The sequence below is a fragment of the Dechloromonas agitata is5 genome (assembly GCF_000519045.1).
Classification (GTDB): domain Bacteria; phylum Pseudomonadota; class Gammaproteobacteria; order Burkholderiales; family Rhodocyclaceae; genus Azonexus; species Azonexus agitatus.
This window is the reverse complement of record NZ_KI912532.1, coordinates 3047537-3159871: the sequence shown is the minus strand read 5'-3', so window position 1 is coordinate 3159871 and position 112335 is coordinate 3047537. Positions and strand designations below refer to the sequence as shown.

The 112335-nt window shown below is 60.8% G+C and carries 114 protein-coding genes and 1 pseudogene (2 of these 115 only partly in view); 54 read left to right on the top strand and 61 right to left on the bottom strand.

Annotation, left to right across the window (positions count from 1 at the left end):
* The 13 genes from K420_RS0115470 to lysS all read right to left on the bottom strand — a co-directional run.
* On the bottom strand, positions 1–22 hold the beginning of the coding sequence (locus tag K420_RS0115470) for an acetate kinase (RefSeq protein WP_232422799.1). It extends 1280 nt beyond the left edge of the window; the window shows 22 of its 1302 coding nt (coding positions 1–22); it begins with the start codon at positions 20–22; its stop codon lies off the left edge, out of view.
* Between the two features lie 129 nt (positions 23–151).
* Complete coding sequence (locus K420_RS0115465; RefSeq protein ID WP_035854899.1) at positions 152–1498, bottom strand: sigma-54 dependent transcriptional regulator; 1347 nt, start codon at positions 1496–1498, stop codon at positions 152–154.
* A 166-nt stretch (positions 1499–1664) separates the two neighbouring features.
* Positions 1665–3149, bottom strand: coding sequence for a protein adenylyltransferase SelO (locus tag K420_RS0115460; RefSeq protein ID WP_027458854.1), 1485 nt, complete (start codon positions 3147–3149; stop codon positions 1665–1667).
* Between the two features lie 208 nt (positions 3150–3357).
* On the bottom strand, positions 3358–4104 hold the full coding sequence (locus tag K420_RS0115455; protein WP_027458853.1) for an SAM-dependent methyltransferase: 747 nt from the start codon (positions 4102–4104) through the stop codon (positions 3358–3360).
* Positions 4105–4275: 171 nt separating this feature from the next.
* Positions 4276–4977, bottom strand: a complete 702-nt coding sequence (locus tag K420_RS0115450) for a DUF2894 domain-containing protein (protein ID WP_027458852.1) — start codon at positions 4975–4977, stop codon at positions 4276–4278.
* Complete coding sequence (locus K420_RS0115445; protein WP_027458851.1) at positions 4970–5623, bottom strand: OmpA family protein; 654 nt, start codon at positions 5621–5623, stop codon at positions 4970–4972. The genes K420_RS0115450 and K420_RS0115445 overlap by 8 nt, the downstream gene beginning before the upstream one ends.
* Positions 5624–5625: 2 nt before the next feature.
* Positions 5626–8109 (bottom strand): DUF802 domain-containing protein, encoded by a 2484-nt coding sequence (locus K420_RS0115440; protein ID WP_027458850.1) that lies wholly within the window; start codon positions 8107–8109, stop codon positions 5626–5628.
* Positions 8106–8879 carry a DUF3348 domain-containing protein gene (locus tag K420_RS0115435; RefSeq protein WP_027458849.1) on the bottom strand — a complete coding sequence of 258 codons (774 nt, stop codon included), beginning with the start codon at positions 8877–8879 and terminating at the stop codon, positions 8106–8108. Before K420_RS0115435 ends, K420_RS0115440 begins: the two co-directional genes overlap by 4 nt.
* Positions 8880–9017: 138 nt before the next feature.
* Positions 9018–9950, bottom strand: coding sequence for a chitosanase (locus K420_RS0115430; RefSeq protein WP_027458848.1), 933 nt, complete (start codon positions 9948–9950; stop codon positions 9018–9020).
* Between the two features lie 126 nt (positions 9951–10076).
* A complete protein-coding gene (locus K420_RS0115425) occupies positions 10077–11348 on the bottom strand; it encodes an O-acetylhomoserine aminocarboxypropyltransferase/cysteine synthase family protein (protein ID WP_027458847.1) in 1272 nt (423 codons plus the stop codon).
* A gap of 63 nt (positions 11349–11411) precedes the next feature.
* Entirely contained in the window at positions 11412–13325 is a 1914-nt protein-coding gene (gene mnmC / locus K420_RS0115420) for a bifunctional tRNA (5-methylaminomethyl-2-thiouridine)(34)-methyltransferase MnmD/FAD-dependent 5-carboxymethylaminomethyl-2-thiouridine(34) oxidoreductase MnmC (RefSeq protein WP_027458846.1), read from the bottom strand.
* Entirely contained in the window at positions 13325–13822 is a 498-nt protein-coding gene (locus K420_RS0115415; RefSeq protein WP_198293865.1) for a hypothetical protein, read from the bottom strand. Before K420_RS0115415 ends, mnmC begins: the two co-directional genes overlap by 1 nt.
* 44 nt (positions 13823–13866) lie before the next feature.
* Positions 13867–15375, bottom strand: a complete 1509-nt coding sequence (lysS, locus tag K420_RS0115410) for a lysine--tRNA ligase (RefSeq protein ID WP_027458844.1) — start codon at positions 15373–15375, stop codon at positions 13867–13869.
* A gap of 248 nt (positions 15376–15623) precedes the next feature.
* Here lysS and K420_RS19860 point away from each other — a divergent pair, with 248 nt between their 5' ends.
* Positions 15624–17930: a response regulator gene (locus K420_RS19860; protein ID WP_051453180.1), complete on the top strand. Its 2307-nt coding sequence runs from the start codon at positions 15624–15626 to the stop codon at positions 17928–17930.
* 22 nt (positions 17931–17952) lie between these two features.
* Here the strand turns inward: K420_RS19860 and K420_RS0115400 are convergent, their stop codons facing one another.
* The 3 genes from K420_RS0115400 to prfB form a co-directional block, all read right to left on the bottom strand.
* Complete coding sequence (locus K420_RS0115400; RefSeq protein ID WP_027458843.1) at positions 17953–18285, bottom strand: cupin domain-containing protein; 333 nt, start codon at positions 18283–18285, stop codon at positions 17953–17955.
* Positions 18286–18293: 8 nt separating this feature from the next.
* Positions 18294–19523: a hypothetical protein gene (locus K420_RS0115395; RefSeq protein ID WP_035854896.1), complete on the bottom strand. Its 1230-nt coding sequence runs from the start codon at positions 19521–19523 to the stop codon at positions 18294–18296.
* Positions 19524–19540: 17 nt separating this feature from the next.
* A protein-coding gene (gene prfB / locus K420_RS0115390) for a peptide chain release factor 2 (protein ID WP_157275121.1) occupies positions 19541–20645 on the bottom strand; the annotation gives its coding sequence in 2 pieces (ribosomal slippage) (positions 19541–20563 and positions 20565–20645; 1104 coding nt in all).
* 100 nt (positions 20646–20745) lie between these two features.
* Between prfB and K420_RS0115385 the strand changes: the two genes are divergently transcribed.
* Positions 20746–21777 (top strand): hypothetical protein, encoded by a 1032-nt coding sequence (locus K420_RS0115385; RefSeq protein WP_157275120.1) that lies wholly within the window; start codon positions 20746–20748, stop codon positions 21775–21777.
* 80 nt (positions 21778–21857) lie between these two features.
* On the opposite strand, the gene recJ is transcribed toward K420_RS0115385, so the two are convergent.
* Together recJ and K420_RS19225 are read right to left on the bottom strand one after the other, a co-directional pair.
* Positions 21858–23546 carry a single-stranded-DNA-specific exonuclease RecJ gene (gene recJ, locus K420_RS0115380; protein ID WP_027458839.1) on the bottom strand — a complete coding sequence of 563 codons (1689 nt, stop codon included), beginning with the start codon at positions 23544–23546 and terminating at the stop codon, positions 21858–21860.
* Complete coding sequence (locus tag K420_RS19225) at positions 23543–24577, bottom strand: hypothetical protein (protein WP_051453179.1); 1035 nt, start codon at positions 24575–24577, stop codon at positions 23543–23545. Before K420_RS19225 ends, recJ begins: the two co-directional genes overlap by 4 nt.
* 70 nt (positions 24578–24647) lie before the next feature.
* Here K420_RS19225 and K420_RS0115370 point away from each other — a divergent pair, with 70 nt between their 5' ends.
* The 3 genes from K420_RS0115370 (at position 24648) to K420_RS0115360 (ending at position 28657) form a co-directional block, all read left to right on the top strand.
* On the top strand, positions 24648–25895 hold the full coding sequence (locus K420_RS0115370) for a lipoprotein-releasing ABC transporter permease subunit (protein ID WP_027458838.1): 1248 nt from the start codon (positions 24648–24650) through the stop codon (positions 25893–25895).
* Entirely contained in the window at positions 25888–26565 is a 678-nt protein-coding gene (gene lolD / locus K420_RS0115365) for a lipoprotein-releasing ABC transporter ATP-binding protein LolD (RefSeq protein WP_027458837.1), read from the top strand. Before K420_RS0115370 ends, lolD begins: the two co-directional genes overlap by 8 nt.
* Positions 26566–26641: 76 nt before the next feature.
* On the top strand, positions 26642–28657 hold the full coding sequence (locus K420_RS0115360) for a methyl-accepting chemotaxis protein (RefSeq protein ID WP_027458836.1): 2016 nt from the start codon (positions 26642–26644) through the stop codon (positions 28655–28657).
* Here K420_RS0115360 and K420_RS0115355 read toward each other — a convergent pair.
* Entirely contained in the window at positions 28647–29183 is a 537-nt protein-coding gene (locus K420_RS0115355) for a DUF2062 domain-containing protein (protein WP_027458835.1), read from the bottom strand. The genes K420_RS0115360 and K420_RS0115355 overlap by 11 nt on opposite strands.
* A gap of 17 nt (positions 29184–29200) precedes the next feature.
* On the opposite strand from K420_RS0115355, the gene K420_RS19220 reads away from it, so the two are divergent.
* Positions 29201–31321, top strand: coding sequence for a DNA internalization-related competence protein ComEC/Rec2 (locus K420_RS19220; RefSeq protein ID WP_084019686.1), 2121 nt, complete (start codon positions 29201–29203; stop codon positions 31319–31321).
* Positions 31322–31575: 254 nt separating this feature from the next.
* Here the strand turns inward: K420_RS19220 and K420_RS0115345 are convergent, their stop codons facing one another.
* Complete coding sequence (locus K420_RS0115345; protein WP_027458834.1) at positions 31576–32976, bottom strand: heavy metal sensor histidine kinase; 1401 nt, start codon at positions 32974–32976, stop codon at positions 31576–31578.
* A complete protein-coding gene (locus K420_RS0115340) occupies positions 32973–33650 on the bottom strand; it encodes a heavy metal response regulator transcription factor (RefSeq protein ID WP_027458833.1) in 678 nt (225 codons plus the stop codon). The genes K420_RS0115345 and K420_RS0115340 overlap by 4 nt, the downstream gene beginning before the upstream one ends.
* A gap of 178 nt (positions 33651–33828) precedes the next feature.
* Here K420_RS0115340 and K420_RS0115335 point away from each other — a divergent pair, with 178 nt between their 5' ends.
* The 15 genes from K420_RS0115335 (at position 33829) to K420_RS0115265 (ending at position 46078) form a co-directional block, all read left to right on the top strand.
* Positions 33829–34491 (top strand): c-type cytochrome, encoded by a 663-nt coding sequence (locus K420_RS0115335; protein WP_027458832.1) that lies wholly within the window; start codon positions 33829–33831, stop codon positions 34489–34491.
* Positions 34492–34587: 96 nt separating this feature from the next.
* Complete coding sequence (locus K420_RS0115330; RefSeq protein WP_014237670.1) at positions 34588–35028, top strand: DUF411 domain-containing protein; 441 nt, start codon at positions 34588–34590, stop codon at positions 35026–35028.
* A gap of 21 nt (positions 35029–35049) precedes the next feature.
* On the top strand, positions 35050–35394 hold the full coding sequence (locus K420_RS0115325; RefSeq protein ID WP_027458831.1) for a copper-binding protein: 345 nt from the start codon (positions 35050–35052) through the stop codon (positions 35392–35394).
* Positions 35395–35537: 143 nt separating this feature from the next.
* Positions 35538–36746: a TolC family protein gene (locus K420_RS0115320; RefSeq protein WP_232422798.1), complete on the top strand. Its 1209-nt coding sequence runs from the start codon at positions 35538–35540 to the stop codon at positions 36744–36746.
* A complete protein-coding gene (locus K420_RS0115315) occupies positions 36743–38332 on the top strand; it encodes an efflux RND transporter periplasmic adaptor subunit (protein ID WP_027458829.1) in 1590 nt (529 codons plus the stop codon). Before K420_RS0115320 ends, K420_RS0115315 begins: the two co-directional genes overlap by 4 nt.
* Positions 38333–38343: 11 nt before the next feature.
* A complete protein-coding gene (locus K420_RS0115310) occupies positions 38344–41478 on the top strand; it encodes an efflux RND transporter permease subunit (protein WP_027458828.1) in 3135 nt (1044 codons plus the stop codon).
* Positions 41475–41864, top strand: coding sequence for a c-type cytochrome (locus K420_RS0115305; protein WP_027458827.1), 390 nt, complete (start codon positions 41475–41477; stop codon positions 41862–41864). The genes K420_RS0115310 and K420_RS0115305 overlap by 4 nt, the downstream gene beginning before the upstream one ends.
* A 56-nt stretch (positions 41865–41920) precedes the next feature.
* Positions 41921–42181 carry a hypothetical protein gene (locus K420_RS0115300; protein ID WP_027458826.1) on the top strand — a complete coding sequence of 87 codons (261 nt, stop codon included), beginning with the start codon at positions 41921–41923 and terminating at the stop codon, positions 42179–42181.
* A gap of 145 nt (positions 42182–42326) precedes the next feature.
* Positions 42327–42623 carry a hypothetical protein gene (locus tag K420_RS0115295; RefSeq protein ID WP_027458825.1) on the top strand — a complete coding sequence of 99 codons (297 nt, stop codon included), beginning with the start codon at positions 42327–42329 and terminating at the stop codon, positions 42621–42623.
* Positions 42624–42628: 5 nt separating this feature from the next.
* A complete protein-coding gene (locus tag K420_RS19215) occupies positions 42629–42886 on the top strand; it encodes a hypothetical protein (RefSeq protein WP_088177850.1) in 258 nt (85 codons plus the stop codon).
* A gap of 76 nt (positions 42887–42962) precedes the next feature.
* Positions 42963–43211, top strand: coding sequence for a hypothetical protein (locus tag K420_RS0115285; RefSeq protein ID WP_027458824.1), 249 nt, complete (start codon positions 42963–42965; stop codon positions 43209–43211).
* Positions 43212–43255: 44 nt separating this feature from the next.
* Positions 43256–43498 (top strand): hypothetical protein, encoded by a 243-nt coding sequence (locus K420_RS0115280; RefSeq protein WP_027458823.1) that lies wholly within the window; start codon positions 43256–43258, stop codon positions 43496–43498.
* A gap of 125 nt (positions 43499–43623) precedes the next feature.
* Positions 43624–44094 carry a flagellar basal body rod protein FlgB gene (gene flgB / locus K420_RS20250; RefSeq protein WP_232422797.1) on the top strand — a complete coding sequence of 157 codons (471 nt, stop codon included), beginning with the start codon at positions 43624–43626 and terminating at the stop codon, positions 44092–44094.
* 201 nt (positions 44095–44295) lie between these two features.
* A complete protein-coding gene (locus K420_RS0115270) occupies positions 44296–44883 on the top strand; it encodes a glutathione peroxidase (RefSeq protein ID WP_027458821.1) in 588 nt (195 codons plus the stop codon).
* Between the two features lie 88 nt (positions 44884–44971).
* Complete coding sequence (locus K420_RS0115265) at positions 44972–46078, top strand: NADH:flavin oxidoreductase/NADH oxidase (RefSeq protein WP_027458820.1); 1107 nt, start codon at positions 44972–44974, stop codon at positions 46076–46078.
* Here the strand turns inward: K420_RS0115265 and K420_RS0115260 are convergent.
* The 5 genes from K420_RS0115260 to phnC are packed head-to-tail and all read right to left on the bottom strand — an operon-like array spanning position 46075 to position 50480.
* Entirely contained in the window at positions 46075–46962 is an 888-nt protein-coding gene (locus tag K420_RS0115260; RefSeq protein WP_027458819.1) for a LysR family transcriptional regulator, read from the bottom strand. The genes K420_RS0115265 and K420_RS0115260 overlap by 4 nt on opposite strands.
* Complete coding sequence (locus K420_RS0115255) at positions 46959–47966, bottom strand: phosphonate dehydrogenase (RefSeq protein ID WP_027458818.1); 1008 nt, start codon at positions 47964–47966, stop codon at positions 46959–46961. The genes K420_RS0115260 and K420_RS0115255 overlap by 4 nt, the downstream gene beginning before the upstream one ends.
* 21 nt (positions 47967–47987) lie before the next feature.
* On the bottom strand, positions 47988–48785 hold the full coding sequence (gene phnE, locus K420_RS0115250) for a phosphonate ABC transporter, permease protein PhnE (protein ID WP_027458817.1): 798 nt from the start codon (positions 48783–48785) through the stop codon (positions 47988–47990).
* Positions 48786–48816: 31 nt separating this feature from the next.
* A complete protein-coding gene (phnD, locus tag K420_RS0115245; protein ID WP_027458816.1) occupies positions 48817–49677 on the bottom strand; it encodes a phosphate/phosphite/phosphonate ABC transporter substrate-binding protein in 861 nt (286 codons plus the stop codon).
* The gene (gene phnC, locus K420_RS0115240; protein WP_027458815.1) at positions 49674–50480 is read right to left on the bottom strand and encodes a phosphonate ABC transporter ATP-binding protein; all 807 of its coding nucleotides are present in this window, start codon (positions 50478–50480) and stop codon (positions 49674–49676) included. The genes phnD and phnC overlap by 4 nt, the downstream gene beginning before the upstream one ends.
* Positions 50481–50704: 224 nt before the next feature.
* Here phnC and K420_RS0115235 point away from each other — a divergent pair, with 224 nt between their 5' ends.
* Positions 50705–52012 carry an HD-GYP domain-containing protein gene (locus K420_RS0115235; protein ID WP_027458814.1) on the top strand — a complete coding sequence of 436 codons (1308 nt, stop codon included), beginning with the start codon at positions 50705–50707 and terminating at the stop codon, positions 52010–52012.
* 9 nt (positions 52013–52021) lie between these two features.
* Here the strand turns inward: K420_RS0115235 and copK are convergent, their stop codons facing one another.
* The 9 genes from copK to K420_RS19210 all read right to left on the bottom strand — a co-directional run bounded on the left by copK (position 52022) and on the right by K420_RS19210 (position 57745).
* Positions 52022–52300 carry a periplasmic Cu(I)/Cu(II)-binding protein CopK gene (gene copK, locus K420_RS0115230; protein WP_027458813.1) on the bottom strand — a complete coding sequence of 93 codons (279 nt, stop codon included), beginning with the start codon at positions 52298–52300 and terminating at the stop codon, positions 52022–52024.
* Between the two features lie 113 nt (positions 52301–52413).
* Complete coding sequence (locus K420_RS0115225) at positions 52414–52806, bottom strand: CzcE family metal-binding protein (protein ID WP_027458812.1); 393 nt, start codon at positions 52804–52806, stop codon at positions 52414–52416.
* 432 nt (positions 52807–53238) lie between these two features.
* Complete coding sequence (locus K420_RS0115220) at positions 53239–53727, bottom strand: hypothetical protein (RefSeq protein ID WP_027458811.1); 489 nt, start codon at positions 53725–53727, stop codon at positions 53239–53241.
* Positions 53728–53820: 93 nt separating this feature from the next.
* Entirely contained in the window at positions 53821–54264 is a 444-nt protein-coding gene (locus K420_RS0115215; RefSeq protein WP_027458810.1) for a periplasmic heavy metal sensor, read from the bottom strand.
* Positions 54261–54719, bottom strand: a complete 459-nt coding sequence (locus K420_RS20610; protein ID WP_027458809.1) for an anti-sigma factor family protein — start codon at positions 54717–54719, stop codon at positions 54261–54263. Before K420_RS20610 ends, K420_RS0115215 begins: the two co-directional genes overlap by 4 nt.
* A complete protein-coding gene (locus tag K420_RS0115205; protein WP_269746437.1) occupies positions 54712–55248 on the bottom strand; it encodes an RNA polymerase sigma factor in 537 nt (178 codons plus the stop codon). The genes K420_RS20610 and K420_RS0115205 overlap by 8 nt, the downstream gene beginning before the upstream one ends.
* 132 nt (positions 55249–55380) lie before the next feature.
* Positions 55381–56760, bottom strand: coding sequence for a sensor histidine kinase (locus K420_RS0115200; RefSeq protein WP_027458807.1), 1380 nt, complete (start codon positions 56758–56760; stop codon positions 55381–55383).
* The gene (locus K420_RS0115195; protein ID WP_027458806.1) at positions 56757–57419 is read right to left on the bottom strand and encodes a response regulator transcription factor; all 663 of its coding nucleotides are present in this window, start codon (positions 57417–57419) and stop codon (positions 56757–56759) included. Before K420_RS0115195 ends, K420_RS0115200 begins: the two co-directional genes overlap by 4 nt.
* Positions 57419–57745, bottom strand: a complete 327-nt coding sequence (locus K420_RS19210; protein WP_051453177.1) for a PepSY domain-containing protein — start codon at positions 57743–57745, stop codon at positions 57419–57421. Before K420_RS19210 ends, K420_RS0115195 begins: the two co-directional genes overlap by 1 nt.
* Before the next feature lie 187 nt (positions 57746–57932).
* Here K420_RS19210 and K420_RS0115185 point away from each other — a divergent pair, with 187 nt between their 5' ends.
* The 11 genes from K420_RS0115185 to K420_RS0115135 all read left to right on the top strand — a co-directional run bounded on the left by K420_RS0115185 (position 57933) and on the right by K420_RS0115135 (position 66289).
* Positions 57933–58334: a DUF1924 domain-containing protein gene (locus K420_RS0115185; RefSeq protein ID WP_051453176.1), complete on the top strand. Its 402-nt coding sequence runs from the start codon at positions 57933–57935 to the stop codon at positions 58332–58334.
* Positions 58335–58355: 21 nt separating this feature from the next.
* Positions 58356–58847, top strand: a complete 492-nt coding sequence (locus tag K420_RS0115180; RefSeq protein WP_027458804.1) for a diheme cytochrome c — start codon at positions 58356–58358, stop codon at positions 58845–58847.
* Between the two features lie 37 nt (positions 58848–58884).
* Positions 58885–59220 (top strand): PepSY domain-containing protein, encoded by a 336-nt coding sequence (locus K420_RS19205; protein WP_084019683.1) that lies wholly within the window; start codon positions 58885–58887, stop codon positions 59218–59220.
* 88 nt (positions 59221–59308) lie between these two features.
* Positions 59309–60631 (top strand): ferredoxin reductase family protein, encoded by a 1323-nt coding sequence (locus tag K420_RS0115170; RefSeq protein WP_027458803.1) that lies wholly within the window; start codon positions 59309–59311, stop codon positions 60629–60631.
* 34 nt (positions 60632–60665) lie between these two features.
* Positions 60666–60950 carry a hypothetical protein gene (locus K420_RS0115165; RefSeq protein ID WP_027458802.1) on the top strand — a complete coding sequence of 95 codons (285 nt, stop codon included), beginning with the start codon at positions 60666–60668 and terminating at the stop codon, positions 60948–60950.
* A gap of 194 nt (positions 60951–61144) precedes the next feature.
* The gene (locus K420_RS20245; RefSeq protein ID WP_084019682.1) at positions 61145–61714 is read left to right on the top strand and encodes an Lcl C-terminal domain-containing protein; all 570 of its coding nucleotides are present in this window, start codon (positions 61145–61147) and stop codon (positions 61712–61714) included.
* A gap of 79 nt (positions 61715–61793) precedes the next feature.
* Complete coding sequence (locus K420_RS0115155; protein WP_027458801.1) at positions 61794–63071, top strand: 2Fe-2S iron-sulfur cluster-binding protein; 1278 nt, start codon at positions 61794–61796, stop codon at positions 63069–63071.
* On the top strand, positions 63072–63650 hold the full coding sequence (locus K420_RS0115150; RefSeq protein ID WP_027458800.1) for a hypothetical protein: 579 nt from the start codon (positions 63072–63074) through the stop codon (positions 63648–63650).
* The gene (locus tag K420_RS0115145; protein WP_027458799.1) at positions 63647–64396 is read left to right on the top strand and encodes a cytochrome c3 family protein; all 750 of its coding nucleotides are present in this window, start codon (positions 63647–63649) and stop codon (positions 64394–64396) included. Before K420_RS0115150 ends, K420_RS0115145 begins: the two co-directional genes overlap by 4 nt.
* Entirely contained in the window at positions 64383–65303 is a 921-nt protein-coding gene (locus K420_RS0115140; RefSeq protein ID WP_332308173.1) for a cation diffusion facilitator family transporter, read from the top strand. Before K420_RS0115145 ends, K420_RS0115140 begins: the two co-directional genes overlap by 14 nt.
* A 53-nt stretch (positions 65304–65356) precedes the next feature.
* Complete coding sequence (locus K420_RS0115135; protein WP_027458797.1) at positions 65357–66289, top strand: YcjF family protein; 933 nt, start codon at positions 65357–65359, stop codon at positions 66287–66289.
* 369 nt (positions 66290–66658) lie between these two features.
* Here K420_RS0115135 and K420_RS0115130 read toward each other — a convergent pair whose 3' ends face one another.
* From K420_RS0115130 to K420_RS19855, 9 genes are all read right to left on the bottom strand, one after another.
* Positions 66659–67867 carry an ABC transporter permease gene (locus tag K420_RS0115130; protein ID WP_027458796.1) on the bottom strand — a complete coding sequence of 403 codons (1209 nt, stop codon included), beginning with the start codon at positions 67865–67867 and terminating at the stop codon, positions 66659–66661.
* Positions 67858–68583 (bottom strand): ABC transporter ATP-binding protein, encoded by a 726-nt coding sequence (locus K420_RS0115125; protein ID WP_027458795.1) that lies wholly within the window; start codon positions 68581–68583, stop codon positions 67858–67860. Before K420_RS0115125 ends, K420_RS0115130 begins: the two co-directional genes overlap by 10 nt.
* A gap of 39 nt (positions 68584–68622) precedes the next feature.
* Complete coding sequence (locus K420_RS0115120) at positions 68623–69909, bottom strand: efflux RND transporter periplasmic adaptor subunit (RefSeq protein WP_027458794.1); 1287 nt, start codon at positions 69907–69909, stop codon at positions 68623–68625.
* Positions 69906–71360 carry an efflux transporter outer membrane subunit gene (locus K420_RS0115115; protein ID WP_027458793.1) on the bottom strand — a complete coding sequence of 485 codons (1455 nt, stop codon included), beginning with the start codon at positions 71358–71360 and terminating at the stop codon, positions 69906–69908. The genes K420_RS0115120 and K420_RS0115115 overlap by 4 nt, the downstream gene beginning before the upstream one ends.
* 68 nt (positions 71361–71428) lie before the next feature.
* Entirely contained in the window at positions 71429–72499 is a 1071-nt protein-coding gene (locus tag K420_RS0115110) for an ATP-binding protein (protein ID WP_027458792.1), read from the bottom strand.
* 1 nt (position 72500) lies between these two features.
* Complete coding sequence (locus K420_RS0115105) at positions 72501–73202, bottom strand: response regulator transcription factor (RefSeq protein WP_035856062.1); 702 nt, start codon at positions 73200–73202, stop codon at positions 72501–72503.
* Positions 73203–73316: 114 nt separating this feature from the next.
* Positions 73317–73856, bottom strand: a complete 540-nt coding sequence (locus tag K420_RS19200) for a Spy/CpxP family protein refolding chaperone (RefSeq protein WP_084019681.1) — start codon at positions 73854–73856, stop codon at positions 73317–73319.
* Between the two features lie 314 nt (positions 73857–74170).
* Positions 74171–74353, bottom strand: a complete 183-nt coding sequence (locus tag K420_RS0115095) for a hypothetical protein (RefSeq protein WP_027458790.1) — start codon at positions 74351–74353, stop codon at positions 74171–74173.
* 210 nt (positions 74354–74563) lie between these two features.
* Positions 74564–75439, bottom strand: a complete 876-nt coding sequence (locus K420_RS19855) for a type II secretion system protein (protein ID WP_051453171.1) — start codon at positions 75437–75439, stop codon at positions 74564–74566.
* A 131-nt stretch (positions 75440–75570) separates the two neighbouring features.
* Between K420_RS19855 and K420_RS21210 the strand changes: the two genes are divergently transcribed.
* Positions 75571–75723: a relaxase domain-containing protein gene (locus K420_RS21210; RefSeq protein ID WP_408605888.1), complete on the top strand. Its 153-nt coding sequence runs from the start codon at positions 75571–75573 to the stop codon at positions 75721–75723.
* Here the strand turns inward: K420_RS21210 and K420_RS21205 are convergent.
* From K420_RS21205 to K420_RS0115050, 6 genes and pseudogenes are all read right to left on the bottom strand, one after another.
* Positions 75720–75935: pseudogene (locus K420_RS21205) on the bottom strand (thermonuclease family protein); the annotation flags it as partial. The gene K420_RS21210 and the pseudogene K420_RS21205 overlap by 4 nt on opposite strands.
* 140 nt (positions 75936–76075) lie before the next feature.
* Positions 76076–77020: a restriction endonuclease gene (locus tag K420_RS19850; RefSeq protein WP_232422795.1), complete on the bottom strand. Its 945-nt coding sequence runs from the start codon at positions 77018–77020 to the stop codon at positions 76076–76078.
* A 447-nt stretch (positions 77021–77467) separates the two neighbouring features.
* Positions 77468–78273 (bottom strand): IS5 family transposase gene (locus K420_RS20240; protein ID WP_088177849.1). Its coding sequence is split into 2 segments (ribosomal slippage): positions 77468–77925 and positions 77925–78273, totalling 807 coding nucleotides; the frame shifts between segments, so codons are not numbered across the junction.
* Positions 78274–78487: 214 nt separating this feature from the next.
* Positions 78488–79876, bottom strand: coding sequence for a TniQ family protein (locus tag K420_RS0115060; RefSeq protein ID WP_084019678.1), 1389 nt, complete (start codon positions 79874–79876; stop codon positions 78488–78490).
* Entirely contained in the window at positions 79863–81026 is a 1164-nt protein-coding gene (locus tag K420_RS0115055; protein ID WP_157275118.1) for an AAA family ATPase, read from the bottom strand. Before K420_RS0115055 ends, K420_RS0115060 begins: the two co-directional genes overlap by 14 nt.
* Positions 81016–83667, bottom strand: coding sequence for a DDE-type integrase/transposase/recombinase (locus tag K420_RS0115050; protein ID WP_027458783.1), 2652 nt, complete (start codon positions 83665–83667; stop codon positions 81016–81018). The genes K420_RS0115055 and K420_RS0115050 overlap by 11 nt, the downstream gene beginning before the upstream one ends.
* A 482-nt stretch (positions 83668–84149) precedes the next feature.
* Here K420_RS0115050 and K420_RS0115045 point away from each other — a divergent pair, with 482 nt between their 5' ends.
* The 3 genes from K420_RS0115045 (at position 84150) to K420_RS19185 (ending at position 87244) form a co-directional block, all read left to right on the top strand.
* On the top strand, positions 84150–84779 hold the full coding sequence (locus K420_RS0115045; protein ID WP_027458782.1) for a hypothetical protein: 630 nt from the start codon (positions 84150–84152) through the stop codon (positions 84777–84779).
* A gap of 942 nt (positions 84780–85721) precedes the next feature.
* A protein-coding gene (locus tag K420_RS0115030; RefSeq protein ID WP_198293780.1) for an IS3 family transposase occupies positions 85722–86809 on the top strand; the annotation gives its coding sequence in 2 pieces (ribosomal slippage) (positions 85722–85974 and positions 85974–86809; 1089 coding nt in all).
* Positions 86810–86848: 39 nt separating this feature from the next.
* A complete protein-coding gene (locus tag K420_RS19185) occupies positions 86849–87244 on the top strand; it encodes a hypothetical protein (RefSeq protein WP_051453168.1) in 396 nt (131 codons plus the stop codon).
* Between the two features lie 144 nt (positions 87245–87388).
* On the opposite strand, the gene K420_RS0115020 is transcribed toward K420_RS19185, so the two are convergent.
* Both K420_RS0115020 and K420_RS0115015 read right to left on the bottom strand, forming a co-directional pair.
* Entirely contained in the window at positions 87389–88270 is an 882-nt protein-coding gene (locus K420_RS0115020; RefSeq protein ID WP_027458780.1) for an ImmA/IrrE family metallo-endopeptidase, read from the bottom strand.
* On the bottom strand, positions 88267–88590 hold the full coding sequence (locus tag K420_RS0115015; protein WP_027458779.1) for a helix-turn-helix domain-containing protein: 324 nt from the start codon (positions 88588–88590) through the stop codon (positions 88267–88269). The genes K420_RS0115020 and K420_RS0115015 overlap by 4 nt, the downstream gene beginning before the upstream one ends.
* Positions 88591–88761: 171 nt before the next feature.
* On the opposite strand from K420_RS0115015, the gene K420_RS0115010 reads away from it, so the two are divergent.
* The 6 genes from K420_RS0115010 to K420_RS20600 all read left to right on the top strand — a co-directional run bounded on the left by K420_RS0115010 (position 88762) and on the right by K420_RS20600 (position 94632).
* On the top strand, positions 88762–89769 hold the full coding sequence (locus K420_RS0115010; RefSeq protein WP_027458778.1) for a CBASS cGAMP-activated phospholipase: 1008 nt from the start codon (positions 88762–88764) through the stop codon (positions 89767–89769).
* A gap of 11 nt (positions 89770–89780) precedes the next feature.
* Positions 89781–90959, top strand: coding sequence for a CBASS cGAMP synthase (locus tag K420_RS0115005; RefSeq protein WP_027458777.1), 1179 nt, complete (start codon positions 89781–89783; stop codon positions 90957–90959).
* A gap of 9 nt (positions 90960–90968) precedes the next feature.
* On the top strand, positions 90969–92645 hold the full coding sequence (locus K420_RS20230) for a ThiF family adenylyltransferase (protein ID WP_084019675.1): 1677 nt from the start codon (positions 90969–90971) through the stop codon (positions 92643–92645).
* On the top strand, positions 92630–93091 hold the full coding sequence (locus K420_RS20225; protein ID WP_157275116.1) for a Mov34/MPN/PAD-1 family protein: 462 nt from the start codon (positions 92630–92632) through the stop codon (positions 93089–93091). Before K420_RS20230 ends, K420_RS20225 begins: the two co-directional genes overlap by 16 nt.
* 345 nt (positions 93092–93436) lie before the next feature.
* Complete coding sequence (locus tag K420_RS0114995; RefSeq protein WP_027458775.1) at positions 93437–94264, top strand: hypothetical protein; 828 nt, start codon at positions 93437–93439, stop codon at positions 94262–94264.
* A 170-nt stretch (positions 94265–94434) separates the two neighbouring features.
* A complete protein-coding gene (locus K420_RS20600; RefSeq protein ID WP_157275114.1) occupies positions 94435–94632 on the top strand; it encodes a hypothetical protein in 198 nt (65 codons plus the stop codon).
* Here the strand turns inward: K420_RS20600 and K420_RS20595 are convergent.
* Positions 94629–95339, bottom strand: a complete 711-nt coding sequence (locus K420_RS20595; RefSeq protein WP_157275113.1) for a hypothetical protein — start codon at positions 95337–95339, stop codon at positions 94629–94631. The two genes, K420_RS20600 and K420_RS20595, sit on opposite strands and share 4 nt — an antisense overlap.
* A 69-nt stretch (positions 95340–95408) precedes the next feature.
* Between K420_RS20595 and K420_RS0114990 the strand changes: the two genes are divergently transcribed.
* From K420_RS0114990 to K420_RS0114980, 3 genes are read left to right on the top strand one after another with little or no spacing between them, the layout of a single operon-like run.
* On the top strand, positions 95409–95708 hold the full coding sequence (locus K420_RS0114990) for a ComEC/Rec2 family competence protein (protein ID WP_027458774.1): 300 nt from the start codon (positions 95409–95411) through the stop codon (positions 95706–95708).
* Positions 95709–95732: 24 nt separating this feature from the next.
* Positions 95733–96587 carry an alpha/beta fold hydrolase gene (locus tag K420_RS0114985; RefSeq protein ID WP_051453167.1) on the top strand — a complete coding sequence of 285 codons (855 nt, stop codon included), beginning with the start codon at positions 95733–95735 and terminating at the stop codon, positions 96585–96587.
* Positions 96584–97357 (top strand): alpha/beta fold hydrolase, encoded by a 774-nt coding sequence (locus tag K420_RS0114980; RefSeq protein WP_027458772.1) that lies wholly within the window; start codon positions 96584–96586, stop codon positions 97355–97357. Before K420_RS0114985 ends, K420_RS0114980 begins: the two co-directional genes overlap by 4 nt.
* Here the strand turns inward: K420_RS0114980 and K420_RS0114975 are convergent.
* Entirely contained in the window at positions 97291–98076 is a 786-nt protein-coding gene (locus K420_RS0114975) for a M90 family metallopeptidase (RefSeq protein ID WP_027458771.1), read from the bottom strand. The genes K420_RS0114980 and K420_RS0114975 overlap by 67 nt on opposite strands.
* Positions 98073–98969, bottom strand: a complete 897-nt coding sequence (locus tag K420_RS0114970) for a DMT family transporter (RefSeq protein ID WP_027458770.1) — start codon at positions 98967–98969, stop codon at positions 98073–98075. The genes K420_RS0114975 and K420_RS0114970 overlap by 4 nt, the downstream gene beginning before the upstream one ends.
* A gap of 127 nt (positions 98970–99096) precedes the next feature.
* Between K420_RS0114970 and K420_RS0114965 the strand changes: the two genes are divergently transcribed.
* Both K420_RS0114965 and K420_RS20745 read left to right on the top strand, forming a co-directional pair.
* Complete coding sequence (locus K420_RS0114965) at positions 99097–101322, top strand: RelA/SpoT family protein (RefSeq protein ID WP_027458769.1); 2226 nt, start codon at positions 99097–99099, stop codon at positions 101320–101322.
* A gap of 16 nt (positions 101323–101338) precedes the next feature.
* Positions 101339–101515 (top strand): LiaI-LiaF-like domain-containing protein, encoded by a 177-nt coding sequence (locus K420_RS20745; protein ID WP_198293863.1) that lies wholly within the window; start codon positions 101339–101341, stop codon positions 101513–101515.
* On the opposite strand, the gene K420_RS0114955 is transcribed toward K420_RS20745, so the two are convergent.
* Both K420_RS0114955 and K420_RS0114950 read right to left on the bottom strand, forming a co-directional pair.
* The gene (locus K420_RS0114955; protein ID WP_027458768.1) at positions 101487–103133 is read right to left on the bottom strand and encodes a GGDEF domain-containing response regulator; all 1647 of its coding nucleotides are present in this window, start codon (positions 103131–103133) and stop codon (positions 101487–101489) included. The two genes, K420_RS20745 and K420_RS0114955, sit on opposite strands and share 29 nt — an antisense overlap.
* 86 nt (positions 103134–103219) lie before the next feature.
* Entirely contained in the window at positions 103220–103735 is a 516-nt protein-coding gene (locus K420_RS0114950; protein ID WP_035854877.1) for a DUF2242 domain-containing protein, read from the bottom strand.
* A gap of 210 nt (positions 103736–103945) precedes the next feature.
* On the opposite strand from K420_RS0114950, the gene K420_RS0114945 reads away from it, so the two are divergent.
* Genes K420_RS0114945 through K420_RS0114935 form a run of 3 tightly spaced genes read left to right on the top strand, consistent with a single transcriptional unit; the run spans position 103946 to position 106108 of the window.
* Positions 103946–104413 carry a DUF3429 domain-containing protein gene (locus K420_RS0114945; RefSeq protein ID WP_027458766.1) on the top strand — a complete coding sequence of 156 codons (468 nt, stop codon included), beginning with the start codon at positions 103946–103948 and terminating at the stop codon, positions 104411–104413.
* 4 nt (positions 104414–104417) lie between these two features.
* The gene (locus tag K420_RS0114940) at positions 104418–104768 is read left to right on the top strand and encodes a hypothetical protein (RefSeq protein ID WP_027458765.1); all 351 of its coding nucleotides are present in this window, start codon (positions 104418–104420) and stop codon (positions 104766–104768) included.
* Positions 104765–106108 carry an ABC1 kinase family protein gene (locus K420_RS0114935; RefSeq protein WP_027458764.1) on the top strand — a complete coding sequence of 448 codons (1344 nt, stop codon included), beginning with the start codon at positions 104765–104767 and terminating at the stop codon, positions 106106–106108. The genes K420_RS0114940 and K420_RS0114935 overlap by 4 nt, the downstream gene beginning before the upstream one ends.
* Here K420_RS0114935 and K420_RS0114930 read toward each other — a convergent pair whose 3' ends face one another.
* The 4 genes from K420_RS0114930 to ppk1 form a co-directional block, all read right to left on the bottom strand.
* Entirely contained in the window at positions 106109–106294 is a 186-nt protein-coding gene (locus K420_RS0114930; protein ID WP_027458763.1) for a hypothetical protein, read from the bottom strand.
* Positions 106295–106319: 25 nt separating this feature from the next.
* On the bottom strand, positions 106320–106574 hold the full coding sequence (gene infA, locus K420_RS0114925) for a translation initiation factor IF-1 (RefSeq protein WP_027458762.1): 255 nt from the start codon (positions 106572–106574) through the stop codon (positions 106320–106322).
* A 79-nt stretch (positions 106575–106653) separates the two neighbouring features.
* Positions 106654–106857 carry a cold-shock protein gene (locus tag K420_RS0114920; RefSeq protein WP_027458761.1) on the bottom strand — a complete coding sequence of 68 codons (204 nt, stop codon included), beginning with the start codon at positions 106855–106857 and terminating at the stop codon, positions 106654–106656.
* 259 nt (positions 106858–107116) lie between these two features.
* Entirely contained in the window at positions 107117–109201 is a 2085-nt protein-coding gene (ppk1, locus tag K420_RS0114915; RefSeq protein ID WP_027458760.1) for a polyphosphate kinase 1, read from the bottom strand.
* Positions 109202–109366: 165 nt separating this feature from the next.
* On the opposite strand from ppk1, the gene K420_RS0114910 reads away from it, so the two are divergent.
* The 3 genes in view from K420_RS0114910 to K420_RS0114900 are tightly spaced (at most 24 nt apart) and all read left to right on the top strand, a layout consistent with a single transcriptional unit that may run on beyond the window.
* The gene (locus K420_RS0114910; RefSeq protein WP_232422794.1) at positions 109367–110281 is read left to right on the top strand and encodes a TRAP transporter TatT component family protein; all 915 of its coding nucleotides are present in this window, start codon (positions 109367–109369) and stop codon (positions 110279–110281) included.
* Between the two features lie 24 nt (positions 110282–110305).
* Entirely contained in the window at positions 110306–111313 is a 1008-nt protein-coding gene (locus tag K420_RS0114905; RefSeq protein ID WP_027458758.1) for a TRAP transporter substrate-binding protein, read from the top strand.
* Positions 111313–112335: the 5' portion of a TRAP transporter large permease subunit gene (locus K420_RS0114900; RefSeq protein WP_035854873.1), read on the top strand. The gene runs 819 nt beyond the window's last position; 1023 of the gene's 1842 nt are visible here — the first part of the coding sequence; its start codon is at positions 111313–111315; its stop codon lies beyond the right edge, outside the window. Before K420_RS0114905 ends, K420_RS0114900 begins: the two co-directional genes overlap by 1 nt.

Here is a 112335-nt window from a genome sequence, read left to right as displayed (position 1 = left end):
GCAGCTTTCCTCTTTTTTTCACAAAATCCCCCACTATCCAATTGGTATTTTCATCTTGCGATCATAGGAGGGCGGAGAGGGGCGCGGAATACCGGTTTGTCCCTAATTCGCTACCGGGAAACCGGTAGTGATCCAGCCCCGGGCAGGCCGGTCAATGGGGGGCTGCGATATTGTGTTTGTTCATCATCCGGTAAAACGTAACGCGCGATACCCCAAGCTGGCGAGCGGCCCGCGACACGTTGTTGCCGTTGTTGCGCAAACTGATTTCCAGGATGTTCCGATCGAACGATGCCCGCGCTTCCTCCAGGGTCCTGGCCGCCTGGGCGTTGCCTTCGGCGTTCAAACCCAGATCCGCCGGCCCGATCAGCTTGCCGTCGCAGAGGATGACTGCCCGCGTAATCCGGTTGATCAGTTCCCGGACATTGCCTGGCCAGTCGTAATGGTTCATGACGCGCAAGGCCTGGGTGGTGAAACCATTGGCCCGGCATTGCGGGTGGCTGGCCGACAGCCGGTTGAAAATGGCATTCGCCAGCAAGGGAATGTCGTCATGCCGGGCACGCAGCGGCGGCAGATTGAGATGAACGACCCCCAGGCGGTAATAGAGGTCTTCCCGGAAAGTGCCGTTGTCGATGGCTTTCTGGAGGTCGACGTGGGTAGCGGAAATGATCCGGAAATCGACGGGAATGCTCTGCGTCGAACCAATCCGCGTGATCGTTCGTTCCTGCAGGACACGCAGCAGATTGGGCTGCAGGCTGAGCGGCAGGTCGCCAATTTCATCGAGGAACAGGATGCCGCCGTTGGCGGCTTCGATATTGCCGATTTTTCGTTGGGCCGCCCCGGTAAAGGCGCCCCGCTCATGGCCAAATAGTTCCGACTGAATCAGGTTTTGCGGCACCGCCCCGCAATTGAGGGCGACGAAGGGGGCCTGCGCTCGCCGCGAATGGGCGTGGATTGCCTGGGCGACCAGTTCCTTGCCGGTCCCGGTCTCGCCGCCGATCAATACCGGCAGGTCGGCATCGACGATTTTCTCGAGTTGCTGAAAGAATGCCCGCATCGCCGGGCTGTTGCCGAGAATCCCGTGATAACCGGGTTCATCGCCTGGCTTCTGATGCAGCGCGAGCCGGAAATCGGCAAGGCCGCAGGCGTGGCCAATGGTCATCAGTAGCCGTTGGCGGTCGATCGGCAGGGTGTGGTAGTCATAAAACGCCCGGGCGATGACTGAGCGAACCGTGGGGACTTCCAGCAAGGCCGGGGAGGCGAGCGCAATCCACTCTGTTCTCGAATGGGCGGCGATCAGCGATTCGATGGCTTCCAGATTATCTGAAATGAAAGCATCGAGAACGATCAAGCCGACCGCGTATTGCTTTCTGGAGAGCGCCTCATTGGCACTGTTGATGGAGTTTGCGAAATGAAAGTTGATGTCTTCGGTCGGGGCGGCCTGAATGTTGCCGAAGGTATTTGAATTTTTGTCGATCAGTAAAACATGACGGTTTTTCATTTTTCGCCTGGCGACCTGAGTTTTGTGGGATTTCTTTGCTTATTTCATATTTGATTTTCCGTTGTCATCCCTGAAATGTAATTCAGGGGTTTGTGTATTTTGGCTACGTGATTTTTGACGTCTGTTAGGTATTTTCTGGTAGTTGCCCGCCATGCAGGGCGCCCGCTCAAGTACCGCAGAACGTCATGTAGTGATCCGTAAATTCGCTGGATGCCGGTTGGCCGTATGCCGCATCGGCCGGGCGTTCGTCGAAGGGCGACTGGATGACGGCGAGCAGGCGTTCGAAGGGGGCCAGGTCGTTGTGGTCGACAGCGGCTGCCAGGGCGGCTTCGACATGGTGGTTGCGTGCGATGTAGCAGGGGTTGGCCTGCTGCATGGCGGCCAGAGCGGCCGGGGAGCGCGTCGGCTGCCTTGCCTGCCAGCGGCCTTGCCAGACCGGGAAACCTTCGACGCTGTCCATCAGGCTGGCTAGCCGGGCCGGATGGCCGGCGGCGGCATCGAACAGGGCGCGGCAGGCCAGCGTGAAATCGAGCCGGTTGTGGCTGAGCAGCACCAGGAAATCGTCGATCAAAGCGCGGTCTTCCGCCGCTTCGCCGCTTTCGTCGAGGCCGAGCTTGGTGCGGAAGATGCGCAGCCAGTGGGCGGCATGGTGTTTCGGGAAGGCGTCGATGACGGCCGTGGCGGCCTGCACGGCGCGGTCGCTGTCGGGGTCGATCAGCGGCAGCAGCGTTTCGGCCAGGCGGGCCAGGTTCCAGCGGGCGATGCCGGACTGCTGGCCGTAGGCATAACGGCCATGGCGGTCGATGGAACTGAACACGGCGGCCGGGTCGTAGGCTTCCATGAAGGCGCAGGGGCCGTAGTCGATGGTTTCGCCGGAGAGCGTCATGTTGTCGGTGTTCATCACGCCGTGGATGAAGCCGACACCGAGCCAGCGTGCCACCAGTTCGGCCTGCCGCTCGCCGACGGCGGCCAGCAGATCGAGGTAGGGTTGGGCGCTGTCGGCGAGTTGCGGATAGTGGCGGGCGATGACGTAATCGGCCAGTTGGCGCACCTGCTCCGGCCCGCGGTGGGTGGCGAAGAACTCGAAGGTGCCGACGCGGACGTGGCTGGCGGCGACACGGGTCAGCACGGCGCCGGGCAGGGCGCGCTCGCGGCGCACCATGTCGCCGGTGGCGACGACGGCCAGCGCGCGCGTTGTCGGGATGCCCAGGGCGTGCATCGCCTCGCTGATCAGGTATTCGCGCAGGGCCGGGCCGAGCGCGCATTTGCCGTCGCCGTTGCGCGAGAAGGGCGTGCGGCCGGAACCCTTGAAGGCGATGTCGCGCCGCCGGCCCTGACGGTCGATCACCTCGCCGAGCAGCAGGGCGCGGCCGTCGCCCAGTTGCGGCGAGAAGCCACCGAACTGATGCCCGGCATAGGCCTGGGCAATCGGCTCCGCCCCTTCCGGCAGGCGGTTGCCCGCCAGTGCCGCTATGCCTTCGTCGGTGGCCAGCGCCGCCGGATCAGCCCCCAGTTCAACGGCCAGGGATTCGTTCAGGCGGATCAATACCGGCTTGCTGGCCGGCGTCGGCTTCCAGCGGACATAGAAATCCTCCAGGTCGCGGACGTAGGAATTGTCGAAGGCAAAGAAGCGGGGGGCAGGGGCGTTCATCGAAATTGGGCTGGGTGGGGGAGCATGGCAGGCCGCCGCGATCTCTCGTCAATCGTTGCGTTGCGCGTCGTTCAAGCCATTTCGATGCGAATGGGCGGGTTTGGTTCCCCGGGGTGGCCGCTAGAGGTGGAACGATGCCGACGGTGCCCCCGTGTGCGGCAAACACACGGGTTGCGATGGCCTGGGCAGGGAGCCAAGCCGCCAAGGCTCACCGCTGCATCAGCGCAAACACCCCCCAGCCAAGGTATTCACGCGTGTAAGTGGCGTAGCGCACGGGTTCGGAGGCCAGTTGACCGCGCACCTCCGTCGCCAGCTCGTCATCGGGATGGGTATCAAGCCATCGGCGCATCGTCAGCCATTTGACTGCCTCGTATCGGTCCCAGCCGTCCTGGTCAGCCAGAACCATTTCAACAACGTCGTAGCCAAGGTGGCCGAAATGCGCGAGCAGCTCTGGCAGCGTCAGAAAGTCGGCGATTGAATGGGCAAGACATCCCTTGGCGATATCTTCCGTCGGCGGTAAGTGCCGCCAGAAGGGTTCGCCGATGAGGATGATCCCTCCCGTGCGCAGGCTTCGCGCCAAAAGCGCGACAGTGCCGGCGACGCCTCCGGCGATCCAGGTAGCGCCGACACAGGCGGCCACGTCGACATTTTCATCAGCAACATAACCCGCTGCATCGCCGTGAATGAACCTGACTTGGCCGGCAACGCCGAGCTCTTCCGCGCGAAGTTTCGCGTGCCCGGTGAACAACGGACTCATGTCGATGCCAGTGCCGACAACGCCATGATCGCGCGCCCAGGTGCATAGCATCTCCCCGGAGCCGCTGCCGAGATCGAGCACCCTTGCTCCAGGCTCCAGACGCAGCGCCGACCCGAGAGAGGCCAGTTTGTCGGGGGTGATCGGGTTATGAATGCGGTGGGCACTCTCGGTGATGTTGAATATGCGCGGGATGTCCATTGGAATTATCTCGTTGCGGGGGGCGGCCGATAAACCAGATAGGCGCAAACTAACCCCGATGGCATCAGGTCTGCAACCGGCGAACGGCTGGCGGAACAGTTCATCGCGCCGCCATCTCCGCTTCGAGGCTTGGTTGCGGATGGCCGTTCGTATCCAGCCGCGTCGGCTGAACTAGCGCTTTGCCGTGCCGCGTTTTGCCGCGCGCGGCTTTTTTTCGCTATCGCCCGCGCTGGATCGGCCTGCCGCCGCTCGTGTCGGGTCGGCTTGCTCCAGCCAGATCAGGGTGTCGACATACGACATGAAGCCCTGCAGATAGGCCGGGGCGATATCGCGCATGACTTGCAGGCTGCGCAGAACGAGGTGCTGGGAGTTCATCGGCCCGGCGTTTTCCGGGGCCTGGGCGAGGGTCTGGGTGAGTTGTTGTTCGGTGCTCAGGCGGGACCAATCGTCGCGGAAGATGGCGATGGCCTTGAGTTCCGGGGCGCGGGTGGAGGGCGCAGCGGGCGCCTTTTTCGTATTGGGCTGAGCGGCGTGGTCGACTGTCGGCAGGATATCGATGGGCTGCCCGGCATGGCCGGAGGCTTGCGCTTGCTGGCCGATGTAGGCGAGCAGATCGGCGAGCGGGCTGGTGCTTGCCGCCTGGTCGACCGAACGGGGGGGGCTTGCCTCGCCGGCCAGGCTGTCAGCCAGTTCGGCGGCCAGGGCGTCCAGCCGGGCGCACAGGGGCTGGCGAATGGCGGCCGGCTGGGTGGCGGCGCGGCGGGCGAGGGCTTCGAGATGAGCCAAGCGCACCGGGTCGCGTTCGGCGGCGCCGCTGGCACGCAGGGCGTCCAGCCGGGCGCCGAGGTCGTCCGCGCCGGGCGTGTCAGCCATTGGCTTCCTTGCCCTCTTTCACTGGCGGGCGGGATTTCGGTACCGGCGCCATTTCGACTCGGCGGTTGCGGGCGCGGCCTTCGGCGTCGCTGTTCGGGGCGACCGGTTGTTGCGATCCGAAGGCGGCGGCGAAGATGGCGTCGGCCGGTACGCCTTCCTCGATCAGCGTGCGGGTCACCGTCAGGGCGCGCTGGGCGGAGAGTTCCCAGTTGTCGCTGAATTTGCTGTTGCTGCCGCGCACCGGCATGTCGTCGGTAAAGCCGCTGACCATCAGCATCTGCTCGCCGACCGACAGGTAGGCGGCAATGGGCTGGGCGAGGCCCTTGAGCACCTGCCGGCCTTCCGGCTGCAACTGGTCGGAGTTGAGCGCGAACAGCACATTGCCGCTGATGCCGATCTTGCCATTGTTGAGCGTGACGCGGCCGGAGGCGAGCGGGCCGGCCAGCGCCTTCTCCAGCGCCAGGCGGCGTTGTTCTTCCTGTTGGCGTTTCTGGATTTCGGCTTCCAGGCTGGTGACCAGTTCGAGCTGGACGCCGAGCACGCCGACCAGGATCAGCACGAAAGCGCCGAGCAGGCCGGACATCAGGTCGCCAAAGACGGCCCAGATCGGCGTGCTGTGTTCGACGCTGGCGTCGATGTGTTCCATGCTCAGGCCTCGCCCTGGTTGGCGGCGACGCGCTGCAGGTCATCGACCATCTTCTTCTGCGACAGGATGCTGAGATCGATGATCTCGCGCGCCTGGGCGACGTAGTAGGCGAGCTGTTCGTCGCTACGGGTCAGCGACTTGGCCAAGGCGCCTTCGATGCGCTGCAGGGTGGCCATCATCTTGTCGCTGGAATCGGCAAAGAGCTTGACCGCCGTGCCAAAGGCCTCGCCAAGGCTGGCGACTTCCAGCGCGCCGCCGGCAACGCCGGCACCGATCTCGACCAGCTTGCCGGCTTCGCTCTCCACCTTGGCTGCGAACTGGCTGCCGGCCCGTTCGAGCAGGTCGGACGACGAGGCCACCAGCGCGTCGATGGCGCTGCGTTGCTCGGTCGAGGCGTGGTTGATGGCATCGAGCAGCGCGCCCAGGGTTTCCATGATGCGGGCGCGTTCCTCGAGCAGGCTGTTGTCGCGCGCCATGCTGGCCGACAGTTCCTGGCGCAGCTGGCCGATGACCTCGGCGGCGGCCTTGGGCGCTTCGGCGGCGGTCTGCATCAGGCGGGTGACTTCGGCGATGGTGGTTTCCGACTGGCGCTGGGTGGCGGCCACCAGGTCGCGGGCGGTGTCGCCCAGGGTCTGCGTGATCTGCTGCTGTTGGGCGAGCGCCGCGTCGCCGTGCTGCTGCCACTGGCTTTCCAGCTTGCCGGCCATGGCGGTCAGGGCGTCGGTGAACTGGTTCTGGCGGGCCTGTTCGCCGGCCGCCCAGTCGCGCTGCCAATCGGCCTGCGTGGCGCGCAAATCGGCGAGCAGCGCGGCGGTGCGCTGGGCGAAGGTGTCGGCCAGGCTGGTCTGCGTCTGGGCCAGGGCCTCGGTCAGGCGGTCGCTGGCCTGCTCGTGTTTGGTGAGCGCGGTATTCCAGGTGTCAGCCACGGCGGTCACGGCACCATCGAAACGCTGGGCGATGCCGTCGAGCTGGCTGGCCACCTGCCCGGCCAGCGCCGCTTGCTGCTCCCGGGTGGTTTGCGCGAAGGCGGCATGGCTGGCGGCCAGTTCGGCCTTGAGCGCAGCGTGGGTGGTTTCGACCGAGGCGAGCAGGGCTTGGGAGCGGGTGCCAAAGGTCTCGGTAAAGGCGGCCAGGGTGCCGCCGAGTTGCTGGTTGAGCGAATCGCCATGCTGTGCGTGGCGGGCCAGCGCGGCCTGCCAGGTATCGGCCATCTGGGCCACGGCCGCGTCGAGGCGGGCGGTGACGCCGTCGATCTGCCCGGCCAGTGCGGCGGCCAGTTGCTGCTGGTTGGCGGCGCCAGATTCAGCCAGCGCCGCCTGCTGCCGGGCGGCATCGGCCTGTAGCCGGGATTGGGTTGTTTCGACCGAAGCGAGCAGGGCGGTGGCGCGTTGCTCGAACGTGTCGGCGTAGGCGGTGAGCGCCGTTTGCAGTTGCTGGCGCTGGGTGTCGGTAGCCTGTTCATGGCGGGCCAGCGCCTGCGTCCAGGTGTCGCTGACCGCGCCGACGGTCTGCGCGAACTGGCCGGTAAGGCCTTCCAGCTGGCCCTGTACGGTGCCGAACAGCTTGTCGTGCAGGCCGCGCGTTTCGTTGGCGATGCCGGTCATGGTGGCGGTGACGACCGGCTGGATGGTTTCGGCGGCGACGGTGGCGCTGTCCTTCAGGCTGGCCTTGAGCGACTGGTCGACGGATTGGGCGAGGCCGGTGTAGAGCGTCTTGGCCTCGCTGTGGAAGCGTTCCTGGCCGGCCAGCAGGCGCTCGCCGAGCTGGCGGTTCTGCTCCGCCATCTGGCTCACCATCGCGTCCAGCTTGCCGACCAGATCGGGCAAGGCTTGCGATTGAGCCTGCAGGGCCTTGAAGGTTTCCTGGCGTTGATAGGCGAGCGAGAAATCGCGCAGCACGCCGGCAATGCGGCTGTCCAGCAGCTGGCCGACTTGCAGGCGGTCACGCCGGCACAGCGCCGAGATCAGGCCGAGCATGGCCGATGTAGCGACGCCAGCCACCGAGGTGCCGAAGGCGACGCCGAGGCCCTTGACCGGCGCGGCCAGTGCCGAGCGGATGGTTTGCAGGTCGGTCGTGCTTTCCAGTGCCAGCACGGCACCGTTCAGCGTGACGACCATGCCGAGGAAGGTGCCGAGCATGCCGAGCAGGACCAGCAGGCCGACCAGGTAGGGCGTGATGGCCGGGCCGGGCAGGGCGACGCGTTCGCCTTCGATGCGCAGGCGCACGCTGTTCTGCAAGGCCGCCGGCACCTGCTGCAGCCATTCGCCGAGGTGGCCGAGGTCGTCCGGAATGCTGTGCAGCGCCCGGGCGAGGCCCTGCGTATTGGTGTGGAAACGCTGCATTTCCATCCCACCGATGACATAGACGACGGCGATGAGCAGCGTGACGGACAGCGCCAGCGTGCTGCCGCCGATGTAGCCAATGGCGACCCAGAGTGCGGCAAACAGGCCGAGGAGGAAGGCAAGGAGGGAGAAATTACGGTTCATTGTTCGGTCATCGTGTGGGGTTCGGCCTCGCCGAGTGCGGCGATCAGGCCGGCGACGGGCTTCAGGCGGAGGTCGAGCTCGGCGAGCAGCACGGCCTGGGTGTCGTGGCAGAAGGCTTCCAGCCAGCTGCCGGGCCTCGCCCAGGTGGCCGGATCGTCCGGTTGATCGTCCGGCAGGTTGCTGCGGTGGTCGGCGTAGCGTTGGGCAAAGCGCATGGCGAGCAGCATCGGGATGGTTGCCAGCAGATTGCGCTCGCGGGCTGCGAGGGACTTTTCGAAGGCGAGGTCGAGTTCGGCCAGTTGCCGGTGGGCCGGGGAATGCTTAGCCAGCGCCTTGCGGGCATTGGCGCGCAGCGCGGCGATGGCGGTGCTCATGTCGCGCTGGTGGGCGAGGTAAAAGCGATGGTAGGGCGAGAAATCGGCTGCGTTCTCCGGCGTCGCCTGGGGCAGCGGGGTCGGAAAGCGAATCTTGGCGGGTTCGGCAGCACTAAATACGCCATCGTTGCGGATGGCGTCGGTCAGATTGCGGCGCGTACGGGCCAGTTGCTCGGTCAGGGCGCTGCCGGTTGCCGGTTTTTCGAGGACGACAGCCGCCGCTCCCTGGCTAGCATTGAGTACCGAGAAGAGGTCGAGTGCGTCCGTGAAGTCCAGCCATTGTCCGAGTCGTTGGCCAAAATCGTAGTGGGGATCGATGGCTTCCGGGAGTGTCTCGGAGAGGATACGAACCAGACCGGAGCGATTGAAAGTCGTGCGCTGCAAACCACGCGTCATGCGTCGTGATTGTGTCGGTGTTCGAAGAGGCCGCAAGGCTACACCAAGTTGGCCCCGGCGAACATTGAAAATCCTAACTATTTATCGGCGGGCGATAAGGAGGATTGAAGTCGCCCCCCTCGTCAGACGCCACGGGTTTTAGCCGAGCAGCCGGCCGAGCAAGGCGGGGTCGGCGACGCCGGTTGCCGGCAGGCCGGCCGAGGCCTGGTAATCGCGCAGCAGATTGGCGCTGGTCCGCCCGAAAATGCCGTCGGCCTTGATGGCGATGCCCTGCTCGGAGAGGGCCAGTTGCAGCAGGCGGACATCCAGGCCGCGGGCGAGCGGCGTTTGCAGGGCGATGCTGCGCGTACCGGGCTGCGGGCCGTCGTAACAGCCGGGTGGGGTGGCGTACAGCGTGGCGGTTGAGAGCTCGGCACCGCGCACGACGAGCGGTAGTTCCAGTCCCCAGTAGCCTTGCTCGGCCAGGCGCTGAAAGGCTTCCATGCGATAGGCCGTTGCCTGCAGGTCGCTGCGCCGATGGCCGGCCAGCCAGGCGTGGCGGGTGGCGATATAGGCTTCGATCCAGGCGCGCTCGCCGAATTCGGCCAGGTGGCCGGCATGGTCGATGGTCAGGTCGCGCACGGTTTTCCAGGAGCCCTGGATCAGGCTGTCGTACACCACGGCCAGCCCGAGCGGGGTCGTAATGCCCATGCCGGCCGCGATGCGGGCGGCCGGCTGCCAGTAGCCCTCGTCGAAGAACAGGTCCTGCATCTCGCGCATGACCGGGTCGTCGGCCGTGGCACGCAGCAGGTTGTGCAGGCGCAGTTCGTGGTCGAGCGTGGTGTCGCGTTGTTCGACGCGTTCCAGCCAGGGGGCGAGGCGCGGACCGAAGCGGGCGCCGGCGTTGTCGCAATAGCGCTGGAGCAGCGCGTGGAGATTGCCCGAGCCGAGGGTGGTCTGCGACCGGCCGAAACTGAGATGGCCGGTGTCGCCCGGGATGACCGTGACAGCACCGTAATCGCCGCGGGCACTGCTCGTTTCGAACAGGTTGACGATGGCCTGGGCGGTTTGTTTCTGGAGCGGGGTGAGCATGGCAGCCTCCTGTCGAAAGTGGCGTTCTCTGATTATCACCCTGGCATGGCGGGGCGGGAAGCCGCGCGGCGAGCGGACACAAAAAACCCGGCACGCAGCCGGGTTTCTGGGTGGCTATCGCCGGGATCAGGCGGCGTTCAGCGCCTGATCGAGATCGGCGATCAGGTCGTCGATATGCTCGATACCGACCGACAGGCGGATCATGTCTTCCGACACGCCGGCCTTGGCCAGTTCTTCCGGCGACAGCTGGCGGTGCGTAGTCGAGGCCGGGTGGCAGGCCAGGGTCTTGCAGTCGCCGATGTTGACCAGGCGGGTGACCAGCTTCAATGCGTCCTGGAACTTGCCGCCGCCTTCACGACCGCCCTTGACGCCGAAGTTCAGGATGCCGGATGCGCGGCCGCCCATGTACTTCTGGACCAGCGGGTAATCCTTGTGGTCTTCCAGGCCGGCGTAATTGACCCAGCTGCACTTCGGGTGATCCTTCAGGAAGCGGGCAATCTTGAGCGAGTTCGTGCAGATGCGATCCATGCGCAGGGCCAGGGTTTCGATGCCCTGCAGGATCAGGAAGGCGTTGAACGGCGAAATCGCAGCGCCCATGTTGCGCAGCGGCACGACGCGGGCGCGGCCGATGTAGGCGGCGGGGCCGAGGGCTTCGGTATAGACGACGCCGTGGTAGGAAACGTCCGGCTCGTTGAGGCGCTTGAACTTGGCCTTGTGCTCGGCCCACGGGAACTTGCCGCTATCGACGATGATGCCGCCCAGGCTGTTGCCGTGGCCGCCGAGGTACTTGGTCAGCGCATGGACGACGATGTCGGCGCCGTGCTCGAAGGGACGGCACAGGTAGGGGGAGGGTACGGTGTTGTCGACGATGACCGGCACACCGTGCTTGTGGGCGATTTCGGCCAGCTTCTCGAAGTCGGTGACGTTGCCCAGCGGATTGCCGACGGATTCGCAGAAGACAGCCTTCGTCTTGGCGTCGATCAGCTTCTCGAAGGCGTCCGGGTCGCGGTAGTCGGCGAAGCGGACTTCGATGCCGTACTGCGGCAGGGTGTGGGCGAACAGGTTGTAGGTGCCGCCGTACAGCGTGCTGGAGGTGACGATGTTGTCGCCGGCCTCGGCAATGGTCTGGATCGCAGCGGTGATGGCTGCCATGCCGGAAGCCACGGCCAGCGCGGCGATACCCCCTTCCATCGCGGCGACGCGCTTTTCCAGCACGTCTTGCGTCGGGTTCATGATGCGGGTGTAGATGTTGCCCGGCACCTTCAGGTCGAACAGGTCGGCCCCGTGCTGGGTGCTGTCGAAGGCGTAGGAAGTCGTCTGGTAGATGGGGACGGCAACGGCCTTGGTGGTCGGGTCCGGGCTGTAGCCGCCATGGACGGCAAGGGTTTCAATCTTCATGCGTGCGTCTCACTCTTTTTTGTTGGCAAGACAACAAGTTTAGCAGGCGTGGGGCTGGCTTGCTCAGCTCGCGTCATCTGCTTCCGCGCTGGTCCGCCGGGCGTTTTTCAACAGGAAACGGCCGGGGTCGCAGGCATCGACCAGGTCGCATTCGAGGGGCAGCGGCTCGCCTTCCAGGCGCGAAACGAGCAGGTCGGCCATCAGCGCCGACCAGACGATGCCGCGCGCCCCGAAACCCTGCACGCACCACAGGCCGGGCTGGCGCGGCAGGTTGTGCAGGCGGGTGTTCGGGCTGGCCGCTGCCGGGTCGGGCACCGGGCCGACGATGGGCAGGCGGTCCGGCGACATCGGGCGGAAGCCGACGCGGCCGGCCAGCGTGGCCGGGTCGAGGCCGGCGGCGAAGCCGGGCAGGCTGAGGTTGAGGCGGGCCAGGTTTTCCTGGTGATCGATGGCGCGCAGGTTGGGATCGGTATCGCCGGATTGCAGCGTGGCGCCGATCAGGCGCAGGCCGGCGATGGCCGGCATGGCGTAGCCGAGCTTGCAGACCACCACGTCGAGTGGCGGCGTGGCCGTAGCCGGCAGGTGGCTGACCTGGCCGCGTGCGGCGCGTTGCGGCAGCCAGGCGAGTTGCGCGAAGCGGGGCGCGGCGTGACCGCTGGCCATGACGACGACCGGCGCTTCGGCCAGTACGTTGCCGTCGGCGGCGAGAGCCTGCCAACCGTGGGCGGTTTGCTGCAGGCGATCGACCGGCGTGTGGTAGCGAACCGTGAGGCGGTCGGGAAAGGCCGCCAGCGCGGCGCGGCAGAGCGATGAGGGCTGCACCCAGCCGCCATTCGGAAACCACCAGCCGCCGGTATCGACCGGCCAGTCGAGTTTTGTCGATGCGGCTTCCCGCTCGATGAACTGCAGGACTTCGGGCGGCCAGCCCAGTTGCTCGACGGCACGCCGCTGCTGCGCTTCGTGAATCGGCTCGCGCCCGAGATGCAGTACGCCGCAGGTCGACCAGCGGGCCTCGGGCAGGCGGCCGAGCAGGGCGCGGGTGGCCAGGTAGCCGGCCCGGGTCAGGCGCGACAGGCGGTTGTCGTCGGCCGAGGGCAGCGGGCGCAGCACGCCGGCGATATTGCCGGATGCGCCGGTGGCCGGCTCACCGGCCTGCTCCAGCACCGTGACCTGCCAGCCGGCAGCGGCCAGGGCATGGGCGCTCGTGCTGCCGGCAATCCCGGCGCCGATGATGATGGCCCGGCGTTCGGCGGGGGACGGATGGCGATCCGGCCGCCGCGAGCGGAAACGGCCGACGAGCATTTCCCGCTTGCCGGCGAAGCCCGGGCGTTTTTCCAGATCGAATTCGGCGGCAGCCAGCGCCTCGCGGACATGGCCGGCGACCGACCAGGTGGCCAGCGCGGCACCCGGTGCGGCAAGACGGGCCAGGGCGCGGCAGAGCTCGACCGTCCACAGTTCCGGGTTGCGGGCGGGCGAAAAACCGTCGAGGTAGAAGGCATCCACCGAGGCGTCGATGGCGCGCAGTTGCGTCGTCGCATCGCCGAAAACCAGGGTCAGGATGACGCGCCCATGGTCGAGGTGCAGGCGATGTACGCCGGGCGTCAGCGGCGGCCAGTTGGTCTGCAACTCGGCCGCCAGGGGGGCGAATTCCGGCCAGGCGCGCTGCGCAACGGCGAGGTCGGCGGCGGTGAAGGGGTGTTTCTCGAAGGAAACGAAATGCAGGCGCCGGCAATGCTGCGGATCGTCGCGCCAGGCTTGCCAGGTCGCCAGAAAATTGAGCCCGAGCCCGAAACCGGTTTCGAGAATGACGAAACGGCCACGGCCCTGCCAGCGCTGCGGCAGGCCGTTGCCGCCGAGAAACACGTGCCGCGCCTGCTGCGGACCACCGTGCGCCGAGTGATAGACGTCGCCGAAGGCCGAGGAGAAAGGCGTGCCGTCCGGCGTGAATTCGAGACGGGCCGGCTGTAGTTTGTCCACTAGTGCAGATGGGTCGGGCGAAGGTGCGGCAGCACGCTCGGCGTGACGCTGGCAGCCTCTTCCAGTGCCAGATCCCAGTGCGCCTGTTCGGCACCGGCGCGCAACATGGCGCAGAAGGCTTGCAGCAGATCGGGCGTCAGGCCCAGTTCGAAGCTGCGTTCGCGGCCTTCGCGGAACGTCAGGTGAAAGCTGCCGTCGGCCAGCGAATCGCACTTGATTTCGCTGGTCAGCAAGGGGGTCGAGCCGAGCGGATAAGTCGCCTTGTCATCCTGGAAGACCTGCTCGAAGCCGGACGGCGCCGCGATGGCATCGATCTCGCCGGGCAGGGAAGCGCTGTCGTCCGCCTGGCCGAGCAGGCGGGCCAGGTGCGGCCACAGTTCGCGCAGGAAACGCCGGGTCAGCCAGACCCGGAATTCCTCGTCAGCCTGCGTCGAGACGCGCAGGATCAGGCGATCCTGCAGGGCATCGTGGGCAATCTGTAGTTGGCGAATGTGCATTGGAACGATCGAATTCATATGACCGAGCAAGCGCCGCCAGCCAATTACTCCGGACGCATCGACGGGAAGAGGATGACGTCGCGGATCGCCGGCGAATCGGTCAGCAACATGATCAGGCGATCAATGCCGATGCCGCAGCCGCCGGTCGGCGGCAAGCCATATTCCAGCGCCCGGATGAAGTCGGCGTCGTAATACATCGCTTCCTCGTCGCCGGCGTCCTTGGCCTTGGCCTGCTCCATGAAGCGGGCAGCCTGGTCTTCGGCATCGTTCAGCTCGGAGAAGCCATTGGCAATTTCGCGGCCGACGATGAACAGCTCGAAGCGCTCGGTGATTTCCGGGTTGGAATCGGAAGCGCGGGCCAGCGGCGAGACTTCGACCGGGTAGTCGATGATGAAGGTCGGTTCCCAGCACTGGGCTTCGGCGCAGGCTTCGAACAATTGCAGTTGCAGGCTACCCAGACCGCCCGGCTTGAGGGGCTCGCCAAAATGCTTGATCTTGGCCTTGAGGAACTCGGCGTCGGCCAGTTCGGCATCGCTGAATTCCGGATGTTCGCGCTGGATGGCTTGGCAGATGGTCAGGCGGTGGAAGGGCTTGGACAAGTCCAGTACGCGGCCTTGGTATTCGAAGACTTCCTTGCCCAGCGCTTCGCGGGCAGCCTGGCGGATCAGGCCTTCGGTGAAGTCCATCAGCGTGTGGTAGTTCGCGTACGCCTCGTAGAACTCCATCATCGTGAATTCGGGGTTGTGGCGCGGCGAGAGGCCTTCGTTGCGGAAGTTGCGGTTGATTTCGAACACCTTCTCGAAGCCACCGACGACCAGGCGCTTCAGATAGAGCTCCGGTGCGATGCGCAGGAACTGCTGCATGTCGAGCGCGTTGTGGTGCGTGACGAAGGGCTTGGCCGAGGCGCCGCCCGGGATCGGGTGCATCATCGGCGTTTCGACTTCCATGAAGCCGTGGCCGCACATGTAGTTGCGGATCGACTGGACGATGGCCGAACGGGCGCGGAAGGTAAAGCGCGTTTCCTCGTTCATGATCAGGTCAACGTAGCGCTGGCGATACTTCATTTCCTGGTCGGCCAGGCCGTGGAACTTGTCGGGCAGCGGGCGGATGGACTTGGTCAGCAGGCGGATCTCGCTGGCCTGGATGGTCAGTTCGCCGGTCTTGGTCTTCATCAGCGTGCCGACGATCCCGAGGATGTCGCCGAGGTCCCAGCCCTTGAAGGCGGCGTAGGCTTCCTCGCCCACCTTGTCGCGGGCGATGTAGGCCTGGATGCGGCCGGAAACGTCCTGTAGCGTCGCAAAGGAGGCCTTGCCCATGACGCGCTTCAACATCATGCGACCGCCGACCTTGACTTCGACCGGCAGGCCTTCCAGTTCCTCGCCGGATTTCTCGCCATACAGCTCGTGCAGCTTGGCGGCCATGTTCTCGCGGGAAAAATCGTTCGGGAAGGCCTGGCCCGTCTTGCGCCACTCGGCGAGCTTGGCACGGCGCTCGGCGATGATGTGGTTCTCGTCCTGCTGGACGGGCTGTTCGGCGTTGTCGACTTGGGACATGAAAAATCCTCGGAAATTGGAGTTTGCTGCGGCGAGCCGCTAAAACGCTGAATTTTCGCCGATTTCGCGGGTCAGGGACAAGCATGCTGCGGCACATGCCGCCCCGCAGCCCGGCCAGAGCCACCTGATCGGCTGTTGGAAGGGTCTGGCCGGTCAGAGGGAAGACAGCAATGTGCCGGCCGAAATACTGTTTCGACTCTGTGAGAGTGCTATTATTACTGATAATATTGCCAAAAACAGGTGCTTCCGTGCATGTTCTGATAGTTGAAAGCTCCCAACTCTATCGGGAGATTCTTCAACAGAGCTTCAATCGCTTCCGCGGTGTTGATTTCACCCTGCTCGCCACGCAGGCTGAGGCGCTGGCGGCTACGGAAAGTCAGACCTTTGATTTTGTCGTCATTTCCGGCCAGTTGAGCGATGGCGATGGGCTGGCGCTCGGTCGGCACCTGCGGCAGGGTGGGCGGCTGCCCCTGACGCCCATCGTCCTGCTCACCAGCAGCCCGAGCGCCGAGCTGGCGGCAGAGGCCGAGCGGGCCGGTATTACCGAAATCTTCCGCAAGCAGGATCTTGAAGAGCTGGTGGCGTTTGCCCGTCATTTTCTCGATGGCCAGCAGCCGCTGCGCTGCCGGATTCTTTATGTCGAGGATGCCGTCGAACAACGCCTGCCGCTCACGGCGCAACTCCGCGACTGGGGGGCACAGGTCGATGCCTATACCTCGGCGGACGAGGCCTGGCCCGCCTTCCTGGGCGGCGATTACGACCTGGTGCTGACGGATCTCGTGCTGGGCGGGCACATGACCGGTTCGCGCCTGATCAATCGCATCCGTCGCCAGGATGCTCCGCGGGGGCGGGTGCCGGTACTGGCGGTGACGGCGTTCGACAGCCCGCAGCGACGGATGGAACTGTTCCATCTCGGTATCGACGATTACGTGACCAAGCCGATTTTGCCGGCCGAATTGCGGGCCCGCATCCACAACCTGATCGCCCGCAAGCGTGCCGAGGAGCGCAACCGTGAGCTGCTCAAGGCGACCGAACTGGGGGTGACCATCGTCGACGAAGAGGGTTTCGTGCTGTCGATGGACGATAACGCGCGCCAGATGTTCGGCCTTTTCGACGATGCCGAGTGCCGCAGTTTTGCCAGCCTGCTGGTGGCAGATGGCGCCCAGAGCCTGGAGTCCCTGTTCTGGCTGATTGGCCGGGGCAGCGTGCAGCGCCTGCGTTTCAACGGCGTGCACCGTGACGGCCACGTCTTTCCGTTGCAGTTGTCGTCGCAGGAAATCGAGCCAGCCGATGGCGGTCGGCGTTTTGCGCTGTTGACCCGGGACATCAGCGGCGAGCAGACCCTCGCCGACCAACTGGCGCGCGCCCGTGACACGGCGGCACGCCTGGGGCGGATGAAGTCGGAGTTCCTGGCCAACGTCAGCCACGAGTTGCGGACACCGCTCAACGCCATTGTCGGCATGTCCTTCCTGCTCCTGGAAGATCCCCTGACGCCAGAGCAGCATGAGCTGGTCCGGCACATCGATGCCGCCGGTCAGCGCCTGACCGGCCTGATCGACGACATCCTCGATTTTTCCAAGCTGGATTCCGGCCAACTGGAACTGCAGGTGGTTGCCTTTTCGGTGCCCGACCTGCTGGGCAGGGTGGCGGCGATGGTCGAGCAACGGGCTGCCGTGAAGGGGCTCACCGTGCGCGTTGAGGCCGATGGTTTGCCGGCGTTGCTCTGCGGCGACCCGGAACGGTTGACCCAGGCGCTACTGCAGTACGCCTCGAATGCCGTCAAATTCACCGAGCAGGGCAGCATCACGCTGCGCGGCTCGGTCGTCGAGACCGCCAACGGCTGCTGCATGCTGCGTTGCGAGGTGATCGATACCGGCATCGGCATCGCGCCGGCCGATCAGGCCCATATTTTCGAATCCTTCCGCCAGGCCGACGGTTCGAGTTCCCGGCGTTACGGCGGAACCGGCCTCGGCCTCGCCATTACCCGTGAACTGGTCGAGCTGATGGGCGGCGAGGTCGGTGTCAGCAGCGAGCCAGGGCGGGGCAGCACGTTCTGGCTTACCGTCTGCTTGGCCCGGGCCGACCAGCCGCTTGTGATGGACTGCCCGGCGGGCGAACTGACAGCAGTCCAGTTCGCGGAGCGCTTCGCGGGCCGGCGCGTACTGCTCGCCGAGGATGAACCGGTGAATCGGGAACTGGCGCTCTCCTTGTTGCGGGGTGCCGGCCTGCAGGTCGATGTGGCGGAGGACGGCCTTGCCGCCGTACGTGCCGTCCGCGAAAACGATTACGACCTGGTACTGATGGACATCCTGATGCCGCACATGGACGGCCTGCAGGCGGCGAGTGCGATCCGCAGAATCCCGGAGCGGGCCGCCTTGCCCATCGTCGCGCTAACCGCCAGCACCGTCGAAGGCGACCGGCGGCGGTGCTTCGATGCCGGCATGAACGACTTCATTGCCAAGTCCACCATGGCCAGGCTGCTCTATCCGGTGCTGGCCCGCTGGCTGTCACATGAGCGGCAGGTGCTGGCGCAAACGGCTACTACGCGTGGCTAGCCGGTACGGCTGACGGGGCCTGCTATTCACCGCGGATGCGATGAATAGCCAGCCAGATCGTGTGTTCCCCGGGTTTCGTCCAGTCCACGCGATGCCGCCGGCCGGCAGCGATGTCGAGGTGGTCGCCCGGCCGCAAGTGACGGGGTTCGGGCTCGTCGGCAAAGTGCAGCAGGGCCTCTCCGGCTATCAGCACGACCCATTCGTCTTCGGCCTGGTCGTACCAGAAACCCGGCGGGCTGGCCTGGCCGGTCGAGACGATACGCTCGATGCGCAAGCCCGGTGCGTTGAGCAGGTCAGTGAATTGCTCTGCGGTGGTACCGAGTGGCGGCAGGGCTGCGTATAGGTTGTCGGGCATGGCGGTCCTCAGCGGTAGAGGGGCAGGGTGTCCAGGCGGCTTTCGATGTCGCGCGCCAGGGCCTTGAAGGGCAGGCTGTCCGGGCTGCTGAACCGCTGGCGGAACTGCTCGGCGTGGAGCGCTTCCGGCAGGTCATGTACCGGCGGCAGCAGGTCGCTGTCGCGCAAGCCGCCGGCCAGGCGCTCGATCAGGATCTCCGGCCGTTTCGCCAGCAAGTCGCCAAACCGGGTGCCGGCGCGGTCGGCGGCGAGGTCGATGAACGAAAAGCCGGAGCCGTGCCGGGCGTCGTTCAATTCCTTGTAGAGGCCGATCGCATCGGCCACCGGTTCACCCGACCAGGCCGCCAGCGCAGCCGAGACCACGAAGTGCTGGGCCAGGTCGTGACGGCCGGCCAGATGGATCCTGACCCAGCGCGGGCGTGGCCAGCCGCGGGCGGCGGGAACCAGCGCCGCCAAGTCCATACCCGCCAGCTGGCTGGCCAGGACGAGCAGCGTCGCCCGCCCTTCGCCGCGCGGGTCGCTGCTCTTCGGCAGGGTGGCCTGCAGGATTTCCGCCAGACTGACGGGCGCGCCAGACGCACGGTGGGCGAACAGGGCGACGAGGGCCAGGCGGGCATTGTGCAGTTGGCTGATTTCGTCGGGTGAGAGGGCGACGGCACGGGCCCGCTCGAGGATCAGCGGTTGCCATTCGTAGGTGACGGCGACCGTTTGGTGCGCCCGGTCGAAGGCGACAGAGCGGATGGCGCGGGTGGCGATTTGCCACTCGCTGTCGAAGCCGCTGAATCGGACGGCACCGGCGATGACGTAATCGATAAGCCAGCCGGGCAGCGGCAGGTTGCCGAGCCGCGCTTCGCCGATACCGGGCATGCCGCCAGCCGGGGGAATGCCGGCGCACAGGTTGAGGAAGCGCTGGCCAGGTAGTGGCAGGGTGATGCGGAACTCGCCACCTTCACCGGTCAGCGTGAAGCGGCCGCGCCCGCGCAGGTAACGACCGGCCAGGTAGTTGGCGCCTTCGTCGATCAGGCTGGCCGGGACATCGACGGTCGAAATCTGGCCGCTTTGCTGGCGTCGCGGATCGTGCGTGGCGAGCAGTCGGCGCGCCTGCGCGACGGCGAGCGGGGAAATGGCCTCGCTGCGTTCGACCAGCGGCTGAGCATCGGTGGCCAGGACGAGGAGGGTCGCCGCGCCGATCAGCAGCAGCGCCAGTGCCGCCGCCAGCCATTTGAGCAATCGCCGCATGGCTGGCTGGGTGGGACTTAGACGCCTTGCTTCAGGCTGGCCTCGATGAAGCCGTCGAGGTCGCCGTCGAGCACGGCTTGAGTGTTGCCGACTTCGTAGTTGGTGCGCAGATCCTTGATGCGGCTCTGGTCGAGCACGTAGGAGCGGATCTGGTGGCCCCAGCCGATGTCGGACTTGGCGTCTTCCAGCTTCTGCTGTTCGGCCTGCTGCTTGCGCAGCTCGTGCTCGTAGAGGCGGGCGCGCAGCATCTGCCAGGCTTCGTCACGGTTGCGGTGCTGCGAACGGTCGTTCTGGCACTGGACGACGATGCCGGTCGGTACGTGGGTCAGACGGACGGCGGAGTCGGTCTTGTTGATGTGCTGGCCGCCAGCGCCCGAGGCGCGGTAGGTGTCGGTCCGCACGTCGGCCGGGTTGATGGCAATCTCGATCGAATCGTCCACTTCCGGGAATACGAATACCGAGGTGAAGCTGGTATGGCGGCGGGCGTTGGAGTCGAAGGGCGACTTGCGGACCAGCCGATGGATGCCGGTCTCGGTGCGCAGCGTGCCGTAGGCGTAGTCACCGGTGAACTTCACGGTGGCGCTCTTGATGCCGGCGACGTCGCCTTCCGATTCTTCCATGACCTCGACCTGGAAGCCCTTCTTTTCGCCGAACTTCAGGTACATGCGGAGTAGCATGGAAGCCCAGTCCTGCGCCTCGGTGCCACCCGCGCCGGCCTGAATTTCCAGGAAGCAGGGCATCGGGTCGGACGGGTTGTTGAACATGCGGCGGAATTCGAGCGCCGCGAGCTTCTTCTCCAGCTCGGCGTTATCAGCCTCGACGGCGAGCAGGGTATCGTCGTCGTTATCGTCGCGGCCCATCTCGAACAGCTCGCGGCCATCCTTGACGCCGCTATCGACGGCTTCCAGGACGAGGACGATGTCTTCCAGCGATTTCTTTTCCTTGCCCAATTCCTGGGCACGTTTCGGATCATCCCAGATCTTGGGATCTTCCATCTCCTGGTTGAGGAGTGTCAGGCGTTCGCGCTTGTGATCGTAGTCAAAGATACCTCCGTAGCTCGGCGGCGCGCTGCGCCAGGTCATCGAGCTTGTTGGAGATGCTGTTGAGTTGTTCGGCTTCCATGATGATGCTTCCGGATCTTGAAAACCTGACATTATAACGGCTGCCCGCCGGTGGCCGGGATTTGTGGCTGGGTAGTGGAAAATCGGCGAAATGGCGGTTGGTGAAAAACCTGTCGGATATTTTTACAGGTAAGTGGGTATATCCGGTTTGTCATTTTTCGATAGTTGATGTTTCAGTGGTTTATACACAGTGGCCCGGAGTTTGCTTTACTTCAGCAAAACAGAAAATATCGGAGTTAAAAATGAAAATCAGGCCATTCGTTCAACTTCTCGCCATCGCTGGCAGCGCACTGGCTTTCCTCCCGTTGCAGGCCCAGGCGGCTAGCTGTTCGGTCAATCAGGTCACGATCAACAAGATCGAAGTCACGCCGCTGGACGGTCAAGGCATTGTTTATCAGGCACCGCCCCCGCTCACCTCGACCGGGTGTGTATTCGTTGATGGTCAAAACGATACAGGCACGCTGCTGCCGACGAACAATATCGGTGAATTGAACGATGGTGTGATGAACGGAGAAGGCGGGTTGCTCAGCCCGACGCAATTCACCGCCAACAATCCGGTTCCCCTGATGGCCCTGAATGCGGATGGCCTGGTTAATGATCCGGGCTGGATTCGTCTGGGTGAGGTTGGTGGTGATGTGACCACGTTCAAGTATGAAGATGTCAAGGGTTATGGCATCGATAACTTGCTGTCGGTTTCCATGACCTGTACGTCTGGTGGAACGGATCAGTGTCTGGCGGGCACCTGGAGTCTGGAGACCAAGAGCAACATCATCGAACTGGTGACCAATCTGCTGAACGGTCGTAAGTCGTTCGACCACTTGGCTTTCATCCTCAAGGCCGGTAACGGGTTTGCCGTGTATGACTTCGATTTCAATGTGCTGGCGGCCGACATCGTGGCGTGGCAAGCCGCCCATCCGGGTTCCAGCCAGTTTGATTTTGATACTCCCTACGCTTTCACCGGAACCTGGAGTGACGGGGATTTCCTGAACGCGAACAACAACAACTTTAAGGCGCTCTCCCACATGTCGGTGTGGGTACGTGACCCCGTGACGACCAACACGGTTCCTGCCCCGGGCACCTTGCTGCTGTTGGGTGCCGCGTTGCTGGCGATGGGGTTGCAAAAGCGCACCTGACGTTGCCGGCGTTCGAGAAGGGGAGCAGACGCTCCCCTTTTTGTTTTTGCAGAGGGTATTTTTTCCGCTTTGCGTCTTTGCTATTCGAGGTGCTCGACCATCAACTGCGGACTTTCGACGCCCATGTATTCGTTGATCGCCAGCCTGTAGGCTGCGCGAGTACGGTTGCCGGGCTGAGTGGCAAAGTTAAACTGGATGGCGTCGATGCGGCTGTTGCCTTTGCGCAGGCGCAGCTTGAGGTGCTTTTCCTTGAGGATGCGCTGTTGCTCGACGTCGAATTCGTCGCAGAACAGGGGGGGAGGGAAGCCCTGGCCCCAGATTTCGTTTTCCAGCAGGCGGGCAGCATCGAGCGACAGGTAACCGCCTTCCAGGCTGCCGTCGGTCTCCAGCGTACGGGTCAGGTCGGCTGGATCGAGCAGTTCGTTGGCAACGTCGGCGAATAGTTGCTGGAAGCGGGTGAAATCGTCTTCGCGCAGTGTGGCGCCGGCTGCCATGGCGTGGCCGCCGAAGCGCACCAGCAGGTCAGGGGCACGCTTGGCGACGAGGTCGAGGGCGTCACGCAGGTGCAGGCCGGGGATGGAGCGGCCGGACCCCTTGATGATGCCGCCTTCGCCGGGTGCGAAGGCGAATACCGGACGGTGCAGGCGGTCCTTGATGCGCGAAGCGAGGATGCCGACAACGCCTTCGTGCCAGCCCGGGTCGAAAATGGCAATTCCGGCAACGGTGTCGTCAAACTTTACATCTGACAAAATGGCCAGCGCCTGCTCCTGCATGTCGGCTTCGATCTCGCGGCGTTCGCGGTTGAAGGCGTCGAGCTGCTGGGCGATGGTCAGGGCGCGGGCCGGGTCGTCGGTGAGCAGGCATTCGACGCCAAGACGCATGTCGGCGAGACGGCCGGCGGCGTTGAGCCGCGGTCCGAGCAGGAAGCCGAGGTCAAAGGCGGTGGCGCGTTTGGGATCGCGGCCTGCAGCCTTGAACAGCGCGGCGATGCCGGGCTGCATCTGGCCGGCGCGCATGCGCTTGAGGCCCTGGCTTACCAGGATGCGGTTGTTGCGGTCAAGCTTGACCACGTCCGCCACGGTGCCCAGCGCGACGAGGTCGAGCAGGCTGGCGAAATTCGGTTCCGGGCGCTCGGTGAACCAGGCGCGGTTACGCAGTTCGGCGCGCAGGGCGAGCATGACGTAGAACATGACGCCAACGCCGGCGATGCATTTTGATGGGAAGTCGCAGCCCGGCTGGTTGGGGTTCACGATGCAGTCGGCATCGGGGAGCGTCGCGCCGGGTAGGTGGTGGTCGGTGATCAGCGTGGCGATGCCGTGTTGCTGGGCGCGGGCGACGCCTTCCAGGCTGGCGATGCCGTTGTCGACGGTGATGATCAGGTCGGGCGATTGCTGCGCGGCGAGATCGACGATTTCTGGCGACAGGCCGTAGCCGAGCTTGAAGCGGTCTGGGAGCAGAAAATCGACGTCGGCACCCAGTGATTTCAGGGCGCGCATGCCGACGGCGGTGGCGGTGGCGCCGTCGCAGTCGTAGTCGCCGATGATCAGCAGCTTGGCCTCGGCTTCAATGGCGTCGGCCAGCAGTTGGGCGGCCTCTGTGGCGTGAGTCAGCGTGGCGGGGGGGAGCAGTGACTTCAGTTCGTAGTCGAGCTCGGCCTTGTCGGTGATGCCGCGCGCGGCGTAGAGGCGGGCGAGCAGCGGGTGCAGGCCCTGCTGTTCAAGTTGCCAGACGGCGCGGGGCGGGGCTTTGCGGGTGACGATGCGGGTCAAGCGGTTTTCCCTTCGGCCAGTTCCTTGGCGATGAGGTCGAGCGGGCGGCTCTTGCGCCAGAACTTCCAGCGGTCCTTGCCGTGCACGGTCCAGGTCAACAGGCCGTAAATGGTCGGGGTAACGATGGTCAGGGTTTCCAGCGAGCGGCCGGCGGCGCCCTGTAGCGGAGTGAACCAGTCGGCATCCAGCCTTTTCCAGGCCGTGCGCCAGCCTTCGCTGTCTTCGTAGAGAACCGGCGGCAGCAGGTCGTCGAGGACCACCAACTGGCGGTCGCCTTGGGCGCGGTCGAGCAGTTCGCTCAGCCCGCCGGGCAGCGGTTCGGCCGGGACGTTGGCGGCGCGGGCCAGGCCTGTGGCGAGCGGATTGCTGCTCCACACCGCTGACCAAGGCGGCGTCGGCAGTGCAGCGAGCGGGCCGCTACCCCATAGCCACAGGCTGTTGATGGCTGGCTTGCCTTCCGCCTGACGCTGTTCGTTGACCGGATGGCCGTGCAGGAACATCTGTACTTCGTTGAGCCAGCGGGTCAGCGGGCTGTTCTGGCCGGACAGTTCGCCATCCAGACGCCGGCCGGCCATGGCCGAGAGGGGGGCGGCCGGGTGGTCGACCCATTCGTTCAGGCGCAGGTACCAGCGGCGGGCGGTGACGACGTGGAGGCAGCCGATGTAGGCGAAGGTTTCGTTCAGGTCGGCAGCCAGGGTATGGGCCTCCGCTTCATCGATATCGAACGCGCCAGCGTCGGCCAGGATGATTCGCTCATGGTGGAAGCGCAGGTGCACCGGGTCGGCACACAGCCAGTGGCCTTCGCGGGCGGCTTCGCCGATCGGCTCGCCGAGCAGGCGCAGCGGGCCGAAGGGGGCGTCGTTCAGGTCGAACTGCCGGGCGAGCGCCGTTTCGAAGGCCACCTTGTCCTGCCGTGTGAAGCTGGCACGGGCGGCCAGCCATTCGAAACCGGGCAGGCTGAGCTTGCCGAGCGCCAGTTGGTCGTTCGGTTCGGGCCAGATCAGTTCAGGGATGAGCAGGGTGAGGCGCACGGGAGCAAGCGGGGGGATGGGCAATCAAAAAGTGTACCATAGCGACTTTTCTCGTTTGCCCGATAACCGAATGGCATTGCCTTATGAATTGCTGATTGGACTGCGCTATACGCGAGCCAAGCGGCGCAATCATTTCATTTCCTTCATTTCACTGATCTCGATGCTCGGCATCGGGCTTGGCGTCGCCGCGCTGATCGTTGTGTTGTCGGTGATGAACGGCTTCCAGAAGGAATTGCGGACGCGCATTCTCGGCGTGGCATCGCATATCCAGATTACCGGGATCAGTGGCGAGTTGCAGGATTGGCCGGCCATCGCCGCACAGGCCATGAAGCATCCGGAAGTGCGGGCGACGGCGCCCTTCGTCCAGTCGCAGGGCATGTTCAGCGTCGATGGCGGGGTCAAGGGCACCATCGTGCGTGGCATCCTGCCCGATCAGGAAGACAAGGTGGCCGATTTTCGCAAGACGATCCAGAGTGGCAGCCTGGACGACCTGCGGCCGGGGGAATTCGGGGTCGTGCTCGGTTCCGACCTGGCGCGCTCGCTGCGCGTGTTCACCGGCGACAAGGTGACGCTGATCGCGCCGCAGGGCACGGTGACGCCGGCCGGCGTGGTGCCGCGCCTGAAATCCTTTCGTGTGGTCGGCATCTTCGAGGTCGGCATGTACGAGTACGACTCCGGCCTGGCGCTGATTCACCTGGAGGATGCCCAGAGGTTGTACCAGATGGACGACCGGGTGACCGGTGTGCGGCTGAAGGTGGACGACCTGTTCCAGGCGCCGCGCATCGCCCGCGAACTGGTCAAGTACATCGATGCCGACGCCTATCTGCACGACTGGACGAAGAGCCACGCCAATTTCTTCCGAGCCGTGCAAATCGAGAAAAATATGATGTTTATCATTTTGTCGCTCATCGTGGCAGTGGCAGCATTCAACCTCGTTTCAACGCTGGTCATGGCGGTGACCGACAAGCAGGCGGATATCGCCATCCTGCGTACCCTGGGAGCGCGGCCCTTGTCGATCATGGCGGTCTTCGTCGTGCAGGGCGCCCTGGTCGGTTTCATCGGCCTCGGGCTTGGCATTGCCGGGGGGGTTGCGCTGGCCTTGAACATCGATGTCGTGGTGCCCTTCATCGAACGGATGTTGGGCGTACATTTTCTGTCGAAAGAGGTTTATTACATTTCCGATCTGCCTTCCGATCTGCAATGGGGCGATGTCTGGGGCGTCACGCTGATCGCCTTCGTCCTTGCGCTGCTCGCCACGCTTTACCCGAGCTGGCGCGCGTCCCGCGTCAATCCGGCGGAGGCGCTGCGCTATGAGTGAACCTATCCTGCTTGCCCGGGGGGTCTCGAAGGTTTTTCGGGGCGGCGGTTTGGAGGTGCCGGTGCTTTCCGGCATCGACCTGAGCGTGCTGCCGGGCGAGACCATCGCCATCGTCGGCGCTTCCGGTTCGGGCAAGAGCACCTTGCTGCACCTGCTGGGCGGGCTGGACAAGCCGTCGGCTGGCGAGGTGTCGCTGATGGGGCAGACTTTCTCGGCGCTTGATGAGGGGCAGCGGGGCGACTGGCGTAACCGGCATCTGGGCTTTGTTTACCAGTTTCATCATCTGCTGCCGGAGTTTTCGGCGCTGGAAAACGTCGCCATGCCATTGCTGATCCGGCGCGAGGAGCGTCAGGCAGCCTTCGCCAAGGCGGCGGAAATTCTTACAGCGGTTGGTCTGGGGCATCGCGTGGAACACCGGCCGGGTGAACTTTCCGGCGGCGAACGGCAAAGGGCCGCTATCGCCCGGGCCTTGGTCAGCAATCCGTCCTGTCTGCTGGCCGATGAACCGACTGGCAACCTGGATAGTCAAACTGCGAGCGTCGTGTTCGATCTGCTGATCGAGCGGGTGCGAGTGCAACAGGCGAGCCTGATCCTGGTCACTCATGATCAACAACTCGCGGCAAGGGCTGATCGGGTACTGAGGTTAAACGATGGCACACTTTTCGCTTAATGCGAACTTTGTGAATATGTGTCACAATCAATTTATTTATTAAATTTACCCTTGGTGGTGTGTTAGGGGGATGAACATGCAAGCACTTTTTGCTCCGGCCGTTGCATTGACGAACCGGTTACGTTACCGCAGCAAGTTTCTGGTGTTGGGGTCAGCGATCGCCATCGTGATGGGCGTGCTGCTTTACTCGGTTTTCTCCTTGCTGAGCCGGGATATCCAAACGGCTCAAAATGAGTTGACCGGTTTGCAGATGATCAAGCCGTTGAACAGAATGGTGCAGTTCATGCAGCAGCACCGTGGGCTCTCGTCCGGCGTACTGAATGGCAACGAGGCGATGAAGGACAAGCGGGCGGCCAAGGAAAAAGATGTCAGCGAGGCCATTGTCGCAGCCGAAGCCGCCTTGGTGTCGAAGCTGCGAGAAAGCCAGACTTGGAAATCGATTCGCCAGGACTGGAACGAGATCAGTGCGCAGGGCCTTACCTGGAGTGCGCCGGAGAACATCAAGCGGCATTCGCAGATGATCGGCAAGACCTTGCTGTTCATGGTCGAGGTGGCAGACAGCACGGAGCTGACACTCGATCCGGCGATGGATACCTACTATTTCATGGACAGCATTGTTTCCAAGATGCCGGCCATGCTCGAGCAGCTGGGCATCACCCGGGCGCGCGGTACCGGCGTACTGACCAAGAAGGAACTCTCGCCGCAGATGAGGATCGACCTCGCCTCCCAGCTGGCCGTGATGGGCGGCCTGCTGCGGGCCCAGAACATCAACCTGGAAAAGGTGATGCGCTACGCGCCTGAACTGCAGGGCACCTTGTCCGCTCCGGTCAAGGCCTTCACGGACGATTCCGAAAAGCTGTTTGCCCTGGTTCGCGACGACATCCTGGGCGAGAAATTCACCATGGAACCGGATGCGTATTTCAACCAGGTCACGCAACTGATCGATGTCGGCTACAAAGTGATGTACGACACCCTGATCCCGCAATTCGAGCAGCAGTTGCAAAAGCGCATGAACCAGGCTGGGAACCTGCTGTACTTCCAGGTCGGGCTGTCTGTCTTGATTGCGTTGATCGTCGGTTACCTCGGTATGGGTACCTATTACTCGGTGATCAACAGTGTCATGAACTTCTCGCAGGGCGCCCGCCGTCTGGCCGATGGCGACCTGACGGTTCAGTTCGACAACCACGGCGCCGACGAATTGCATGCCGCTGGCAAGGACTTCAACGACATGGCCTCGGCCTTCCGCAGCCTGCTTGGCGGGGTGCAGGGCGACGTCCAGCGTATCAACGTGGCCTCGGAGCAGGTTGCCTCGTCAAGCCAGCAGATTTCGGCCAGCAGTTCGGCGCAAAGCGATTCGGCGTCGAGCATGGCGGCGGCCGTCGAGCAGACGACTGTCGGCATCGACCATATCGCCAAGAATGCGCAGGATGCGCAGGATTATTCGCGCCGTTCCGACGAGGTGGCTGCCGAGGGCGGCCGGATTGTGCTGGGTGTGGTCGACGAAATCAAGGCCATCGCCCAGACGGTCAATCAGTCGGCGGCCGCAGTCGAGGCGCTGGGCCAGCAGTCGAGCCAGATTTCCGCCATTGTCGATACGATCAAGGAGATTGCCGATCAGACCAACCTCCTGGCCCTCAATGCGGCCATCGAGGCGGCCCGGGCCGGCGAATCCGGCCGCGGCTTCGCGGTGGTGGCCGACGAGGTACGCAAGCTGGCCGAACGGACTGCCAAGTCCACCCAGGAAATTTCCGGCATGATCGGCGCCATCCAGTCCGGTACCGCGACGGCGGTGTCGAGCATGAAGGAGGGGGTCGAGCGTGTTGCGGCCGGCGTCGAACAGGCCCAGCTGGCGGGCGATGCGATCAGCCAGGTGCAGGTTCAGTCGCGTCAGGTGCTGGAGGCGGTCTCCGAAATTTCCGTCGCGCTGCGCGAGCAGGCCGCGGCGAGCACGGAAATCGCCCAGAGCGTCGAACGTATTGCCCAGATGGCGGAGGAGAACAACATCGCCGTTGCCGGCAATGCCGAGACGGCCGATACGCTGCGCAACCTGGCGCATACGCTGACCAGTGCCATTTCCCGCTTCAGGACCTGAGTTTTTGACGCCGCCGCCAGGCGGTGATGAGTCCGATTCGCCACGCCGCGCGCGTGGCGAAATAGCCGGCTAGCGCCAGCCCGCTGGCCAGCAGCACCAGCCCGATGCCGAGCGGCTGGGCAACGGTCAGCATCCAGCCTTGCATCGCTTCCGTCCAGGCGATGAAATTCGTTGCGTCAAAACCGGGCGGGGCCAGGAAGCCGTTGCTTTCGCCGAGCGTCAGGCGACCGATCTGGTAGGCCAGCAAATAGAGCGGCACGATGGTGAAGGGGTTGGTGTACAGCGTGACGACCAGCGCGAGTGGCAGGTTGACCCGGAAAACCACGGCACAGACCGCCGCCCCCAGCATCTGCAGCGGCCCGGGGATCAGGCCGCAGAAGAGCCCGGTCGCCACCGCACCGGCTGCCGAGTGCCGGTTCAGGTGCCACAGGCGGGGATGTAGCAGGGTCGATTCGAAAGGCCGCAACCACGGATTGTTGCGGATCGTTTCGTGATCGGGCAGGACTTTTCTGAGGTACCGACGCATGCCTTTATTATTGCAGCATGCGCCTGAATATTCTCGCCTTCGCCGCCGGCATCCTGTGTTTGCAGATGCAGCCAGAACTGTTCGCCGGATACGGCTGGCTGGCGGGTGGGGGGCTCCTGCTGCTGCCGCGGGCTTATCGACGCACCCTGTTGACGCGAGGGTTGGCGGTGCTCGCCTGCCTGGCTCTCGGTTTCACCTGGGCAGCGTGGCGGGCCGATAGCCGGCTGGCCGATGAACTGGCCGCCGAGTGGGAAGGGCGCGATATCACCATGGTGGGCGTCGTTGCCGGGCTGCCGCAGGAGTTTGCCGGCGGCACGCGTTTCGAATTCGAGGTCGAGCGTGTCGAAGACGGGGCGGTCGTGCCGGAGCGGATCCTGTTGTCCTGGTACGCGGGGCGGCGCGACAGTGCGCGCACGGCGCAGCTGGTCGTGCGCCCCGGCGAGCGCTGGCGCCTGACGGTGCGCCTGAAACGGCCGCACGGCAATGCCAATCCCGGCGTTTTCGACTACGAGGCCTGGTTGCTCGAAAGGAATATCCGCGCCACCGGCTACATCCGGCCGATTCCGCCGGAGCGCCTGACCGACATGGTATGGCGAGCGGGCTACAGCATCGAACGCCTGCGTCTGGCGGTCCGCGACAACTTCGCGGCGGTCCTGCCCGAGGCGACCTATCCCTACGCCGGCGTGCTGGTCGCACTGGCCGTCGGCGACCAGAAGGCGATCCTGGGCGATTTGTGGACGACCTTCAATCGCACCGGAACCACTCATTTGATGTCGATCAGCGGCCTCCATGTGACGATGGTCGCAGCGATGTTCGCCGGGCTGGTCGGTTTTGGCTGGCGGCGGGTGCCGGCGCTGGCCGTGCGCTGGCCGGCGCAGAAGGCTGCCTTGCTGGCCGGTTGTGGCGCTGCTCTGGTCTATGCACTGCTGGCGGGTTTCGCGGTGCCTGCCCAGCGCACGCTGTACATGCTGCTGGTCGCCGGTGCGGCGCTCCTTTCCGGACGTCTCGTAGCACCCAGCCGTATTCTCGCGCTGGCCTTGCTGGTGGTGCTCTTGCTTGATCCGTGGGCGGTTCTGGCGGCCGGTTTCTGGCTGTCGTTCGGTGCAGTCGGAGCCTTGCTTTACGTCAGCTCGGCCAGGCTGGACGAGGCCGCCGGCTGGCGGGAGAAACTTCGCAGTTGGGGCATCGTGCAATGGGCCGCGACGCTGGCCTCCTTGCCGGTGCTGCTCCTCGTCTTCCAGCAGTTTTCACTGGTTTCGCCCCTGGCCAACGCCATCGCCATTCCGGTGGTCAGCTTCATCGTCACGCCGCTGGCGTTGCTCGGTGCCTTGCTGCCGTGGTGGCCGATCCTGGCGCTGGCCCATGGGGTGCTGGACTGCTTGATGATGTTTTTGATCTGGTGCGCCGCCTGGCCGGTGTGGACGGCACCGGCACCACCACTCTGGGCAGCCCTGGCGGCGGGCATCGGGGTGGCCGTCTGCCTCATGCCGCGTGGCGTGCCGGGCCGCTGGCTGGGCGCCTTGCTGATCGTGCCGGCACTTTTCTGGCCGGTGGACAAGCCGCCGGCCGGCACGGCCTGGGTGACGGTGCTCGATGTCGGGCAGGGACTGGCGACCGTGGTGCGCACCCGGGAGCACACCCTGATCTACGACCCGGGGCCGCTATACAGCGCCGAGTCCGATGCCGGTCAGCGGGTCGTGCTGCCCTACCTGCGGGCGCTCGGGCTGTCGCACATCGATCTGCTGATGGTCACCCATCGCGATACCGACCATTCCGGCGGGACCGCTTCCGTGCTGGCCGCACTGCGCGTGGACAAGGTGTCGTCGTCGCTGGCCGAGGCGGTCGGCGAACGGTGCGCCGCCGGACAGCGCTGGACCTGGGATGGCGTTGATTTCGAGGTGCTGCACCCGGCGGCTGAGGCTTATGTGGGGGAGTCGAGGCCGAATCACTTGGCTTGTGTGCTGCGCGTGACGGCAGGCGGCCGACGCCTGCTGCTCACTTCCGACATCGAAGCGCCGGATGAGGTAGCCCTCTTTGTCCCTAAGGAGATAACCATGCCGAAAGGGAACGGATATGCCTCAAATTCGGAATGGCACATAAATGCCTTAAATTCTGTGCCAAAATTTCGAGGCAGTTAATCGGCCTGAGTTGCCATTCGACACTCTGGCTGAAATTGTCGGCAATGCGGCGGTAAGCGACCCTTTGACCTTACTACAGAGGCAAGGTCAAGCGAAGAAACTGGCTAAAAATGTTTCGCCGAAGCCCTTAGCCTTCCCTCGATGATGGGTTTTGAACACCCACAAGAGATTCAAATGGCCCCCTCGTCTGTTTCTAGCCCTGTAGTTGAGTTAGAACTTGGTATTGGCGGGATCGATTTACAAAAAGCGGCCCCCTACTGATGGGCACAGGGTAAAGAAAGTGTGAAGCGCGTTTTTCCACCTTCCGAGTTGACGCCAACATCCCCGCCATGAGCCAACACAATAGATTGGGTTATCGCCAGCCCTAAGCCTGAATTTTCGGTCGTGCGCAGGCGCGAACTGTCGACACGGTAGAAACGATCAAACAGGCGGGGCAAATGTTCGGTAGGGATATCGCTCCCTGTGTTCTCGACGGAGACCAAAATCCTACCTTCACGGTTATTGTCGACTCGAACGGTAACCTTGCCCTCGTTCGGCGTGTGGCGCAGCGCGTTGGATAGCAGATTGCTAACCGCCCTGCGCAACATCAATCGGTCGCCGACGATTTGGCCGTTACCTGTGAGCGACAAGGCTATCGATTTCTCTTCGGCAAGCACGCCGTAATACTCCAGCAAATCGCCAATTTCCTCGGCAAGGTCTATCGGCTCCTGATTGGGGATGATCTGGTTGTTGTCGGCCTTGGCCAGGAAAAGCATGTCGGAAATGGTTCGCGACAAGCGTTCGAATTCTTCCGTGTTCGACGCCAGGGTGTCCCGGTAGTCTTCTGCGGAGCGTGCTTTCGAGAGCGTGACCTGTGTCTGGGTCAACAGATTGCTGACCGGCGTTCGCAACTCATGAGCCAAGTCCGATGAAAAATCCGACAGGCGCTGAAAGGACTCTTCCAAGCGCGAAAGCATGCCATTCAATGTGTCGGCCAGATCCGCCAATTCGCGGGGGATGGCTTCGACCGGCAAGCGGGTATGCAGGCGATTGGCGGTGATCTCAGCCGCCTGCCGCTTAATGGCCAGTAAAGGCAACAGGCCGCGCCGGACGACAAACCAGCCGAGCAATCCCATCGCCAGAGTCGCCAGGCTCATGAACCCCCACAAAGTCTGCCGGAAGGAAGTCATGAAGTGCTCGTGATGGGTGATTTCGGTGGCAATTGCCACGGTGTAACTAACGCCACCATCGGTGCCTTTGACCATCGAGGAAACTCCCCGCCATGGCTGGCCGTCGTTGCTGTTCCATTTGACGGGTTGCTCGCGCCTTGGTGTCGCGCCAATGCTTAGTAGATCCTGCGGAAACACCGTCGCTTCGTTGGCATACAGCATTTCGCCATTCTGGTCATAGACGGCAACGATCAACCCGTGATGCCCCGTCAGCGCATCGTCCAATTGCTGGGTCAGTGTCTCTTTCGGCTGACTATCTGGTTTTCGTTCCAAGATATGCCTTGCCAACTGCATTTTGCCGGTCAGCACATCCAAATCCTGCTCTTCGAAGTGGCGCTCAACCGCATTGCCGATAAGCAGGCCGAGCAGGAACAGCACAAAGGCCGAGGCCAGCGCGAACAGCAGAGTCAGCCGGAGTGTCAGTGAGGGGCCGCGGATTGGGGTCAATCGGTAATCTCCAAAACATAGCCCATGCCGCGCACGGTCTGAATCAATTTGGGTTCGTACCCCTCATCAATCTTGACCCGAAGGCGTTTGATGGCGACCTCAATGACGTTCGTGTCGCTGTCGAAATTCATGTCCCAAACCTGGGAGGCAATCAGCGACCGAGGCAGCACTTCGCCCTGGCGGCGTAACAGCAGTTCAAGCAGCGCGAACTCCTTGGCGGTCAGATCGATGCGTTTGCCGGCGCGATTGACCCGGCGGCGCAGCAGGTCGAGTTCGAGGTCGGCGGCGCGCAGGAACTCGGACTCCTTCGCCTTGCCGCCCCGCCGCAGCAGGGTCCGGACTCGCGCCAACAGTTCGGAGAAGGCAAAGGGCTTCACCAGGTAGTCGTCGGCGCCCAACTCCAGTCCCTTGACCCGGTCCTCGACCTGGTCGCGTGCCGTCAGAAACAGTACCGGCATTTCCTTGCCGGCTCGGCGAATACCTTGCAACACCTGCCAGCCGTCGATGCCCGGGAGCATGACGTCGAGGATCGCCAGATCATAGGCCTCGGTCAGCGCCAGATGCAGCCCGTCGAGGCCATTGACGGCCAAATCCACGACGAAGCCCGCCTCGACCAACCCCTGCTTGAGGTAAGAGCCGGTTTTGGTTTCGTCTTCCACCACAAGAATTTTCATCGTTCTCTCCACCAATCATTGGCTATTGATGGCGCATTTTCCGTCGCTTTTAAAGGCCGATTGCCTAGATTACGGAAATGTAATCCGCAAGTCAGCAAGATGTTGGTTTGGTAAAGACAAAATAGCAATTTCGGAGCAAGACCAATTGGACTCCGCATACCCTTACTGAGAAAAAACTATGTGCAGATTTATTTGGGGTGCTCTGGCAACCATCGGCTTGGGCGCGGCAACGGCTGGGATCGTCGTCGTGGCAGGCGTCGTCGATGTCGGTGCCGACACCCCCCACAGTTCATTCACCTACCAGGCGCTGACGTTTGCCCGCGAAAGGGCCATTGCCAGCCGTACGGGTGAAATCCAGATCCCGGCTGATCTTGCCGATCCCGAGCGCGTGCGACGCGGGGCCGGCAACTATGCTGCAATGTGCGTCAATTGCCATTTGTCTCCGGAAGCGCCAGATTCGGAGATTCGCAAGGGGTTGTATCCGACTCCCCCCAATCTTTCCGAAAAACCGGCGGCGCAATCGTCACGTGACGCTGCCCGCGATTTCTGGATCATCAAGCACGGAATCAAGGCTTCCGGTATGCCGGCCTGGTCGAAGGGCGGCATGGAGGATGAGGCCATTTGGGACCTGACGGCCTTCCTGCAAAAGATACCTTTGCTGTCGGCGACCGCCTACGAGCAACTGGTGGCAGCCAGTGATGGTCATTCCCATGGCGGACTGGAAGGCCACGAGCAGGGGCATGGAGGCCACGAAGAGGCACCAGTAGCCCCGGTCGAGGAAAAACCGGTGGCCAAGGGCAAAAAAGCGCACAGCCATGACCACGGATCGCACAAACATTAACCCTATGAAGATTACAAAAATGTAATCAGGCGGACAGCAAATTGTTGGCGTCGGCTATCCATACTGACGCCACTCGACTGACACAGGATCTTCGCCATGCGTAACCCCATTCTTGTTCTTGCTTTGAGCGCCGTCCTCGGCACCGGCCTTTCCACTGCCGTGGCGGCCGGCGAAACGGTGGATGTTTACAAGAGCCCGAATTGCGGTTGCTGCGGCAAGTGGGTCGATCATCTGAAAAATGCGGGCTTCGAGGTCCGCTCGCACAACGTCATGGATGTCACGGCGGCCCGCAAACAATTGGGGATGCCCGATCGCCTGGGCTCCTGCCACACCGCCAAGGTGGCCGGCTATGTGGTCGAAGGCCATGTGCCGGTTGCCGACATCCAGCGTCTGCTCAAGGAAAAACCGAAAGCCCTCGGCATCGCGGTGCCGTCGATGCCGCCAGGATCGCCGGGCATGGAAAGCCCGAAACCCGTCCCCTACAACACGCTGCTGGTCCAGACCGGTGGCGAAACCAGCATCTTTGCCAAACATTGATCCCCAAAACAGGAGAAACTCATGAAAGCCCTTATCACCGCCTCACTGATCGCCTTTTCCACCCTCGGCGCCGTTTCTGCCCAAGCTGCAAGCGACCATGCCGGGCATGCCATGGCCTCGCCGAGCGCCGCGTCTGCTGAAATGCAGATGATCGACGCTCAGGTCAAGAAAGTGGACAAGGCAGCCGGCAAAGTAACCTTGTCGCATGGCCCACTGACCAACCTGAACATGCCGGCGATGACCATGGTACTCAAGGTTTCCAATGTCGCCTGGTTGGACCAGATGAAAACCGGCGATAAGATTCGCTTCATGGCCGAAAACGTGAATGGTGCCATCACCGTCGTCCATTTCGAACCCGCCAAATAACCCAATCGACTGACGGCGAGACGGTGCTTACCTCTCGCTGTCAGCATGCTTCATAAAAACAAATATTGCAGGGAGGTCGCATGCGCCGACTCAGGCCGTTACCCATTTTGATCCTGGCGCTTGCCACCGCCTTTGGGTCGCCCGTGCTTGCCCAAGACGCCGCCCTTGGTGCGAACGTGGACAGCCTGATCAATTATGCCAAGACACGCAATCCGGAGTACGCCGCGATGCAGGCCGAGGCCGAAGCGTCAGGCGAGCGGGTGACGCCGGCCGGTGCCTTGCCCGACCCGAAGTTTCGGACCGAGTTGCGTGACATAACGCGGATGGGCGAACAGAGTGCCACGCTAGCCCCAAATCGCGTCGGCAGCACCCGTTACTTGCTGATGCAGGACATACCCTGGTTCGGCAAGCGTGACCTGAAGCGCGAAATCGCCGAGCTTGAAGCCGACGGCGCCAAGGGACGTGCGTTGGGCACCTGGGCCGATGTTGCCGGGCGGATCAAAGTCAATTTTGCCCAGTTGTATTTCGTACACCGCAATGAGCAACTGACCCGGGAAATCCTCGACCTGATGACCCGCCTGGAAAAAGTCGCCCAGGTTCGTTATTCCGGCGGCCTGGCGGCGCAGCAGGATGTTATCCGCGCCCAGGTTGAGCAGACCAACATGCGCAACGAATTGATTGCGCTGGAAACCGAACAGCACCACCTGCATGCCCGGCTGAATGCCTTGCTGGCCCGCCCAAGCAATGCGCCCTTGCAGGAACCAGCGCAGTTGCGCAAGCTGCCGACTCCCGTGGCGCTGGATTACGCCACGTTGGAAGAGCGCGTGCGAACCCGCAACCCGCAACTGTTCGCCGACGAATCGAAAATCAAGGCCGCCGAGAAATCCCGCGACCTGACCTACAAAAACCGCTATCCCGATTTTACGCTGGGCGTATCCCCCATCCAGTACCAGAGCGCCATCAAGGAATGGGAGTTGATGGTCGAGCTGAATATCCCGCTGCAGCAGTCTTCGCGCCGGGCGCAGGAGCGAGAATCGGAATCGATGCTCAATGCCGCCCGCTCGCGCAAGGAAGCCACTACCAACCAAGTCTCCGCCGAACTGGCCGAGGCCCTGGCTGGTATCGAAGCCGCCCGCCGCACGGAAAACCTGCTGGCCAACAGCCTACTGCCGCAGGCCGAACTGACCTTCAAGGCGGCGCTGGCCGGGTATGAGACCGGCAAGGTCGATTTCGCCACCTTGCTCGATGCCCAGCGCCAAATCCGGCAGGCCCGACAAAACCAGCTTAAGGCCCAAGTCGACGCCCAGATGCGTCTGGCCGAAATCGAACGTCTTTTAGGGGAAGATCTATGAACAAGGGTGCAGGACTGACCATCGGCGTTATTGCCGTTGCTGTGGCTGCCGGTGGTGGTTACTGGCTGGGCGGACGTGGCGGCGCTTCCCATGGCGATGCGGCACCGGTCACCAGCGCCCCGGCCGAGCCGGCCAAGAAAGAGAAAAAGCTGCTGTTCTACCGCAATCCGATGGGACTGCCCGACACCTCGCCGGTGCCCAAGAAAGACCCGATGGGGATGGATTACATCGCGGTCTATGAGGGAGAGCAGGACGACGATCCGGCATCGGCCAACCAGATAAAGATAAGCACCGAAAAAGTACAGAAACTGGGCGTTCGAACCGAAGCCGCCCAATTGCGCATCCTTGACAAGGTGGTACGCGCCGCCGGTCGGATCGAGCCGGACGAGCGCCGCATCTACGCGATTTCTCCTAAGTTCGAGGGCTACGTCGAACGCCTGCACGTCAATGTCACGGGCCAGCCGGTCAGCAAGGGGCAGCCGCTGTTTGAGGTGTATAGCCCGGAACTGGTTTCCGCCCAGCGCGAATACGCGATTGCCGCCCAAGGCGTCGAATCGCTGAAGGAAGCCGGCGGCCAAGCGCGGGACGGCATGAAGCAACTGGCCGATTCAAGCCTGTTGCGTCTGAAGAACTGGGATATTTCGGAGGAGCAGGTCAAGGCGCTGGCCAAATCCGGCGAAGCACGGCGCACGCTGACTTTCCGCTCACCGGTCACCGGCATTGTCACCGAAAAGAAAGCCCTGCAGGGCATGCGTTTCATGCCGGGCGAGGCGCTTTATCAGGTGGCCGACCTCTCGGCGGTCTGGGTGGTTGCCGATGTCTTCGAGCAAGACATTGGTCAGGTCAAGACCGGCGCCAAAGCCAAGGTCAGGATCAATGCCTACCCGGACAAAGTGTTCGAAGGCACGATTACCTACGTTTATCCGACCCTGAAGGCCGAGACGCGGACGGTGCCGGTTCGGGTCGAACTGCCGAACCCCGGTCAGTTGCTGAAACCGGCCATGTTCGCCCAGGTTGAGTTGCCGGTCGGCGCAAAGGGAGAAGTCGTTACCGTACCGACCTCGGCCGTGATTGACAGCGGCACCCGCCGCATCGTGCTGGTCCAGGCGAAGGAAGGCCGTTTCGAGCCACGCGAGGTCAAGCTGGGGCAACGCAGTGACAACCATGTTGAGGTGCTTGAAGGCGTCAAGAATGGTGAGCCGGTGGTGGTTGCCGCCAATTTCCTGATCGACGCCGAAAGCAACCTGAAGGCGGCGGTCGGCGGTTTCGGCCATGCTAGCCACGGCAGCCAGCCGAAGCCGGAGTCAGCCAAGCCTGCTGCTGTCGGGCATCAGGCCGAAGGCACGGTCGAGGGGTTCGACGCCAAGGCAGGTATGCTGACGCTCAATCACGGGCCGGTCGCCAGTCTCAAATGGCCGGGCATGACCATGGAGTTCCAGGTCGCGACGCCGGCGCTGTTGAGCGGACTCAAACCGGGTGCGACGGTGGCCTTCGAGTTTGTCGAGCGCAAACCAGGTGAATGGGTCGTCACCAGCATCAAACCGATGGCTGGAAAAGTGGCGGCCAATCCCCACGCAGGCCACTGACAGGGGATACCATGCTCGCCAAAATCATTGAATGGTCGGGGCGCAACCGCTTCCTCGTCCTGCTCGCCACGCTGTTTGTTGTCGTCGGTGGTGTCGTTGCGGTCATGAAAACGCCGCTCGATGCCTTGCCCGACCTCTCAGACGTGCAGGTCATCGTCTATACCGAATACCCCGGCCAGGCGCCACAGGTCGTCGAGGATCAGGTCACCTATCCGCTGACGACGGCCATGTTGTCAGTGCCGAAGTCCAAAGTGGTTCGCGGCTTCTCTTTCTTCGGCGCGTCCTTCGTCTACATCATTTTTGAAGACGGCACGGACATTTATTGGGCGCGGTCCCGGGTACTGGAATACCTCAACTTTGCCGCCGGCCGCATGCCCAAGGGCGTCACACCGCAAATCGGTCCGGACGCCACGGGCGTCGGCTGGGTCTATCAATACGCGCTGCTCGCCAAGGACAAGACGCTGGCCGAACTGCGGACGCTGCAGGACTGGTATCTGCGCTATCAACTGACCAAGGCACATGGCGTCGCCGAAGTGGCTTCGATTGGCGGCTTCGTCCAGACCTACCAGGTCACGGTTGATCCGGTGAAGTTGCGCGCCTATGGCATTCCGCTAGCGGCGGTTTCAAAGGTCATTCGGGAATCGAACCGCGATGTCGGCGGGCGTGTCGTCGAGATGGCGGAAACCGAATACATGGTGCGCGGCAAGGGCTATCTGCGGGGCACAGGCGATATTGAAAATCTGGTGGTTAAGTCACAAGGCGGGACGCCCGTCTTGGTTCGTGACATTGCCCGTGTCGAACTGGCGCCGGACGAGCGGCGCGGTCTCACCGAGTTGAATGGTGAAGGTGAAGTGGTTTCCGGTATCGCCATGGCGCGCTACGGCCAGAACGCGCTGGAGGTCATTCACAACTTGAAGGAAAAAATTGGTGAGATTTCTGCCGGGCTTCCGGAGGGCGTGACGATCCAGACGGTCTATGATCGTTCGGAATTGATTCACCGTGCGATTGACACCTTGACGCGCACTTTGGCGGAAGAAAGTCTCATCGTCGCGCTGGTCTGCGTCGTATTCCTGATGCACATGCGCAGTGCTTTGGTAGCCATCCTGATGCTGCCGGTCGGGGTGCTGATTGCCTTCATCGCCATGCGATTGCTGGGAATGAACTCGAACCTGATGAGTCTGGGCGGTATCGCCATTGCCATTGGGGCGATGATCGATGCGGCCATCGTGATGATCGAAAACGCCCATAAGCACATCGAGCGTTTGCCGGAGGATCATACCCACGGGGATCGCATCGAGGCAATGATTGCGGCCTGCAAAGAGGTCGGCCCCGCACTGTTCTTCTCGCTGCTCATCATCACCGTTTCCTTCCTGCCCGTCTTTACGCTGGAGTCCCAGGAAGGACGTCTGTTCTCGCCCTTGGCCTACACCAAGACCTTCTCGATGGCGGGCGCTGCATTGCTGTCGGTGACGCTGGTGCCGGTGCTGATGATGCTGTTCATTCGCGGCAAAATCATGCCGGAATCGAAAAACCCGGTGAATCGTTTCCTGATCTGGGCTTATCGCCCGATCATCGCCGGCGTCATGCAATGGAAAAAGACCACTATCGTGGCCGCACTGCTCGCGCTGGTGGTCTCGATTTATCCGGCCAGCAAGTTGGGCTCCGAGTTCATGCCGACGCTGAATGAAGGCACGCTGTTCTACATGCCGGCTTCGCTGCCCGGGATGTCGATCACCAAAGCGGCGGAACTGTTGCAGACCCAGAACAAGATCATCAAGAGTTTCCCGGAAGTCTCATCGGTTTATGGCAAAGCGGGTCGTGCCAACACGGCAACGGACCCGGCGCCGACGGAGATGTTCGAGACGGTGATCAATCTGAAGCCGGAATCCGAATGGCGCCCTGGATTGACGACCGACAAGCTGATCGCCGAAATGGACAAGGCCTTGCAGTTCCCGGGCGTATCGAACGCTTGGACGATGCCGATCAAGGCGCGCATCGACATGCTGTCGACCGGCATCCGGACGCCAATCGGGATCAAGGTGTTCGGCAAGGATCTCAACGAGATGGAACGACTGGCCCGCGAAATCGAGACGGTCGTCAAGGCAGTTCCAGGCACTACCTCGGCTTTCGCGGAACGGATTACCGGCGGTTTTTACCTGAATATCGAACCGGACCGCACCCAGTTGGCCCGCTATGGGCTGGCGGTCGGCGATTTGCAGGATGTTATCGGCCAGGCCTTGGGCGGCGAGATGGTTACCACGACCGTCGAAGGGCGCGAACGGTTTGGCGTCACCGTGCGCTATCCGCGTGAACTTCGTTCCGATCCGCAGCAGATTGCCCGCGAGGTGCTGGTGCCGACCATGGAGGGGGCAATGATTCCGCTCGGCCAATTGGCCCGCGTCGAGGTGGCCAAGGGAACGCCCGGCATCCGGACTGAAAACGCGTTGCTTTCCGCCTATATCTTCGTGGACATTCGCGAACGCGACATCGGTGGCTATGTCGCCGATGCCAAGAAGGCGGTGGCGGAAAACGTGAAATTCCCGCCGGGCTATTACGCGACCTGGAGCGGCCAGTTCGAATCCATGGAGCGCGCGATCGAGAAAATGAAGATCGTCGTCCCGGTGACGCTGTTGATCATCTTTCTGCTGCTTTACCTGAACTTCAAACGTCTGACAGAGACCTTGATTGTCATGCTGTCGGTGCCGTTTGCGCTGGTCGGCGGGGTCTGGTTGATGTGGTTGCTCGGTTACAACCTGTCCGTTGCCGTCGCCGTGGGCTTCATCGCCCTAGCCGGGGTTGCAGCGGAAACCGGGGTGATCATGCTGATTTACCTTGATCATGCCTGGGAAGCGCTGAAGGCCAAGCGCCGGACGGAAAACCAAGCGCCAACCCTGCACGATCTCTACGAGGCCATCATGGAAGGCGCCGTGGAGCGGGTTCGCCCGAAGATGATGACGGTGGTGGCGATCATGGCCGGCCTGTTGCCGATCATGTGGGGTACCGGTACCGGCTCAGAAGTCATGAGTCGCATTGCGGCGCCGATGGTTGGCGGGATGATTTCCTCGACGGTGCTGACGCTCGCAGTCATCCCCGCCATCTACGCCCTGGTCAAGCAGTGGCGAATGAAACGGGGGATGGAGCAATGAGACACAAGCTTTCGCATTGGATTCCTGTGGCTCTTGTTGTGGCCATGCTGCCAAGCCTTGCCCAGGCTCAAGGCTGGAGCATTCCCAAACCCAGTCCCGGCCTAATGCCCAATCCCGGCACGGGCAAGGCGCTGTTCGCCAATCACTGTGCGGGCTGTCATGGCGGCGACTTGAAGGGATCGGAAAAGGGACCGCCCCTGCTGCACAAGATCTATGAGCCGTCACATCATGCCGATGCGGCGTTCCAGTTGGCCGTGGCCAACGGTGTGCGGGCCCATCACTGGAAGTTTGGCGACATGGCTCCGGTGAAAGGGGTGACGCCGGACGACGTCGCCCACGTCACCGCCTATGTGCGGGCTGAGCAGCGGAAGGTTGGCATCCAATAGCGGATGCTTCAAACAAAGCACTATCAGGGGGGAAACTGTCCAAAGAAGACGATTCAATGCGACCGTTTGAGGATGCCGTTGCCATTCTTGTGGTGCTCACCACCGATCTGAGAGACCATCATCGCGATGCCTTCGATGCGGCAATGCCGGATCTGTTGCGGCTTACGCGAGACAAGGCATCCGCGCTGGCTTATGTGCGTCGGATTGTCGCTGTCGAACTGAACTCCCCCCATAACCCACAGTGGCAGGTTTCCGCAGGCGAATTCGAGAGGCGGAGGCAACAGGTCTTTCTGGGGCTAAGTGCCCAGACTCAATAGATAATCGCTCCCAGTGAACAGCACGGCAACAAGCTGACGAAACAGTGACCGAGTTGTAATGTTCCCGTTATGGGTGCGACAGCTACCCACAGGCAAACTCCCCCTACGAGGCAATGGGCCTTGATCGTGCCGCAGGGAGAAAATCATGTCCGCACACAATTCGTTCGCAATTTTCAACACATCCCCCGACTTCCATTTGGTTTCCCAGTTGGTTGGCGTGAATCTCGATTGTTTGGAAAAGATGGTTTCCACGCAGTTTTCCCCGCTCAAGGAACTCCTTGAGCAAACTTCATCGCTGTCTCTGGATGATCCTGGGCAAAGCGGGGCATGGTGGGCTGCAGTCGGCAATTTATCCATCGAGTATTGGAAGGCATACACCCTCGACAGCATGGAGTACCAGCACCGGGTTTTGCAGGTACTAGCCCAACATTCGACAAAGTGAACTCGATGATGAGTTCGTCGGGGTCGGTGCGCTGGCAAGACTCTTCCGGCAAGGTCATTGCCTGTACGGAAAAAATCAAGGTGCTCAATGAGAACCTGGATGAACTTCGCCAGATGGCCCAGGATGCGCTGGAGGACGGAATTTTGATGGGGTGTTGCGAACGGCAATTGCGCGATGCGCTTGCCGACGCAATCGTGCATTTGGTGAATCCGTATTTGGCCATGCTTCCTGACAACAATGTAATCGACAAGTCACCTTGTTGACAGTGACAGAAGCACAAACTGAATCTGTCCATTCGATTCGGACCGTTGAAATCCCCAAAACTCAGGAGTCAAGATCATGAAAGTTTCCTCCCTCATTGCCGCCGTTCTGTTTGCTGGCACCACGATGACCGGCGTCGTCTTCGCCGACGAAAAGGCCGCTGCGCCGAAGGCTGCCGAAGGACAGGCTGACAAGGCTGCTTCCAAGCCACATTCCCATGTCCAGGAAAAAACCGGAATGCCGCAAAGCATGCCGGATGCAAAGGCTGACAAGCCGAACGCAGCCAAGGACAAGAGCAAACATTTCCATCCGCGAGATGGAAAGTAACTGCCCAGTAAAGGCCTCGGAATCGAGGCCTCGGCATTTCAGTCATGGATATCCACAAACCGGCAGAGCACGGCGATCGATGTGTATGTCGCACGCTGGCGCTTGCGGTCGGCAGTGACCCGAAGCTGCTGACCTACAACTATTGTCGAACGGTGCTTCAGAAACGCTGGATCATCGAATGCAATCATGGATGCCTGGCAAAGCCGGCCGTAGCAAACAGCGATCTGAAATGGCATGGCGTCGGCCAGATTGATCCGGTGAAGGCCATCCTGATCATGAACGAGTAATCAGTGTCATGGCTGGAGCCCCTCCTATCCCACCGGCAATTCCCCCATCTACTTCTGTTCAAGGAGGGCACGAGGGACATAGTGCGTCCTCGGGGGGGGCCAACAACGGAGGGTTTTCCGAGGCCTTGAATCAGGCGATTGTTCAGCAGGCAAACAACCCAGTGGTCAGTCATGGCAATCATGGCGGACAAGGTGCCGGGGTAGTTGGGCACACTGGGCATTCTTCCGGAATGGCCTCCAGCACGGCGTCAGCCCATCCCAATCACTTCACAGTTGGACAAGGCGGTCATGCCGGTCACAATTTTCAGCAGAAAATGCTGGGTGTTCGTGTCTATCGGCAGCAACTCCTGGCCTCGAACATCGCCAATGCCGATACTCCAGGTTATAAGGCCGTTGATATTGACATTGAAGAGGCTGCCAAAATCGTTCAAGGTGCCTCCTCATCGTTGCCATTGACGAGCACGGCTACCGGACATCTCTCGGGCACCGGGCAAACATCACCATTCCCACTAAAGTATCACGTACCTTACCAAGCGGCTACTGATGGCAACACGGTGGAAATGGATGTCGAACGACAGAAAATGGCTGAAAATTGAAGGATCTGTCTAAGGCGTCCTATTAAAGAGGACGGCTTGCCAAGGCCCTACCCAAAAAATTGCAATAGAATAGAAAGTAGTGAAGTCGGAATTTCTGAAACACAGGCCTTGTAGGGAATGAATTTCCGCAAGTTCGACAAAATGGTCCATGCCTGGTCCTGGCCAGGGGCACTGGGCATACGCAATTACGGGAGCCGGCCCATGTATTTCAATCGTTTCCACAGCATTGCCGCGGTAGTGTTGTCCAGTACGCTGGCGTTCTCTAACGCAGCCAGCGCCGCCGGCCGCACTTCCTGCCCGCCGCTGCTGCAACATACCTTTCCGCGATTGCAAGACGATCAACCGCAGTCGCTTTGCCAGTACACCGGCAAAGTGTTGTTAGTCGTAAATACGGCAAGCTATTGCGGTTTCACGGGCCAATACGCCGGTCTGGAAGCGCTGTATGCACGCCACAAGGACCAGGGTCTGGTGGTGCTCGGTTTTCCTTCCAACGACTTCAAGCAGGAAACCGGCAGCAACCAGCAAATCGGGGCTTTTTGCCAAAATACCTTTGGCGTGAAATTCCCGATGTTTGCCAAGAGCTCGGTCAAGGGGGCGCAGGCGTCGCCCTTTTACCGACAACTGGCCGCTGCCACCGGCAAAGAGCCGGGCTGGAACTTCTATAAGTACCTGATCGGGCGCGACGGCAAGGTGGCGAGCGCTTATTCGAGCATGACCGGCCCAGCAAACAAGGGCTTGCAGCAGGAGATCGACCGACTGCTGGCGCAGCCGGCACCCGCAGGGCAGTGATGGCCGCCCGCCTCGCTCACGGCGGGTAGCAATGTTGGGTATCATGATCTGACCGTCCAGGACTGGACATGAAGAAGACTGCCAACCCATGAGTACCCTTTTCGCTCCCATCGAACTTGGAACGCTGACACTGCCCAACCGTATCGTGATAGCGCCGATGTGCCAGTATTCGGCACAGGACGGCAATGCCACATCCTGGCACCTGATGCACCTGGGCCAGCTGGCGCTTTCCGGCGCCGGCATGCTGATCATCGAGGCTACCGCCGTTGAGGCAGAGGGCCGCATTTCGGCGCAAGATCTCGGCCTGTGGTCAGATGAGAACGAGCAGGCGCTGGCGTCCACGCTGGCGCAAGTGCGCCGGCATTCGGCCATGCCGATTGCAGTGCAGCTGGCGCATGCCGGCCGCAAGGCATCCACTGTTCCACCCTGGCTGGGCGGGCAGCTGCGCCCGTCTGGCGAAGGCGGCTGGCGCACGTGGGCGCCCTCGGCCTTGCCTTTCACTCCCGGCAATGAAGCGCCGCAGGCGCTGGATGCGGCTGGCCTTGTGCGCATTCGCCAGGCCTTTGCTGCGGCCGCGGCGCGCGCGGCCCGTATCGGCATCGATGCCATCGAAGTCCATGGCGCGCATGGATACCTGCTGCACCAGTTCCTTTCGCCGCTTTCTAACCGGCGTGACGATGCCTATGGCGGGTCGCTGGAAAATCGCATGCGTTTTCCCTTGGAAGTATTCGAGGCGGTGCGTGCAGCCTTTCCGGCCGGCCGGCCGGTCGGCATCCGCGTCTCGGCAACCGACTGGGTCGAAGATGGCTGGGATATCGAGCAAACTTTGGCATTTGCCGCCGCTCTGAAAGTGCGCGGCTGCGATTTTCTGGACGTGTCCACCGGCGGGCTGTCGCCACAGCAAAAAATTTCCCTAAGCCCGGGTTACCAGGTGCCGTTCGCGGAAAGATTGAAGCGGGACGTCGGCATGCCGACCATTGCCGTCGGCCTGATTACCGAAGCACGGCATGCCGAGTCCATCGTCGCCAGCGGCCAGGCCGACATGGTGGCGCTGGCGCGCGGCATCCTGTACGACCCGCGCTGGCCTTGGCATGCGGCCGCCGAACTGGGCGCGCAAGTGGATGCGCCGCCGCAGTACTGGCGTTGTCAGCCGCGCGAGCTCAAGGCGCTGTTTCGCGACGCCCGGATCAGCTAGGGTGCGGGCGCCAGCGGCGCGGTTTCACCCTGCAGCAAAAATTCGCAAAAATGACGCGCCGGCGCGTCCGGCAAGAGGTCCTCGCGGCTGATCACGTACAGGTCCTTGTGCAGTGCGCCGCCTTCGAGGGGAATTGCCCGCAGACTGCCATCGCGGTTTTCATCGGTCACGGCGGCCGCCATCACGAGCGAGATGCCGAGTCCGGCCCGCACCGCATGCTTGACCGCTTCGGTGCTGCCAAGTTGCATGGCGATCCCGATGTTGCGCGCATCGTCGCCGAAATAGGACTGCAGCAGCCGCCCTGTGCCGCTGCCGGCTTCGCCGCCCAGTAGCGCCTGCCCGCACAGCCAGTTGCGTGGAATGCTGGTGCGCCCGGCCCAGGGATGGTCGGGCGGCACGATGACCTGCAATTCCTCGCGATGCCAGACGGTGGCGGTAAAGCCGGGGCGTGGATCCCACCATTCCATGATGGCGACGTCGATCTCGAAATTCTGCAGTTGCTCGGCGATGCGGTTGTTGCTGCCAATAGCTATCTGGAGCTTGTGCGCAACGCGGTCGCGGTAGGCGCGCAGACGCGGCTGCAGCAAGTAGATGCCGGTATTGGAACTGGCGCCGATGCTGAGGACTGTCTTGTCGAACAAGGCTTGCGCGCGGGCGCCGGCGCGTACCAGATGTTTAGCGTAGGGCAGGAATGAAGTGCCTTCCGGCGTCAGTGTGCAGCCGGCATTGCTGCGCTGGATCAGCGCCACCTTGAGCGATTGCTCGAGCCGCTTGATATGTTGCGTGACGGCCGGTTGCGACTGGCCAGTCTGCCTGGCCGCCTCGCGGAATCCCCCCTGATTTGCGACCGCAAGGAATGTGGCGACGCACTCCAGGTTGATCATGTCGCCGTCTTCCTGCCGGGACGGTTGATGGCGCCGGCAGGCGCCTCGCCATTGAGCGCCTGGATAATGTTGCAGGCGGCCTGACGTTCGATCTCCAGGCGCACTTCGGCAACGGCCGAACCGAGGTGCGGCGTGAAAAAAGTTTGTGCAGGATTGTCCAGCAAGGCTTGCGGAATGGCGCGCGGCCGGTCTGGCCGTGCCCATTCTTCCAGCTCGAACACGTCGGCGGCATAGCCGGCAAGGCGGCCGCTGGCGAGCGCTGCAACGACTGCGGCTTCATCGACCACCGAGCCGCGGCAGGCATTCACCAGGTAGCTTCCCGGACGCATCCTGGCGAGCGTGTCAGCATTGATCAGGTGCAGGGTCTCCGGCGTCATCGGCAGCATCGGCACGATGAAATCGCTGGCGGCCAGCAATTCATCGAGTTCGACTTGGCGCGCATTCCATTGCGCAGACTGTTCGGTCGGCAGGGCAACGTGGTCGCAATACAGAATCTGCATGTCGAAGCCAGCCAGCCGCTGTGCGATGGCGCGGCCGACCGCACCCATGCCGATGATGCCGATCGTACGCCCGGTGAGCCCCGTGCCGTACAGCTGCGGGAGCCACCCCTGAAAGCCGCTGCTGCGGATCTGGCGGTCACCTTCCAGCATGCGGCGTGTTAACCCGAGCAGCAGGCCGATGGTCAGTTCCGCGGTCGGGATGGTCAGCAGGTCGGGCACGATGGAAAACCAGATGCCGCGGCGGGTGCAGGCGGCGACGTCGAAGTTGTCATAACCCTTGAGCGCCGCGCCGACGATTTTCAGTTGCGGGCAGGCTTGCAGGAAGGCGTCGTCGATACTGTCGGGCATGAAGACCATGATGGCTTGCGCATCGCGCGCGCGCGCCAGCACTTCTTCGCGCGGCAGGGTGTCGCGCGAAGTATTGGGAATGACTTCGGCAACGCCTTGCAGCAGTTCGATGATTTCCGGATGCACCCAGTGGGTGAGCACGACTTTGGGTTTCATGTAACGATTTGCGTAAATGATTTACTTGAAGGTGCGGCGCAGGAAGGCGCTCAGGGCGTCGACCAGGCTCACCATGACGAGGATGACGATCAGGATTGCCGAGACATCCGTGTATTGCATGATGCGCAGCGATCCCATCAGTTCGAAGCCGATGCCGCCGGCGCCGACCATGCCCATGACCGTCGAGGCGCGGAAGTTGTATTCCCAGCGGTAGATCGCTGTATCGGCCATCTGCGGCAAGACTTGCGGCAGGATGCCGTGGAAGATCACCTGCAGCGGGCTGCAACCGGCGGCGCGCGCGGCTTCCACCGGCGCGCGGTCGGCATGTTCGATGGCTTCGGCAAAGAACTTGCCGACCATGCCCACCGAATGCAGGCCAAGCGCCAGCACGCCCGGCAGCGCGCCGAAGCCGACTGCAGCGACGAACACGATGCCCATGATGAGTTCAGGGATCGAGCGCAAGCCGTTCAGCAGGCCCCGGGCGCATTGGTAGACCAGCGGATGCGGCGTGGTATTGCGCGCTGCCAGCACCGCCAGTGGCAGCGACAGCAGCACCGCAACCGCCGTGCCGGCCACGCTCATGGCCAGGGTGTCGAGCAGTGGCTTGACCCAGGAGCCGGCCTGGCTGAAGTTCGGCGGAAACATCTCGCCGACCAGTGACGCCAGGCTGGGGATCCCTTCGCCCAGGCGTTCGGCGTCGAACAGGCCAACGTAATACCAGCAAGCGATGACGATTGCCAGCACGGTGGCCAGGGAGACCATCGAGCGGTTCCAGGCGCGCTGCCGGCGGTCCAGCAGCGGTGCGAATTGAGCGTGCATGAAGACTCCTGATTGCTTGTGCGATGTGTGCCTAGAACTTGGACAGATCCAGCTTGAGCAGCGTGCCGAGATTGCGCACGACATCGTATTCCTTGTCGCTGATCGGGCCGAAGCCGTCGGCTTTGAATGGCTTCAGCACGGCCGGGTCATTCAGGCCCAGGAAAGCGGCGCGGATCTTTTCCTTCAGCGCGGCATTCAGGTTGGAGCGCATGGTCCACGGGTACTGCGGAAAGGGCTTGGATTCGACCAGCACCTTGACCTTGTTGGCGTCGATGATGCCGCGCTGGACCAGCGATTCGAAAATCGGCTTGGACAGGCCGCCCGCCTGCGCGTGGCCATTCTGCACGGCGATGGCGACGGCGTCATGGGCGCCGACGAAGTGTTCCTGGTAATTCTCGCCGGCTTTCAAGCCATTTTCCGCCAGCATCGATTTCGGGATCAGGTGGCTGGAGGTCGAGGCCTTGTCGCCATAAGCAACGTTCTTTTTTGCGATGTCGGCAATGCCGTTGATGCCGGCGCCGGTATTGATGACCAGGACCGACTGGTAAGTGGTGCTGCCTTTTTGCTTGATCGCGGCGAAGGCTTCGATTTCGCTCTTCTGCCGGGCCAGCACATAGGACAGCGGGCCGAAGTAAGCCAGATCCAGGCGGCCATGGCGCATCGCCTCGATCATCGAGGAGTAATCGGTGGTGACGATCAGTTCAATCTTCTTGCCCAGCGTTTTTTCCAGATACTCTTCCAGCGGCTTGTTGTTCTTGATGACGGTCGAGGCATTTTCATCCGGCAGCAGGGCCACTTTCAGGGTGTCCGGATCCGGATTGGGCGCAGCATGCGCGACGGCGCCCAGAAGGGCAAGCGAGGCCAGGCTAATGGCGGCAAACAGTTTCTTCATAATGCTTCCTTTGCGGTTGCGATGGGAAAGGGAAAACGGACGGTGGCAGCGACGTCTGCCGGCGGCGTGCCCGCCGCCTTGTGCTCGTACAGGGCGGCGGCTTGCGCCGGTGTCAGGGCATCCGGTGTGGCGTCGAACACGAGACGTCCGTGTGCCAGGCCAACGATGCGGTCAGCATACTTGCGGGCAAGTTCGACCTGGTGCAGGCTGATGACCGCCGAGATGCCGTCTTCCTTGCAGATACGGTGCAGCAGCGACAGGACTTTGTCGGCGCTGACGGGATCGAGGCTGGCCACCGGTTCGTCGGCAAGAATCAGGCGTGGTCGCTGCGCCAGGGCGCGGGCGATGCCGACGCGTTGCTGCTGGCCGCCGCTTAACTGGTCCACCCGCGTCAGCGCCTTGTCCAGCAAGCCGACACGCTCCAGGCATTGCAACGCAAATTCCTGTTCGGCGCGCGGCAACGGAAACAGGCTGCGCAGGGTCGAGTGGTAACCGAGACGTCCCATGAGCACGTTTTGCAGGGCCGGGAGGCGGCCGATCAGTTGATGCTGCTGGAAAATCATGCCTGTCTGACGGCGGTGCATCTGCAGCGTCTTGCGGTCCTGGAGGGGGCCGTGTCCGTCGACGCGGACCTCGCCGGCATGCGGGGTGTGCATCAGGTTCAGGCAGCGCAGGAGGGTTGATTTGCCGGCACCGGAGGCGCCCAGCAAAACGGTAAACTGGCCCTGGCAGAAGTCCAGGGTGGTTGGATGCAGGGCAACAAGATTGCCGAATTGCACCGATACTTTGTGCAGATGAATCATGGCGAGTCCTTCGTTGGTTTCGCAATCAAACTGCGATGACGATTACAAAATCGAATTGCCAGGCCATGGTAGGGGGGCTGTGTTACCTGCGCGTGACGAACCGATGAAGAATCTGTGACATCGCCACCGGCGGCACCATTTTTAACTGGGTTAATGCACCAATTCTCACTCGATCGCGTCAGCGGCCACTTCAAGCACTTCATGGAACTGCTACAGAATCTGAAATGAACGCTATTCAACTGCCCCAGACACACCGGCAATTGCGCCGCATGTTGGCGCGGCGCCTCGGTATAGGTGCGCTCCTGGTTGGCAGTCTCGCGGGAGGTCTTGCCTACTGGGTCGAATCGTATCGCGTAGAGCAGCGCACCCTTGAACGCGCCATAGCGGGGGTCAGGCATTTCGAGTCGCCCGCCATGCAAATGGCGGTCGGCGGGGATAAAGGAGATAGCCATTCCGCGATTTCGCAGTTGCTGACCGATGAGTTTGTCGGGATTCGAGTTTTTTCGCCCAATACGGAGATGGTGTTTGATGCTTGGCGGTCACTCCCCGAGTCGCTGAAAGAGATCGCCCGACAACAGCGCCATCCATGGCCGCCAGCTCCAGGCAGCCATAGCAAACGATTTTCGGTGGCTGGCGAAGAACTGGTTCAGGTCATTCTGCCGATGACCACCAGTGATGGCCGTCTTGCAGGCTATGTCGAGGGAATCAGCCTGGTGTCCCGCTCGGCACTGCAAGAGAGAGAACAACAGATTCGCGGGGCTGCGCTGACGGCCTCGATATCAGTATTCGCGGCAGCGCTGTTGCTTTACCCGTTAATGTCGGGATTGCTGGGCCAAACGGTGGCATTGTCGTCTCGACTCCTGGAATCCAATCTTTCGCTGCTGCGCTCCCTTGGAAACGCCATCGCCAAGCGTGACGCAGATACCGACGCCCATAACTACCGGGTTACCTGCTATGCGGTCTCACTTGCCGAAGCACTGGGTGTTGGCAAGGAAACCATTGCCGAACTGGTGCTGGGCGCCTTTCTGCACGACGTTGGAAAAATCGGCATTCCGGATCAGATTCTGTTGAAACCGGGACGGCTGACCAGCGAAGAATTTCAGGTCATGAAGACCCACGCCATGCTCGGCATCGAGATCGTCGCCGGCAATCCCTGGCTGGCTGGCGCAGAGAAGACCATCCGGCATCATCACGAACGCTTCGACGGGAAAGGGTATCCGGATGGGCTCATTGGCGAGGCAATACCGTTGGCCGCACGGATTTTTGCCCTGGTCGACGTGTTCGACGCATTGACCTCTGTTCGCCCGTATAAACCAGCCTTGTCATTGGAAGAGACGTTGAGCATCATGGAACGGGAAGATGACCAGCATTTCGATCCAAAGATTCATGCCGTTTTCCGGCAGGTTGCTCCGGTGCTATACGCACAAGGCCAATCCAGAGATCATGCCCAATGGAGTCAGGAATTGAAGGCGATGCTTGAACGGTACTTCAAAATGAAAACGGCTCCCAAAGGAGCCGCCGAATTCGAGTGATGCGGGAAATTAACCGCGATGGTATTTGTGCAGCAATTCGTCAACACGCCAGATTTCGTTTCCGTTCATGATGATTTTTTTGCCGTCCTTGGTTTCCATCACATGGCCAGATTCCATATAGGTTGCGCGACCATATTTGTCTTCCATACCCATCTTGCCGTCTTTGAAAATATAAACAGTCGAACCGTCCTTCAACTCAATGGACTTCTCGACTTGAGAAGCATCAACTGCGTAGGCGGTAACACCCAGGGAACTCAGGGCCACGATTGCGAGCATCTTCTTGAACATTTTCATCTCCTCATGAATAGGTGCTGTTGTACTGCGATATCAATATTAAGGATTCGATCCTGACAATTTGCCAACGGCTGGGTGACAATTGCATCACCTAGCCGTCAGGTTGATCAGCCGCCCTGATAGGCAGGGTTTTCGGTCACGTAGACGGTGATGCCGTCGGCTCCCGATATGATCTTGGAAAGTGGAAACGGCGCGGTCCCCAGCGTGTCGAAGGTCCAGACGACGCTCTTGCCAGCGACGTTGATCTTGATGGTCTCCAGACGCGTGACGTTCAGATATTTGCTACCGCTGGACAGAGTGACCTCTCGGTCGGCGTTTTTCGTGGCCGTGTAACCAAACGAAGCCAGTTGATTTGCCGTCGGTGCGCTCTTGGTTTCTGAAACGTGGCTCAGCCAATGGTTGGTGCCGGCCTCGGAATAATCCTCGTGAGCGTAGCTCGTTCCAGCTGCAGCGAGGCTGATCGCAGCGATCAGGGCTAATTGGGAAAATTTCGTTTTCATGGTTCTCTCCTTGTGACATCGGGTTAAGAGTGAAGTGATTCGAACGGCCGGATTGGCCGAATTGTTGTCTGTTGCCAAAGACATCAGGCAGGTCGTCGGCCTTTGCTGACGGTGGGGTTATCGCCTGACTCGGACAGCAATATGCTGGTCACCTGCCGTTCAACTGGAAGTCACGTCGAACGGCAGCTTCTCCATCCGACAAACTCACACAACCGACCCTGAATAGACATTCGATGTCTCAGAGTTCATGCGGCAGCTTTCTGAGCGGAGCAGCCGTCCGGCAGGGCAGCTCACAGACAAGTCGTCGGCCACTCCGGCCATTGAGCCTGTGTCCAAACTTGGGCAGCAATGTGCCGGTTACCTGAAGTACGGCCGATCTAACTAAAAGTCGGTGCCGGCGGGACGGCGGCTTGTCGCGCCCCGCCCCTGCCCTCAGTGCGCGATTGGCTGGTAGCCAGGATCGTCGAAATACTTGCCGTAGTTGTCGAGCGCGCCGATAACCTTGACCGCACCGTCCATGAGCTTGGCCTGCTTCACCTTGCCCGCCATTTGCTCTGCGCCGGCGAGCAGGTCGGCGATGATGATGTGCAGTTGCTCGTCGGCCTGCGTTCCCAACTTGCAATTGGCCACGATATCGCCGACGGCACTTTCCACCTTGTGCGCAAGGGCGCTGTAGTCTTTTGCCGGCAGGCGGTTGTTGTGGATGGCATCTAGCGATGCCGCCATCGACTGGCGAATCTCGCCGATCGCCTTGCGCAGCGGCGCATCGGTTTCCCATTTTTTGCCGGCATTCAGTTGCAGAGTCGCCGGTTTCCCGCCGTGATCGTGTCTGTGGTCATGCGCCGCGTTATTCGCGGCAAGAGCCGATCCGCCGACACCTAGGGAAAGCACGATCAAGGCGGTCAGGATGTTTTGTTTCATGTTCTCGATTCTCCAGTCTGATGGTTGAAGGGGCCAGCGCTTGTCGGCCTTCCTGCTTCAACGATTGGCGGAGAGAAATGTTCCACACCTGCGTCAATCGCGGTGCAAAAGTTCGATGGTCGACAGCCCGGCTGGCTGGTCGAGCAGCAGTTGCGCCAGTTTTGTACGCTGCGTCAGAGTGAGCAGTTCTCGTTCGCGCAGCAACTGCTGGATCACCCGTTTCTGCTGTTCGTCCTGCAAGTGCGCAATTGCGATGCGCTCGGCATCGATCAGCGCCGGGTCTGGTGTGTCGGCGAAAATCGCATGGATCATGCGGTCGCGATGTGTGCGAATGGCTTCGGCGCTGGTGCCGAGTTGCATGAGAAAACCCTGTTCCGAGGCGTGCCAGTCGCGCACCTGATCCGCGCTCAATTCGAGATAGCGCGGCAGGCCGGGAAAACTGTCCTTGTTGGCCATGCGGTAAGCGACGGCGCCGATTACGCCCAAGTTGACCAGCAGCGAAACGGCGAGCAGAACCCGCAGGACGGTGGATTTCATTTTCTGGCTCCCTTGCTGTAGCAAGAATCCGGGCCGAGGCAGAGACCGCCCGGCGGCAGCGTGTCGAACACGCTCATCGCCGCCATGCGCGGCATGGCCGCACCGCCGCCGATCAGCACCGAGCCTATGCCGGTGCCGAGCGTAAGGGCAGCCGCCGCGCCGAGGGAGGCCGGCAGCAAACCCCACCAGCGCGGTGCTGGCCGCTCTGGTGACGGGCGTGGTGCGGCGGCGAGCCGGCCCGCAATCATGCCGGCCAGGTCGAAGCCCAACGTGTCCTGCGGCAGTGCGTCGAAAGCGGCCGTCAGCGCCCGTAGTTCGGCGAGACGCTCCGCGCAGGGCGGGCACGCCGCTAGATGCGTTTCCATTTCGCGCTGCGTGGCGCCGTCGAGTTCACCATCCAGATAGCCCGAGAGGCGAATCATGTCCGGCAGGTGCGGGCGGACGGGGTCAGTCATGGCAAGACTCTCCGGCATGGTGTCGATAATGGGCGAGGACGGCGACACGCGCGCGGGCAATGCGCGACTTGACGGTACCGACCTCGATATTCAGTGTTGCCGCGATGTCGGCGTAGCTCATGTCTTCCAGTTCGCGCAATAGCAGGATTTCGCGTTGCTCGACGGGCAGTTCGCGCAGGGCGCGTTCCAGCAGGCCGATACGCTGCTTGTCCGCCAGCAGTTCTTCCGGCAGAGGTGCTGTGTCGCACGGATCGATGGCCTCTTCATCTGGGCCGGACGTCAGCGAGACGAAATCGATGTGGCGACGGCGACGCAGCGCATCGAGCGCGGCATTTCGCGCGATCTGGAACAGCCAGGTGGAAAAGCGCGCTTCCGGCCGCCAGCCGGGCAGCGCCCGATAGGCTTTTAAGAAGGTTTCCTGGGCCAGGTCCATAGCTTCGTCGCGTATACCGACCATACGCAAAATGAAACGGAACACCCGATCTTGGTAACGTCGCACCAGCCGCTCGAATGCCGGCCGATCCCCCATCTGGGCCCGGACGGCAAGTTGTACATCTTCTCCATCGTCGATCCCCGCTGTCATCCTTTTCGCTTTCGACTGCTCCTGAGTGAAACGAATCACGTCGGAAAATGTTCCGCGTCGGCGTGCATGCGGGGTGCGTCAGTCCGCTCCGGGCAAACTCAGACTGGCCCGTAGCCCCCCCAGAGGGGAGTCTGCCAGTGTCAATTGCCCGCCATACATGCGCGCCAAGTCGTCGACGATGGCCAGGCCCAGCCCGCTACCAGACACCTGCTGGTCGACGCGAACTCCGCGTTGGAGCACGGTGTCGCGCTTGTCGGGGACGATGCCCTTGCCATCGTCGTCGACGCTGATCGTGAGCCGCTCCTGTTCGGCCCGAGCCTGAATCTCTATCCGGGAGTTGGCCCACTTGGAGGCATTGTCGATCAGATTTCCCAACATTTCCTGCAAATCCTGCTCTTCGCCGCGAAATACCAGGGTTACATCGGCAGAAACAACTGCAAATTCGAGATTACGGTCTGCATAAACACGTTGCATGACCCGTACCAGTCCCCGGATGACAGGTTCAACGGCGGTGCGCATGCCCGGAACCTGTACAGATGCGGCAGCTTGTGCCCGACTCAGGTGGTAATCGACCTGTTTGCGCACGGTATCGACTTGCGATGCGACCAGACGTGCCAAGTCGTCATCTCGCTTCTCGGGAGCATTGGCGGCATTGGCGAGGACGCTCAGCGGCGTTTTAAGCGCATGGGCAAGGTTGCCGGCTTGCGTTCGGGCACGCTCGACCACTTCAGCGTTTTGCGCCAGCACCGTGTTGAACTCATTCACCAGCGGCATGATCTCGTTCGGGAAGGTGCCTTCCATGTTTCGGGCATCTCCGTGCCGGACACGCCCTAGGGCGTTTTGCATGTTACGTAGTGGAGCAAGCCCGACGAATACCTGCATCAAAGCGGCGAGCGTCAATCCCATTCCAAGTATGCCCAGCGCCATCCAAAGATGGCCTTTGAAGTCCTCGATAGGCTCTGTCATCAGACTTTCATTGGCCGCAACCATCAACCTCAGGGAGTGAGTGTCAATGGTGACGGTACGTTCCACCACTCTTAGAGCAACTCCTTGGGGGCCTTCAATCCGATGCTGATGAATCTCTCCGTCCGCCGGGGTATCGGCCGGGACAGTCAATGTTTCATCCCACAGTGAGCGGGAACGCAAAACAGCCTTGTCGGGTTGCTCATCCGCAGCGGAGATGCGATCGATCTGCCAATACAGGCCGGACAGGGGCTTGTTAAGGCGCGGGTCACTCGGAAGCAATCGAACCTGGGCCAGATTCTGCTCATCGAGAATTAGTTGGGCTGTTAGCTGATCCAGATGATTCTTCAGTTCCACATCGAACTGGGCTTCGACATGCTGATGAAAGAGTTGGCCAAGCCCCCAGCCCGCAACCAGAATCGAAATGACGATCCAGACGAGCGTGCCCGCCAAGAGACGTATACGCAGGGAGTTGCGTAAGAAGGCAAAGTTCATTGTGCTTTGTTGAGCCGGTAGCCCAATCCGCGCACGGTTTCGATCAGGCCCGGCGGTAATTTCTTGCGCAAGCGCGCGATGAATACCTCGACCGTATTCGAATCACGATCGAAATCCTGCGCGTAAATATGTTCGGTCAGTTCCGCACGGGAGACGATTTCACCCGGATGGTGCATCAGGTAAGCGAGAACCCGGTATTCATGGCTCGTCAGCGTCAGGGCAGTTCCATCCACGCTGGCACGGCTGCTGCGGGTATCCAGGGTCAGCGGACCGCAAACCAACTCGGTACTAGCATGTCCGCCGGCACGGCGAATCAGGGCGCGAAGCCTGGCCAGCAGTTCTTCCATGTGAAAGGGCTTGGTTAGATAGTCATCCGCACCGGCATCGATGCCGGCCACTTTTTCCCGCCAGGTGTCTCGTGCCGTCAGGATCAGGACCGGCAAGGTACGCCCTGCCGCACGCCATTTCTTCAGAACCGTGATGCCATCCATCTGCGGCAGGCCAATGTCGAGCACGATGGCGTCGTAAGGTTCGGTCTCCCCCATGAAGTGGCCATCGACCCCGTTATGCGCCACATCGACGACATAGCCGGCCGACTGAATGCCTTCAACAAGTTGTGTGGCCAGCGTTGGTTCGTCTTCGACAACCAGAATGCGCATCAGCGGGGCTCTCCCCGGTCGTTTGGTTTATGCGGTTTGCCCGGCTTTTCCTTAGAGCCAAGGATGGTGCCGTCGCGAGCGAGAATCTTCAGCTTCATCAAGACACCTCCTTTGCGCAATAACTTGACTTCATAAACCCACTCGCCCTTTTCGCGGTCAAGTTCAACCTCCATGACCTGGCCGGGATACTCGTGTTCGAGCCGATCAAGAATCGTCCGCAAAGGCAGAACATCTCCAGCCTCAACGGCTTGACGGGCACGGTCATGGTCAGCGTGATCTGCTGCGTAACTGACTTCCGTGCCCAACATCGCCAGCATCATCAACATGATGACGCTTGTCAGTGTAGGACGCCATTGGGTGGTGATTCTCGACGACATATTTAACTCCACAGTTTTCCAGGCTGATCTTTTAGCGCTTTGAACATGAACGCAGGATGAACAAGCGATTCAGCATTCATTCAGACAGGGTGGCGCAAAGTGCGCTCCACAGTCCGATAACCGCCAGGAGAAACGCATGAAGAACATGTTGGTCGTCACCTCAGGAATTGTTGCCATGATACTCAGCACCGCCACCATTGCCGGTCCTCGCGAAGACCTGCTGGCCCAGTATGCGGCAGCCGCCAAGGCAAGCGGTTTTTCGGCGGCACGCGGCCAGGCCTTGCATACGCAGAGCTTTTCCGGCGGAAAACCTGATACGCCGTCTTGTACCACCTGTCACGGCAAGGACACCCGGGGTGCGGGTCGGGCGCTGACCGGCAAGACCATCGAACCGGTTGCTGTGTCGGTGGCGCCAACGCGTTATACCGATCCGGCCAAAGTTGAAAAATGGTTCAAGCGCAATTGCACCGAAGTATTAGGGCGCGAATGTACCCCGCAGGAAAAAGGTGACTGGCTCACCTTCGTGATCGGTCAGTAATCCCATTCAAAGGAGACTCCCGTGCGCATTCCCTACCGCCCGCTTGCCATTGGCCTCGTGACCTTGGCTTTTTCTGCCCTTGTATTAGCCCGTGCCCAGGCCGGTGACCGTCATTTCTTCGCGCCTGTTACCGACCCGGTCGTCAAGGAGGAGTGCGGTAGTTGCCACCTGGCCTTTGCCCCATCGATGCTCCCGGCGCGATCCTGGCAACGCATGATGGGCGAACTGGACAAGCATTTCGGCGACAACGCCAGCCTCGATCCGGCCACCGCCGAGAAGATTACGAGCTATCTCGTTGCCAATGCAGGTGATGCAGGTGGCCAGCGCTACAGCAGCAAATTGCTCAAGGGCGTTGCCTCAGGGGCCACCCCACAGCGCATCACGGAATTGCCCAAATGGGTGAGCGAACATCGCAAAGTTCCTGATTGGGAGTGGCGCCACAAGGAAGTGCGCACCAAAGCGAACTGTATCGCCTGCCACACCGCAGCAGAGCAAGGCTATTACGAAGAATGACCATTTCAGACACTTTCCTGAGCAGGAGGATTTCACCATGCAACCATTAACCATCACTGCATTGCTTGCCACTGTTTTCTTCTCCATGTCGAGTCATGCTCAGGATGTCCGCTCTGCCAATACCGACAAGGCGAGATGGTTATCGATTCCCGAAGTGCACGCCAGACTGGAATCCGCCGGCTATCGAAATATCGAGAAGATCGAACGTGAAAGCGGCAGCTATGAGGTCAAGGCTACCGACCAGGCGGGCCGGCGGATCAAACTGTATGTGCATCCCCAAACGGGCGAGGTCATCGATCAGCGGCAGCGTGACATCAAACGTGACAAATACGATGGTGGCTATGCAAAAAAACAATCAGCGCAATTCTGCTGACTGCAACGAACGACGCTGCCGAGATGACTTACCCCAACAGGGCAACCTTCAACCCGCCGCTGGAAAATAATCCATCAGGAGTCCTGACATGAAAATCTTGCTCGGTTCGCTACTCGCCATCGTTGCCGTCGCCTGGGGATTCGATGTACTGGTCACCGGTGGCAGTAGTGGCGGCACTCTGCCATGGGTAATCCGGCAGGAAGCGCTCTATCTGAGTGGCCTGCTATCGATCGCTTTGATGTCGCTGGCGATGTTTTTGTCCACACGTCCCGCCTGGCTCGAAACACCGCTGGGAGGTATGGATCGAGTCTATCGGACCCATAAATGGGCCGGCATTCTCGCGGTGAGCTTCGCCGTAGTACATTGGCTGGTCGAGGAAGTCGTCGGAGACATTCTCAAAGCGATGGTCGGACGCGAAGGCCGCATACCCAAGGAGCAATTCACCGGCTTCCAGGAAGTGATGCGCGACCTGGCGAAGGACATGGGGGAGTGGGCGTTCTATCTTCTGCTGGCGATGCTGGTCATCACCCTATGGAAGCGGTTTCCATATAAAACCTGGCGAGTAGTGCACCAGGCAATGCCGGTGCTTTATCTGATGCTGGCGCTGCATGCGGCTATGCTCGCCCCGACTGATTACTGGACCCAGCCAGTTGGCATTCTCATCGCGTTGCTCGGCGCTGCCGGAATCTATGGCGCCCTGTACTCGCTGGCCGGTCGCATCGGGCGCGCACGCCGCGCCAGCGGGACCGTGACGGCCATCGAGCAACCTGTCCCGGATGTGCTTACCGTCACTTGCCAGCTCGACAACAACTGGCGAGGCCATCGCCCCGGTCAGTTTGCGTTCATTACCTTCGACGAAAAGGAAGGCGCGCATCCATTCACGATCGCCAGTGCGGATCGGGGTGATCGAAGCATCAGTTTCCAGATCAAGGCACTCGGTGATTACACCCGCACCCTGGGCAAGCGACTGGAAGTCGGTCATGCCGTCAAGGTTGAGGGGCCTTATGGTCGCTTCGATATGGCCCGGCAGGATGCGAGTGCTCAACAAATCTGGATTGCCGGCGGGATCGGAGTGACGCCCTTCCTGGCCTGGCTGGATTCGTTGCAACAGACGCCGGGCCAGGTTTCTGCGGATCTCCACTACTGCACTCGTGATCGAACCAATGATCCCTTTGTCGCCCGCATCCAGGCAAGCTGCGCCACGTTGCCTGGCATCCGTCTGCACATTCATGGCGCCCAACAGGGCGAAACATTGAGTGCTGCCGATGTGGCCGCTGCGCAGACTCGCTCAAGCCGGTCCGAAATCTGGTTCTGCGGGCCGCAAGGCTTGGCAGAAAAGCTCAAGCATGAACTTGGGCGTATCGGACAAGGCCGGTTCAGATTCCACCAAGAAGCTTTTGAAATGCGTTGAAACACCTACCGATCTAACCAAAGGAAATGAAATCATGAAAACCATCTCGATCATCCTGCTTGCCTTGTCCATGACGACCGTACATGCCGCCACCCCTGAGGTCCAAGCGGAATCCTGTGATCAAATCAGGGAGCAGATTCGGGCGCATACGGGGATTCCGGCCAAACCCAATACTATCCTGCTGGGCAAGGTGGGTGAAAACAAGAAATGCCGTTTCACTTCTGCCGAGGCGTATCGTGCGGCCTGGGGCGACAAGCCCCTACCCAAGGACGATCGACGTGATCGTCGCTCGAAAGGGCGCGAGCACGACGACGATTGAGAAAGTGATACCAACTAATAATGGGGTGCCTGACCATACCCGGTTAAGGAAACGCTGAACAAGTGTCAATTTTGAGAAGACACCTACGTAGTCATGCGGGTTTGCGGCCGGCTCGTAGGACTTATTCAGTGTTTCCATAAGCATTTCTTAATCATGAGTGGCTATCTTTCAGATTTTTTCTTGGAGCTATAGCGATGCGAAATATTTTCCTGATCCCCATATTGTTGGCGGCGCTTTCTGCACAGGCTGAGGAGAGTCGGTATGTGCCGGTTTGCATGAGCGGCAATGTGGTTGGCCAAGGCAATTGCCCCGCGCAACCCAAGCCTGGAAACCAGCCGAGCGACTGGTCGTGTACGCGCGACAACAAGACGAACCTGGTGTGGTCGATAGAAAGCGGCAAGGGATCCTGGAATTATGCGCAGGGTGAATACTCCAAAGCCGCGAACCAAGAATCACGTTGTGCTTTTTCATCAGGCTGGCGACTACCAACCCACAACGAATTGCTGACAATCCTGATCAAGGACAGTAGTTCCGTCGCACAAATACAGGCTCAGGGGAATCGCAATATCAACCAATCAGCGATTGATACCCGCTTCTTCCCTGAAACACCGGCAGATGCATACTGGACAGCGGATTCATTTACGCATGATCCGAGTTTTGCTTGGTTTGTATATTTCAAACCAGGATTCGTCAATGAGGGGAATACCTATACAGACTTCAAGTCAGTGACAAAACACATCCGCCTCGTTCATGATGCTCGCTAAGCGAGCTAGGAAACGGATGTTGATTAAGGGTTCCTTAAGCTGAACGTGAAAGACTGCCAGAATCATGATGCCACCTGAAATGACCTCGGTCTCCTTGCTACTCTGGATCGTATTGGGGATTACGCTGCAAATCGCGCTGTGGCTGGGTATCAGCTTCTGGAGGCATTGGAGTGAGTATCAGACGCTGCGCACAGACGTGGGGTCCGGCGGGGGAATGCCCGTTCCCGTTAAAGAGACTTTGCCTTCAGCATCCGAGCCGGCATCTGTAGCGGCGTGGAGTGGTTTCAGGAATTTTCGGGTTGATCGCAAGGAAATTGAGGACGGTGCCCAATCCATTTGCTCGTTTTACCTGGTACCGGAAGACAAGCAGCCGCTTCCGGCATTCAAGCCAGGTCAATTCCTAACATTCCGTATTGACGTACCCGCGCCCGACGGCAAGACAGAGCAGATTACTCGCTGCTACTCCTTGTCCGATGCACCCCACGCGGGGTATTACCGCATCTCCATCAAGCGCGTACCTGCACCTGCCGGCAGCGCTTATGCACCGGGCCGCTCGTCGAATTTCTTTCATGACCACATTCAGGTTGGTGGCCAACTGCAAGTCCGCGCGCCTGGTGGTCACTTCCATATCGACTCCAGTGACGCACCAGTCGTGTTGATTGGCGGCGGTATCGGGATTACCCCTGTGCTTTCCATGCTCAACTGGTGCATGGCCGAGCAGCCTGGCCGGGAAGTCTGGCTCTATTACGGCGTTCGCAACAGCAGCGAACCCATCAAGAGATCCCATCTCGAAGCGCTTGCCGCGACCTACCCGAACTTCCATCTGCGGCTGTGTTTCAGTGATCCCTTGCCGGGTGATCAGCTTGGACGCGACTATCACCACCAAGGGCGCGTGGATATCGCGCTATTCAGGACGGAACTCCCCCTCAAACCCTACCATTTCTACATCTGCGGACCGACACCGATGATGGAAAGCCTCGTTCTGGGCCTGGAAGGCTGGGGCGTGCCAGAGAGTCGTATCCACTACGAAGCCTTTGGTCCGGCATCGATCAAGCGCTCGGCAAACCCGAAAGCCGTTGAACCTGTGGCGGCAATACAAAGCGACATCGTCGTCAACTTTGCCAAGTCGGGAAAACAGATTCCCTGGCAGCCGGGTATGGGGAGTTTGCTGGATTTCGCCGAGGCCAATGGGGTAAAAGTTGAGTCCAGTTGCCGGGCGGGAAGTTGCGGATGTTGCCAAACCACGATCAAAGCAGGCGAAGTGGCTTACGGTCATGCGCCAGACTTTGATCCCGAACCAGGTAGTTGCCTGCTCTGCAGTTGCACCCCGAAAACCAGCGTGACTCTGGAGGCCTAGATGACCAACAACCTCTGGCGCAATCATATCCTTCCCTTCACGTTGCTGGTCGGCCTGCTCGGTGTAGCAACCCTGGTGGGCGACTATCTGCTGCACCGCTTCAATCTGGTCTGGATCGGGCGCTACCTGGGCATTCCGGGCACCTTGCTTATCATCGGTTCCCTGATCTATTCGTTGCGCAAGCGCAAGATGATCACCTCGGGCAATATGAAATCCTGGCTCAGCATGCACGAAGTCGGTACATGGCTGGGTTCCCTGATGGTCTTGCTGCATGCCGGTATTCATTTTAATGCCATCCTGCCCTGGCTGGCTACAGTGGCGATGGGCGTGAATGTCATCAGCGGTATGGTGGGCAAACTACTTCTCGGCCGTTCGCGCGAGCATGTCCTGGGACAGCGTGACCACTACCAACTGCGAGGGATGTCCAAAGAGGATATTGAGCGCGCGGTGTTCTGGGATGCGGTCACCCTGGATGCCATGACGAAGTGGCGCAAAGTCCATATCCCGGTCTTCATCGTCTTCGCGGTCCTGGCACTGGGCCACATCATCAGCATCTTTTTGTTCTGGGGCTGGGCATGAACCGCACGCTGAAGTGGATCCTTGCCGCCAACCTGATTGTGTTGGCCATTCTGGCTTTCGTTTATCCCCACCTGATGGTTGGCCCCGGCAAGTTAATTCCAGGTCATGCAAAACTGGAGTCGGACTGCTTTGCCTGTCACGCTACCTTCACCGGTGCCGAATCGGAACGGTGCGTCAGCTGTCACAAGCCGGAGGAAATCGGCAAACTCACCACGACAGGTCTGCCAGTCCAGAAGCCTCTGACTTCGACACCGTTCCACCAAAAACTCATCCGCTCGGACTGCATCGCCTGCCATAGCGATCATGCCGGGGTGAAGCGCTTCCGCCCGACCGGGCAGTTCAACCACCGCTTGCTGGAGAAGGCGACGCGCAACGAATGTCAGGGTTGCCATAAGTCACCCAAGGACAGCCTCCACCAGCAGATCACCGGCAATTGCAGTCAGTGCCATAGCCAGGACAAATGGACCCCCGCCACCTTCGATCACGCGAAGTATTTCGAACTGGATCGCGACCACAACGTTAAATGCGCGACCTGCCATGTCCGTAACGACTACAGCCGCTATACGTGCTACGGCTGCCATGAGCACTCACAGCAGAAAATCCGTCGCGAGCATATCGAGGAAGGAATCCGTGACTTTGACAACTGTGTCGAGTGCCACAAGAATGCCGACGAACACGATATTCGAATGCCAGGAAGGGAGCGTGAGGGAAAAGGGAAGCGCGGCAAAAAGCATGATGATGACTGACACGGCCGTACCCAGCCTGCAACGTTATGCGTGGATTTCCATTGGTGCAGCAATTGCGACCATCCTGCTCAAGGGGGTGGCATGGCATTTAACCGGATCGGTCGGCTTACTCTCGGATGCCATCGAGTCTTTTGTCAATCTCGCGGGCGCACTCATGGCGCTGTGGATGCTCTGGCTGGCGGAACAACCTGCCGACGAGGATCACCCACACGGACACGGTAAGGCCGAGCATTTCTCCAGCGCCTTCGAGGGTTTCCTGATAATCCTGGCAGCCGTCAGCATTGGTTATACGGCAATCGAACGATTCATAAATCCCCAGCCGATCGAGGCTGTCGGCATTGGATTGGTTGTTTCAGTGGCGGCCTCAGTCATAAACCTGCTTGTGGCACGCTTGCTATTGAAGGCAGGCCGCGAGCATCAGTCCATTACGCTCGAAGCTGATGCCCACCATCTGATGACGGATGTCTGGACCTCCGTTGGTGTCATCCTTGGGGTGGGACTTGTGGCGATGTCAGGCTGGAACTGGCTGGATCCGACGATTGCAGTGCTCGTTGCCGCGAACATTGTCTGGACGGGATGGCAGTTGATGCATCGCTCAGCTTCCGGGCTTATGGACACTGCTTTGCCGCCAGAGCAAAAGCGCCTCATTACCGAAGTCTTCGATCGCTACATCGAACAGGGCATCGCCTACCACGCCTTGCGGACACGACAGGCTGGGCGACGGTCGTTCATCAGTTTCCATGCGCTAGTGCCGGGAAAATGGTCAGTTCAGGAGGCCCATGACTGGGTTGAGCGAATTGAGCGTGACCTGAGGACAGCGATCCCCAACTGCCACATCACTTCCCATCTGGAGCCGATAGATGATCCATGTTCAATGGATGATCAGGCACTTGATCGGGCCAGGTAAGCCTGCCCTCGCTGGTGACCGCCCCCGCTTCTGAACTTCCCCAGGATAATCACATGACACTCGAAGAACAACGTTCCATCCTCGCCCTGTGCCTGCATGCCGCCTTTGCCGATGGCGTTAAGGACGACCATGAACGCGAGGAGGTAAAACGCATTGCAGAATCACTATCCGAAGGCACCCCTGGCCTCGATATGGCCCGCCTGTATCAAGACGTCCTGCTCAAACGCCTGCCGCTGGACACGGCGGCAGGCACACTTTCCGATATCGGGCAGCGCCTGTTCGCCTACGAAATGGCAGTTTGTATCTGCGAGGCTGACGGGCGCATGAGTCCGGCCGAACGCACCTTCCTTGACGAACTCAAGCGTTCCCTGAATCTCGACGCTGGACAATCCAGTGCAATCGAACAGGCGATCGATCCGGTTGTTTCCGCCGCCGATTTGCCTGTGAAGCAGTTGGAACAAGTTGGCCCCCTGGATACTGAACTGGACAAGACAATCCTCAACAGCGCCTTGCTTAACGGAGCACTCGAACTGTTACCCCAGTCCTGGGCATCGATGGCGATCATTCCGCTCCAAATCCGCATGGTGTATGGCATCGGTAAGGCTCATGGAGTCGAACTGGATCAAGGGCATATCAAGGAGTTCATCGCCGCCGCGGGAGTCGGTCTGACCTCGCAGTATCTGGAGCAGTTCGGCCGAAAGCTGTTGGGCGGCTTGCTGGGCAAGGCGGCAGGAAAGACCTTTGGGAAGATCGGTCGCGCTGCCACCGGCATGGCCTTCTCGTTCGCCACCACCTATGCGCTCGGACAGGTAGCGAAGCGGTATTACGCCGGTGGTCGGACCATGAGCACCGCGTTGTTACAGGAAACTTTCCAGAGCCTGCTGACTCCTGCCAAGCAGTTGCAGCAGCAGTACCTCCCGCAAATGGAACATAAGGCGCAGTCACTGGATATGGGGCAGGTGATGAGTTTGGTGCGGGGGGTGTGATCGGTAGTTAGTCGCTTGGTGCTTCCCGAATGTAGACCGCTGTTGTGCATCGGAAATCTGCCATTTAGCGAAAGTTTCGGCTGAACGACAGGTAACCGGCGCTTTGCCGCCTGACCGAGTGCGTCAGGCCAACGGCAGTTCAGGCCGAGGACCGGAAGTCGGCCTTAACGGCCGTTGCATCATCGGTTGCGATCAGGCAGCAATGTTTTGCCTACCGGCCGTCCAACCTTGAGCGGGCGCGCGCGGCAGCCTCTCGTCACTGCACAACCTCCTGATCAGCTGATATCCGCAGTAAAACTGATCTGACTTCTGCTTCCTGCGCAGAGCGGATGTGTGGTGTCCGCCTTTTCTGAGATGACTTGTTGCCGATCATTCATGGCGCAATGCGGCAATCGGGTCGAGTTGCGCGGCGCGTCGTGCCGGCACATAGCCGAACAGGACACCGATGGCTGCCGAGAAGCCGAAGGCAGTGAGATTGATGCCGGGGTTGAACAGGAAAGGCATGTGCATCAGGCTCGACAGGCCAAGGCAGGCGACGAAAGCGAGCGCGACGCCGACCAGCCCGCCGAAGGCGGAGAGCACGACGGCCTCGATCAGGAACTGGAGCAATACCTCGTTTTCCAGCGCGCCGATGGCCAGCCGGATGCCGATTTCACGCGTGCGTTCGGTCACCGATACCAGCATGATGTTCATGATGCCGATGCCGCCGACCAGCAGGCTGACCGCCGCCACCGCGCCGAGCAGCGCGGTCATGGTGCCGATGGTGCCGGACAGCGTTTCGGCGATCTGTTTGGTGTCCATCACGTTGAAGTTGTCGTCGACGTTGTCGGCCAACTTGCGCCGTTCGCGCAGCAGGCTGCGCAGTTGCGTCATCACTCCGGCAGAGTCGGTCGTATCCTTGAGCGAGACCATAATCATGCCGATGTCGAGCGTGCCGGTCAGCCGGCGCTGCACGGTGCGCAGGGGCATCAGCGCCGTGTCGTCCTGATCCTGCCCCATGCCGCCCTGGCCCTTGGCGGCGAGCAGGCCGATCACCTCGCAGTCGAAGGTCTTCACGCGGATGCTATTGCCGAGCGGGCTCTGGTTGCCGAACAGCTCGCGCTTCACCGTGTTGCCGATGATGCACACGGCCTTGCCGGCGCGTTCCTCGTCGTCGCTGAACAGGCGGCCGGCGGCCAGCTTCCAGTTGCCGGCGATCAGATAATCGTTGGTCGTGCCGTTGACCGTGGACGACCAGTTCTGCGTGCCGGCCACCAGCGTGACCGAGCTGCCGACCACCGGCGCCACCACCTTGAGGCCGTTGATCTGTTGCTGGATCGCCTCGACATCGGCGCTCTTGAATTTGGGTGCCCCGGCACTGTCGCGCCCCGGCCCGAGCCGCTGGCCGGGCATCACCATCAGCAGGTTGCTGCCGAGGCTGGCGATCTGGTTGGCGACCATCTGCGTGGCGCCGTTGCCGAGCGTGACCATCGTGATGACCGCCGCGACGCCGATGACGATGCCGAGCACCGTCAAAAAAGAGCGCATCAGGTTGCGGCGAATCTCGCGCAGGGCGAGCAGCAGGGCGTTCAGCAGCATGCTTCGGTGGCTCCCGGACGTTCGTCGCTGGCGACCAGCCCGTCGACAAAATGGACGATGCGCCGCGCGTAGGCCGCCATGTCCGGCTCGTGCGTCACCATGATGACGGTGATGTCTTGTTCGCCATTCAGCCGGCTCAGCAGTTCCATGATTTCGTGGCTGCGCTTGCTGTCGAGGTTGCCGGTCGGCTCGTCGGCCAGCAGCACCAGCGGGTTGGTGACGATGGCGCGGGCGATGGCGACGCGCTGCTGCTGGCCGCCGGACAGCTCGGCTGGCGTGTGGTGTTCCCAGCCGGCCAGCCCGACCTTGTCGAGCGCGGCCCGCGCCTGGGCGTGGCGCACGTCGGCCGCCTCGCCGCGATAGAGCAGCGGCAGCTCGACGTTTTCCTGCGCCGAGGTGCGCGCCAGCAGGTTGAAGCCCTGAAAGACGAAGCCCAGGCAATTGCGGCGCAGCAGGGCGCGCTGGTTGCGGTCGAGTTGTTCGACGTGGATGCCGCGAAACAGGTACTCGCCGGTGGTCGGCGTATCGAGGCAGCCGAGCAGGTTCATCGCCGTCGATTTGCCCGAGCCGGACGGCCCCATCACGGCGACGAATTCACCTTGCGCGATTTGCAGGTCGACGCCGCGCAAGGCCTGAAACGCCGCCTGGCCTTCGCCATAGGTTTTGGTGATGGCGCGCAGTTCGATCAGCGGCGCGCCCAATTCAGCGACCGCCATTTTGATTTTTGCCCTTTTTTCGGGGTCGACCGCAACAGCTCACTTTTTCGCTTCCTGGTAATCGGTAATCACCGCCATGCCGGCCTTCAGGTCGCCGCCGAGAATCTCGGTCTGGCGCCCGTTGCTGACGCCCGTTTTGACTGCAACCGCTTGCGGGCTTTGCTCGCTCAGCACCCAGACGCGCGCCTCGTCGGTTTTTTGTGCGGTTGCGGCCGGGCGTTTCTTGGTGTCCGAGGGGGGGCCGGGAATCAGCCGGGAAACCAGACTGCGTTTGGGGGCTGCGTCCGCTGTCGGCGGCGTGAAGCGCAGCGCGGCGTTGGGCACTAGCAGGACATCCGAGCGCTCGGCGGTCACGATGCTGGCCGTCGCCGTCATGCCGGGGCGCAAGGCCAAGTCGTCGTTGGTGACTTGCAGGATGGTTTTATAGGTGACGACATTGTCGGTCGTTGTCGAGCCGAGACCGACGCGCTGGATGGTCGCCGGGAACTTGCGGCCCGGCCAGGCCGAGACGGTAAAGGTCGCTTTCTGGCCATTCTTGACGTTGGCCACGTCGGCTTCGTCGACCTTGACCTGGAGTTCCATCTTCGCCAAATCCTCGGCCAGCACGAACAGCACCGGCGTCGTCATCTGCGCCGCCACCGTCTGCCCCGGCTCGACCTTGCGCGTCAGCACCACGCCATTCACCGGCGAGCGGATGGTCGCCTTGCCGAGATTGGTTTCGTCGGTCTTCAGCGTCGCCTTGGCCTGCGTCACGTCGGCGCGGGCGCTCGCTTCGTCGGCCACGGCGCGTTGCAGCGCCGCCTCCTGCGCTTCCAGCTCGGTCTTGGCCGGTACCTTGCCGCCCGACAGTTCGGACACCCGGCGCATGCGGGTCAGCGCGGCGCGCGCCTCGGCCACCGTGGCCTGTTTCTGCATCACCGTCGCCTCGGCGGCTGCCAGCGCCGCCCGCGATTTGTCCACCGAATCCTTTAGCTTGGCCGTATCCAGTTCAGCGAGCAACTGGCCTTTCCTGACCACGTCGTTTTCCTGCACCAGCACCGTGGCCAGCGTGCCGGAAAGCTCGCTGCCGACGTCGACCGATTTGGTCGGTTGCAAGGTGCCGCTGGCCGAGGCAGTGACCAGCAGGTTGCCGGGCGCGGCTTCCTCGGTGATGAATTCGCCCGTCGTGCCATTGCCGCCGCCGGAAAAAAGGGCAATGCCGACGAGCAGCGCGGCGAGCGCGCCGACGAGCAGCAGCCAGCGCCGCTTGCCAGCGCCGTCCTTGACGGCCGTGTTCAGCAGACCGCGCAGGGCTTCGCTGGAATTGTTGTCCGGGTTCTGGGTCATGATGGCTTGCCTTGTGCGTTGTCCTCGGCGGCGACGGGCTGTTCCCAGCCGCCGCCGAGCGCCTTGTAGAGTTTGATCAGGCTGGTCAGTACCGCCGATTGCGCGGTCGACAGGTTGTCTTCCGCCGTCAGGCGGGTGCGCTGGGTGTCCAACACCTTCTGGAAGTCGGTAAGACCGGATTCGTACTGCATCTCGCCCAGTTGCGCGGCATTGCGCGCGGCGTCCGCCGCCGCCTGCCGGGCATTCAGCCGATCGCGCGCAACGGCGTGTGCCTTGAGGGCGTTTTCGACCTCCTCCAGCGCCGTCAGGATGCCGCTTTCGTAGGCGATCAATGCCTGTTCCTGTACCGCGCTCTGGATGTCGACCGCGCTGCGCAGGCGGCCGCCGTCGAACACGGTTGCTGCCAGCGAGGCGGCCGTCGCCGATGCCACGGCGCCGGCGCCGCTCAGCGCGCCGAAGGAAAACGCCTCCCAGCCGAAGGAGCCGCTGAGCGACAGGCTCGGGTACCGCGCCGCCATCTTCTGGCCGACGCGGGCCGTTTCGGCTGCCAGCGTGCGCTCGGCGGCGATCAGGTCGGGGCGCTGGAGCAGGATGTCGGCGGGGATGCCGCTGGCGATGCTGGCCGGCACTTCGGGAAGTGGCTTGTAGGTGCTCAACGCGTCATGTAGCGTGCCGGGGTGGCGGCCGAGCAGCACGGCCAGCCGGTTTTCCGCCTGATAGGCGCCGACTTCCAGGTCGGGAATCATCGCCCGCGTCTGCTCGACATTGGCGCGCGCCTGCTCGACGTCGACGCTGCTGGCCAGCCCGGCCTGGTTGCGCCATTGGACGATCTGCAAGGTCTCGCCCTGGCTGGCCAGGTTTTCGGCGGCAATCGACAGGCGCCGCTGATAGCCGCGCAGCTCGACGTAATTCAGGGCCACTTCGGCGACCAGCGAGACGCGGGCATTGTTCAAACTCGCCGCGCTGGCCGCCTGGTCGGCGGTCGCCGCCTCGACACTGCGCCGGGTGCCGCCGAACAGGTCGATTTCCCAACTGGCGTCGAAACCGGCGCTATAGGTCGTGCCGACGTAGTTCGGGTTGATGACCTCGGCCTGGCGGTTGCTGCTGGCGCCGGCCGATGCCGCGACGGTCGGGAAATAGCCGCCGGCCGCCTGGTTTCGGCTGGCCCGCGCCTGCGTCAACCGCGCCTGTGCTTTCTTGAGGTCCAGGCTGCCGCTCAGCGACTCGTCGATCAGCCGGGTCAGCGTCGGGTCGTCGAGCTGTCGCCACCAGCGCGAGAGATCCTGGCGCTCGCCGGCGGCCGCTCTCCCCGCTTGCCACGCGGCGGGCATCGGGGTCTCGGGCGTCTGGTAGTCCGGCCCCACCGACGGCAGGCCGGCACAGCCGCCCAGCAGCGTCAGCGCCAGGCCCAAGGCCGCCAGCAGCACACGGCCGGAATGTCTTGAAGTCATGGCGCCATTGTCCGCTGGCGCCATGTAAGACGGTGTTCGGGAAATGTTAATCCGGGTAAAAACCCGGTTCAGGCAACCAGGTCGATCTCGACGACCAGACCGCCGCCGGCCGCGTTTTTTGCCCTGATTTGGCCGTCGACCGCAGCGATCACCCGTTCGGCGATCGCCAGTCCCAGCCCGTAGCCGTCGCCGGATGTCTTGCCGCCGCCCCGGTAGAAAGGCTGGAAGATTTTATCCAGCGCCTCGGCCTGAACGCCCGGCCCCTGATCGGCGATGCTCAGGCGCAGGCGGTGTCCTTTAATCTCGCCGGCCACGCGCACCGTGCCGCCGGCCGGCGAGTGATGCAGCGCGTTGCGCACGACGTTCTCGATGGCGCGGTGCAGCAGCGCCGGGTTGGCGCGCACCGCAGGTAATCCGGCCGCTGCCAATTCGACGCCGACCTGCCTTGCCGCGCCTTCGAAGCAGGCATCCTCGACGATGCCTTCGAGCAGTTCCTGCATGTCGACGTCTTCCGCTTCGCCAGCGACCCCGGCTTGCAGGCGGGAAAGCGTCAGCAGCTCGTCGATCAGCGCATCGAGGCGCTCGCCCTCGCGCTCGATGCGCGCCAGCGTCTCGTTGAAATGCTCGGGCTGCTGACGGGCGAGGCCGATGGCCGCCTGCAGGCGGGCCAGCGGCGAGCGCATCTCGTGCGAGACGTCGTGCAGCAACCGTTTCTGTCCGTCGACCAGAAGGCTCAGGCGTTCGGTCATGTGATCGAAATCGCGGCCGAGATCGGCCAGTTCATCGCGCCGGCCGCCCATGCCGTCACCGATGCGCACCTCGAGGTCGCCCCCGGCGGCGGTGTCGAAAGCACGCCGCAACTGGCGGATCGGTTTGGCGAAGTACCAGGCCAGCACCAGGGCGCTGATCAGGCTGACGATCAGCGCGCTGAACAGCGGCACGATCGGCAGGCGCGGATCGCGCTGATGGATCGACGGCGGCCGATGTTCGCCGCCGTATGGCTGCGCGACCAGCGGCGCTTCGGCGCGCTGCGGCTCCGCCTGATGGCTTTCCAGCCAGAAATAGGTGCCGACGCCGACGATGCCGACGAGCTGCGCCAGCCAGATGAACAGGAAGAATTTCCAGAACAGGCGGCCCATGTCACTCCCGGATCAACTGGTAGCCCTGGCGGTAAACCGTCTGGATGCACGAGCGGCCATCGGGCAACTGGCCCAGCTTGTGGCGGATGCTCGACAGATGGACATCGATGTTGCGGTCGAAGCGCGCCAGCGGGCGGCCGAGCGCCTGCGCCGAGAGGTCTGCCTTGCTGACCGGGCGCCCGGCGTTGCGCGCGAGAACCTCCAGCAGGTTGAACTCGGTGCTGGTCAGCTCGACCGGCGCGCCGTCCCATTCCACCCGCCGCTGCGCCGGCATCAGCTTCAGCGGGCCGACCACTAGCGGCGCCTGCGCGGCCGGTTCGGCGGCCTGCTGGCTGCGGCGCAGGATGGCGCGCAGGCGGGCCGCCAGTTCGCGCGGCAGGCAGGGCTTGGGCACGTAGTCGTCGGCGCCCAGTTCGAGGCCGACGATGCGGTCGAGATCGTCGCCGCGCGCCGTCAGCATCAGTACCGGTACCGTGCTCGCCGCGCGGATCCGGCGCAAGGCCTCGATGCCGCCGATGCCCGGCATCATCACGTCGAGCACGACCAGCGCAAAGCGCCCGGACAAGGCCTCGGCGACGCCACTTTCCCCATCCGGCACGGCCAGCACCTCGAAGCCGTCGCGCACCAGGTAGTCGCGCAACATGCCAGCCAGTTCGACATCGTCGTCGACCAGCAGGATACGGGCGGGGGTAGGGTCGCTCATCATTCACCAGTTCGCTTCAATACGCCGATCATAGCTGAGGCGGCGCAATGAAAAAAAGCCGAAACCGCATTCACGGCTCCGGCAAGGGGGAGATAACCAAATAAGCGCTGCGGATCAGCGCGCCGGCGGCGGCGTGCGTCCTTCGCCGCCCATGCCGCGCGGCCCGTCGCCGCGGCCGCGTCCCGGGCCGCCGGAAGCTCTCGTTTCGGCCAGTTGCTTGCGCTGCTCGGGCGTCAGGATTTCATACACTTGGCGCTCGGCCCCGGCCCGCGCCAGCGTCATTTCCGACATCACCTTCGCCGCCGTATCGGCCAGGGCGCGCGCCTTGGCCTCACTGTAGTCGTCCGCCGCCGTCAGCGCGCGCAGCTCAGCCTCCGCCTTGAACACTGCCTTGCCCTTTTCGCGCATCGCCGGCGCCCGGGCATGCATGATCTCGAAAAGCTTGTCGCGCTGGGCTTCGCTCAGATTCAGGCCACACAGGTGCGGCGGCATCATCCCGCAGCCCATACCCGGGCCGCCATGTCCGGCGAAATTCCCGCAGCCCGGGTGGCCGCCCGGCTCGCCATGAAATGCCGCTACACTCAGCGGAATCGCCAGCGCTATGATGGCGGCCATCAGAAATCGCTTGATGCAGCGGTGATGAACTGTCGTCATGTCGTTTTCCTTTCAATCCGATGGGCTGCCCCGAACGAGGCGAGCGACAGGACGAATACTCTCTCCCAGGAAGGTTAAGCACTGTGAGCGAGCTGTAAATGAAAGTAAATTTAGCGCTTGCGCGAAAGCCTGGCGAGTCAAGTTCGGACTTTCATCAAATCTGAGCGACGGGTATGCGACCGTTTTCAGCCTGCTCCACAACGAAAAGGTAACGGCGGCTTTGGCCGATCAGCACGTATTGGCTATCCAGCAGCTTTCAGGGGCATCCCTTGAATGGTGGCTTCGTAGCGGAGGCGAGCTGTAGATCCCTGCCGTCAGATACCCTGTCCGAGATATTCAGCTTTTGTGAGCGGAATATCAAAGCTGATCAGCTTGTTTTCGAACTGCCACGAAGAGAAAGTGCCGATCGGCTTTCCTTCCTTCTTCGCCTCGTCAGCAGCGATCAGATATTTCTTCCAGTTCTCGTTGAGCAGTCGTTGTTGTTCTTCTTGATTCATGGCTTTTGATTCGACAAAACAGAGTCGATAAAAAGTCGAATCGAGTAGGCGACACCGAAAGCCAACAGAGCAGCCAAGCCAAGGAACGTTGGCGCAGATTCCGCGCTTGCCCGCGGCGATAAAAAATAGACCCAGATCGCCAACATGTAGACCGCCGGCGCAAGAATTAGCGCATCCCTAAGCAGCTTTTTTCTTAAGTTCATGTTCATTTTATGGCTGAGTCCGTGGCGCCAACTGAGCCCTAGCCATCAATTGTGAGATAGATGGATGGCTCAGGAGGTCATCAAAGTGATTCGCCCCTGCTCCGGCTCCTGTTGAGATCATGTTGCTGTGGAAATATGATGCCGGCGCTGCAAGAACGGTTTGCCCGTTGGCGTTGAGCGCTTCGTTCGTTCCTGCTGCGATAGTTGGGGCAGAAATTGTGCCACTGGACGTGTAGCCGCCACCGCCTTCAGCCATGTGGCTAATCAACACGTAAGCGGCTCCTGTTGAGCTAGTTACCGCCGGGTCATTGACAGCATTTCCTCCGTCATCAACGACTCTCAAGCCTCGGCCAGAGACGATAAAAAGAGCGCTGGTGCAGGCGGCACGATTAGCAGAAGTGCACGGAGCACATGTTCTGGCGTTAGATGGACTTGTTATTGCTGCTGCACCGCCTGCCGGGTCGCAGCCACTGGCATCCATCGCACCGTTGCGAGTCAGGCCGTTAACGCCATCGGGCGGCACGCGATACGTGAAACGGTTGAAATAGCCATCCGTTGCATCCGCTTCGGATAAGCCGAGCGTGATCCAAGGCAGCACACCGTTAGTTTGCGTTCCACAGTCTCCGCTGGCATCCCGTACCTCGACACCAGCCCCCAAAGTACCTGCGGGCACAGTACCGTCGGCCGGGCAGGGCAATCTCCGATTGGTCATCACAAACGCGACAATCGCCTGATCGATCACCGCCATTTTGTTGATCGTTTCTCTGCGCCGCTGCTGCTCAAGCTGGCTAGAGGCAGCCGGGATGAGCATAGTCATCATCAGCCCGAGGATGATTGTCACGATTGCCAGCTCGATGAGCGTGAAGCCCTGCTGTTTGTGCATGCCTTAAGCCGAAGAAATATTTGAACGTATTTTAATCGAACCAGCGATTTCCTCCTGTGCTGATAACCCAGCATCGAAATGATGGAAAACAAGCGCGATGCTTGAGTAGCAAGGGAATCAAGACCGGCGCGATGGCGGCTTACTACGAAAGCCTGGCGACCCAGGATTACTACGCCAATAGCGACGATCCGCCGGGCCGCTGGATTGGTAAAGGAGACGAACGCATGGGGCTCGACGGAGAAGTAAAAGAAGGCGAGCTTCGCGCGGCATCCCGCTCAGTCTGATCCTTGCGATATGCCTCGTACCACCACGCCATGCCGTCCTTGATTTGTTCTAGGCTGACATCAACCCCATTGACCAGCACCTTCCCGATCGGCTGCTTCCGATGCTTTTTTCTCCATTGGACAGTGATTTCCTTGGCGAAGGCCAACTGGGCCAGGTTCTGCCCGGCACGCTCCCCAAAGGGCTGCTTGCGCTCCGGGGCATCGATACCCATCAGTCGGATTTTGTATTGCTGATGGCTGGTATCCAGTACTGTCAGCGTATCGCCATCCGTGATCCCGACTACCCGTCCGATGAATTCTTCGGCCTGTACGGAGAGGGAGAGACAAAGCCCAATGATGCAGAGCATCCCCTTCATTCGTAGTAGGCAACCACGGCGTTCGCTCCCTGGCGGGCTCCCAGTTTCTGGCGGCATTTCGGGTAACTCCCGCAACCCCAGAAATCCCGCCGGCCGGCCTTTCCCGGAATCAGTCGCATCTTGGTGCCGCAGCTTGGGCAGGTCGGGATGTGGTAGTCGCCTGCCGTGGCAAAGTCCAGTAACGCCAAACGCTGCACATCCGGCAAACGATTGAACATTGCCAGCAGCATCTTCCCGTCGATGAGGGTGATCCGATTCGGGACTGCAAAGCCTTTGGCTTCATCGGAATAGCTGCCGGAGGTCATGAAGAAGGCTTTCCCGATTTTTTCATGCACCATCACGCCGAGTAATTCGCGGACCGGTTTCACGCCGACGAAGCTGTTACCCCATGCTTTGCACTGAACAATGGCTGTGGCAATCTGTGGCTGGTTATCGTCCTGAAAGAGCCGAATATCGATGCCGCCATCCGGACCCAGGGGCGTACATTCGCTCCGGATACCCTTTAATTCGTAGAACTTCTGGCAGACATCTTCGAATCGTTTCCATTCGATGGCCTGGATCAATTCGAGGGACCAAGCTTCAGCCCTTGTTGATTCCGGCTGAACCTCGTTTTCCTTCATCACAGGCTCACGCCACATCACATTGGTGGGCTCCGTTACTGGTGACGATCGACGTATTGGACGCTGTGGTGCGAGAGGTCGAACGTTGGTCAGCCCACGGGCTTTGGCGGCGGCCTTCTGCATTGCCAACCACTTGAATAATGCGATGACCCCGAAAATACAGCTCAGCAGGACAAAGATGGGCTTCAATCCAGCAGCCGCCATTTTCAGATACGGATTGTGTGCAAAAAAAGCCGGGATCAGGACGAATCCAAACAACAGCATCCCCGCCGCAATACTGGCGGCAACTGGCCATGTCGAGGTGAGGGCTATGTCCAGCAAAGTCTCTTTTCGCCTGCGTCCCACGCCGTTTGTACCCCATGATCATCAAGCCGGTGATTCTCAGGGATCGGCGGTTGCGCGACAACTAGCCAAAAGTCATATCCGGGTAACGTGAGTAGTGGCTACCTGCCTGATTTTTGGGCGGGGAGTCGAAAACACCGTTCCGTTAGTACCTTGCTGAGCGGTATCTGAGTCGCCCCCGAACCAGTAGACGCTCCGAAGCCTTAGACTTAGGCAAAAGGAGAAGTCATGAGCAGCAAGGGTTAGCACCGTTGCCTTCACAAAATCGTTGCAGGCGCTTTCTTCGTAGTCCGAGAGCTAAGCGTAAAATTGATTACTGGACTGGGTAATGAAGCCTACTGAGATCAACGACGCGGAAGCGCCCAGATCAATGAATTCGCACTCGAAGAAAAGTAGCGTTGCCATTAAGAACCGCTAACAAAATGATCAAGGTCGCTTGAGCTGCCGCCAGCAAATGAGGCAGCAGGCGATCTTGATAAAGGCCTCGTGGATGATGGCCAGGCGCTCGAATCGAACGCGCAGTCGCCGGAAGTTGTGCAGCCAACTGATCGTTCGTTCGACGACCCAGCGGGTTTTGCCCAGGCCGCTCCCGTGCAGCGTGTTGCGCCGTGCAATCAGGGTACGGATTCCTTGCGCATGAAGCGGGCGACGATACTTGTCGTGGTCGTACCCACGGTCGGCCTGAATGATTCTGGGTTTGCTTAACGGTCGTCCCGGCAAACCACGGATGGGAGGAATGGCCGCCACCAACGGCAGCAACTGGGTTACGTCGTTGCGATTGGCCCCGGTCAGGATGACCGCGAGCGGGATGCCCTGGGCTTCGGTGATGAGATGGTGCTTGGAGCCTGGACGAGCGCGGTCGGTGGGATTCGGTCCTGTTTTTGACCGGCGCCCACGGCACGAATGGAAGCGGAATCGACAATGCAGCGCGACCAGTCAATCCGGTCGGCAAGGCGCAGTTGTGCCAGCAGCAAAGCGTGCAAGCGGTCCCAGACCCCGGCTTCCTGCCAGGCCCGAAGCCGTCGCCAGCAACTCATGCCAGAACCACAACCCAGTTCCTTGGGCAGCATTTCCCAGGGAATGCCGCTCTGGAGCACAAACAAAATCCCCGCCAGAACCGCACGATCATCCAGTGGCAAGCGTCCTGGATACTTGGCTCGGCGCGGCTTGGGCGGCGGCAAGAGCGGGGCGATCAGCGCCCACAACTCGTCATCGAGAATCGATTTATCCATTTCCTCTGCACAAAAAAACAGCGCAGAGGTTAACCAAATTCAGCCGCTGTGAACAGAGGGAAAGGCTTCTTTTTGTTAGCGGCTCTAAGAGGAAGGCGATAGCATAAAAAGGAAACCCCCAGTGTGACCTGTGCGCAAGTATGACCCCGGGGCATGGTTTTTTTTAGGCTGCCTCTTCACATGCTATCGCTGAAGTCCAGTGCCACAGACACGACTAAACCTGAGATTTCTGCAGGACTTTACCTCTCGTCCATTCCCGTAATGCTTCGGAATATGCAGTTTTTAGATATCGTGGAATTAGCACCATCTTTTTCTGGGAGAGCATCCTCTTCAATCTTTGGCCGCCGGGATACTCTCCGTTTTGGACAAGCTCGTCGAAGATGCGAAGCAGCGTTTTGCGGTGATTCGCGTGGTTCCGTTCGCAGGCAAGCTTTCGGTTGAGAACGTATTTGTCGCGAATCACATTGCATGGCTCCGGGGCAAGGCGTCTCAGACCTGCGGCATCCCATTTGAAACGCTTGGCGATGCTGGAGAGTGAGCGATGGTCGTTGGAGTCGTCGGCAATTTCACGTAGCGTGTCCTCAATTCTATTTCGCTCAATCTCCGACAATCCCACTTTGGATCGGCGAACGCAAAGGAAGTCTGGCGCCTTGCGCAACTTCTGCGTGGTCGGTTCAATGTCTCGGGATGGGTGTAGCAACAGCGAACTGGGCTGGGTATCCAACGCGTAAGCGAGGACAAGCCATCGGTGTATCGATGGCCGATGGCCAGCCAGCCATCGTTCCAAAGCCGATCGCTCGATCCCGATCGTCCGGCAAAACGTTCGTCGCTTCCCTGATGTATTCCGTTGCGCTGCGATCTCGGCCGCCAGGAGCAAGTTGTCCAGTGTTGCAGTTTTCTCCAGACTTCGGAGATTGAGTACGATGTCCTCGATCGCCGCCGAGACCCACAGATCGTCTGCCGAGGGAAAGTCTCGGTTCGCACCTTGACCGAGCCAGCTCCCACAGTGACTGCAATGGGAGACGCTGGGATACCGGGGGATGAAATCCTGAACCTTGCCGCAAACTGGACAACGTTCCATGAGCTGCTGCCGGTGGATGCTGCAGTAGCGATAATGAGAAAATGACCAGATCAAGGGACGGTAGGGTTCGTCTCCAGATTTCGCCATTCCGGCAAAACAACTCGGACACCACCTGAGGTGGCGCGAGAGTAGCCCATCACCGATGCTCGGCAGCAGGTTTTGGAGTGGAAGCAGGGTCGAATAGCGGAGATTGGCGAGCCTGGTAAGCGTGCTGGTCGCATCGCAGATTTTCTGTGCATACGCTCCCAAGCCGTTGACGGTTCTAGCGTTGTTTCGGAAAAAGGACAAGTGGTTCAGGTGGGCGATCTCCGGTTGCACGGCGACGAACTCTGTCCGGATCAGCCGGCGTGGATTGACCGAATGCGCCTCGGCCAGACGGACCAGGTAGGAAAGCAATCCTTCCGTCCGGGCCGTGTCTAGGCCGATTGGCGTCAAGGCATACAGCCGGCTACGCGCAGGCATTTCATCGTACGACAGGAGTGCGCTTAGTGGGTCAAAGTGGTTCAAGTCACTTTTTTTCATGATCGCCTCCCGTTTTGTCACGACTAGGGTTGCGCTCACCCACCTTGGCCGGCTTCTTGGCGGGTGGCTGTTTGGCGGATAGTGCCCTCGCCCGAGAAACGACGCGATAGAGTAGTGCTTTCACCGCGTCGATGCTGGCATCTTCCAAGGCAATTTCCCCTTCGATGGCTTCGTCGAGAATCGTGATCAAACTCTTGTTGGAGAGGGCGAATTCCTCGGCGAACTTGTAATCGATGGTGTCCATGCCGCGGAGAATGGCGTGCTCAAGGCAACGCGACAGCCAATCCTTCAAGATCCCGATGCTGCCGCCAGATTTGCAGAAAAACTCTCGCATATCGGGCGCAAAGTTCGGGGTCACCGGCAACGGCAGCTGACGTTGCAGTCGGCATAATGCGGCGCCGAAATCCTCCTTATCCTTTTCGCCTTGCAGCGAATAACGCGGGAAATGAACGATCTCGCTACGCCGGACCAGTTGTCCGCTCTGGTCTCGGATGGCAAGCAGCTTGTAGGTGCCGACCAGCACGATGATGAGATTCGATTCGATGGTCAGCGACTTCAGGGCCTCGAACTGGAATTCGAGCCGCTTCGGATCGTTGACCATCAGGATGTGGTGTGCCTCGTCGATGATCAGGACTCTGGTCTTGCGGTTGGTCAGACATTTTTCGGAAGCGCGGCGCAGGGCTTCGGTAGTCGACCGTTCGATCGGTAGCGGTGCCGACAGCCCCTCGAACAGATCGTGCTGGCGCGGAAGCAGTATTTTCCGGTTGGTCAGGACATCGCCGTGGCGTTCCAGCAGGCGGATATAAAAATCCTTCCAGTTGAACGAAGCGCCGTTGGGCGGGATGGCATTGAATCCGGCGACGGGCACGGCTCCGGGATCCTTGGCGATTAGGTCGCGATATTGATGCATCAGCGCCTTGTAAATCATCCGGGCCAAGGTGGTTTTGCCGGCACCTGTCGGTCCGGTCACGAGGACTACCTTCGGGCCAGAAGCGCTGTTGATCGCTGACATCGCCTGCTTGAAGCCATGTGCCAGATGTGGATGCTCGATCCGGCATTTGCGGAAATATTCGACACGCTGTTCGAGCGATGCCGCGAGCAGTTCGATTGGGAAGGAAGGATTTTGCGTGTTTTTCATGTCAGTCTCCAAAGATGGTTTTTTCGAGGCCGCCCCAAATGGCGTCTTCCAAGGCATCAAAGCCGGATTGGGGGGCTGTGCTTTGCTGCGAAATGGCGGGGGACGAGGCTTTGGCACGGGTTTCCTGGTCGCGCAGGCGCTGTTGCAGGAGCTTTTCCGTGGCGTGCGCGGTATTTAGGTGTTTTGCGATCAAGGTCGCGTTGATCGCGCGGCGCTGGCCTGTGCGCTTGTTCTGCGCCGTGATTTCCTGCGTGATCAGGTCGATTTCCTTCTCTGTGCGGCCCTGGAAGAGGTCGGCGTACTCCGATTGGCAGGTTTCCCAATGGTCCTTGAGCCAGGCCACTGCCATCGACTTGTCGTTCGGGTCGTAGCGGACCGGGACGTCGGCACCGGCGAGCTTCGGGTTCTTGAAGGCCGGGCACCAGTAGTGGATGTAGCCGATCTTCACACCGCGGCTGGGATCGATCTTGGCCGTTCCCTTGGCCGTCGACGGTAGGCAGAGGATCATCAGATCCCGGGTGTTGGGGATCAGGACGTGCCGGCGAAGACCCGATTGCGCCAGGCTGATCGCCATTGCTTCCTTCGGCGACATGCCGAGCGCCGAGTGCTCCATTTCGCCGTACACCTTGTCGAGATAGCCGTCGAAGGCTTCCCGAAATTCCGGCAGCGTCCACACCGACAGATCACGGGGATCGTGCGATTTCGACATTGACCGCGGCTTCTGCAGGGCGACGTTATTGCCGCGCAGGCAATGCACGAACTGCTCGTTGTTCACGCCGAAGAAGCGCTCAGTGACGCTGCCGAAGCGCGGCTTGCTGCCGGGGCGGGTTTTCTTGTGGCATTCGAGTCGCGCCAGCAACGTCTCGAAATAGATGCTCTGGAACTCGGGCCCTTTGTCGACGACGATGGTTTTTGGAATCCGGCCATGACGTTTGATGCAGGCGCGGATCAAGGCCATGCAGCTGCGGTAGCTCGGCGCATCGAACAGGAGAACCCAGGCCAGGACCACGCGGGTATACGTGTCGATTAGGATGGACAGCCAGGCCTTGCCCAACTTTTGGCCCTTGCCGCTGCCGCGGAACTGAAGATCCAGCTCGGTATGGTCGATATGGCCGAACTGGAAAGCCCGTTCCCCATGGCGAGGCGTCGCTCCGTCGATACGCCAGTAAAACTCGGAGTCGCTGTAGGCCGCCTTCTCTCCTTGCCGAGCGACGATTAGATCGTGCTGGCGGCGCCGCTTGATCTGGTCGCGGAAAGCGACTTCGCTGGGCGGCAACAGGCCGCGTGCAATGCATCGGTTGGTCACTTCCCCCCAGCAGGCATGGATCGACCATCCGGCCGCGACGGCATAGCGCTCGTCGATTACGTCGTCCATGATCTGGATGACGGCATCGTCGAGACGGCGCTCGCGGTTGCCGCGCTGACTGATCTTGGGAATCAGGCCGAGCAAGCCGGAGCCGTACAGTTCCTGTCCACGCTTGTAGAGGGCGCGCCACTTGCGCCGGGCGCGGTCGCAGGATTCGGCCGGCAGGCCATCCGAGCTTTCCGGGAACAGGCAGCGGTAACGATACATCGCATGCTCGAAGTCATCGGGGCTCGCCCGGCGGATGATCGCTTCAGCCTGGTCGCGCTCGAGCACGGCACCAGTCGGAATGCCGCTGATCGTACCCTCCTTGACCATCTGCTCGAGCGCCTTCCGGCCGAGGCTGGTAATCACATGGTCTTCGTCCTCCATGAAGATGTCCTGGTCGCCGACGTTCAGTATTCGCCAGAGTCGGCCATCCCACATGAACGATTGGCCGGCGGCGACAGTCAACGTTCGCAACGAAGGCAGCGTCGTCCGGGTTTGCGAGGCCAGGTGCAGGCGATAGGCGTCAGCCGCCACCTTGTCGCGGAAGACGTAGGCACGCGCCGGGTCGGGGAGACGATCCTCATCCAGGCGGGCATAGAGAACGCCATCGGCGATCATCTTGTAGAGGGCGTCGGCATCGTCGGCCGAGAGTGTGCTCAGCAGGTCCTTCAGCAGAATCCAGGCTTGTCCGCCCATCGCCTCACGGACGCGTTGCACGGCTTCCGGCGATGGTGCCGGGCATCGTTCGTCGAGGTAGTCTGCCAGGAAATCCAGGTTGCGGATGGTGATCCAGTGGTTGGCCGACGACGAGCGAACCCGGAAACCGAGATCGACCGAGGCTGCGTATGCCTCGCCGGCCGGGCAGCGCCAGCCTCCATTGCCGTCCCGGACGTAGAGCGTCGAACCCTCGGCAGCCCGGGATTTCAGCCATTCCTCAGTCTTGCATTCCACCCAGCCGGCAAAACCTTCCTGGAGCAGGAAGAAGTCCGGCGTCGCCATGTGGCTGACCGATTTCCCGTTGCGGCCGGTATAGCGCAGCTTGACCTTCGGCGGCTGGTCGTAGAACTCGTAGGTCTGTTTATCGTGTTCCCAGCCGATGACGGCCGGCAATTCGTTCTTGTGGCTCTCCGCCTGGATCACCATGCCCATTTTCCGACTGGAGAAGCGGCAGGCCACGTTGTGGATGCCGCTCTGCACTCGGCGGGTCGGCGGTGAGGTGCGGACCTGGTCGATGACCAGCCGAGCCTTCTGGGTGATGCCGTTGCGTTCGCAGTAGGCATCGAGTTGAGTTTTATCCATCATGATCGTTTCCTTTCGAACATCCGGAACGGATCGATCGACCTTCGCGAAAATCGGGAAAAAGCGGTCCCTGTGCCGACGGCCGGTGGTCGTCGGGCGGATGAAATTCGGACGGAGCAGGAACGGCGAAAGGGGATTGACTACGCACCTCTCGAGCCTAGAATGAAATTATCTGGTGTGATGACTAGACAGCTTCATCAGCGGCCCGGGCTCTCGACAAGCTCCGGGCCGTTTCCGTTTCTGGGTCCTGTCAACAGGAATCCGGTTTGCGCGATCTTCGGGTCCGGTACCTCTCCTCGTTCTTGGTTTTTGGCTGCCTTGGCGCAGCCGGCCCGTGGCGCCACCCGGCGTCACTGAAGGGGATTTTTTCAGACGGCCTTCAAATTTCTAGCCATAGTCAAGTTCTAGAACGGAATCTGACTGTAGGCAAAGATTCCCCTTAGGTGAGAGAATTTGTGCAACTTTTTCCGTTGCTCGGGAAATTGATGAATCCGATTGCGATATACCCGTACAAAGAAGATCCCGAGATTCGCAAAATGCGCGTCCAGGCTTGGTTTCGGGCTGTCTCACTGGCTAGTAAATTGACGCCGCGTGAGTTGGAAAAGCAGTTCGGTGAATCCGAAAGTGACAGGAAAGTGAAGCGTTCCTGTGTGTGGGACAAGTATCGGCGGGGCGAAGTGGTGCCGCGGAGCGGGCCGCGGCCGGATGGGAAACCAAATCTAGTCGATCGGGTTGAAGCGGCTTATCCGGGGACGGCGAAGTGGCTGGCGCTGCCGTTGTGGCGCCTGTTGGACAAGGCGCCTATGGAGATGAGCGAGATTCGGCGGAGCTACGAGAGTTTGCCGCGCCCGATGCGGGCGATGTTTATACATCCTGATGCGACGGAATCAAGTGTGTTTTGGCGGCGCAGGAAACTCGATTGCAAGGCTGATTGTGATTTCTTCTTGCGATTTGAAGATCTTGATGGATTTACTGCGGTTCTGACCATGCTAAGGGAAACTGAAAGTACTCAGAATCAAAACCAAAATAAAATTTGCCGAGAAAAAGCACGTGACTATGTAGGCCGCCTAGCAGGAAATTATTCGATAATGGAGGCGCTGGTACGCTTACTGTAAGGCAACCTCTAAATTGCGCTGGCTGCAATCGTGATTAAGATTGCAGTTGCAATTTTCACTAGAATTATCAGTATGGCCTAAGCGCCAAAACTGCTCTTGAGAACCTATTTGTCCTCTCCCTGCGCACACAATACGCTTCAGCTGTTGACGTTAGCGGCGTCCAAGAGATCAGAAGATTTTTCCGGTCTTGGCATTGTTTTCTATAACTCGCTTTCGGCGTTACCATCTCTTCCCCTAGATGTAGCAGGAGGTGAGATTGTTGACCTTCCCATTTGTGGCCTAAGTGCCATAAGCGATGTTTTGGCGCAAATAGCTAAAAAATCATCTCCTTGGCATGATGGCTTTCACTTTGTGCAAGCGGATTCGGTATGCCTTACCCACCTATGCCAATTCGTTGCCCCCCCTTTGCCTGATTCAGGGGAGGCTTTGCCCCCAGCGAGTGGGGCTCGCCACATGACAGCGCTTCTAGCGTCCCGAGTTAGCGGAATCGTGATGGTAGGGCTTCTGACACAAGAGCGAGTGGTGTCAATCTATGAATCGGGAGTACTTACTGTGAGCAAGGCACTCCCATGATGCCGGTTAGTCTGACCTACGCAGATTTGGTTCGCCTGATTCGGGTATCCATTGGCGCTGCATTTTTGGTGGCGATAGGGATTCTGTTTTTTCGATGGGGCGAGTTGCAGGTTGCCCCTCTAAAGGTGTTCGTACAGACTGCCTCCACCGCGATCGGCATTCCCCCTCTTCTTGCACTAGCATTCTCTAAACTTAGCTGGACTCGACCATGGCTTGCGTGGTTGCTAGGTCGGCGTATGGTGCATGGTTTATGGTGGGGGGAATTGCATACCGATTTCAAGTCGGCGGATACCGACAAGCCGATGGGTAATCCCCCCGGCCAATAAAGGCGGTCAGAGGTAGAATTTTCTCGTAAAGGGAGAGTTCTGCATGAAGAAGTCGAAGTTTTCGGACAGCCAGATCATCGAGGCGTTGAAGCGGGTCGAGGGTGGGCTATCGGTGCCGGAGTTGTGCCGGGAGTTGGGAATCAGCTCGGCGACGTTCTACAAATGGCGGGCGAAATACGGCGGCCTGGACGTGTCCATGATGGCCCGGATGAAGGAGTTGGAAGCCGAGAATGCGCGGCTCAAAAAGATGTACGCCGAGGAGCGCCTGAAGGCGGATATTCTGAAGGAGTACCTGGGAAAAAAGTAGGTCGGCCATCTCGCCGGCGTGAGATGGCCAAGGAAGTGGTGGCCGGAAAGCGAATTTCGATCCGCTTGGCCTGCGACATTTTCCAGGTGAGCGAGACCTGCTATCGGTATTCGGCCAAGAAGAATGCCGAGAATGAGGAAATCGCCGACTGGCTGATGCGGCTAACCGACAACCACCGCAACTGGGGATTTGGGCTGTGCTTCCTGTACCTGCGCAACGTGAAGGGCTTTGGTTGGAATCACAAGCGGGTGTATCGGATTTACCGGGAGTTGGAATTGAATCTGCGGATCAAGCCCAGGAAACGGCTGGTGCGGGAGAAACCGGAACCGCTGGCCGTGCCGACTGCCATCAACCAGGTGTGGTCTATGGATTTCATGCATGACCAGCTCGAAGACGGGCGCTGTTTCCGGTTGTTCAATGTGATCGATGACTTCAACCGGGAAGCCCTGGGCATCGAGATCGATTTCTCGCTGCCGGCCGAGAGGGTGATCCGTGCCCTGGAGCAGATCATCGAATGGCGGGGGAAACCAGCCGCCATTCGATGTGACAATGGCCCGGAGAACATCAGCGGCCTGGTGCAAAACTGGGCAGAAAAGCGGCAGATCAAGATGGATTACATCCAGCCGGGCAAGCCCCAGCAGAACGCCTACGTCGAGCGCTTCAACCGGACAGTGCGCTACGAGTGGCTATCGCAATATTGCTGGGCAGACCTCGATGAAGTCCAGCTCTTCGCCACCCAGTGGATGTACGACTACAATCACGACCGCCCAAACATGGCCTTGGGCGGCATCACGCCAAAACAGCGGCTGGCCATGGCCGCGTAGCTCTACTTCTGATCGCCCCTAATTCTGGGGGGATTACCGATGGAACCAATACAGATCGCGTTTGTGATCAAACAGACCTATTTCTTTCTCACCATCCAGTCTTATACACCGATGCAGCCTGCACACTCGACGCTTGAGACCTTAGTCATCGATCCCAGAAGCGCCCGAGCGCAACTGCAATATGTATTTGAAATGCAGCGTCTTCACTTGGGCGAGAACAAGATTACCACCGGATACGGCGACCTCCGCCTGACCTCGGGTGATTTGCGACTTGAGGGGCACTACTGGACCAATTCGCCAACTAGCGGGCGGGTTGAGCTTAATTTGATCACTCGCATTTGCGATGGAATCGATTCGTTTGCCGATGCCAAGCGCATCAGAGATGAGCACCAAGATCGTACTCGACCTGCGACAGATGAAAACGCTGCTGCGTGAAACTGCTCAAGGCTAAACGACAGTTAACCGTTGTGTTTTCTCCCGATTAAGCGAATCAATCCTACTTCAGCAGTGGCCGATTGCCACCTGATGCTGATAGATATCCGTCAATTGAGCTACCGTACCTAGTTGGATACAGTGCTTTTACGGCTTGGTGTACCTCAATTCTTTGTCGGGCCAGACCTCTGCATAGGACGGTAAGCTCAACAATGTGAAGATGTTTCCGTATTGGTCTGCACTGATTTTCATCTCTCGTACGCTCAAATCTTTATGAGCATGCGGAAACCACAATTTTGCGGGGAGATTTGCGCCGGCTCGTTCGTGCCGAACGGTGTCGTCCAGGGCGAGTGATCCGAGCGGCAGCGGAATGATGTTGCCTTTTGTTTTGAAGTAAGCGCCAGACTTTGCAGCTGGGGTGCTGGAGCGTGCCCAATTGATGTAGCCATCGGTTGAAACGATAAAAACGGCTTTTTGATCCGTGTACGATAGCCACTTGAGAATGGCTGCCGTGAGCGATACTCCATACCGATCCGCACAGTGGGCCAGTGTGTCGAGATCCACATCGGCATTGACTTGCTGGCGGAAATCATCAAGCGGCATCAGCAGGTACGATGCAAATTCATCTGCTTCCGATTCAATGTTTTGGTCATCGAGAGACCAGTTCCGCATGTCTGCAGCGGTACTGCATTGGAACGCATCCCGGGCCGTACGGTGAATAATGTAATGCCCCAGTTCGTGTGCCTGCGTAAATCGGACTCTTCCGGCAGAGCTCAACGTGTTGTTGTACAAGAGCAGCCAACGCGTTCTCTCTTCATCAGGAAAGAGGGCCCCTTCGAACCCCTTGATATCTGCAGCTTCAATTTGGGCGATCGGATCCGACCAGCCAAAGATGGTTGCGCTTTCCAGGGCCAGTTCACTGACATCCACCGGGAAACGTGCAGTGCCGTGTGCGGCGCTTACGGTTTCAATGATATGGGATAGCCGATGCGCAGCTCGCGGCCCCGCCAGTGTCTCAACGCCGCTCACGTGTTCTTCTTGAAAGTATCGAGAATTTTCCGAAGCTGTTCCTTGGCGTCAGGTTCTAGCTTCTGGTAGCCGCGAAAGAAGGCTTCATCTAGATGTCGCTCTTCCGGAGCTCGTATGTCTTCTTCAAGAAAGTACGCGCTACTCACACCGAGAACGTCTGCCAGCGCTGTCAGCTTTTCGGCGGACGGGCGCTGCGACTCTCTATTTTCCAGTTCCCACAAATAGCTTTTGCTCAGGCCGGCAAGTTCAGCCAGCTTTTCCAATGTGAGTTTCCGTTCTTTGCGCAACTCGCGCAATTTATCGCCGAGACGGGTTCCCATCATTGCGTCTCCTTCCAGTTAACAGTTGCAAATTTACCACGATTCCGAACTTTTAGTTTGACACGACCGGAAGTTTCTGCAAGACTGCAAAAAAGTTCGCTATTCCGAACTTTTTGTAATGCTTCATTGGTGAACATAGTTGTGCCTGTCAGAACCGTTCAAGGAGTGAATATGCAAGAGGCGCCGCTGCAAAAATTCCAGATACTTGCCCTCTCTGGAGGTGGCTTTCGTGGTCTTTACACCGCCAAAATTCTGGCTGACCTGGAAGAAGAGATCGGCGCTCCTGTTGCTACCAAGTTCGATTTGATCGCGGGTACCTCGGTCGGAGGTATCCTGGCTCTGGCAATTGCCATGGAAATTCCAGCTAGCAAGATCGTCGATTTGTTTGTGGAGCATGGCGAGGATATCTTCCGCCGCCGGCGTTCCTTGCTTGGGATTTGGCGGGCACCATATTCGGCAGCCTCGCTGCAAGGCTTGTTGGCCGGGGACGAATTGTTCGGGGAAAAGGTGCTGGGGCAGTGCAAGCATCCTGTCATCATTCCCAGCATTAATTATTCGACAGGCAAGCCAGTTATCTTCAAAACGCCGCATCACCCCGATTTCAAGCGAGATCACCTCTATCGATTGGTCGATATCGCCTTGGCTACAAGTGCAGCACCGGCTTATTTCCCACGCCATACCTTCAATAACAACCAGTACGTCGATGGTGGTTTGTACGCGAATGCTCCTGGATTGCTGGCAGTGCACGAGGCTCAGACTTTTTTCAAGCAGGAGCGCCAGCAAATTCACCTCTTGTCCGTAGGAACCATGTCCTCAAAATTCACTGTCGATCCCAGTCGTAATCGGGAAGGTGGGACATTTGACTGGGGGGGTGCCAATCCTGCCAATATGCCGAAGCGGCTGTTCGGGCTTTCAATCTCTGTTCAGGAGTCATTAAGCGACTTCATGCTGAAGCATCAATTGGGTGGTGACCGCTATTTACATGTAGATGATGATCTGACCGACCAGCGCGCACGCTCTGTTGCGTTGGACAAGGTCGACCAAGCGGCGCGGGAGGTATTGCTTGGATCGGCTTCCGAACGTTCAAAAATATGTATCGGCAACGCACAGTGCCAGGCATTTCTCAGCCATGCCCCTACTAACCCGGTTTTTTACTACGGCGACAACGCTAACCGCTGAAAGGATTTGTCATGCTCAAACTCAACAAGCTGTTCTACGCCACCGACGAGCAAGACGTCTTCAGTGATCGTATCGAACCAGCTCCTGGCCAGAAGAAGTTTTTGATCGACTGCAAAAACGAGATTCGCGATCATTTGCGGCCCCGAATTCGTGAAGCGACGACGGCAATCCTGGGTATGGACGCCGCAGTATCTCCGCGATTCCGCACGCAGGGCTCTTGGTCATACAACACCTGTGTGCAGCCGGCCTCTCTGCCTCCCCAAGAGATTGACTGGGATTTTGGCGTCTATCTGCCTGTTCATGTTTGGGAAGAAAATGGCCCGCCGCATGAGATGGCAAAGGCGTATTTTGTCTTGGTCGAACAACTGCTTGAGGATTTGTGCCGTAAAAATGGCTGGAAACTCATCTCCGGTAAGGCTACCTGCATTCGCGTCCAGGTCGCCTTCTGGGCGCACATCGACATCCCGTTGTATGCAGCACCTGAGCATAAGTTTGTTCAGGTAATGGAGAAGGCTGCGCTTTCTGCACGCTCTGGCACTGTTGCTATGGATTCCATGTGGATGTCGGAGAGTGTCGATTTCAGCGAAATGCCGGAACAGGTTTGGGAAGATCTAGACGATATCGTGATGGCCACTCGTTCAGGGGAATGGAAATTCTCAGATCCCGAAGCTGTTTCCCGCTGGTTTAAGGACAAGGTGCTAGAGCATACCGAGCAGTTGAGGCGCGTGTGCCGCTATCTCAAAGCATGGCGAGATCATCATTGGCGTGATGGCGGTGGCCCGACCTCGGTATCAATCATGATTGCCGTTGCACAGACATTTGAGCCTCAACGAGGTCGGGATGATCTGGCACTTGAAAAGGCTGCTCGGATTCTTGCGGCAGCGATCCCGAAGGAGTTGCGCGAACCCGGCATCGACGGTGGTTCAGAGGATTTCAATAGCCGTCTGTCGCCAGAAGAGAAGGCAATTGCTTCCCGAAAGGCGGAGGCGTTAGCGGAAGCGTTGCAGCAGGCAAGAATCCGGGCGGTACATCAAAAGAGCGAGGCGATCACTCATGTGCAGGCGCATTTGGGGGAACGGATACCCAATCGCCCAGATTTGGTTGAAGCCGACAGCGGTGCCGAATCAATCCGGTCGGTACCGGCCAGGCAAGTGGTTCCGCCAGTTGTGCCGGCTACGAGCGCGGGCTGAGGTTCTCCAATGCGTGACGATCGATTGGGGGAAACCCTGCGTTTACTGACCGCACGGGGATTTTCTTCCGTTGGTAATCGTGCTGGCCGTCGATCGTTTGAAGGGCTTTTACCATGCAAAAAGGGGGCCGTGCGTGTGCGCCTGGTAATTAAAGACTGGGATTTCCAGTCTTACCCGGCCATTTTTTTGCTCGATACCCCTGATTTTCTCCCGCCACTTATGCCGCATGTGAGTGTGGCGGGGGGATTGTGCTATTTCGCGCCAGGATCAGTCGTTCTGGATCGATATGATCCTGCAACCGCTATAGCTCAATGCCTACAGCAAGCGACTGCAGTTCTTGATCGGATAGCAAGTGATCCAGATTACCGGTCGAAAGATATTCAGGATGAGTTCCTTGTCCACTGGGAGTTCGGTCAGACGCCATGGCCATGGCCCGTTCTGATCGGAAGTATTCCGCCAAATTCCGTATCTGCGAATTATTCGCTTCTTGACGTTGATGGATCGCGTCGGGCCATTATCGCCAGCGATCCTGCCGAAGTGGCCGCATTTGCAAAGGCACTGGGCGGTCAATCTGCCATGCGTACGAATTGCAAATGCTGGTTGTTCAAAACAGCCATGCGCCCGGCGGTTCCGGAGACAATGCCCAAAACCGTCAAAGAGCTTTTTGCATGGCTGCAGCAGTGGGATCGCACCATGTACGGCGGAATCCAACGTGTTCTCGAACGAGAGAGTGCTTACCTCGAATACTCTTTTGTAACTTTCGCGATCGATACGCCCATCGGTTGGCTGGGGTTTGGTTTCGATCTCGATCAAGTAAAGCGTTTGGGGGCTAAGCGCTTTCCAAAGCTTTACAAACAGCACCTCCATGGCAAAGGGGGCAATCGGACCATACTGCGACTGTCGATTACAGATATCAGCCCCAGCTATGTACATAGTCGAAATCTCAGCTTTCCGGACCTCAGGGACAAGCGCATTACTTTGGTTGGATGCGGGGCAATTGGTTCTTTCTTGGCGCAATCGCTGATCCGGCTCGGGGCGGGACACGGCAGAGGTTCGCTGACACTAATCGATCCCGACACTCTCCAGCCGGAAAACCTTGGCAGGCATCTATTGGGCTACCCCTCGTTGTTCAAACCCAAGGCTGATGCGTTGAAAGATTATCTGCTACGTGAGTTTCCTCTGGCCAAGATCGAATCTGTTCCGAAAAGCGCTACGGAGCATCCCCAACTATTTGGCGCCGATTTGCTGATAGACGCGACCGGAGAAGAAACCGTTAGCGAATTACTTAACGGGTTGCGCATTGAGCATCAGAGCAAAAATCCATTGCTTCATGTCTGGATCAAAGGTAACGGGGAGTGTGTTCAGTCCTTGTGGGCGGATCGCAGTGGGGCTGGCTGTTTTCGCTGTTTGAAAACGAGTGACGAGCAACATTACCGACGTGAACGTTTTCCGGTGCTAAATCAGCAACCTATGCGTGGTGCCGTTGGCTGCCAGGCATTCACGCCGTATGCGGTCTCATCTCCAATGCTAGCCGCCGCGCTAGCAGTAGATAGTGTCATCGATTGGTTGAAGGGCGATCCAAGCCCTAGGTTCCGTACAAGAAGTATCGAAAATGCCGATGTGCGTCGAATAAAAAATCAGGATATTTCTAAGCTGAAGGAATGCCCCGCGTGCGCTCAGCAATGATCTGGCCTAATCCGTTTGAGACGGATGGGAAAGTGTTGATTGAAGGAGCTGTCATCGACTTGGTTTTGGATTATCAGCAGCGAGGAAGTAGTACTCCGGAGGCCGGAGGGATTTTTTTGGGGTACCGGCGGGGAATACATTTGCATATTGTTCAGGCCACTACGCCTCAGCCAAGGGATAGGCGAATGCGATATCGCTTTGACCGGTACGATCAATTCCACCAAGCGATTGCTAGCAAGCAATGGGAGGAAAGCGATGGGACGGTCGACTATGTCGGTGAGTGGCATACCCATCCGGAAGTGAATCCATCACCATCGTCATTGGATATTTCTGAGTGGGGAAAAATTCATCGCACTCGTCAATTTCCGATGATTTTCCTAATTGTAGGTTTGGCTGAGAGCCTTTGGATTGGGCTTGGCTGTAATAACAAAATTGTTCGGTTGTGACCGGAACTGGTTGTATCACCTTCGCACCATCTTTTATTCCATTATTCCTTCAATATGTTTTCTGAAACTCAGGAATTACAGCCTTTATTTAGCGATGACAACCTTGAATGTTCATCAATCAAAAATCGTCTTTCAGATACCTCCGACACCAAGGGTAAATATCTCTATCACTTCGGGAATCTCTCGAGGCTAATCAGCTACCGACGAAGTGATCCATTTCTTCGGGCAAGAGAGCACGATGGCACTGAACCTGTCTGGTTGCATCGGCAGGTAGTCGACACTCTTCCCACTTTAAAGGAAGGGGAGAGGGTGTACTGCCTATTTTTCTGGAATGATCTTGACTCCATGAGGGCCAACGCTTATTCCATGATGAAAGGGAGTGTGCTTCATCGGGTGAGAGCCGATCATCCTGTTCTAAAGCGTTTCAAATCTGGTGAAGATGAGTTTTTGAAAGGTATGGCGACCATGTATTGGCAAGCAATGGTGGCAAATCAGGACAATCCTCACTATTCTCCGATCGGCATTCCCCATTCAGATATTGAAGTACTGCATCCCGATGGGAGATGGAAAACGATGGGGCAGATTCCAATTCTTTCGGATGCCACCCATGCCGGCTGGACCGCCAATATTTTTGAAGCCAATGGCAAGGTGCGGTCAGTGTTTTCGCGCATGGCAACTCGCCCGGTCATTAACAGTGACGGCTCGACATCGTATCGAACCGAAGCATGTGTCCTGCTTCGCCATCCTGCAGGCGGTGGCATAAGCTTTCTCGGCATGCTCGAGTTGCTCGAACCCCTGGTGCTCAACTTGGCTACACCGCACACCATGAACGTTTTAAGCCAGTTGCGCTGGTTCTATGCGTATGAAGATTTAGAGGAGGTACGTGTCCAGGAATTTTTCCCAATTTTTCATCGTAGGAAGAAGTCTGGACTGAAGCAGATCGCTCTTGAATGGCTGGATGTCCCGAAAAAAATCATTGACTGGGTAACGTTCAATGATCGCTCGCCTCATTCTTTGGCGGATAAGGAGGTGGCGGATCTATACCGCCTGTTTGGTTGCTCAGAGGCTCTAATCAGGGGAAATAAATGGTCCTATGAGCATCTGCTTTACGACGAAGGCACCTATGCGTCGCTGAAGGGATCTAGTGCGGATCTGATCTATGGGAGCACTTGAGGTCTGGCCAAAGGCAGGCGACAGTCGTATAAGCGTGGTCGCGTGATTCTATGCAAACTCGTTACAACCACTAGCTATGCAGGCGAGGCTTCTGGTTCTCGAGAAAATTCCGATAAACGCAGGGATTTCAAAATTCTGGCTCATTTAACGTATATATTTTGGAGGTAACGATGTTAGCTGAGGTTACAAATTATGTTGATAATTATTCGAGAGTTATGACTTTCGGCGCCATTTTATTTGCGGCTGGAATGATTGCTCTGCTTGCTCATATTTCAGCGGGTTTTTTCGATGGCATTTCAAAGATGGTGTTCGGTTTGGGGTTGGTCGCTGCTGCTGTTTTTGCAGCAGGACTATGGTTTATTTTTTAAATATACTGCTTCAGTAATTGAGCTGCGATCACCAAACTTGATAACAGTATTGAGATTCCGCCCATTGCAATTGCTAGCCAGTATTTAATTTTTTGCAACTTAGTAAACTTTGATGTATCCATTTTTCCGCTCAAAAGGGTTTTTTCATCTGGTGCTAATTTCATTGTTGGCGCAAATGCCTCACATGTATTTTTAGCGTTTGGTGGCGGAGGAGTTGGAGGTGGCCAAATGAACTCTCGTACTATAAGAGTCCTCCTGTCGAATGACCTTATGCAGCCACCGGTTTTATCAAAGAGGCTTGCGATAAACTCGCTGAGTTCCGGTAGTTCGAATTTGGATAGAAAATCCTGTTTGATTCCAAACAGAATTCGGTACTGACGGACAGAGGTAGAGTGGTTAAGGACCTCAGGCTCGTGGTAGAAGGTTTCTGTATGCTTCCTGACCAGCGATAGTTCGGCCGCTGTTGTCGCGCCGACCTGCCATCGTCCGATGCTTCGATCTTGACCCAGAGGGTACTCACCAGGGAACGCCGATAATAGGCGGATTCCCTTTCCAAATTGTGGAATGCCTTTGCCCCATACACTGAGCATGGAGATGTCAGCAAGGTGGAGGAGGCAACTCTCGGCAATTGGCACGGATTTGCCATACCTGCCGGCTCGGGGCACATAAATGGCTGTTGGCCATTGATTGGTATTCTGAGAAATCATCGTTTGACTGCCGATTTCGGTACGAAATTGGCTGTGCAAAGCGGAACAAAAAATGCTTGAGTCACACTCTTGGCGCGCTATCCGGACGATCTGGCCGCCGAGGTCATGCTGGTCCCGCACCATGGCTCGAAAACCTCGTCGACACCGCCCTTCCTGCAGGCGGTGGGCGCGCGGGAGGCGATCATTCCGGTCGGTTACCGCAACCGCTTCGGCCATCCGAAGCCGGCCGTCGTTGCCCGCTACGAGGCGCTCGGCCAACGCATCTGGCGGACCGACCGCGACGGTGCGCTCCACGTCACCCTGGGTACGGGGCCAACGTCAGTCAGGGCCTGGCGGCAGGAACATCGTCGCTACTGGCATGGCCGGTGATACATTCGGGAAGAAGGAGAAAACATGCAATTTCGACAAGCTGCCGTGCAATGCATCGGGCCGTCCGGGCTGCACCGCATGGCCTACACTGAGTGGGGCGAACCCGACAATCCGCGCGTGCTGCTCTGCGTCCATGGCCTGACCCGCAACGGCCGCGATTTCGACCAGTTGGCCGCAGCCCTCTCCAGCCATTACCGGGTCATCTGCCCGGATGTCGTCGGGCGTGGCCGGAGCGGCTGGTTGCGCGACCCGGCCGGTTACGGCATCCCGCAGTACGTTGCCGACATGGTGACGCTGATTGCCCGGCTGAATGTCGACACCGTGCATTGGGTCGGTACCTCGATGGGCGGCCTGATCGGCATGGCGCTGGCCGCCCAGGAGGGCACGCCGATCCGCCGGCTGGTGCTGAACGATGTCGGGCCGCTGATCACCGTCGAGTCTTTGCAGCGCATCGCCACATATGTCGGGACCAACCCGCATTGGGCCAGCTTCGACGAGGCGCTGGCCTACGTCAAGCTGATCAGCGCGCCGTTCGGGCCCCTGAGCGAGGCGCAATGGCGTCATCTGACGGAAACCAGCATTGTCCAGGGAGCGGACGGCAACTGGTCCTTCCGCTACGACCCGCGGATCGCCGAGCCTTTCAAGGCGGCGTTTGTCGACCAGGACATCGACCTGTGGCCGATCTACGGCGCTATCGCCTGCCCGACGCTGGTCATTCGCGGCGCCGAGTCCGACCTGCTGGCGCGCGACACCTGGCGGGCCATGGGCGAGCGTGGGCCGCGTGCGAAACTGGCTGAATTCCCCGGGGTGGGCCATGCCCCGATGTTCCAATCGGACGACCAGATCGCTGTTGTCCGCGATTTCTTGCTGAGCGTATGAAACACATCACCGTCAAAGGACTGAAACTCGAATACCGCGATCATCCGGCCAGCACCGGGGATGCGCCGACCCTGATGCTGCTCCATGAAGGATTGGGCAGCGTGGCCATGTGGCGGCATTTTCCCGAGAAGCTGGCGGCGCGCACCGGTTGCCGGGTCATCGTCTGGTCGCGTGCTGGCTATGGCGGCTCCGATCCCTATCCCGAGCCGCGCACGCCGCGCTACATGCACCGAGAAGGCGAGGAGATGCTGCCGGCGCTGGTCGCCGCGCTGGGCATCGAAAAACCGATCCTGATCGGCCACAGCGACGGCGGCAGCATTGCGCTGATCTGTGCCGGCGCGCACCCGGATCTGCCGCTGGGGGTCGCGGTCATGGCGCCGCACGAATTTGTCGAGGAAGAAACCCTGGCCGGCATTCGCGCCGCCCGCAAGGTGTGGCAGGAAACCGACTGGCCGCACAAGCTGGCCCGCTATCACCAGGATGCGCCGCGTGTCTTCAGCGACTGGAACGACTGTTGGCTGTCGCCCGCTTTCCGTGACTGGAACATCGAGGATTACCTGCCGAACATCACCTGCCCGGTGCTCGCCATCCAGGGCGAGGACGACGAATACGCGACGATGCGCCAGATCGACGTGATCGCCGAGAAGGTGCCGGGCACGCAATTGCTGAAGCTGGCGAAATGCGGCCATTCGCCGCAGCGCGATCAGGAGGCGGCGGTGCTCGACGCGCTGGCCGCCTTTGTCAGCCGGGCCAGCGGGTCCTGCCGGTAGTAGCGCCTGAGCAGATCATAGAGATCGGGATATTCCCCGGCGACGACGTCGGGAATCTCGAAAAAGCTTTCGGACAGCACGGCGAAGAATTCACCCGGCGTCTCGCTGGCGTACGGGTCGATCAGCGTCTCCTCGCCGCTGTCGACGCGGGCACAGAAATCGTCGTAGGCAGCGAAGAAAATCGTTTCCCACTCGCTTGCGTCGAGATCGCTGTGCAGGGCCGGCATGCCGTCGGCGTCGCCGTTCAGCATGTCGAGCTTGTGGGCGAATTCGTGGATCACCACGTTGTAGCCGTCGCCGGCCATCTTCACGTCGTGCCAGGAGACGATCAGCGGGCCGCCCTCCCAGGCTTCGCCGGACAGCACGTCGTCGTATTCGTGGACGATCCCCGTTTCGTCCTCGAAGCGGCGGCGGACGACGAATTCGTCCGGGTAGACGATGATCCCCACCCAGTCGCGATACGCCTTGAGGCCGAGCTTGAGAATGGGCAGGCAGCCCTGGGCGGCGATGGCGACGCAGATTTCGTCGCTCAGTTCCAGGCCGCCGGCGGCGCTGAATTCCTTTTCGGCCAGGAAATCCTCGGCCAGTGTGCGCAGTTGCCGTTGTTCGTCCGGGGGCAGGATGTCGAGGAAGGGCAGTGCGCTGACGGTTGCTGCCCACAGCGCATCGGGGATGGGCTGCCGCTTGTGGCCGCGTAGTTTGTCGAGCAGGCCGATCATCGCTTCATGGTCAGCCAGATGCCGCTGAAGATCAGGCCGATGCCGAGATAGTGATACCAGAGCGGGATTTCGCCGAGGAAGAGGAAGGAGAGGAGGGTTCCAAAGACCGGCATCAGGTGGATGAACAGGCTGGCCTTGTTCGGCCCGACTTCCGCGACCCCCTTGTTGTAGAAGATGTAGCCGACAAAGCTGGGGAGAATGCCGACATAAGCCAGTGCCGCCAAGGAGCCGAAATGCACGTTGATGTGCCGGCCTTGCGCCAACTCCCAGGCATACGCGGGAGTCAAGGCGAACAGGCCGACTGCGATGGTGGCGGCAAGCATCAGCATCGGATGCACACCGGCGGGTCGCCGGGAGAGCAAGACGGTATAGATGGCCCAATCGAGCACGGCGACCAGCATCCAGACATCGCCGAGGTTGAGGTTCAGGTGGGCCAGTACGGCCAGGTCGCCACGCGAAACGATGGTCAGCGCACCGCACAGCGAGATGATGACCCCGATCGCTTCCGGCCGTCGCAGGTGCTTGCCGAGGAAGGCCCAGGAAATGGCGATGGTGGCGACCGGGATGAAGGAATTGAGCAGCGTGGCGTTGGTCGCCGAGGTGTGCTGCAGGGCCAGGTAGGCGAAGGTGTTGTAGCCGCCGACACCGAGCAGGCCAAGAATGACCAGCGGTTTCCAGCCCTTCACGAGCAGTGGCCACTGCGCACGGAAATGGGGCAGGGCGAGCGGCAGGACAAGGACAAAGGCGATCGCCCAGCGCCAGAAAGCCAGCGTCAGGGGCGGAATATCACCGCGGATGGCGCGGCCGACGACCATGTTGCCCGACCAGGAAAGCGCGGTCAGGGTGAGTAGCAGGTACGGGTTGGCGAGGCGGTGGGCAAGACGTTTGAGCATGGTCGGCCGATTATGCCTGAAGCCGGCGGCAGGCGGACTTGGGGTATTTCCCCATGGTCGGCCGCGTTCATGACAAGTGTGGATTTTGTCCGCATGGCCGGCCAGCGTCCGATTTATAATGCGCGCCATGGTTTCCGTCGTCCATTCCGTCGCCGCGCTGAGCGACTTCGATCAGTTCCTCGCCACCCTCACCGAAGGCCTGACCCCGGCCGATGCCGACCGTCTCCGGGCAGCCGTCGAATACGCCTGGGAGACCTACGGCGACCGCAATCTGGGGAGCGGCGAGCGCATTTGGTCGCATGCCCTGGGCATGGCGATCATCGTTGCCGGCCTCAAGCTTGACGCCGAGTCGCGCATTGCCGCGTTGCTCTTCGCCATCCCGTCGTACGATGAGCACCACGGGGTCGCCCGCATTGAGGAGCGCTTTGGCAAGCCGGCAGCGCACCTGGTCCAGGGCATCTCGCGCCTCAACCGGTTGCGGCCGATTACCAAGGGCTTCGTGGCGACCAACATCGAGGCCGGTGAGATCAATCCGGCCGAGATGAAGGCGCAGGTTGAAGTGCTGCGCAAGATGCTGCTCGCCATGGTCGAGGACATCCGCGTCGTGCTGCTCCGCCTGGCCAGCCGGACGCAGACCCTGCGCTTCTACGCGGCGCATCCGGACGACCTGCGCGTGCAGGTGGCGCGCGAGACGCTCGAACTCTACTCGCCGCTCGCCAACCGCCTCGGTGTTTGGGAACTGAAGTGGGAACTGGAAGACCTGTCCTTCCGCTTCATCCACCCGGATACCTACAAGAAAATCGCCAAGATGCTCGACGAGAAGCGCAGTGAGCGCGAGCAGTTCATCGTCGATGCGGTGGCCAAGGTGCGGGCCGAACTGCAGGCCGCAGGCGTCAAGGATGCCGAAATCTATGGCCGGCCGAAGCACATCTACAGCATCTGGAACAAGATGCGGAAGAAGGGCGTCGAGTTTTCCGAGGTGTACGACATCCGCGCCCTGCGCATCATCGTCGACGACCTGAAGGACTGCTATACCGCGCTTGGCATCGTGCACAACCTGTGGGCGCCGATTCCCAAGGAATTCGACGACTACATCTCGAACCCCAAGGGCAACTACTACCGCTCACTGCATACCGCGGTGCGCTGCCCGGATGGGCGCAGCCTGGAAATCCAGATTCGCACCTGGGACATGCACAAGCATGCCGAACTCGGCGTCGCCGCGCACTGGCGCTACAAGGAAGGCAGCAAGCGGACGCACGAGGACGACTACGACGAGAAGATCGCCTGGCTGCGCCAGCTGCTGACCTGGAAGGACGAAGTCGCCGACAGCTCGGACTGGGTCAAGCACTACAAGCAGGCGGCGCTCGACGAAACCATCTACGTCATCACGCCGCAGGGCAAGGTCGTCGATTTGCCCGCCGGTTCGACGCCGGTCGATTTCGCCTACCGGGTGCATACCGATCTCGGCCATCGCTGCCGGGGCGCCAAGGTCGGCGGCCAGCTGGTGCCGCTCAACACGGCGCTGGAAACCGGGCAGGAAGTGGAGATCGTCACCGCCAAGGTCGGCGGGCCGTCGCGCGACTGGCTCAACCCGTCGCTCGGCTACATCCATACCAAGAGCGCCCGGGTCAAGGTACGTTCCTGGTTCTCCAACCTGGCGCTGGAAGAAACCCTGGCCGAAGGGCGCGGCATCATCGCCAAGGAATTGCAGCGTGCCGGGCAGACCGGCGCCAACATCGAGGAACTGGCGCACAAGCTGGGCTTCACCAAGGCCGATGACCTGTACATCGCGGCGGCGCGCGGCGACCTCAACCAGCGGCAGTTCCAGGCTGTCGCCAAGGGCGGCGATCTGCTGGCCGAAACGCAGTTGCCGGATGAGGTGGTGGCCAAGCCGAGCAAGCCGGTCGAGGGCAACCAGGGCATCCTGATCGTCGGTGTCGACAAGCTGCTGACGCAACTGGCCCGCTGCTGCAAGCCGGCCCCGCCCGATGAAATCCAGGGCTTCATCACGCGCGGCAAGGGCATTTCCATTCACCGCATGGATTGCCCCAATTTCGCCAACCTGGCGGCGCTGCATCCGGAGCGTGTCATCGAGACCGACTGGGGCGTGCAGACGACCGGCGTTTTCGCCTGCGACATCATCGTCGATGCGCACGACCGCCAGGGCCTGCTGCGTGATATTTCGGAAATCTTCACACGGGAAAGGCTCAATGTGGTCGGCGTCAATACCCAGTCCAAGCAGGGCAAGGCGCACATGAGCTTTACTGTCGAAATCACCAACCTGCAGCAACTGCAACGCACGCTGACGCTGATCCACGACGTCGAAGGCGTGGTCGGCGTCCGCCGCGCCTGATTACCGGAGAGCCCGCATGAAAGGCCATTTCGCTGCCATCGCCCTGATCGTTATCGGCGCCGTTGCGCTGGGGGTCAATCTCGACCTGTTCGAACTCGACCTGGTCGCCCTGATCCGGAAATGGTGGCCGCTGGCGCTGATCGCGCTGGGCGTCGGGCTCTTCCTTACGCCGGACGATCGGCCGCGTAGCTGACCACCCGGTTGCGGCCGCGTTCCTTGGCTGCGTAGAGCGCCTGGTCGGCCTGTTGCAGCAGGCGGTCGAGACCTTCGTGTTCGGCTGTCAGCACGGCGATGCCGATCGATAGCGTGTAGGCGACGCACTGGCCGTCCGCGAGCGTGACCGGGGCGCTGACGATCTGGCTGCGTAATCGCTCGGCGACCATGATGGCCTGCCCGATGCTGGTTTCCGGCAGCATCACGGCGAATTCCTCGCCGCCCAGTCGGCCGGCGATATCGATGCCGCGCAGGCCGTCAAGAATCTGCCGGCCGAGGGCCTTGAGCACCTGATCGCCGACCGGGTGGCCGTAAGTGTCGTTGATGCGCTTGAAGTGATCGACGTCGAGCATCAGGGTGGTCAGCGGATTGCCATAGCGCCGGCTGCGGCCAAACTCCTGGTGGGCCAGGCTCATGAAATGGCGGCGGTTGTAGAGCCCGGTCAGGTCGTCGTATTGCGACAGACGCTCGAGTTCATGCTGGGTTTTCTTGAGTTCGGTGATTTCGGGAGAAATGCCGCAGATGCCGGTGACGGTGCCCGCTGCATCGCGGGTCGGGAACTTGATTGACAGGAAATGACGCTCGCCGCGGGCATCCGTCAGCTTTTCCTCGGCTTCGATGGTCCGGTTGCCGGCCATGACGTCGAGGTCGAGCTGCCGGTAGGCTGCAGCGGCTTCGGAAGGGAAGATCTCGGCATCCGTCTTGCCCAGCAATTGGTCACGTGTCAGTCCGGTAACCACTTCGTGTTGCCGGTTGACCAGCAAGTACTCGCCTTCCCGGTTCTTGACATAGGTGGCGGCCGGGATGTTCTCGATGATTTCAGCCAGGAAATTGCGGCTTTCGCGCAGGCGGGAACGCAGTTCGTTCTCGATGCTGAGGTCGCGCACGATGCCGACGAAAAAACGCTCGTCGGGCGCTTCGACTTCGCTGACGCCGAGGCTCATCGGGAAAATATCGCCATTCTTGCGCTGGCCGACGACCTCGCGGCCCGCTCCAATCACCTTGCGTTGGCCGGTCGCGACGTAGTTCCCGATATAGGTATCGTGCTCTTCGCGGTAAGGGGAGGGCATCAGCATCTTGACGTTCTGGTCGAGCACTTCCTCTGCCGTGTAGCCGAAGATGCGTTCGGCAGCCTTGTTGAAGGCAGTGATCCGCCCGACACGGTCGATGCGGATGACCCCTTCGACGACGCTATCGACCATGGCTGCGGTCGAGCGCTGGGTCGAGATGATGCGCATCATCGCCTGGATGCGGACATCGAGCAGCAGTGGCTGGATCGGCTTGGCCAGGAAATCGTCGGCGCCGGCCATGAAGCTGGAAAGCAGGTTCTCTTCATCGGTGTGGGCGGTAATGATGATGATCGGCACCCGCACCTGCGACGGTATCCGGCGCATGCGCCGGATGGCTTCAAGCCCGCCGATGCCGGGCATCTCGATGTCCATCAGGACCAGTTCCGGCGGATTTTCCCGGAAGGCGGCGACGGCCGCTTCGCCGCTCTGCACGCAGTCGACCTGATGGCCGTTGCTGCGCAGTTGTTCGGCCATCAAACCGCCGACAGCCTGGCTGTCATCGGCGAGAAGAATGCGTAAAGGCTTCATGGAGTCTCATTTCGCGTGTTTTTGTTGTTTTGCGTGCTTTGCCGAATATAACGGGAAGTGCCCCCCGGGGACATCCGGCAAAAGACCTATTCGGCAAGATTTTCGATCAGCACGAAAAGCCGGCGATAGAACTCGGCATCGGTGATGGTTTCCTCGCCGACCTTGACCAGTGAGCTTTTGTCCGTCGGCCAGGGGACGGACAGCGAGCCGAGGCCGGCCACCGACAGTCCGGTGCTGCTGCCGCCGGATTTCAGCTCGAAGCGGGTTTGCAGCGCGTTGGCGTAAATGGTCGTGTCGCGCCCGGTGCTCATGCAGGTCAGCGTGATGCGCAGCTGCACCTGATGGTCGGCATCCGGCTGGAAGAACTTGGAACCCCGGATGTTGCTTGGTACCGAGGCGTCGACCTCGTAGGCTTGGCTGAGCAGGGCACGCTTGCCGTATTCGCAAAGCACCAGCGGCGGCAGGTCGCTGTGGTACTGGAAAGGGGTCTCGGCCTCGAAGGCTTCAGCCCGGTAAACCGGCGCCGGTTTTGAAGCGCAGCCGGCCAGCGAGGCGGCAAGAGTGAAGGCAGCGAGCAGGCGAAGGCGGAGGGGGCGGTACATCGAAGGAGGGCAGAACGGCAGGGGTGATATCTTAACGTGCCGGCGCTCGTTTGGCTGACGGTTGGCGACGCAGCGGTCTGCTGGGCTGTTGAAGGGCTGTTCCTATTTTGTCATGGACAAAAATGGATCTGCTTCGTATAGTTTGAAAAGACTGCGGCTTGTCCAGCCGGCTGTCTTCGATAATGGTTTCAGTTCGTGAGGATGCCTGTCATGACGACCTTGACCCAGAGCCATCCCCCCGCCTTGCCCCGGCATGTCGCCTGGCTCGGCTATGGCGGCCTGCTCCCCTTCATCGCGCTGGCCGCGCTGGCTGGCGGCGATCCGCATCATCGCCTGGCCTGGTCGGATGCGCTGGTTGGCTACGGCGCGGTGATCCTCAGCTTCATCGGCGCGCTGCACTGGGGCGTGGCGATGAGTGCCCCGGGACTCGATCCGGCGCGTCGCCGCCGGGCGTTTGTCTGGAGCGTCGTGCCGGCGCTGCTCGCCTGGCCGGCCACCCTGCTGGCTGGCAGCCAGGCGCCGTTGATCCTGGTGCTGGGCTTTGTTTTGCATATTGTCCAGGACAAAATGCTGGCTGAACCCGCCGGTCTGCCGGTTTGGTATTTGCCGTTGCGCTGGCGCCTGACGGTGGTGGCCTGTATCTGCCTGCTGGCTAATGCCTGGCAGACGTGGGCCTGAGGCAATGAGCGACTGGCTCCGGCGCTTGCCCGGCTCCCGTTCCGAACCGGCCGGTGCCGAGCGAGTCATCCTGCGCCGGCTGCCGCGAGTTCTCCCCGCCGGCTCCCTGCTGCTCTCCTTGCCGGCGGTGTTTGTTCGGCTGGCCGGGGCGCTTGCGCCGGCGTCTGCCCTGGCGGCAATCTCGATGCCGGTCGACATCGTCGTCGTCAGTCTCCTCATCTTGCACTGGACCGTCGTGCTGACCGTCGCTATTGCAGCCTTCATCGTTCTGGTCATGAAGGGCCCGGCCTTCGTCGCCGACGCCTATCCCCTGGATGAAGCCGATACGCCAGCCGGCTCGGGAGGGGCGCGGTGAGCGGCCCGGAGAAAAGCGCAGCGGTGCCGAGCAGCCGGCTGGCCCGGCTGGCGCGCCTGGGGAGTCTGGCCTCCGGTGTGGCCGGGGGGATGCTGGCCGAGGGCGTGCGCCAGTGGTCGCGCGGCAACCGGCCGAGCGTCGGCGACCTGTTGCTGACACCGGGCAACGCCCAGCGCGTCGCCGACCAGTTGTCCCGCCTGCGCGGTGCGGCAATGAAGGTTGGCCAGTTGCTGTCGATGGATGCCGGCGACCTGATGCCGCCCGAACTGGCGGCCATCCTGTCCCGCTTGCGGGCCGATGCCCAGCCGATGCCGATGAGCCAGCTCGTCCCCGTGCTGGAGACAGCCTGGGGGGCGGGCTGGGACAGCCAGTTTGAGCGCTTTTCCTTCACCCCGCTGGCGGCGGCCTCGATCGGCCAGGTCCACGCGGCGCAACTCAAGGGGGGCGAGCGGCTGGCCATCAAGGTGCAATACCCCGGTGTGCGGCAAAGCATCGCCAGCGATGTGGACAATGTTGCGACGCTGCTTCGCCTGTCCGGCCTGTTGCCGCGCACACTCGATTTTGCGCCGCTGCTCGAGGAAGCCAAACGGCAGTTGCACGACGAGGCGGATTACCTGAAGGAGGCGGCGTACCTGGAAAGCTATCGCGGCCGCCTGGCGGCCGAGGGGGATTTCGCGTTGCCTGCCGTTCATGCCGGGCTGACCACGCCGGACATCCTGGCCATGACCTTCATGGACGGCGTGCCCATCGAATCGCTGGCCGGGGCGCCGCAGGCCGAGCGCGACCGCGTGCTGGGGCTGCTTTTCGAACTGCTGTTCCGGGAGATCTTCGAATTCCGCTGCGTGCAGACCGATCCGAACTTCGCCAATTACCGCTACGACGAAGGGAGCGGCCGCCTGGTCTTGCTCGATTTCGGCGCGACCCGACATTTTTCGGAGCGCTGCATCGCGGCCTACCGCCGCCTGTTGTGGGCCGGGCAGGTTGGCGACCTGGATACCTTGTCGGCAGCGGCCATCGACATCGGCTATTTCCAGGTCGATATCGATCCGGCGCACAAGCGGCAGGTGCTGGATATCTTCCTCACCGCCTGCGAGCCCTTGCGCCACGAGGGGCCTTACGATTTCGGCGCATCGACGCTGGCTGTCCGCATTCGCGATGTCGGCCTGCGCCTGGGGCGGGATCGGAGCTTCTGGCATACGCCGCCGGCCGATGCGCTGTTCCTGCATCGCAAGATCGGCGGCTTGTATCTGCTGGCGGCGCGGCTCAAGGCGCGGGTGGATATCCGCGCGATCTTCCTGCGTTGCCTGGAGGCGGTGCCGGCAGGGGCGGCCGGAGAGTGATCAGGCGCGGGAGAAACCCGGGCGGCGCATTTGCCGCAAGCCGGCTTCGGACAGGCCGGCGATTTCGCCAATCACCTGGTTGATGCTGTCGCCCAGTAACCACCAGGCATTGCCATACGGATGGACGGTGACGTCCAGTTTGTTGCACAGTTTGCGAGCGGCTGCTCGTTGTTGTTCCAAATTCATTCAGTCTTTCAAATACGGCCCCGGGTCAGCGTCGGACGCGCGGGGCGGAGGGGGTACGGCCCTCGATCTGGCGGAAGGTGATGCGTCCCTTGGACAGGTCGTAGGGCGAAAGCTCCAGGGTGACCTTGTCGCCCGCGATGATGCGGATGTGGTGCTTGCGCATCTTGCCGGCGGTGTAGGCAACCAGCGAGTGTCCGTTGTCGAGGGATACGAGAAAGCGCGAATCGGGCAGTACTTCCGAAACGACGCCTTGCATTTCCAGCAATTCTTCTTTGGCCATGATGGGCTCCGGTGAGTGGATGGAGGGGGAGGATTCCCCCGCTGGCCGCCCCCCTGCGCTTGCCGGGGGGCAGAAACGATCAGGCGATCTGGATGTTGCTCGCCTGCTTGCCCTTCGGGCCGGTCGTCACGTCGAACGACACGCGTTGACCTTCAGCCAGCGTGCGGAAGCCGTTCGATTGAATTGCCGAAAAATGAGCGAAGAGGTCTTCGCCACCACCCTCGGGGGTGATGAAGCCGAATCCCTTGGAATCATTGAACCATTTGACGATACCTGTAGCCATGTCTTGAATCTCCGTAATGTGTGACGGGGCAGAGCCCCGAAAAGGGGCGAATTCAAGGCGGCGAGGTACGAATGGGGGAATGGCGCCGTAAAACTACGGGTACTAAACCAACTAATCAACAACACTACTTAAGTTCGCTGCGGTGCACAATACAGGTCAGGGGCGCGAATAGCAAACGATTATTCAGGGTCGCTTGCAGAAAAGCCCGTCATTCATGCTGAATCTGACAGCGGGGCGCAGTGGCCCCGGTCCGTATCGTTCAGGTGCCGCTGCCTAGCGTCACCATCAGTTCGCCTTGCGCGTTGTGCGGTTTGCTGCGCGGCGAGCGACGACGCTGGTAGGTGCCCTGGCTGTTCATTTCCCAGCCCTGCTGGTTGTCGGCGAGGTAGAACTTGAGGCCCTCGGTGACGACGCGCCGTTTCAGCTTGGGATCGAGGATGGGGAAGGCGAGTTCGATGCGTTTGAAGAAATTGCGTTCCATCCAGTCGGCCGAGGACAGGTAGACGGTCTCCTTGCCGCCGGCCAGGAAGTAGAAAATGCGGTGGTGTTCGAGGAAGCGGCCGATGATCGAGCGGACGCGGATGTTTTCCGACAGACCGGCGACGCCCGGACGCAGCATGCAGACGCCGCGGACGATCAGGTCGATCTCGACACCGGCCTGCGAGGCCTGGTAGAGGGCATCGATCACTTCCGGTTCGACCAGCGAATTCATCTTGGCGACGATGTGTGCCTTGCCGCCCCCGCGGGCGATTTCCGCCTCGGCCTGGACGGCGGCGACGATGTTCGGCTGCAGCGTGAAGGGGGCCTGCCACAGGTGGCGCAGGGTGCGTGCCTTGCCCAGGCCGGTCAGTTGCTTGAAGACTTCCGACACGTCGTGCGTCACTTCTTCATTGGCTGTCATCAGGCCGAAGTCGGTGTACAGGCGGGCGGTGCGCGGGTGGTAGTTGCCGGTGCCGAGGTGGGCGTAGCGGCGCAGCGTGCCTTCCTCGCGGCGCACGATGAGCAGCGCCTTGGCGTGCACCTTGTAGCCGACCACGCCATAGACGACGTGGGCGCCAACCTGTTCCAGCTTGGTCGCCCAGCCGATGTTGGCTTCCTCGTCGAAGCGCGCCATCAGTTCGACGACAACGGTCACTTCCTTGCCGTTCTGCGCCGCGCGGATCAGCGATTCCATCAGCACGGAATCGGTGCCGGTGCGGTAAACGGTCATCTTGATCGCCACCACGGCGGGGTCGGTCGCCGCCTGGCTGAGTAGTTCAATGACCGGTGCGAAGGACTGGTAGGGGTGGTGGAGCAGGATGTCGTTCTTGCGGATGTTGTCGAAGATGTTGGCACCCTTGGCCAGGCCCTTCGGCGTGCCGGGCACGAAGGGGCGGAATTTCATGTCCGGGCGGTCTACCCAGTCCGGCACCTGCATCAGGCGCACCAGGTTCACCGGGCCGTTGACCCGGTAGAGGTCGGCGGCCTTGAGATCGAACTGGGCAAGCAGGAATTCGGTAATCGCCTCGGAGCAGTTGTTGGCCACCTCCAGGCGCACGGCATTGCCGAAATGGCGTTGTGGCAGTTCGCCCTGCAGCTTGGTGCGCAGGTTGGTGACTTCTTCCTCATCGACGAAGAGGTCGGAATTGCGCGTCGCCCGGAACTGGTAGCAACCGACCACCGTCATGCCGGTGAACAGCTCGCCGACGAACTCGTGGAGGATGGACGACAGGAAGACGAAGCCGTAGGCACAGCCGGCCAGTTCCTCCGGCAACTGGATGACACGGGGCAGCACGCGGGGTGCCTGGACGATGGCGATGTTGGAGCTGCGGCCGAAGGCGTCCTTGCCATCCAGTTCGACGGCGAAGTTGAGGCTCTTGTTGAGTACGCGCGGGAAGGGGTGCGAGGGATCGAGCCCGATCGGGGTCAGCACCGGCACCATTTCGCGCATGAAGTAGGTACGGATCCATTCGCGCTGCGCCTCGTTCCACGACGAGCGGCGCAGAAAGCGGATACCCTGCTCGGAGAGCGCCGGCAGGATGACCTCGTTGAGCTGCTGGTACTGCTCGGCAACCATGGCGTGCGCTTCGGTCGACACCAGGCGGAAAACCTCCTGCGCCGTCTTGCCGTCGGTCGTCGTCACCGATGATTTGGCCCGAATCTGTTCCTTGAGTCCGGAAACGCGGATTTCGAAGAATTCGTCGAGGTTGCTCGACACGATGCACAGGAAGCGCAGACGCTCCAGCAACGGCACCCGCTCGTCCTGGGCCTGGGCCAGAACACGGCGATTGAAGGCCAGCAGGCCGAGCTCGCGGTTCAGGTAATTCTCGGTCGGGAAGCGGGGTTTGAGTTGGGGATGGGTCATCGTGCGGGCTCCATGTGATTCTTGAAGTATAGGCTTCAAGCCCATCATTTTGTTGCACTTATGTTTCAGCTGGATGACGAAATGATGCCTTCTGGCCGGCCTGCCCGGTCACGTCGCTGTAACATCGGCCGGCTAGTGTGCCGGCCAACGAATCGTGACGGCGGAATGAAGGTGCATAGGCTCGGCGACAAGGCGGGAAAAAGACTGGCGATGACACTGGGAACGGCCGCCCTGGCCTTGTTGCTTGGTGCCTGTTCGCCGCGCCAGATGATCGTCGGCGGCCTGGCCGACGAACTGGCCAGCCAGGGGCAGGGTGACGAGAATGATCTCGACCTGCTGCGCGATGCCGCTCCCTTTCATTTGAAGCTGTCGGAATCGGTCCTACGCCGCGATCCGGGACATGCCGCGCTGGCCGAATCGGTCGCCGCCGGCTTCACGCAATACGCCTACGCTTTCGTCGCCTTCGAGGCCGAACAGGTCGAGGCGCGCAACGCCAGGGCAGCCGAGCGCCTGCGCCAGCGGGCGGCCAAACTCTATGAGCGGGCGCATCGCCATGCCATGGCGGCACTGGAGAAAGCCCAGCCCGGCTTCGCCGCCCAACTGGCCCAGCCTGGCGACACGCTGCGCCTGCGCCCGGAGCAGGCCGGCCTGGCCTACTGGGCCGCTGCTTCCTGGGGCGGCTGGATCTCGCTGAGCAAGGACGATCCCGACATCGTCGCCGACCTGCCGCTCGCCGTGCGCCTGGCACAACGGGCCTGGGCCGCCGATCCGGAATGGGGGCAGGGCAGTCTGACCAGTCTGCTCGGCAGTTTCGAGGCGGCACGGCCGGGCGGCAGCCAGCAAATGGCCTTGGCCTATTTCGATCGGGCCATCGCGCAATCGGGTGGGCGCAGCGCCGGGGCACTGCTCGCCAAGGCCGAGGGCCATGCCCAGCCGACCGGCGACAAGGAACTGTTTGCCAGCCTGCTGCGCCAGGCGCTGGCTATCAAGGACGAGGCAGGCAGCCCGCTGGCCACGCAGAACGAGGTGATGCGCCGCCGGGCACTGTGGCTGCAGGAAAGAATCGACGACCTGTTCTGAGTCGCACCAACCACGGAGAGAAGCATGAAGACATTGGGCAAATGGGCGGCGCTGCTGCTGGCTGGCATTCTGGCGACATCGGCGCTGGCCGCCGACAAGCAATTGCGCATCGGTACGCTGGCCACCAAGAATTCGCTGTATCACCGCCAGTTGATGGAACTGGGCGAGGCGTGGCGCACGGCGCAGGGTGGCAATGCCAAGTACCTGGTGTATCCCGATGGCAGCCAGGGCGGCGAAACCGACATGGTACGCCGCATGCGCATCGGCCAGTTGCAGGGCGGCCTGCTGTCGGTGGTCGGCCTGCGCGAGATCGAGCCGTCCATCGCCGCCTTGCAGAACATGCCGTTGATGTTCAGGAACTGGGAAGAGGTCGATTACGTGCGCGAGAAAATGCGCCCGGCCATGGAGAATAAATTCCTCGACAAGGGTTTCGTCGTCTTGGCCTGGGGCGACGCCGGCTGGGTGCGCTTCTTCTCCAAGGAGCCGGCCGTGCGCCCGGACGACTTCAAGAAAATGAAGTTCTTCGCCTGGGGCAGCGAGGTCGAGCAGCAGGAGATCATGAAGAGCCTGGGCTACACGCCGGTGCCGCTGGAGACCGGCGACATCCTGCCAGCGATCCAGACCGGCATGATCAACGCCGTGCCATCCACGCCGTATTTCGCGCTGGCGACGCAGATCTACACCACGGCCAGCAACATGCTGGAATTGAACTGGGCACCCATCGTCGGTGCGCTGATCATCACCAAAAAGGCCTGGGATGAACTGACGCCGGAAGGCCAGGCCGCCGTGCGCGAGGCTGGCGCCAAGGCCGGCGTGCAACTGCGCGCCAAGGCCCGGCAGGAGGTGGATGATGCGGTCGACGCGATGAAGAAGCGCGGCCTCAAGGTCAACAAGCCGAACGCCGAGCAGATGCAGGAGTGGAACCGGCTGGCTGACAACCTCTACCCGCGGGTGCGCGGCAAGATGGTGCCGGCCGACACCTTCGACGAGGTGGTCGGCCACCTGAAGGCCTTCCGCGCCGGCCAGCGCTGATGCGCGCACCGACGCCCCGGCCTGTCTGGCGCCGTCTGGCTGCCTTTGATGCGCTGATCGCCGGTGGCGCGCTGGCCCTGATGCTGCTCATCCCGCTGCTCGAAATCGGGCTGCGGCCGCTGTTCGGCAAGGGCATCGAGAATGCGCCGGTGCTTGTCCAGCACCTTGGCCTGGTGCTGGCCATGTTCGGGGCGCTGGTCGCCGAGCGCGGCCAGCATCTGAGTTCACTCGGCGCCGGCCTGGCGGCGGCGAAGAATCCGCTGCTGCGCGCCGCCGCACGGGGCTTTGTCCAGGCCAGTGCCGCCGTGTTGTGCGGCATGCTGACCCAGACCAGCTGGACCTTCGTGGCCAGCGAAATGGCCGCGCCGCGCGACATCGCCTATGGCATTGCAGGCTGGATGGTCGAACTGGCCATGCCGGTCGGGTTCGGCCTGCTCGGCTTCCGGCTGGCCGGGCGCCTGGGTGGCCCGCTGCTGCTGCGCGGGGGGTTCGGTCTGTTGTTGCCGGTGGCAGGCTTCCTGTTCGCCGGCCATTTCGATGGCGAAACCTTGCCCTTCTGGCCCTTCGCGCTATGGCTGGCGCTCGTGCTGTTCTGCGGCGCGCCGATTTTCGCGGTACTTGGCGGCCTGGCGCTGGCCCTGTTCTGGAGCGAAGGCCAGCCGCTCGCTTCGGTGCCGCTCAGCCATTACCAGATCACGGTCAATCCCTCGCTGCCGGCTTTGCCGCTCTTCACCCTGGCCGGCCTGCTCTTTGCGCGGACCGGTGCGGCGGCCCGCCTCGGTGCGCTGTTCGCCGCCTTGTTCGGCAATGGCGTCGGCGGCACGGCCATCGCCGCGGCGGTGCTCTGCTCCTTCTTCACCGCCTTCACCGGCGGTAGCGGCGTCACCATCCTGGCGCTCGGCGGGCTGTTGCTGCCCTTGCTGACCAAGGCCGGTTTTCCCGAACAGCGCGGCATCAGCCTGGTGACCAGCGCCAGCGCGCTCGGCGTGCTGCTGGCGCCATCGGTGCCGCTGATCATGTAC

Excerpts from the sequence above, each read along its gene's own strand:
- K420_RS0115465 (WP_035854899.1), bottom strand. The coding sequence starts at position 1,498 with ATGAAAAACCGTCATGTTTTACTGATCGACAAAAATTCAAATACCTTC.
- K420_RS0115460 (WP_027458854.1), bottom strand. The coding sequence starts at position 3,149 with ATGAACGCCCCTGCCCCCCGCTTCTTTGCCTTCGACAATTCCTACGTC.
- K420_RS0115455 (WP_027458853.1), bottom strand. The coding sequence starts at position 4,104 with ATGGACATCCCGCGCATATTCAACATCACCGAGAGTGCCCACCGCATT.
- K420_RS0115450 (WP_027458852.1), bottom strand. The coding sequence starts at position 4,977 with ATGGCTGACACGCCCGGCGCGGACGACCTCGGCGCCCGGCTGGACGCC.
- K420_RS0115445 (WP_027458851.1), bottom strand. The coding sequence starts at position 5,623 with ATGGAACACATCGACGCCAGCGTCGAACACAGCACGCCGATCTGGGCC.
- K420_RS0115440 (WP_027458850.1), bottom strand. The coding sequence starts at position 8,109 with ATGAACCGTAATTTCTCCCTCCTTGCCTTCCTCCTCGGCCTGTTTGCC.
- K420_RS0115435 (WP_027458849.1), bottom strand. The coding sequence starts at position 8,879 with ATGACGCGTGGTTTGCAGCGCACGACTTTCAATCGCTCCGGTCTGGTT.
- K420_RS0115430 (WP_027458848.1), bottom strand. The coding sequence starts at position 9,950 with ATGCTCACCCCGCTCCAGAAACAAACCGCCCAGGCCATCGTCAACCTG.
- K420_RS0115425 (WP_027458847.1), bottom strand. The coding sequence starts at position 11,348 with ATGAAGATTGAAACCCTTGCCGTCCATGGCGGCTACAGCCCGGACCCG.
- K420_RS0115415 (WP_198293865.1), bottom strand. The coding sequence starts at position 13,822 with ATGCACATTCGCCAACTACAGATTGCCCACGATGCCCTGCAGGATCGC.
- lysS (WP_027458844.1), bottom strand. The coding sequence starts at position 15,375 with ATGTCCCAAGTCGACAACGCCGAACAGCCCGTCCAGCAGGACGAGAAC.
- K420_RS0115400 (WP_027458843.1), bottom strand. The coding sequence starts at position 18,285 with ATGCCCGACAACCTATACGCAGCCCTGCCGCCACTCGGTACCACCGCA.
- K420_RS0115395 (WP_035854896.1), bottom strand. The coding sequence starts at position 19,523 with ATGCGGCGATTGCTCAAATGGCTGGCGGCGGCACTGGCGCTGCTGCTG.
- K420_RS0115370 (WP_027458838.1), top strand. The coding sequence starts at position 24,648 with ATGGCATTGCCTTATGAATTGCTGATTGGACTGCGCTATACGCGAGCC.
- lolD (WP_027458837.1), top strand. The coding sequence starts at position 25,888 with ATGAGTGAACCTATCCTGCTTGCCCGGGGGGTCTCGAAGGTTTTTCGG.
- K420_RS0115360 (WP_027458836.1), top strand. The coding sequence starts at position 26,642 with ATGCAAGCACTTTTTGCTCCGGCCGTTGCATTGACGAACCGGTTACGT.
- K420_RS0115355 (WP_027458835.1), bottom strand. The coding sequence starts at position 29,183 with ATGCGTCGGTACCTCAGAAAAGTCCTGCCCGATCACGAAACGATCCGC.
- K420_RS19220 (WP_084019686.1), top strand. The coding sequence starts at position 29,201 with ATGCGCCTGAATATTCTCGCCTTCGCCGCCGGCATCCTGTGTTTGCAG.
- K420_RS0115340 (WP_027458833.1), bottom strand. The coding sequence starts at position 33,650 with ATGAAAATTCTTGTGGTGGAAGACGAAACCAAAACCGGCTCTTACCTC.
- K420_RS0115335 (WP_027458832.1), top strand. The coding sequence starts at position 33,829 with ATGTGCAGATTTATTTGGGGTGCTCTGGCAACCATCGGCTTGGGCGCG.
- K420_RS0115330 (WP_014237670.1), top strand. The coding sequence starts at position 34,588 with ATGCGTAACCCCATTCTTGTTCTTGCTTTGAGCGCCGTCCTCGGCACC.
- K420_RS0115325 (WP_027458831.1), top strand. The coding sequence starts at position 35,050 with ATGAAAGCCCTTATCACCGCCTCACTGATCGCCTTTTCCACCCTCGGC.
- K420_RS0115315 (WP_027458829.1), top strand. The coding sequence starts at position 36,743 with ATGAACAAGGGTGCAGGACTGACCATCGGCGTTATTGCCGTTGCTGTG.
- K420_RS0115310 (WP_027458828.1), top strand. The coding sequence starts at position 38,344 with ATGCTCGCCAAAATCATTGAATGGTCGGGGCGCAACCGCTTCCTCGTC.
- K420_RS0115305 (WP_027458827.1), top strand. The coding sequence starts at position 41,475 with ATGAGACACAAGCTTTCGCATTGGATTCCTGTGGCTCTTGTTGTGGCC.
- K420_RS0115300 (WP_027458826.1), top strand. The coding sequence starts at position 41,921 with ATGCGACCGTTTGAGGATGCCGTTGCCATTCTTGTGGTGCTCACCACC.
- K420_RS0115295 (WP_027458825.1), top strand. The coding sequence starts at position 42,327 with ATGTCCGCACACAATTCGTTCGCAATTTTCAACACATCCCCCGACTTC.
- K420_RS19215 (WP_088177850.1), top strand. The coding sequence starts at position 42,629 with ATGATGAGTTCGTCGGGGTCGGTGCGCTGGCAAGACTCTTCCGGCAAG.
- K420_RS0115285 (WP_027458824.1), top strand. The coding sequence starts at position 42,963 with ATGAAAGTTTCCTCCCTCATTGCCGCCGTTCTGTTTGCTGGCACCACG.
- K420_RS0115280 (WP_027458823.1), top strand. The coding sequence starts at position 43,256 with ATGGATATCCACAAACCGGCAGAGCACGGCGATCGATGTGTATGTCGC.
- K420_RS0115270 (WP_027458821.1), top strand. The coding sequence starts at position 44,296 with ATGTATTTCAATCGTTTCCACAGCATTGCCGCGGTAGTGTTGTCCAGT.
- K420_RS0115265 (WP_027458820.1), top strand. The coding sequence starts at position 44,972 with ATGAGTACCCTTTTCGCTCCCATCGAACTTGGAACGCTGACACTGCCC.
- K420_RS0115260 (WP_027458819.1), bottom strand. The coding sequence starts at position 46,962 with ATGATCAACCTGGAGTGCGTCGCCACATTCCTTGCGGTCGCAAATCAG.
- K420_RS0115255 (WP_027458818.1), bottom strand. The coding sequence starts at position 47,966 with ATGAAACCCAAAGTCGTGCTCACCCACTGGGTGCATCCGGAAATCATC.
- phnE (WP_027458817.1), bottom strand. The coding sequence starts at position 48,785 with ATGCACGCTCAATTCGCACCGCTGCTGGACCGCCGGCAGCGCGCCTGG.
- phnD (WP_027458816.1), bottom strand. The coding sequence starts at position 49,677 with ATGAAGAAACTGTTTGCCGCCATTAGCCTGGCCTCGCTTGCCCTTCTG.
- phnC (WP_027458815.1), bottom strand. The coding sequence starts at position 50,480 with ATGATTCATCTGCACAAAGTATCGGTGCAATTCGGCAATCTTGTTGCC.
- K420_RS0115235 (WP_027458814.1), top strand. The coding sequence starts at position 50,705 with ATGAACGCTATTCAACTGCCCCAGACACACCGGCAATTGCGCCGCATG.
- copK (WP_027458813.1), bottom strand. The coding sequence starts at position 52,300 with ATGTTCAAGAAGATGCTCGCAATCGTGGCCCTGAGTTCCCTGGGTGTT.
- K420_RS0115225 (WP_027458812.1), bottom strand. The coding sequence starts at position 52,806 with ATGAAAACGAAATTTTCCCAATTAGCCCTGATCGCTGCGATCAGCCTC.
- K420_RS0115220 (WP_027458811.1), bottom strand. The coding sequence starts at position 53,727 with ATGAAACAAAACATCCTGACCGCCTTGATCGTGCTTTCCCTAGGTGTC.
- K420_RS0115215 (WP_027458810.1), bottom strand. The coding sequence starts at position 54,264 with ATGAAATCCACCGTCCTGCGGGTTCTGCTCGCCGTTTCGCTGCTGGTC.
- K420_RS20610 (WP_027458809.1), bottom strand. The coding sequence starts at position 54,719 with ATGACTGACCCCGTCCGCCCGCACCTGCCGGACATGATTCGCCTCTCG.
- K420_RS0115205 (WP_269746437.1), bottom strand. The coding sequence starts at position 55,248 with ATGGGGGATCGGCCGGCATTCGAGCGGCTGGTGCGACGTTACCAAGAT.
- K420_RS0115200 (WP_027458807.1), bottom strand. The coding sequence starts at position 56,760 with ATGAACTTTGCCTTCTTACGCAACTCCCTGCGTATACGTCTCTTGGCG.
- K420_RS0115195 (WP_027458806.1), bottom strand. The coding sequence starts at position 57,419 with ATGCGCATTCTGGTTGTCGAAGACGAACCAACGCTGGCCACACAACTT.
- K420_RS19210 (WP_051453177.1), bottom strand. The coding sequence starts at position 57,745 with ATGTTGATGATGCTGGCGATGTTGGGCACGGAAGTCAGTTACGCAGCA.
- K420_RS0115185 (WP_051453176.1), top strand. The coding sequence starts at position 57,933 with ATGAAGAACATGTTGGTCGTCACCTCAGGAATTGTTGCCATGATACTC.
- K420_RS19205 (WP_084019683.1), top strand. The coding sequence starts at position 58,885 with ATGCAACCATTAACCATCACTGCATTGCTTGCCACTGTTTTCTTCTCC.
- K420_RS0115170 (WP_027458803.1), top strand. The coding sequence starts at position 59,309 with ATGAAAATCTTGCTCGGTTCGCTACTCGCCATCGTTGCCGTCGCCTGG.
- K420_RS0115165 (WP_027458802.1), top strand. The coding sequence starts at position 60,666 with ATGAAAACCATCTCGATCATCCTGCTTGCCTTGTCCATGACGACCGTA.
- K420_RS20245 (WP_084019682.1), top strand. The coding sequence starts at position 61,145 with ATGCGAAATATTTTCCTGATCCCCATATTGTTGGCGGCGCTTTCTGCA.
- K420_RS0115155 (WP_027458801.1), top strand. The coding sequence starts at position 61,794 with ATGACCTCGGTCTCCTTGCTACTCTGGATCGTATTGGGGATTACGCTG.
- K420_RS0115150 (WP_027458800.1), top strand. The coding sequence starts at position 63,072 with ATGACCAACAACCTCTGGCGCAATCATATCCTTCCCTTCACGTTGCTG.
- K420_RS0115145 (WP_027458799.1), top strand. The coding sequence starts at position 63,647 with ATGAACCGCACGCTGAAGTGGATCCTTGCCGCCAACCTGATTGTGTTG.
- K420_RS0115140 (WP_332308173.1), top strand. The coding sequence starts at position 64,383 with ATGATGATGACTGACACGGCCGTACCCAGCCTGCAACGTTATGCGTGG.
- K420_RS0115135 (WP_027458797.1), top strand. The coding sequence starts at position 65,357 with ATGACACTCGAAGAACAACGTTCCATCCTCGCCCTGTGCCTGCATGCC.
- K420_RS0115130 (WP_027458796.1), bottom strand. The coding sequence starts at position 67,867 with ATGCTGCTGAACGCCCTGCTGCTCGCCCTGCGCGAGATTCGCCGCAAC.
- K420_RS0115125 (WP_027458795.1), bottom strand. The coding sequence starts at position 68,583 with ATGGCGGTCGCTGAATTGGGCGCGCCGCTGATCGAACTGCGCGCCATC.
- K420_RS0115120 (WP_027458794.1), bottom strand. The coding sequence starts at position 69,909 with ATGACCCAGAACCCGGACAACAATTCCAGCGAAGCCCTGCGCGGTCTG.
- K420_RS0115115 (WP_027458793.1), bottom strand. The coding sequence starts at position 71,360 with ATGACTTCAAGACATTCCGGCCGTGTGCTGCTGGCGGCCTTGGGCCTG.
- K420_RS0115110 (WP_027458792.1), bottom strand. The coding sequence starts at position 72,499 with ATGGGCCGCCTGTTCTGGAAATTCTTCCTGTTCATCTGGCTGGCGCAG.
- K420_RS0115105 (WP_035856062.1), bottom strand. The coding sequence starts at position 73,202 with ATGAGCGACCCTACCCCCGCCCGTATCCTGCTGGTCGACGACGATGTC.
- K420_RS19200 (WP_084019681.1), bottom strand. The coding sequence starts at position 73,856 with ATGACGACAGTTCATCACCGCTGCATCAAGCGATTTCTGATGGCCGCC.
- K420_RS0115095 (WP_027458790.1), bottom strand. The coding sequence starts at position 74,353 with ATGAATCAAGAAGAACAACAACGACTGCTCAACGAGAACTGGAAGAAA.
- K420_RS19855 (WP_051453171.1), bottom strand. The coding sequence starts at position 75,439 with ATGCACAAACAGCAGGGCTTCACGCTCATCGAGCTGGCAATCGTGACA.
- K420_RS21210 (WP_408605888.1), top strand. The coding sequence starts at position 75,571 with ATGGCGGCTTACTACGAAAGCCTGGCGACCCAGGATTACTACGCCAAT.
- K420_RS0115060 (WP_084019678.1), bottom strand. The coding sequence starts at position 79,876 with ATGAAAAAAAGTGACTTGAACCACTTTGACCCACTAAGCGCACTCCTG.
- K420_RS0115050 (WP_027458783.1), bottom strand. The coding sequence starts at position 83,667 with ATGATGGATAAAACTCAACTCGATGCCTACTGCGAACGCAACGGCATC.
- K420_RS0115045 (WP_027458782.1), top strand. The coding sequence starts at position 84,150 with ATGAATCCGATTGCGATATACCCGTACAAAGAAGATCCCGAGATTCGC.
- K420_RS19185 (WP_051453168.1), top strand. The coding sequence starts at position 86,849 with ATGGAACCAATACAGATCGCGTTTGTGATCAAACAGACCTATTTCTTT.
- K420_RS0115015 (WP_027458779.1), bottom strand. The coding sequence starts at position 88,590 with ATGGGAACCCGTCTCGGCGATAAATTGCGCGAGTTGCGCAAAGAACGG.
- K420_RS0115010 (WP_027458778.1), top strand. The coding sequence starts at position 88,762 with ATGCAAGAGGCGCCGCTGCAAAAATTCCAGATACTTGCCCTCTCTGGA.
- K420_RS0115005 (WP_027458777.1), top strand. The coding sequence starts at position 89,781 with ATGCTCAAACTCAACAAGCTGTTCTACGCCACCGACGAGCAAGACGTC.
- K420_RS20230 (WP_084019675.1), top strand. The coding sequence starts at position 90,969 with ATGCGTGACGATCGATTGGGGGAAACCCTGCGTTTACTGACCGCACGG.
- K420_RS0114995 (WP_027458775.1), top strand. The coding sequence starts at position 93,437 with ATGAGGGCCAACGCTTATTCCATGATGAAAGGGAGTGTGCTTCATCGG.
- K420_RS20600 (WP_157275114.1), top strand. The coding sequence starts at position 94,435 with ATGTTAGCTGAGGTTACAAATTATGTTGATAATTATTCGAGAGTTATG.
- K420_RS20595 (WP_157275113.1), bottom strand. The coding sequence starts at position 95,339 with ATGATTTCTCAGAATACCAATCAATGGCCAACAGCCATTTATGTGCCC.
- K420_RS0114985 (WP_051453167.1), top strand. The coding sequence starts at position 95,733 with ATGCAATTTCGACAAGCTGCCGTGCAATGCATCGGGCCGTCCGGGCTG.
- K420_RS0114980 (WP_027458772.1), top strand. The coding sequence starts at position 96,584 with ATGAAACACATCACCGTCAAAGGACTGAAACTCGAATACCGCGATCAT.
- K420_RS0114975 (WP_027458771.1), bottom strand. The coding sequence starts at position 98,076 with ATGATCGGCCTGCTCGACAAACTACGCGGCCACAAGCGGCAGCCCATC.
- K420_RS0114970 (WP_027458770.1), bottom strand. The coding sequence starts at position 98,969 with ATGCTCAAACGTCTTGCCCACCGCCTCGCCAACCCGTACCTGCTACTC.
- K420_RS0114965 (WP_027458769.1), top strand. The coding sequence starts at position 99,097 with ATGGTTTCCGTCGTCCATTCCGTCGCCGCGCTGAGCGACTTCGATCAG.
- K420_RS20745 (WP_198293863.1), top strand. The coding sequence starts at position 101,339 with ATGAAAGGCCATTTCGCTGCCATCGCCCTGATCGTTATCGGCGCCGTT.
- K420_RS0114955 (WP_027458768.1), bottom strand. The coding sequence starts at position 103,133 with ATGAAGCCTTTACGCATTCTTCTCGCCGATGACAGCCAGGCTGTCGGC.
- K420_RS0114950 (WP_035854877.1), bottom strand. The coding sequence starts at position 103,735 with ATGTACCGCCCCCTCCGCCTTCGCCTGCTCGCTGCCTTCACTCTTGCC.
- K420_RS0114945 (WP_027458766.1), top strand. The coding sequence starts at position 103,946 with ATGACGACCTTGACCCAGAGCCATCCCCCCGCCTTGCCCCGGCATGTC.
- K420_RS0114940 (WP_027458765.1), top strand. The coding sequence starts at position 104,418 with ATGAGCGACTGGCTCCGGCGCTTGCCCGGCTCCCGTTCCGAACCGGCC.
- K420_RS0114930 (WP_027458763.1), bottom strand. The coding sequence starts at position 106,294 with ATGAATTTGGAACAACAACGAGCAGCCGCTCGCAAACTGTGCAACAAA.
- infA (WP_027458762.1), bottom strand. The coding sequence starts at position 106,574 with ATGGCCAAAGAAGAATTGCTGGAAATGCAAGGCGTCGTTTCGGAAGTA.
- K420_RS0114920 (WP_027458761.1), bottom strand. The coding sequence starts at position 106,857 with ATGGCTACAGGTATCGTCAAATGGTTCAATGATTCCAAGGGATTCGGC.
- ppk1 (WP_027458760.1), bottom strand. The coding sequence starts at position 109,201 with ATGACCCATCCCCAACTCAAACCCCGCTTCCCGACCGAGAATTACCTG.
- K420_RS0114910 (WP_232422794.1), top strand. The coding sequence starts at position 109,367 with ATGAAGGTGCATAGGCTCGGCGACAAGGCGGGAAAAAGACTGGCGATG.
- K420_RS0114905 (WP_027458758.1), top strand. The coding sequence starts at position 110,306 with ATGAAGACATTGGGCAAATGGGCGGCGCTGCTGCTGGCTGGCATTCTG.